The organism is Paenarthrobacter sp. PPS72, from assembly GCF_048537125.1.
Lineage (GTDB): Bacteria > Actinomycetota > Actinomycetes > Actinomycetales > Micrococcaceae > Arthrobacter > Arthrobacter nitroguajacolicus_E.
Genome location: NZ_JBLYIE010000002.1, coordinates 1 through 115,343 on the forward strand (window position 1 = coordinate 1; position 115,343 = coordinate 115,343).

General features: G+C 62.2%; 98 protein-coding genes and 1 tRNA gene (1 of these 99 running past the window's edge). 32 read left to right on the forward strand and 67 right to left on the reverse strand.

From position 1 onward, the window contains the following. Positions 1–129: 129 nt before the first annotated feature. The 4 genes from ACLRGI_RS00145 to ACLRGI_RS00160 are packed head-to-tail and all read right to left on the reverse strand — an operon-like array spanning position 130 to position 5,577. Positions 130–888: a thymidine kinase gene (locus ACLRGI_RS00145; RefSeq protein ID WP_419199720.1), complete on the reverse strand. Its 759-nt coding sequence runs from the start codon at positions 886–888 to the stop codon at positions 130–132. Then, on the reverse strand, positions 881–2,110 hold the full coding sequence (locus tag ACLRGI_RS00150) for an alkaline phosphatase family protein (RefSeq protein WP_419199721.1): 1,230 nt from the start codon (positions 2,108–2,110) through the stop codon (positions 881–883). Before ACLRGI_RS00150 ends, ACLRGI_RS00145 begins: the two co-directional genes overlap by 8 nt. Next, positions 2,107–2,832: a DUF5998 family protein gene (locus ACLRGI_RS00155; protein ID WP_419199722.1), complete on the reverse strand. Its 726-nt coding sequence runs from the start codon at positions 2,830–2,832 to the stop codon at positions 2,107–2,109. Before ACLRGI_RS00155 ends, ACLRGI_RS00150 begins: the two co-directional genes overlap by 4 nt. Before the next feature lie 57 nt (positions 2,833–2,889). After that, complete coding sequence (locus tag ACLRGI_RS00160) at positions 2,890–5,577, reverse strand: bifunctional acetate--CoA ligase family protein/GNAT family N-acetyltransferase (protein ID WP_419199723.1); 2,688 nt, start codon at positions 5,575–5,577, stop codon at positions 2,890–2,892. A gap of 54 nt (positions 5,578–5,631) precedes the next feature. On the opposite strand from ACLRGI_RS00160, the gene ACLRGI_RS00165 reads away from it, so the two are divergent. Then, positions 5,632–8,148, forward strand: a complete 2,517-nt coding sequence (locus tag ACLRGI_RS00165; protein ID WP_419199724.1) for a DNA gyrase/topoisomerase IV subunit A — start codon at positions 5,632–5,634, stop codon at positions 8,146–8,148. Between the two features lie 106 nt (positions 8,149–8,254). Here ACLRGI_RS00165 and ACLRGI_RS00170 read toward each other — a convergent pair whose 3' ends face one another. Beyond that, positions 8,255–8,638: a VOC family protein gene (locus ACLRGI_RS00170; protein WP_419199725.1), complete on the reverse strand. Its 384-nt coding sequence runs from the start codon at positions 8,636–8,638 to the stop codon at positions 8,255–8,257. 130 nt (positions 8,639–8,768) lie between these two features. Between ACLRGI_RS00170 and ACLRGI_RS00175 the strand changes: the two genes are divergently transcribed. Continuing rightward, complete coding sequence (locus ACLRGI_RS00175; RefSeq protein WP_419199726.1) at positions 8,769–9,287, forward strand: DinB family protein; 519 nt, start codon at positions 8,769–8,771, stop codon at positions 9,285–9,287. A gap of 3 nt (positions 9,288–9,290) precedes the next feature. Here ACLRGI_RS00175 and ACLRGI_RS00180 read toward each other — a convergent pair whose 3' ends face one another. The 4 genes from ACLRGI_RS00180 to ACLRGI_RS00195 are packed head-to-tail and all read right to left on the reverse strand — an operon-like array spanning position 9,291 to position 16,491. Beyond that, entirely contained in the window at positions 9,291–10,301 is a 1,011-nt protein-coding gene (locus tag ACLRGI_RS00180) for a GNAT family N-acetyltransferase (RefSeq protein WP_419199727.1), read from the reverse strand. A gap of 9 nt (positions 10,302–10,310) precedes the next feature. Next, entirely contained in the window at positions 10,311–13,784 is a 3,474-nt protein-coding gene (gene cydD / locus ACLRGI_RS00185; RefSeq protein ID WP_419199728.1) for a thiol reductant ABC exporter subunit CydD, read from the reverse strand. Between the two features lie 7 nt (positions 13,785–13,791). Then, on the reverse strand, positions 13,792–14,874 hold the full coding sequence (cydB, locus tag ACLRGI_RS00190) for a cytochrome d ubiquinol oxidase subunit II (RefSeq protein WP_419199729.1): 1,083 nt from the start codon (positions 14,872–14,874) through the stop codon (positions 13,792–13,794). Between the two features lie 18 nt (positions 14,875–14,892). After that, on the reverse strand, positions 14,893–16,491 hold the full coding sequence (locus ACLRGI_RS00195; RefSeq protein ID WP_419199730.1) for a cytochrome ubiquinol oxidase subunit I: 1,599 nt from the start codon (positions 16,489–16,491) through the stop codon (positions 14,893–14,895). A gap of 279 nt (positions 16,492–16,770) precedes the next feature. Here ACLRGI_RS00195 and ACLRGI_RS00200 point away from each other — a divergent pair, with 279 nt between their 5' ends. Continuing rightward, complete coding sequence (locus ACLRGI_RS00200; protein WP_011774471.1) at positions 16,771–17,157, forward strand: BlaI/MecI/CopY family transcriptional regulator; 387 nt, start codon at positions 16,771–16,773, stop codon at positions 17,155–17,157. Positions 17,158–17,162: 5 nt separating this feature from the next. Then, positions 17,163–18,203: a M56 family metallopeptidase gene (locus tag ACLRGI_RS00205; protein ID WP_419199731.1), complete on the forward strand. Its 1,041-nt coding sequence runs from the start codon at positions 17,163–17,165 to the stop codon at positions 18,201–18,203. Positions 18,204–18,223: 20 nt separating this feature from the next. Here ACLRGI_RS00205 and ACLRGI_RS00210 read toward each other — a convergent pair whose 3' ends face one another. Continuing rightward, positions 18,224–18,760 (reverse strand): Chromate resistance protein ChrB, encoded by a 537-nt coding sequence (locus ACLRGI_RS00210; RefSeq protein WP_419199732.1) that lies wholly within the window; start codon positions 18,758–18,760, stop codon positions 18,224–18,226. Between the two features lie 33 nt (positions 18,761–18,793). Here ACLRGI_RS00210 and ACLRGI_RS00215 point away from each other — a divergent pair, with 33 nt between their 5' ends. Next, the gene (locus ACLRGI_RS00215) at positions 18,794–20,026 is read left to right on the forward strand and encodes an MFS transporter (RefSeq protein WP_419199733.1); all 1,233 of its coding nucleotides are present in this window, start codon (positions 18,794–18,796) and stop codon (positions 20,024–20,026) included. On the opposite strand, the gene ACLRGI_RS00220 is transcribed toward ACLRGI_RS00215, so the two are convergent. Continuing rightward, on the reverse strand, positions 20,023–22,131 hold the full coding sequence (locus ACLRGI_RS00220) for a DNA gyrase/topoisomerase IV subunit B (protein WP_419199734.1): 2,109 nt from the start codon (positions 22,129–22,131) through the stop codon (positions 20,023–20,025). The genes ACLRGI_RS00215 and ACLRGI_RS00220 overlap by 4 nt on opposite strands. Positions 22,132–22,387: 256 nt before the next feature. On the opposite strand from ACLRGI_RS00220, the gene ACLRGI_RS00225 reads away from it, so the two are divergent. Next, positions 22,388–22,609, forward strand: a complete 222-nt coding sequence (locus tag ACLRGI_RS00225; RefSeq protein WP_018778705.1) for a DUF7455 domain-containing protein — start codon at positions 22,388–22,390, stop codon at positions 22,607–22,609. A gap of 152 nt (positions 22,610–22,761) precedes the next feature. Here the strand turns inward: ACLRGI_RS00225 and ACLRGI_RS00230 are convergent, their stop codons facing one another. The 4 genes from ACLRGI_RS00230 to ACLRGI_RS00245 all read right to left on the reverse strand — a co-directional run bounded on the left by ACLRGI_RS00230 (position 22,762) and on the right by ACLRGI_RS00245 (position 27,994). Further along, positions 22,762–24,075 carry an RNA polymerase sigma factor gene (locus ACLRGI_RS00230; RefSeq protein ID WP_419199735.1) on the reverse strand — a complete coding sequence of 438 codons (1,314 nt, stop codon included), beginning with the start codon at positions 24,073–24,075 and terminating at the stop codon, positions 22,762–22,764. 247 nt (positions 24,076–24,322) lie between these two features. Further along, the gene (locus tag ACLRGI_RS00235) at positions 24,323–25,576 is read right to left on the reverse strand and encodes a DUF4192 domain-containing protein (protein WP_419199736.1); all 1,254 of its coding nucleotides are present in this window, start codon (positions 25,574–25,576) and stop codon (positions 24,323–24,325) included. A gap of 88 nt (positions 25,577–25,664) precedes the next feature. Then, positions 25,665–27,020 (reverse strand): MFS transporter, encoded by a 1,356-nt coding sequence (locus ACLRGI_RS00240; RefSeq protein ID WP_419199737.1) that lies wholly within the window; start codon positions 27,018–27,020, stop codon positions 25,665–25,667. Between the two features lie 35 nt (positions 27,021–27,055). Beyond that, positions 27,056–27,994 carry a proteasome assembly chaperone family protein gene (locus ACLRGI_RS00245; protein ID WP_419199738.1) on the reverse strand — a complete coding sequence of 313 codons (939 nt, stop codon included), beginning with the start codon at positions 27,992–27,994 and terminating at the stop codon, positions 27,056–27,058. 321 nt (positions 27,995–28,315) lie between these two features. Here ACLRGI_RS00245 and ACLRGI_RS00250 point away from each other — a divergent pair, with 321 nt between their 5' ends. From ACLRGI_RS00250 to ACLRGI_RS00270, 5 genes are all read left to right on the forward strand, one after another. Further along, complete coding sequence (locus ACLRGI_RS00250; protein ID WP_419199739.1) at positions 28,316–29,839, forward strand: leucyl aminopeptidase; 1,524 nt, start codon at positions 28,316–28,318, stop codon at positions 29,837–29,839. Positions 29,840–30,135: 296 nt separating this feature from the next. Beyond that, complete coding sequence (gene lpdA, locus ACLRGI_RS00255) at positions 30,136–31,518, forward strand: dihydrolipoyl dehydrogenase (RefSeq protein WP_419199740.1); 1,383 nt, start codon at positions 30,136–30,138, stop codon at positions 31,516–31,518. Positions 31,519–31,629: 111 nt separating this feature from the next. Then, positions 31,630–33,369 (forward strand): 2-oxoglutarate dehydrogenase, E2 component, dihydrolipoamide succinyltransferase, encoded by a 1,740-nt coding sequence (sucB, locus tag ACLRGI_RS00260; protein WP_419199741.1) that lies wholly within the window; start codon positions 31,630–31,632, stop codon positions 33,367–33,369. Between the two features lie 163 nt (positions 33,370–33,532). Further along, a complete protein-coding gene (locus tag ACLRGI_RS00265; RefSeq protein WP_419199742.1) occupies positions 33,533–33,886 on the forward strand; it encodes a hypothetical protein in 354 nt (117 codons plus the stop codon). 187 nt (positions 33,887–34,073) lie between these two features. Beyond that, complete coding sequence (locus ACLRGI_RS00270; RefSeq protein ID WP_419199743.1) at positions 34,074–34,502, forward strand: OsmC family protein; 429 nt, start codon at positions 34,074–34,076, stop codon at positions 34,500–34,502. A 93-nt stretch (positions 34,503–34,595) separates the two neighbouring features. Here ACLRGI_RS00270 and ACLRGI_RS00275 read toward each other — a convergent pair whose 3' ends face one another. Then, positions 34,596–38,117 (reverse strand): S41 family peptidase, encoded by a 3,522-nt coding sequence (locus ACLRGI_RS00275; protein WP_419199744.1) that lies wholly within the window; start codon positions 38,115–38,117, stop codon positions 34,596–34,598. A gap of 85 nt (positions 38,118–38,202) precedes the next feature. Between ACLRGI_RS00275 and ACLRGI_RS00280 the strand changes: the two genes are divergently transcribed. Further along, positions 38,203–39,102: a TIGR01777 family oxidoreductase gene (locus ACLRGI_RS00280; protein ID WP_419199745.1), complete on the forward strand. Its 900-nt coding sequence runs from the start codon at positions 38,203–38,205 to the stop codon at positions 39,100–39,102. A 32-nt stretch (positions 39,103–39,134) separates the two neighbouring features. On the opposite strand, the gene ACLRGI_RS00285 is transcribed toward ACLRGI_RS00280, so the two are convergent. Continuing rightward, positions 39,135–40,754, reverse strand: coding sequence for a serine/threonine-protein kinase (locus ACLRGI_RS00285; RefSeq protein WP_419199746.1), 1,620 nt, complete (start codon positions 40,752–40,754; stop codon positions 39,135–39,137). 147 nt (positions 40,755–40,901) lie between these two features. Between ACLRGI_RS00285 and lipB the strand changes: the two genes are divergently transcribed. The 3 genes from lipB (at position 40,902) to ACLRGI_RS00300 (ending at position 43,431) form a co-directional block, all read left to right on the forward strand. Next, on the forward strand, positions 40,902–41,570 hold the full coding sequence (gene lipB / locus ACLRGI_RS00290; protein ID WP_419199747.1) for a lipoyl(octanoyl) transferase LipB: 669 nt from the start codon (positions 40,902–40,904) through the stop codon (positions 41,568–41,570). Next, a complete protein-coding gene (lipA, locus tag ACLRGI_RS00295) occupies positions 41,567–42,574 on the forward strand; it encodes a lipoyl synthase (protein ID WP_011774451.1) in 1,008 nt (335 codons plus the stop codon). Before lipB ends, lipA begins: the two co-directional genes overlap by 4 nt. 95 nt (positions 42,575–42,669) lie before the next feature. Continuing rightward, positions 42,670–43,431: a DUF4191 domain-containing protein gene (locus tag ACLRGI_RS00300; RefSeq protein ID WP_419199748.1), complete on the forward strand. Its 762-nt coding sequence runs from the start codon at positions 42,670–42,672 to the stop codon at positions 43,429–43,431. Between the two features lie 91 nt (positions 43,432–43,522). On the opposite strand, the gene ACLRGI_RS00305 is transcribed toward ACLRGI_RS00300, so the two are convergent. Further along, positions 43,523–43,960, reverse strand: a complete 438-nt coding sequence (locus ACLRGI_RS00305; protein WP_419199749.1) for an RDD family protein — start codon at positions 43,958–43,960, stop codon at positions 43,523–43,525. 323 nt (positions 43,961–44,283) lie between these two features. Here ACLRGI_RS00305 and glnA (ACLRGI_RS00310) point away from each other — a divergent pair, with 323 nt between their 5' ends. Then, positions 44,284–45,708: a type I glutamate--ammonia ligase gene (glnA, locus tag ACLRGI_RS00310; RefSeq protein ID WP_091466683.1), complete on the forward strand. Its 1,425-nt coding sequence runs from the start codon at positions 44,284–44,286 to the stop codon at positions 45,706–45,708. 76 nt (positions 45,709–45,784) lie between these two features. On the opposite strand, the gene ACLRGI_RS00315 is transcribed toward glnA (ACLRGI_RS00310), so the two are convergent. From ACLRGI_RS00315 to glnA (ACLRGI_RS00335), 5 genes are all read right to left on the reverse strand, one after another. Beyond that, on the reverse strand, positions 45,785–46,135 hold the full coding sequence (locus ACLRGI_RS00315) for a hypothetical protein (protein WP_419199750.1): 351 nt from the start codon (positions 46,133–46,135) through the stop codon (positions 45,785–45,787). A 105-nt stretch (positions 46,136–46,240) separates the two neighbouring features. Beyond that, positions 46,241–46,456, reverse strand: a complete 216-nt coding sequence (locus ACLRGI_RS00320) for a transcriptional regulator (RefSeq protein WP_091467641.1) — start codon at positions 46,454–46,456, stop codon at positions 46,241–46,243. Between the two features lie 76 nt (positions 46,457–46,532). Then, positions 46,533–47,102 carry a GNAT family N-acetyltransferase gene (locus tag ACLRGI_RS00325; protein WP_419199751.1) on the reverse strand — a complete coding sequence of 190 codons (570 nt, stop codon included), beginning with the start codon at positions 47,100–47,102 and terminating at the stop codon, positions 46,533–46,535. A 19-nt stretch (positions 47,103–47,121) separates the two neighbouring features. Further along, positions 47,122–50,133, reverse strand: a complete 3,012-nt coding sequence (locus ACLRGI_RS00330) for a bifunctional [glutamine synthetase] adenylyltransferase/[glutamine synthetase]-adenylyl-L-tyrosine phosphorylase (protein ID WP_419199752.1) — start codon at positions 50,131–50,133, stop codon at positions 47,122–47,124. 9 nt (positions 50,134–50,142) lie between these two features. Then, positions 50,143–51,483 carry a type I glutamate--ammonia ligase gene (gene glnA, locus ACLRGI_RS00335; RefSeq protein ID WP_309074347.1) on the reverse strand — a complete coding sequence of 447 codons (1,341 nt, stop codon included), beginning with the start codon at positions 51,481–51,483 and terminating at the stop codon, positions 50,143–50,145. 190 nt (positions 51,484–51,673) lie between these two features. Between glnA (ACLRGI_RS00335) and panB the strand changes: the two genes are divergently transcribed. Continuing rightward, a complete protein-coding gene (panB, locus tag ACLRGI_RS00340) occupies positions 51,674–52,579 on the forward strand; it encodes a 3-methyl-2-oxobutanoate hydroxymethyltransferase (RefSeq protein WP_419199753.1) in 906 nt (301 codons plus the stop codon). Positions 52,580–52,591: 12 nt separating this feature from the next. Here the strand turns inward: panB and ACLRGI_RS00345 are convergent, their stop codons facing one another. Further along, positions 52,592–52,756 (reverse strand): SPOR domain-containing protein, encoded by a 165-nt coding sequence (locus tag ACLRGI_RS00345; RefSeq protein ID WP_347110728.1) that lies wholly within the window; start codon positions 52,754–52,756, stop codon positions 52,592–52,594. 108 nt (positions 52,757–52,864) lie between these two features. On the opposite strand from ACLRGI_RS00345, the gene map reads away from it, so the two are divergent. From map to ACLRGI_RS00360, 3 genes are all read left to right on the forward strand, one after another. Next, positions 52,865–53,743, forward strand: a complete 879-nt coding sequence (gene map, locus ACLRGI_RS00350) for a type I methionyl aminopeptidase (RefSeq protein ID WP_419199754.1) — start codon at positions 52,865–52,867, stop codon at positions 53,741–53,743. Between the two features lie 71 nt (positions 53,744–53,814). Beyond that, the gene (gene ppgK, locus ACLRGI_RS00355; RefSeq protein ID WP_419199823.1) at positions 53,815–54,618 is read left to right on the forward strand and encodes a polyphosphate--glucose phosphotransferase; all 804 of its coding nucleotides are present in this window, start codon (positions 53,815–53,817) and stop codon (positions 54,616–54,618) included. 7 nt (positions 54,619–54,625) lie between these two features. Beyond that, the gene (locus ACLRGI_RS00360; protein ID WP_419199755.1) at positions 54,626–55,405 is read left to right on the forward strand and encodes an SDR family oxidoreductase; all 780 of its coding nucleotides are present in this window, start codon (positions 54,626–54,628) and stop codon (positions 55,403–55,405) included. A 61-nt stretch (positions 55,406–55,466) separates the two neighbouring features. Here ACLRGI_RS00360 and nrdR read toward each other — a convergent pair whose 3' ends face one another. The 3 genes from nrdR to ACLRGI_RS00375 all read right to left on the reverse strand — a co-directional run bounded on the left by nrdR (position 55,467) and on the right by ACLRGI_RS00375 (position 58,050). After that, entirely contained in the window at positions 55,467–55,970 is a 504-nt protein-coding gene (gene nrdR / locus ACLRGI_RS00365; RefSeq protein WP_419199756.1) for a transcriptional regulator NrdR, read from the reverse strand. A 177-nt stretch (positions 55,971–56,147) separates the two neighbouring features. Beyond that, complete coding sequence (gene hisD, locus ACLRGI_RS00370; protein WP_419199757.1) at positions 56,148–57,512, reverse strand: histidinol dehydrogenase; 1,365 nt, start codon at positions 57,510–57,512, stop codon at positions 56,148–56,150. A gap of 4 nt (positions 57,513–57,516) precedes the next feature. Next, positions 57,517–58,050: a hypothetical protein gene (locus tag ACLRGI_RS00375; RefSeq protein ID WP_419199758.1), complete on the reverse strand. Its 534-nt coding sequence runs from the start codon at positions 58,048–58,050 to the stop codon at positions 57,517–57,519. A gap of 111 nt (positions 58,051–58,161) precedes the next feature. On the opposite strand from ACLRGI_RS00375, the gene ACLRGI_RS00380 reads away from it, so the two are divergent. Beyond that, positions 58,162–58,662: a flavin reductase family protein gene (locus tag ACLRGI_RS00380; RefSeq protein ID WP_419199759.1), complete on the forward strand. Its 501-nt coding sequence runs from the start codon at positions 58,162–58,164 to the stop codon at positions 58,660–58,662. A gap of 45 nt (positions 58,663–58,707) precedes the next feature. On the opposite strand, the gene dnaE is transcribed toward ACLRGI_RS00380, so the two are convergent. The 23 genes from dnaE to dinB all read right to left on the reverse strand — a co-directional run bounded on the left by dnaE (position 58,708) and on the right by dinB (position 85,917). Beyond that, positions 58,708–62,265, reverse strand: coding sequence for a DNA polymerase III subunit alpha (dnaE, locus tag ACLRGI_RS00385; protein WP_419199760.1), 3,558 nt, complete (start codon positions 62,263–62,265; stop codon positions 58,708–58,710). A gap of 56 nt (positions 62,266–62,321) precedes the next feature. Continuing rightward, the gene (locus ACLRGI_RS00390) at positions 62,322–63,248 is read right to left on the reverse strand and encodes an RluA family pseudouridine synthase (protein WP_419199761.1); all 927 of its coding nucleotides are present in this window, start codon (positions 63,246–63,248) and stop codon (positions 62,322–62,324) included. After that, entirely contained in the window at positions 63,241–63,849 is a 609-nt protein-coding gene (gene lspA / locus ACLRGI_RS00395) for a signal peptidase II (RefSeq protein WP_419199762.1), read from the reverse strand. Before lspA ends, ACLRGI_RS00390 begins: the two co-directional genes overlap by 8 nt. A 99-nt stretch (positions 63,850–63,948) precedes the next feature. Continuing rightward, positions 63,949–64,638 carry a DivIVA domain-containing protein gene (locus ACLRGI_RS00400; protein WP_419199763.1) on the reverse strand — a complete coding sequence of 230 codons (690 nt, stop codon included), beginning with the start codon at positions 64,636–64,638 and terminating at the stop codon, positions 63,949–63,951. A 156-nt stretch (positions 64,639–64,794) separates the two neighbouring features. Then, positions 64,795–65,082 (reverse strand): YggT family protein, encoded by a 288-nt coding sequence (locus ACLRGI_RS00405; protein WP_017200850.1) that lies wholly within the window; start codon positions 65,080–65,082, stop codon positions 64,795–64,797. Between the two features lie 106 nt (positions 65,083–65,188). Next, positions 65,189–65,725, reverse strand: coding sequence for a cell division protein SepF (locus ACLRGI_RS00410; RefSeq protein WP_011774422.1), 537 nt, complete (start codon positions 65,723–65,725; stop codon positions 65,189–65,191). An 86-nt stretch (positions 65,726–65,811) separates the two neighbouring features. After that, positions 65,812–66,570 (reverse strand): YggS family pyridoxal phosphate-dependent enzyme, encoded by a 759-nt coding sequence (locus tag ACLRGI_RS00415; protein ID WP_419199764.1) that lies wholly within the window; start codon positions 66,568–66,570, stop codon positions 65,812–65,814. Next, entirely contained in the window at positions 66,563–67,303 is a 741-nt protein-coding gene (locus ACLRGI_RS00420; protein WP_419199765.1) for a purine nucleoside phosphorylase YfiH/LACC1 family protein, read from the reverse strand. The genes ACLRGI_RS00415 and ACLRGI_RS00420 overlap by 8 nt, the downstream gene beginning before the upstream one ends. A 26-nt stretch (positions 67,304–67,329) precedes the next feature. After that, positions 67,330–68,550: a cell division protein FtsZ gene (gene ftsZ, locus ACLRGI_RS00425; protein ID WP_011774419.1), complete on the reverse strand. Its 1,221-nt coding sequence runs from the start codon at positions 68,548–68,550 to the stop codon at positions 67,330–67,332. Between the two features lie 216 nt (positions 68,551–68,766). Beyond that, positions 68,767–69,744 carry a cell division protein FtsQ/DivIB gene (locus ACLRGI_RS00430; protein ID WP_419199766.1) on the reverse strand — a complete coding sequence of 326 codons (978 nt, stop codon included), beginning with the start codon at positions 69,742–69,744 and terminating at the stop codon, positions 68,767–68,769. Beyond that, positions 69,737–71,107 (reverse strand): UDP-N-acetylmuramate--L-alanine ligase, encoded by a 1,371-nt coding sequence (gene murC, locus ACLRGI_RS00435; protein ID WP_419199767.1) that lies wholly within the window; start codon positions 71,105–71,107, stop codon positions 69,737–69,739. Before murC ends, ACLRGI_RS00430 begins: the two co-directional genes overlap by 8 nt. Continuing rightward, on the reverse strand, positions 71,104–72,222 hold the full coding sequence (gene murG, locus ACLRGI_RS00440) for an undecaprenyldiphospho-muramoylpentapeptide beta-N-acetylglucosaminyltransferase (protein ID WP_419199768.1): 1,119 nt from the start codon (positions 72,220–72,222) through the stop codon (positions 71,104–71,106). Before murG ends, murC begins: the two co-directional genes overlap by 4 nt. 6 nt (positions 72,223–72,228) lie before the next feature. Further along, positions 72,229–73,530, reverse strand: a complete 1,302-nt coding sequence (gene ftsW / locus ACLRGI_RS00445; RefSeq protein WP_419199769.1) for a putative lipid II flippase FtsW — start codon at positions 73,528–73,530, stop codon at positions 72,229–72,231. Positions 73,531–73,532: 2 nt separating this feature from the next. Next, on the reverse strand, positions 73,533–75,119 hold the full coding sequence (gene murD, locus ACLRGI_RS00450) for a UDP-N-acetylmuramoyl-L-alanine--D-glutamate ligase (protein WP_419199770.1): 1,587 nt from the start codon (positions 75,117–75,119) through the stop codon (positions 73,533–73,535). After that, complete coding sequence (gene mraY / locus ACLRGI_RS00455; protein ID WP_419199771.1) at positions 75,101–76,210, reverse strand: phospho-N-acetylmuramoyl-pentapeptide-transferase; 1,110 nt, start codon at positions 76,208–76,210, stop codon at positions 75,101–75,103. The genes murD and mraY overlap by 19 nt, the downstream gene beginning before the upstream one ends. Next, a complete protein-coding gene (locus ACLRGI_RS00460; RefSeq protein WP_419199772.1) occupies positions 76,207–77,697 on the reverse strand; it encodes a UDP-N-acetylmuramoyl-tripeptide--D-alanyl-D-alanine ligase in 1,491 nt (496 codons plus the stop codon). The genes mraY and ACLRGI_RS00460 overlap by 4 nt, the downstream gene beginning before the upstream one ends. Positions 77,698–77,703: 6 nt before the next feature. Beyond that, positions 77,704–79,350: a UDP-N-acetylmuramoyl-L-alanyl-D-glutamate--2,6-diaminopimelate ligase gene (locus ACLRGI_RS00465; protein ID WP_419199773.1), complete on the reverse strand. Its 1,647-nt coding sequence runs from the start codon at positions 79,348–79,350 to the stop codon at positions 77,704–77,706. A 101-nt stretch (positions 79,351–79,451) separates the two neighbouring features. Continuing rightward, a complete protein-coding gene (locus ACLRGI_RS00470; RefSeq protein WP_419199774.1) occupies positions 79,452–81,248 on the reverse strand; it encodes a peptidoglycan D,D-transpeptidase FtsI family protein in 1,797 nt (598 codons plus the stop codon). A 42-nt stretch (positions 81,249–81,290) separates the two neighbouring features. Then, a complete protein-coding gene (ftsL, locus tag ACLRGI_RS00475) occupies positions 81,291–81,959 on the reverse strand; it encodes a cell division protein FtsL (protein WP_419199775.1) in 669 nt (222 codons plus the stop codon). Continuing rightward, a complete protein-coding gene (gene rsmH / locus ACLRGI_RS00480; protein WP_419199776.1) occupies positions 81,956–82,954 on the reverse strand; it encodes a 16S rRNA (cytosine(1402)-N(4))-methyltransferase RsmH in 999 nt (332 codons plus the stop codon). Before rsmH ends, ftsL begins: the two co-directional genes overlap by 4 nt. Positions 82,955–83,122: 168 nt before the next feature. Continuing rightward, positions 83,123–83,554: a division/cell wall cluster transcriptional repressor MraZ gene (mraZ, locus tag ACLRGI_RS00485; protein WP_419199777.1), complete on the reverse strand. Its 432-nt coding sequence runs from the start codon at positions 83,552–83,554 to the stop codon at positions 83,123–83,125. Positions 83,555–84,045: 491 nt separating this feature from the next. Beyond that, positions 84,046–84,414 (reverse strand): SCO2097 family morphological protein, encoded by a 369-nt coding sequence (locus tag ACLRGI_RS00490; RefSeq protein WP_419199778.1) that lies wholly within the window; start codon positions 84,412–84,414, stop codon positions 84,046–84,048. A gap of 240 nt (positions 84,415–84,654) precedes the next feature. Then, positions 84,655–85,917, reverse strand: a complete 1,263-nt coding sequence (gene dinB / locus ACLRGI_RS00495; protein WP_419199779.1) for a DNA polymerase IV — start codon at positions 85,915–85,917, stop codon at positions 84,655–84,657. A 72-nt stretch (positions 85,918–85,989) separates the two neighbouring features. Here dinB and ACLRGI_RS00500 point away from each other — a divergent pair, with 72 nt between their 5' ends. Next, the gene (locus ACLRGI_RS00500) at positions 85,990–86,568 is read left to right on the forward strand and encodes a hypothetical protein (RefSeq protein ID WP_419199780.1); all 579 of its coding nucleotides are present in this window, start codon (positions 85,990–85,992) and stop codon (positions 86,566–86,568) included. Then, entirely contained in the window at positions 86,565–87,659 is a 1,095-nt protein-coding gene (locus tag ACLRGI_RS00505) for a polyprenyl synthetase family protein (RefSeq protein WP_419199781.1), read from the forward strand. The genes ACLRGI_RS00500 and ACLRGI_RS00505 overlap by 4 nt, the downstream gene beginning before the upstream one ends. 139 nt (positions 87,660–87,798) lie before the next feature. Here the strand turns inward: ACLRGI_RS00505 and ACLRGI_RS00510 are convergent, their stop codons facing one another. Further along, positions 87,799–88,152 (reverse strand): Rv2175c family DNA-binding protein, encoded by a 354-nt coding sequence (locus ACLRGI_RS00510; protein WP_419199782.1) that lies wholly within the window; start codon positions 88,150–88,152, stop codon positions 87,799–87,801. A gap of 257 nt (positions 88,153–88,409) precedes the next feature. Between ACLRGI_RS00510 and ACLRGI_RS00515 the strand changes: the two genes are divergently transcribed. Further along, positions 88,410–89,744: a LysM peptidoglycan-binding domain-containing protein gene (locus tag ACLRGI_RS00515; protein WP_419199783.1), complete on the forward strand. Its 1,335-nt coding sequence runs from the start codon at positions 88,410–88,412 to the stop codon at positions 89,742–89,744. 75 nt (positions 89,745–89,819) lie between these two features. Next, positions 89,820–91,913, forward strand: coding sequence for a protein kinase domain-containing protein (locus ACLRGI_RS00520; protein ID WP_419199784.1), 2,094 nt, complete (start codon positions 89,820–89,822; stop codon positions 91,911–91,913). Between the two features lie 80 nt (positions 91,914–91,993). On the opposite strand, the gene ACLRGI_RS00525 is transcribed toward ACLRGI_RS00520, so the two are convergent. After that, positions 91,994–93,397: a class II 3-deoxy-7-phosphoheptulonate synthase gene (locus ACLRGI_RS00525; protein ID WP_419199785.1), complete on the reverse strand. Its 1,404-nt coding sequence runs from the start codon at positions 93,395–93,397 to the stop codon at positions 91,994–91,996. 66 nt (positions 93,398–93,463) lie between these two features. After that, the gene (locus ACLRGI_RS00530) at positions 93,464–94,255 is read right to left on the reverse strand and encodes a lysophospholipid acyltransferase family protein (RefSeq protein WP_419199786.1); all 792 of its coding nucleotides are present in this window, start codon (positions 94,253–94,255) and stop codon (positions 93,464–93,466) included. A gap of 110 nt (positions 94,256–94,365) precedes the next feature. Between ACLRGI_RS00530 and ACLRGI_RS00535 the strand changes: the two genes are divergently transcribed. The 3 genes from ACLRGI_RS00535 to ACLRGI_RS00545 are packed head-to-tail and all read left to right on the forward strand — an operon-like array spanning position 94,366 to position 96,507. Beyond that, entirely contained in the window at positions 94,366–95,154 is a 789-nt protein-coding gene (locus tag ACLRGI_RS00535; protein ID WP_419199787.1) for an alpha/beta hydrolase, read from the forward strand. Next, positions 95,151–95,954 (forward strand): alpha/beta hydrolase, encoded by an 804-nt coding sequence (locus ACLRGI_RS00540; RefSeq protein WP_419199788.1) that lies wholly within the window; start codon positions 95,151–95,153, stop codon positions 95,952–95,954. Before ACLRGI_RS00535 ends, ACLRGI_RS00540 begins: the two co-directional genes overlap by 4 nt. Continuing rightward, positions 95,941–96,507, forward strand: coding sequence for a hypothetical protein (locus ACLRGI_RS00545; RefSeq protein WP_419199789.1), 567 nt, complete (start codon positions 95,941–95,943; stop codon positions 96,505–96,507). The genes ACLRGI_RS00540 and ACLRGI_RS00545 overlap by 14 nt, the downstream gene beginning before the upstream one ends. A 29-nt stretch (positions 96,508–96,536) precedes the next feature. Here the strand turns inward: ACLRGI_RS00545 and ACLRGI_RS00550 are convergent, their stop codons facing one another. Beyond that, on the reverse strand, positions 96,537–97,595 hold the full coding sequence (locus ACLRGI_RS00550; protein WP_419199790.1) for an ROK family protein: 1,059 nt from the start codon (positions 97,593–97,595) through the stop codon (positions 96,537–96,539). A 188-nt stretch (positions 97,596–97,783) separates the two neighbouring features. Here ACLRGI_RS00550 and ACLRGI_RS00555 point away from each other — a divergent pair, with 188 nt between their 5' ends. Next, positions 97,784–99,595, forward strand: coding sequence for an AMP-dependent synthetase/ligase (locus tag ACLRGI_RS00555; RefSeq protein WP_419199791.1), 1,812 nt, complete (start codon positions 97,784–97,786; stop codon positions 99,593–99,595). A 63-nt stretch (positions 99,596–99,658) separates the two neighbouring features. Here the strand turns inward: ACLRGI_RS00555 and ACLRGI_RS00560 are convergent, their stop codons facing one another. Continuing rightward, on the reverse strand, positions 99,659–103,054 hold the full coding sequence (locus tag ACLRGI_RS00560; RefSeq protein WP_419199792.1) for a pyruvate carboxylase: 3,396 nt from the start codon (positions 103,052–103,054) through the stop codon (positions 99,659–99,661). A gap of 303 nt (positions 103,055–103,357) precedes the next feature. Between ACLRGI_RS00560 and ACLRGI_RS00565 the strand changes: the two genes are divergently transcribed. Continuing rightward, positions 103,358–104,167, forward strand: coding sequence for a ParA family protein (locus tag ACLRGI_RS00565; RefSeq protein ID WP_419199793.1), 810 nt, complete (start codon positions 103,358–103,360; stop codon positions 104,165–104,167). Between the two features lie 117 nt (positions 104,168–104,284). On the opposite strand, the gene ACLRGI_RS00570 is transcribed toward ACLRGI_RS00565, so the two are convergent. The 5 genes from ACLRGI_RS00570 to gcvH all read right to left on the reverse strand — a co-directional run bounded on the left by ACLRGI_RS00570 (position 104,285) and on the right by gcvH (position 107,355). Next, a complete protein-coding gene (locus tag ACLRGI_RS00570; protein WP_011774391.1) occupies positions 104,285–104,878 on the reverse strand; it encodes a MerR family transcriptional regulator in 594 nt (197 codons plus the stop codon). 235 nt (positions 104,879–105,113) lie between these two features. Then, entirely contained in the window at positions 105,114–105,617 is a 504-nt protein-coding gene (locus ACLRGI_RS00575; protein ID WP_419199794.1) for a bifunctional nuclease family protein, read from the reverse strand. Beyond that, positions 105,617–106,333 (reverse strand): transcriptional regulator FtsR, encoded by a 717-nt coding sequence (gene ftsR, locus ACLRGI_RS00580; protein WP_419199795.1) that lies wholly within the window; start codon positions 106,331–106,333, stop codon positions 105,617–105,619. Before ftsR ends, ACLRGI_RS00575 begins: the two co-directional genes overlap by 1 nt. A 20-nt stretch (positions 106,334–106,353) precedes the next feature. Continuing rightward, a complete protein-coding gene (locus ACLRGI_RS00585; protein WP_011774388.1) occupies positions 106,354–106,830 on the reverse strand; it encodes an FHA domain-containing protein in 477 nt (158 codons plus the stop codon). Positions 106,831–106,968: 138 nt separating this feature from the next. Further along, complete coding sequence (gene gcvH, locus ACLRGI_RS00590) at positions 106,969–107,355, reverse strand: glycine cleavage system protein GcvH (RefSeq protein ID WP_419199824.1); 387 nt, start codon at positions 107,353–107,355, stop codon at positions 106,969–106,971. A gap of 134 nt (positions 107,356–107,489) precedes the next feature. Here gcvH and ACLRGI_RS00595 point away from each other — a divergent pair, with 134 nt between their 5' ends. Further along, positions 107,490–107,939: a hypothetical protein gene (locus tag ACLRGI_RS00595; RefSeq protein WP_419199796.1), complete on the forward strand. Its 450-nt coding sequence runs from the start codon at positions 107,490–107,492 to the stop codon at positions 107,937–107,939. A gap of 70 nt (positions 107,940–108,009) precedes the next feature. On the opposite strand, the gene ACLRGI_RS00600 is transcribed toward ACLRGI_RS00595, so the two are convergent. Further along, positions 108,010–109,218 (reverse strand): MFS transporter, encoded by a 1,209-nt coding sequence (locus ACLRGI_RS00600; RefSeq protein ID WP_419199797.1) that lies wholly within the window; start codon positions 109,216–109,218, stop codon positions 108,010–108,012. Between the two features lie 171 nt (positions 109,219–109,389). Between ACLRGI_RS00600 and ACLRGI_RS00605 the strand changes: the two genes are divergently transcribed. Continuing rightward, a complete protein-coding gene (locus tag ACLRGI_RS00605; protein ID WP_419199798.1) occupies positions 109,390–109,836 on the forward strand; it encodes a MarR family winged helix-turn-helix transcriptional regulator in 447 nt (148 codons plus the stop codon). A gap of 125 nt (positions 109,837–109,961) precedes the next feature. On the opposite strand, the gene ACLRGI_RS00610 is transcribed toward ACLRGI_RS00605, so the two are convergent. The 6 genes from ACLRGI_RS00610 to ACLRGI_RS00635 form a co-directional block, all read right to left on the reverse strand. Continuing rightward, positions 109,962–110,038 (reverse strand) — tRNA-Pro (locus ACLRGI_RS00610). A 141-nt stretch (positions 110,039–110,179) separates the two neighbouring features. Further along, positions 110,180–111,730 carry a ribosome biogenesis GTPase Der gene (gene der, locus ACLRGI_RS00615; protein ID WP_039240711.1) on the reverse strand — a complete coding sequence of 517 codons (1,551 nt, stop codon included), beginning with the start codon at positions 111,728–111,730 and terminating at the stop codon, positions 110,180–110,182. Positions 111,731–111,740: 10 nt separating this feature from the next. Continuing rightward, a complete protein-coding gene (locus ACLRGI_RS00620; protein WP_419199825.1) occupies positions 111,741–112,436 on the reverse strand; it encodes a lysophospholipid acyltransferase family protein in 696 nt (231 codons plus the stop codon). A 28-nt stretch (positions 112,437–112,464) separates the two neighbouring features. Next, positions 112,465–113,178, reverse strand: coding sequence for a (d)CMP kinase (cmk, locus tag ACLRGI_RS00625; RefSeq protein ID WP_419199799.1), 714 nt, complete (start codon positions 113,176–113,178; stop codon positions 112,465–112,467). Then, a complete protein-coding gene (locus ACLRGI_RS00630) occupies positions 113,178–114,284 on the reverse strand; it encodes a prephenate dehydrogenase (protein ID WP_419199800.1) in 1,107 nt (368 codons plus the stop codon). Before ACLRGI_RS00630 ends, cmk begins: the two co-directional genes overlap by 1 nt. A gap of 3 nt (positions 114,285–114,287) precedes the next feature. Next, positions 114,288–115,343: the 3' portion of a pseudouridine synthase gene (locus tag ACLRGI_RS00635; RefSeq protein WP_419199801.1), read on the reverse strand. It continues 159 nt past the right edge of the window; the window shows 1,056 of its 1,215 coding nt (coding positions 160–1,215); the start codon falls outside the window, past its right edge; the stop codon is at positions 114,288–114,290.

Here is a 115,343-nt window from a genome sequence, read left to right on the forward strand (position 1 = left end):
GGCACAACTGGCGCATCAACGCGCCCCGCAAGCGCTCCCTCATCGCCTACGACCACTAAATCCAATAGGACTTAATCATCTAGCCCGCGTGCTGGTCGCAGCGGCCGGCTGAATCGGCTGGTTACGCGGCTAGCCGCGCCGTAGAGCCCCTGCGCCCGGCCAGAGGCAGGCGTCCATATCGAACGGCAAAGGTTGGTCCGTGCCCGCCATCAGGTTGGCGCCATGAGCGGTCACGCGCCTCATGTAGTGCCGGCGGCACAAGGTCTCATAGCCCACCGCGTCGGCGGGCCCTGCCTCAGCGAACACAGTCCCGGTAGACCCGGACCCGGTAGGCATAGGCTCGTCACTGCTGTTTTGCGGTGCGACGTCGCCCACCAGCACCTGATCACCTTCCACCACCATGATGCCGTTCACGGTGCGGGCGTTCTGCGTTGCCCGGCGTCCACACCAGCACAACGCTTCGACCTGGAGTACCTGCACTTTGTCGGCGAGTTCAATGAGCCGCTGCGAACCAGGGAATAACCTGGTGCGGAAGTCCGAGGTGATGCCGAATGCGAAGACGTCCACATCCATCTCATCCACCACCCGCGCCAATTGCTCCACCTGGGTGGGCGAATAGAACTGGGCCTCATCACAGATGAGGTAGTCCACTCGGAGTCCGTTGGTACGCCGGGCCACCACTTCATCCCAGAAATCGGTCTCGCCCACAATCTCCACCGCGTCGGTTTGAAGGCCCAGCCTGCTGGAGATCATTGAATTTCCTGCGCGGTCGTTGCAGCTGAACCGAACACCTCCGCGACCGCGTGCACGGTGATTATGGTCCATCTGAAGGGCCAGTGTGGACTTGCCGCAGTCCATCGTGCCGGAGAAGAAGACCAGCTCAGCCACGTTTGCCCTTCTTGCCGGCAGCGGCGAAGCACACCAGGGGCACTTCGCGTTCAGCTTTGGTCAACGAGCCGTGCTGCCCCACCACTTCCAGTGATGCCGGGCGGGCCCTGCGCGTGTCATAGAGAGCCAAGGTGTCACGTGCAGCGATCATGACATCGCCAATGCGGGGGGCCACCTCTGTGCGCACGGCACCGAACAACCCTGCCCCCACGGCCTGCTCCCTGGTAAAAGCCCAGATCCTCTCCCCAAAACGCCGCCGCCATCCCTCAACCAGGGACTCCCGATGGGCAGGGGTGGCGTCCGGTTCCAGGTAGAGATGCACCATGCGTGGCTCCCCGGCCGTGTGTCGGACTCCAGCTACCAGCATTTCATCAGCGGAATAGTCGATCCTTTGGGATTCGGGAACGTCCAACATGCCGTGATCACCTGTCACCAAAATGGTGGTGCCGGGAGGCAGCGTGGCAGACAGTCTCTTCACCGTGGAATCGAGCTCCTCGAGTTGGTGCTCCCAGCGCTCCGACTGGCAGCCGTAGCGGTGGCCGGCTTTATCGAGCTCGTTGGCGTAGAAGTACATCAGGGAACGTCCGCCGCCGGACATGGCCTCAGCAGCCGCAGCGGTTCTGGCATGAAGGGTGGTACCACCAACAAAGCGACTTCCCCGGAGCGCAGCCTGCGTCATCGGGGAGTTCCCAAACTGCGGCAGGCTGACTGTCACGACGTCCAGCTCGCCCGCAAGCCGCTCAAAAACTGTCGCGTGAGGCTGCCACTGCGTGGGATCCACCTGCGAATCCCAATTTCCCAAGAGGTTCACTACCTTGTCCTGGTCGGGATCGAGGACGTCATAACCCACCATTCCGTGCTGGCCGGCAGGCAAACCTGTACCGAGGCTCGCGAGGGATGCCGCCGTGGTGCTGGGGAAGGCGGCGTCAATCCAGGTGGGGACATTGCGTTGCCCCTCAGCCATGACCGATCGGAGGAAGGGCGTGTGGGAGGCTTTTTGCTTCAGCAGGCTGCGGCCAAGGCCATCGGCGAGGACCACGCAGACGCGCTGCGCCGACGGCAACTGAAGGTGGTTGGTGAAGCCCGGCAGGCCAAGGGCTGCGGCGGAACTTGTCAGAACTTCCGCTATCGATTTGCTCCCGAAGAGCGGGGGCGATGGGAGGTCTGTGGCCGGAGTGGTACCAGAAGATGTGTTCACCGGGTTCTGTGCGGTTTCCCTCAACGCTGGTGTCCGCGGCTGAGGCGGTTGCTGAAGACACCCGAGCGCGGCCTCGGTGCAGGGATGCCGGCATGTTGGACCGGGGAAGGGTTCCCCGTGTTGACCGCCCGGAGTGCCCGCGCGAAAATCTTTGCGTCCTGGACCGCTTGGAGTCCGTCGGCCTCAGCACTGATTCGGAGGACTATGTCTTCCTGCGCGATGGTTCCGCTGTAGCCATGGTCGGCCTCGCACTGTGGATCTCCGCAGCTCGCCGGCCCCATGTCCAGGCGTTGCCCGCCGGACCAGGCGATGGACAGAGTCATCTCACGGACAGGATCGGAAGGCTTGTAGTCCTGGGGTTGCGAGTACATGTAGCTGAGGACTACCGAGCGGATCTGGGCCACGGGCACAGACTCAGTGGAGACTTGGGCAACGATCTGCTCTCCGGCCTCATCCAATTGCTGGTCATCAACATGGGTGATCACCAGCATGTCTTCCGTGAGCACCAGCACTGTGATGTGCCTCCGGACCTCTGCACGGTCGAAGTGGGTCTCCAAGTGGACCAGGTGGGAGAGGCACTCCCGGCCATCCAGTGCGTCATCGACGACGTCGGCCACCAACCGCGGGTAGAAGCCTGCCTGCTGCAGCGCCTCATCCAGGCTCTGTCCCTGCGAGCTGTGATGGTGGGCGGTGTGGTGCCCGGCATTGGACGGGCGGGATTGAGGCGTCGGAGACTGGGTGCTCATTCCCCCATTTTCACAGATCGCTTGGTGACTACCTAACCGTGCCGTCCCCGCTTGTGGCTAACCCCGCATCGCGCGTCGGGCACTGTCCGTTCGCTGCGCTGCGTTGCCGATCCACACGTCCGCTCCCAAAATGGTGGCCCCGGAAGGACCCGCCAGCACCGGGTTGAATTCCACCAACGCGATTCCGGGGTGATCATCTTTTAGCTTGGCGAGCCGGGCTGCAATGTCCTCCAGGGCTGCCACATCAACGGCGGGCAGGCCCTGGTAGCCGAACAGTTTCCGGGACGCCCGTGGCGAGCGGATGACATCGTGCAGGTCGGCAACGGATAACGGCGGTACCCGATGGGCCCAGTCATCCAGGAGATTTACGGCGTCCCCGGCCAGCCCGAAGGACAGGACGGGCCCCAGCAGGGGGTCCTCCATGGCACGGAAAGTACAGGCCTGCCCCACAGGGGCCATTGCCTGTACCTCGAGCGCCGGCGATCCGTACGGTTCCAAGGCACGGCGCATCTGGGCGACGTTTTGTCTGAGGGATTCGGCGTCCTGGATGTCCAGCCGGACCCCGCCGAGATCCAGCCGATGACGCAACGCGGGATCGGTCGTCTTGAGGACCACCGGCCAGCCCACAGTCTCCGCGGCCTGTACGGCCTCATCAGCGGTACCAAAGCCAAGAGTTGGCACCACCTCGATCCCGTAGCCTGACAGCAGGGCCGCGGCAGCACCGGCGTCGAGCTTCCTGATCTTCTCGCCGGTAACACCGGCCAGCATCGCGTTCAACGCTTCCCTGGTGCGGTCGACATCGCAGCCCTCGGGCTCCACAAAGAGCCCTTGGTCCCGGTCGCGCCACTGCGCGTATCGGACGATTGCCGCCAATGCGGCCACGGCGGCACCGGCATTGGAGTAGCACGGAAGCACAGGCTTGCCAGCCGCACCCACCATGCCTTCCACGTGCACGGAGGGGTCCAAAATCCCGGTGAACGCGGCCACAACAGGCTTTCCGGCCTCGGCAGCGCATTCGGCCAAGACACCGGCGAGCGCTTCAACGGTAAGCCCACGGGCCGGCAGAAGCGCGGCCACAACGGCGTGCACGGAGTCGTCGGCCAGGCTTTCCTGGAGACTGGCCCGAAGGGCAGGAAGCGCCAGTGACATCCCGGAGTCCAGGTCAATGTCCGTCACCAGGCGTCCCACATCCAGCCCAAGGGGAACTGCGGTGTCGGCGACCACTTTGGCCAGCGCGACGGAATTTGAGTACACGGCCACGCCGGGTCCCTTCGGCAGCGCCTGCGAGGACGCTATCTGGGCGATATCCATGAGTTGTTCAATGGTCTCAACACGGATCACGCCTGCTTGGCGCATCATCGCATCCACTGCCGCCGACGGCGCTTGGGTGGTGCGGACCTCGTGCCCGGGTGGCAGGCTGAGGCCGGTGACGTCCGACTTGGCAACGATGACGGGTTTGCTGCGGGACAGCCGGCGAGCGAGCCGGGAGAACTTGCGGGGATTGCCGATCGACTCAAGATAAAGCCCCACGGCGGAGGTATCGGCGTCGTCCTCCCAATACTGCATGACGTCGTTGCCCGAAACGTCGGCGCGGTTTCCTGCTGAGAGGAAGGATGACAACCCGAGCCGGCGGCGACTGGCGGCAGCGTAAACCGCCACACCCACGGCCGCCGATTGGCTGAACAAGCCCAGGCTGCCCCTCGGCGGCATCGCGGGGGCCATGGAAGCGTTCAACGACACTGCCGGGTGTGTATTCAGGATCCCGAGAGATTCCGGTCCAATGACGCGCATACCGTTCGCCCTGGCCCGGCGCACCAACTCGTGTTGGCGAACCAGTCCCCGCTCGCCGTCGTCGGCAAATCCGGCGGTGGCAACCACGATGCCCTTAACGCCTGCAGCGGCGCAGTCATCCACTACCTTGGGCACTTCCTCATAGGGAACAGCGATGATGGCCAGCTGTACCGGCCCCGGGATCTCGGACAACTTTGCGAAGGAGATCATGCCGGCCAGCTCGAATGCTTCCGGGTTGACGGCATAAACCGGCCCCTTGAAGCCACCTTCGATAATGTGCTCCAGAAGCTGGTAGCCCACACTCCCCCACTTGCGGCTGGCACCGATGACAGCCACCGACGACGGCGACAACAGGTCGCGCACGCTGCGCGCCTCCGCGCGGTGCTCGCGGGATTCCATGACGGCCCGCGATTTTTCCGTGGGATCGATGTTGAATTCCACGCTGACGACGCCGTCGTCGAATTGGCGCTTGAGGTCGTAGCCGGCGTCGGCAAAGACCATCAGCATTTTACGGTTGTCCGGCAGGACCTCGGCCGTGAAGCGGCGGATGCCGTTTTCCCGTGCGGCAACGGCCAGGTGCTCCAGGAGGATGGAACCGATCCCGCGCCCTTGGTGTGCATCGGAAATGTTGAAGGCAACCTCAGCCTCGTTGGGATCCTCCAGCCGGTCGTAGCGGCCGATCCCCATGATTTCGCCGCCGATGGTGATGACGAACGCCACCCGGTTGATGTGGTCCACTTCGGTGAAGCGCCGCACTTCCTTGCCGGAGAGCTTTGGCTTGAAGGAAAAGAACCTCATGTAGATGGAGGCCTGCGACTGCCCCGCATGGAACGCCTGCAAAGCGTCGGCATCTTCGGGTCGTATTGGACGAAGGTGGGCTGTCCCGCCGTCGCGCAGCACGACATCAGCCTCCCAATATTCCGGATAAATGCCGACGCCGGGCTGATCCACCATAGGCTTAGCCTAGCTAAAACATCCGCAGTACAACTTTCAAGGATCCACCGACCCATGGCCCGCAGCCAAAAATCCGCACGCACAGCCGAGCCCCTCGGCGATTTCACCGAGAACATCGTGGACATCGATGTCACGTCCGAGATGGAAGGCTCCTTCCTGGAGTACGCCTACTCGGTGATTTATTCGCGTGCCCTTCCGGATGCCCGCGACGGACTGAAGCCTGTTCAACGGCGCATCCTGTACATGATGTCCGACATGGGCCTCCGCCCCGATCGCGGTCATGTCAAGAGCGCCCGCGTGGTGGGCGAGGTGATGGGCAAGCTCCACCCGCACGGCGATACCGCGATTTATGACGCCATGGTGCGCATGGCGCAGGACTTTTCCCTCCGCCTGCCGCTCATCGACGGCCACGGCAACTTCGGATCCCTCGACGACGGCCCGGCAGCACCGCGTTACACGGAGGCACGTTTGGCGGCCGCCGCGCTGACCATGACGGACCATTTGGACGAAGACGTAGTGGACTTCGTCCCCAACTACGACAACCAGCTGACGCAGCCGGATGTCCTTCCCGCCGCTTTCCCGAACCTATTGGTGAACGGCACCACGGGCATTGCGGTGGGCATGGCAACAAATATGCCCCCGCACAACCTGGTGGAGGTCATCGCCGCTGCACGCCACCTGATCGCCAACCCCGGCGCCACCTTGGAAGAGATCATGAGGTTCATCCCGGGACCCGACCTTCCCACGGGTGGCCGCATCGTGGGACTGGAAGGAATCCGTGACGCTTACGCCACGGGGCGTGGATCCTTCAAGACCCGCGCGAAGGTTGAGGTGGAACAGTTGTCCGCCCGCCGTACCGGCCTGGTGGTCACTGAACTCCCCTACATGGTGGGTCCGGAAAAGGTCATCGAGAAAATCAAGGACGCCGTCAACGCCAAGAAGTTGACCGGCATCAGCGATGTGGTTGACCTCACGGACCGGAATCACGGCCTCCGCCTGGTCATCGAATTGAAGAACGGGTTCAACCCCAACGCTGTCCTCCAGCAGTTGTACCGCTACTCGCCGATGGAAGATTCCTTCGGCATCAACAATGTCACCTTGGTGGACGGCCAGCCTCAGACGCTGGGGCTCCTGCAGCTGCTGCAGGTATACGTGGAACACCGCCTGAACGTGGTGCGCCGGCGTACGTCCTTTCGCTTGGGAAAGAAGAAGGACCGCCTCCACTTGGTGGAGGGCTTGTTGATCGCGATCGTGGACATCGACGAAGTCATCCAGATCATCCGTTCCTCGGACGAGGCCTCGGCCGCTCGGGAACGCCTCATGTCCATCTATGACCTCACTGAAATCCAAGCCAACTACATCCTGGAACTGCGCCTGCGGCAGTTGACCAAGTACTCGCGTCTTGAACTGGAGAAGGAACAAGACGAACTCCGCCGCGAAATCGAGGCACTTGAGGCCATCCTCGCCTCGGATGAGCTGCTCCGCGATCTGGTTTCCGGCGAATTGGCCGTGATCGCCGAAAAGTATGGCACACCCCGCCGCACAGTCCTCTTGGAATCGGAAGCTGTCTCCCCCACGGTAGCTGCCGCCTTGGCAGCCTCAGCACCAGGCCCCAAGGGCAAAGCCGCAGCCCTGCCCCTGGAAATTCCGGACGACCCCTGCTGGGCCCTTCTCAGTGTGTCCGGGCAGATCGCCAGAACGTCCAACCAGGAGCCCCTGGCCGAGGCAGGCCCCCGCACCAAGCACGATGTCTTCCGCTCCGTGGTGAAGACCACCGCCAGGGGAGAAATCGGTGCTGTCACATCTCAGGGACGCATGTTGCGGCTCCAGGTCATGGACATGCCCGTTTTGCCTCCGGTCTCCGGACTCCCCAACTTGGCCGGTGGAGTCCCCGCCAAGGAGTTCATCACCTTGCTCAAGGGCGAAACGTTGGTGGCCTTCGTACCATTGGACGCCGTCCTTGCCATAGGCACGGTCCAAGGCGTGGTGAAGCGGGTGCAGCCGGATTACCCGCTGAACCGCGAGGACTGGGAGATCATCGCCCTCAAGGACAAGGACGCGATCCTCGCCGTAGAACCGGCGCAGGAAGAGAACGTCGACCTCGTCTTCGTGACACGGCAAGCCCAATTGCTCCGATTCAGTGCATCCAACGTCCGTCCGCAGGGACGAACAGCCGGTGGCATGGCTGGCATCAAGCTCGCGGCCGACGACGAAGTGATCCACTTCGGTACCGTCCGCGCGGACGATCCTGCCGCCGTCGTGGTGACCATTGCGGGAACCAACGGTGCCTTGCCGGGGACGGCACCGGGAACTGCGAAGGTGACTGCTTTCGAGGAGTATCCCGCGAAAGGCCGGGCCACCGGCGGCGTGCGTGTCCACCGTTTCCTCAAGGGCGAGGATACCCTGCTCCTGGCTTGGGCAGGTCATGGCCCGGCCAAGGCGTCCTCGTCGGCGGGCGTGGCACGGGCACTCCCCCACGAACATGGCCGCAGGGATGGATCCGGCGTACCGCTGTCCCAGCCGGTGGAAGCCATCGGCCCCAGCATGGCGTGGGCTGACGCCGCAGAGTAACTGCAGCTTGGCGGGACGGTCCAGCAAGATCGTTGAACGCGCACAAAGGCCGGAGGTCCAGACCTCCGGCCTTTGTGCTGCCGTGGCCGTGAAGCCACCGCGTGGGCTAGCCGGTTTGGTTGATGCTCAGTATGTTTCCCTCACTATCGAGGAACCATGCTGCGGCGCTTCCATCAGGCATCGTGGCGATGCCGTCTTCTGTCTTCAGGCCGGGGAAGTCGTAGTCTTCGAACTCGACTCCGTTGCCGCGCAATTCCTGCACCGTGGCCCTGACATCGCTGACGTTCCAGCCCATCTGGGTGTTCTTCGCAGTCCCTGCATTGGACGTTTGATAGACAAAGAATCCGGTTCCGTCGCCACACTTGTACTGAAGGTTGTCGTCGTCGTCCGGATTTTCGGGTTCCAGTCCGAGTTTTTCGCTGTAGTACGCGCGTGCCCGGGCTATGTCCTGTGCCGGTAGGACGGCACCAACCTGCTGATCCTTGAGCATTGTTTTCTCTTTTCCGGCTCTCCCCCCGGAACGAACTTTACTCTTGGGAGGGTCCGTAAGTAATTGGAAAACGACACCATATTTCATGGGCCGCGCAAGGGTATGGGCGGGTTGAGCTTAGACTGGCCGCATGCCGATCATTCCCGATGAGAAAGACTGGACCTGGGTGCTTTCGGAGCCTTGCCCAGAGTGCGGTTTCGACCCCGCGACAGTGACTCCTTCCACGGTGCCCGGCACCGTTCTGAACATGCTTCCCCGCTGGCGGGCGGTGCTGCGCCGGGAGGATGCGGCCACACGTCCGAACGGCCACACGTGGTCCAATCTGGAGTACGCCTGCCATGTCCGGGACGTCTTCAGCCTCTTCGACCAGCGCCTGAACCTGATGCTGGCAGAGGACGACGCCCGGTTCGAGAATTGGGACCAGGACCAGGCAGCGATCGACGGCGAGTACGGTTCCGCGGATCCGCGGATGGTGGCCGACGAACTTGAGGCGGAGGGCAAGGAGATTGCCGAGTCCTTCGCCCGGGTCACCGAGGATGACTGGCCATGCACCGGCAAACGGAGCAATGGCTCCACATTTACCGTGCTGACGTTCTCCCAGTACTTCCTCCACGACGTAATTCATCACCTTCATGACGTGGACGGCTAGAAACTAGAGCATCTTCTCCCACGTCATGCTGCGGTTCACTGGCGAGTACCCCATGCCCAGGTAGAGTTCCAGCGCCCCGGTGGGGTTCGCGGAGTCCACGTCCAGTGACGCCACGTCCATTCCCGCCGAGACGTAGCGCTGCATGGCATAGGCGAGAAGGGCTTGGGCTATGCCCCGGCCGCGATAGTCCCGCCGCACGCCAAGCAGTTCTGTGTAGCCTTCCTTGAACCCGCGGTCGGTGGCGGAATCGGGATCAAAGCTGGTCAGCTGGTATCCGGCCACCTCCCCCGTGGTGGAATCGATAACCACCGCACTGAGATCGTGCCGGGCCGTAGGTTCCTCGATGGTGAAGCGCCACGATTCCTCGTCCCTTGGTTCACTCCCCCAATGGTCCCTGAACGCATCGTTATGGGCTTGACGCACAGGTTCAAAGAGCGAAGGATCCAAGCTCCTGAGCTCAAGTCCTGCACTGAGGGCCGCCTCCGGCAGCTGCCCGGCCAGGGGTCGGTGCATTTCGTTGAACCAGCGCACGGCACTGTAGCCATGCCCCATGAGGAGTGTTGCCTGGTGCTCGTGCTGCTCCTCCGTCTGGATCCGGAGACGCGGCGGCGCAGTTGTGTGGCCTGCGGCCTGATCGGACTGGAACCGGCTGCGTACTTGTCCTTCCTGCCACAGCAGGACGGCAGAGCCGATCCCCCGCTGTTGCCACTCCGGATCAACACACGCCATTCCGGTGGCCTTATCACCCCCGGGATTCTTGGCGATCCGCCCGTAGGCACGCGGCACACCGTCGGAGTCCAGGCCCAGCAGCGTGCTCGTTTCCGCCGGGTTCTTAGTGGACTCCAGAATGTGGACCAGGTCGCCGCGCTTCTCGTACCAGACGGGATGTTCGACGGCGGCCGTCCGGGCGATCAGGCCTGCCCAGTTGTCGAGGTCTTCCAGGGTGGCTGGTCGCCAGTTGAGGCCCGTTGCAACGGCGTCGGGCATGACCTGGCGTGTGGTTTCGAAAGGCATGCCAACAGGCTACTGAGGAGTAGGCCTTCCCACCAGTTCCGCCGCGCCTGGCATTCTCTTCCCGGCTGCCTGGCGCGCAGGCAGCTCCAGCCGCACATCTGCCGGATCGATGTCGTCCGGGTTGTGGGTGACAAGGACAACCGTGACGTCCTTGAGGCCCTTGCGCAGGATGGCCATCATTTCCCGCGCCGCGCCCGCATCCAAGTGGGCAGTTGGTTCATCAAGCAACAACACGGAGGCTCCGGTCAGGAGCGTCCGGGCCATGGCCAGGCGCTGACGTTCGCCGCCACTCAAGAAAGAACCTCCAGGGCCGATCCGGGCGTCCAGGCCACCCGGCAGCGATTCCACCACTGAATCAAGTCCGACGTCGGCCAGGGCCTTGTGCATCTCGGCCTCGCCGGGCTTCGCGGCAGCCGGGCGGCTCAGCAGGAGGTTACCGCGGATAGTGGAGTCGAACAGGTGCGCCTCCTGGGGGCACCACGCCGCGGTACCGGAGAGCTTCACAGTTCCTTCCGTCAGCGGCAGGAATCCGAGCAGCACTGAGAGGAGCGTGGACTTCCCTGCGCCGGAGGGGCCTGTCACAGCGAGCCAACGGCCGGGCTCGGCAACAGCATTTACATCGGAAAAGACCATCGGACCACCAGGCCAGGCCGCTGACGCACCCCGCAACTCCAGTCCCGCCCGGCCGGGGCGATCAGGCAGGCGCCGCGTGCCGGCGTCGTGCTCTTCCGCCTGCTTCATCGGGCCGGAAGTGTCCAAGGCGCCTGAGGCTGCCACCCGGCCCAGGACGGCTGCGAGCGCCGGTGCCTGGCGCACGGCGGACACGATGCCACCGAAGGCTTCAACCAGGGCGAGTTGCATGAGGACAATGACGGCTACCAGTTCCGGGGCTACGGTGCCGTTCAATACGGCGGGTGCGCTCAGGGCGCCCGCCCACAACGCAGCCATGGAGCAGGCCAGGACAATCACGGCCTGGCCGAGCCCTTCAGCCCATGCCGAGCGCTGTGCAGCGAGGGTGGCGGTGCGGTCTTTGTCGCGCAGTGCACCGAGGACTGGTTCCGCCACTCCGTTGGCACTTAATTCGGAACGGGCGTCAAGGGCTGCGGCCACCCCCCGAAGCACCACCGAACGCATCTGCTGTTCAGCCTTGGCGGCATTTCTGTCAGCCAGGATGGCAAGTGTTGGAGCGAGGATCAGTCCGGCGACGGCGGATGTGACCACCGCCGGCAGTGCCTCCGGCAGGACAATGGCCGTGGCGAGGATCGCCGCACCCCCGACTCCCACGGCGGTCACGGGCGGGAGGACCACCCTCGGCAGAAGATCGCGAAGGGTGTCAACGTCATCCACAATTGAGCCCAACACGTTGCCGCCTTGGAGGAGGCGCCTGAGTGACAGGGCCCTGCGGCTCAGCGATGCCCACAGCGCGCCGCGAAGGCGGGTCATTGCAGCGAAGACGGCATCGTGGCTCAGGAGCCGCTCACAGTAGCGCAGCACAGCCCGTCCTATTCCGAAGAACCTGACCCCCACGATCGCGCCCAGCAGGTAGAGGATGGGTGGCTGTTCGCTGGCCCGGATGATCAACCACCCCGACAAACCGGACAATGCCACTGCGAAGAGGGCGGCCAGGACGGCCACGACCCCGGCAGCGGCGAACTTCCAGCGGACGGGTTTCAGAGCGCGCAGGAGGCGTTGCAGGTTGCCGGTTTTGGGGGTGTCAGGGAAATCGCCTTGAGCGGTAGCTTCCTTCGCGGTGTGGGCACCAGCCCTGAGGTCCGCACCAGTCCCGGCCTGCGTGGCGTCCCGGCGCGGAATGCCCGCCCCGGCCACCAGAGGCGCTGAGTAGTGGTGCTTGCGTCCCACAGGTACTATGTGGTCGGCGAGCGCCCGGGTGGCGGCGTCGTGGGCCACCAGGATCACGGTCACGTTGCCGCGAAGTGACTCGATGGCGCGGCGGACTACGCTGGCAGAGTACTGGTCCAGGTGGGCGGTGGGCTCGTCTAGCAGCAGGACTGTAGCGCCGGCTTCCACGCGGGCCAGTCCGCGGGCAAGTGCTATTCGCCGTAACTCTCCGGGGCTCAGTTCCGCTGGATTCCCGGCCGCCAGGTGCTCTGCGGAGGCCTTCCGAAGGACGCGGTCGGCAGCTTCTGAGGTGTCACCTTCGTATCCCTCGAGATAAAGCTCAATCTCTTGTTGCACAGTCTCGGTGGCCAAGACCGGGTGTTGCGGAACCCATGCCGCCGCCCCCGGAGCCGCGCCGGTAATGGCCCCTGTGACTGAAGCGCCCGGTCCGTGCCCGATAAGCCCTGCGAGGACACCCAGAACCGTGCTCTTCCCGGCGCCGCTGTCGCCGTCGAGGGCTGTAACGAGCCCGGCCGGGGCGATAAAGCTGAGGGGCCCGACGGCGGCCGCGGACCTTCCGGGGTAAGTCACCGACAACCCGCTCACCACTACTGCGTCCTGCCCTGTGTTGGCTTGCCCTGTGTTGTCCTGCCCCGTGCTGTCCTGCCCGGTGCTGGGCGCCACATCATCATGCAGGCGGCGGTGCGAGGGGGCATCCAGCACTGCGTTGGTGGTTTCGAGCGCCTCCCGGCCGTCCTCGCTTGCGTGGTGGGCCGTGCCGAGCTCCCGGAGGGGAAGGTAGCAATCAGGGGCCAGGATCAGTGCCAGGAGGCCTGCTTCAAGGGCCATGTCGCCATGAACCAGGCGTACGCCGATGAACACGGCCACCACGGCAACAGAGATGGTTGCAATGAGTTCAAGGGCCAGCGCAGAAAGGAACGCCGTGCGGAGGGTGCCCATGGTCCGGGTGCGGTATTGCTCAGAGATGTCTTCCAGGGCTGCGCGCTGTTCGGTGGCACGGCCAAGTCCCACCAGGACGGGAAGTCCTTTGGCGAGCTCAAGGATGTGGCCGGACAGCTTCCGGAGCGTGCTTTGCGCCTCCCTGACAGTGTCTTCGGTGTGCCTGCCGATGAGGACCATGAACAGCGGCACCAACGGAACGGTAAGGACGATCACCACAGCACTTACCCAGTCGGCAAAGAGGATCCGGGCCCCGATCAGCAGCGGGACCGTGGCGCAGTTCACGATTGCCGGCAGATATTGGGTGTAGTAGTCGTCCAGGGCATCCAGTCCCCGAGTGGCCAGGATCGCCAGGCCGCCGTCGTTCATTCCCGCCACCGGTGCGGAGCCGCCGTCGGACAGCGAACGCCTCAACAACCGCGCCCGCAACTCCTCCTTGACGCCCAGGGCAGCCCGCCTGGAGGCGATGCCTTGGCCCCACACGGTCAGCGATCTGAGGACCGCTCCTGCAGCACCCCAGATCAGTCCGTTGTCCCACTCCCCTGAGCCGGAAGCGAGTCCGGCCAGCATCCCCGCCACGGCTTGGGCCATAAGTACCAGGGACAGGGCCTTTAGGGCCGACATCAGGCCAATGGCGTAGAGCGCCCATCGCGTGGCCGGGCCGGAAGGGAAAACGGGTTTCATGGGGCGACTAATCTCCGGTTGGGCGAGGTGTGGATGCCGAGCCGTCCTTGGGGATCAGGACCTTGGCGGCAATGGCCGGCAGGAAGCCATGGGCTTCGGGGATGTGGGCCGCGCTTACACGACGGCGGAACACCCAGTACGTCCATGACTGGTAGGCAATCACCAGGGGCAGCCCAACGGCTGCGACGATGCTCATGAGACCCAGCGTGTAGTCCGAGGAGGATGCGTTGGAGATGGTCAGGTTGAAGGCGGGATCGATCGTGGAGGGGATGACTACAGGGAATGCTGCTCCAAAGATCGAGGCGGTGGCGCAGAGAATGAACGCCCCGAGGGCACTGAAGGCACGTCCTTCGGACCCGGCGCGGGCCAGCCGCCAGGCGATGACCACTGCGGCCACTCCGGCCGCCACCAGCGCCCAGGTCCACAACTCGCCGCTGAGGAATTGCACAGCAACCATCCAGCCGAACATCGGCAACACCGCAAGCGGCACCAGTCGCACAAACCACCGGCGGGCGCGGTGCCGAACGTCGCCGTCGGTCTTGAGGGCAAGGAACGCAAGGGCATGCACCAGCGCGAACGCAACCACGCCGAAACCGCCAAGGAGTGCGTAACCGCTGAACCAGGACATGGGGCCGCCAACACGGTCGCCATTTTCATTCAAGGGCAGACCAGTGGTGGTCAGGGCCAGCGCGGCGCCGATGCCGAAGGCCGCAACGAAGGACCCGACGGCGATCGCCCAGTCCCAGCGGTTACGCCAGCGTTCGGAGTCCACCTTGCCGCGGTATTCGAAGGCGACAGCCCGGAAGATCAAGGCGGCCAGAACTGCCAGGAGCGGGAGGTAGAGGGCGGAGAAGAGTGAGGCGTACCAGAGGGGGAAGGCTGCGAAGGTTGCACCGGCTGCGGTGAGCAGCCACACCTCGTTGCCGTCCCAGACCGGGCCTACGGTGTTCAGCAGTACGCGGCGGTCAGTGTTGTTGCGGGCGAACAGCTTCATGAGCATTCCGACGCCAAGGTCGAAACCCTCCAGGAAGAGATAGCCGGTCCACAACACCGCGATGGCCACGAACCAGATGGTCGGCAATAGTTCCATTGTCAGTACCCCTTGGCTTTAGTAGGCGAATGCCAGGACGTCGTCGCCGGACTTCTCCGGGCCGGTGCCGTCGTCATTCTTGTCGTGGTGCTCGCCTGAGTCCCGTGTATGTGCCAGTTCAGGCATCGCCGAGGCCACACCGCCGCGGATGTACTTGACCAAGAGCTTCACCTCCACCACCAACAGCACGGCATAGATTGCGGTGAGGACCACCAGCGAGGTCATGAGTTCACCCGCACTGACGCCCGGCGACACCGCAGCGGCGGTGAACATGAACACCTGATCGATGCCGTTCATGTCCGGGTTGGGGGCCACCACGAACGGCTGCCTGCCCATTTCGGTGAAAATCCAGCCGGCGGCGTTGGCCCCGAACGGCGCAAGGATGCCGACGACGGCCAAGCGCATGAGCCACTTGGACTCGGGCACCACGCCCTTGCGCGTCACCCAGAGAGCAAGCAGGGCGGCGAACGCGGCGATGCCGCCGAATCCGATCATCATGCGGAAGCCCCAATAAGTCACTTCCATGACCGGCACGTATTGGATTTCCTGTCCGGCGCGGTCGCCGTACAGTGGGTTGTCCGGCAGGTTGGTGCCGTACTTTTCCTTGTACTCACTTAGCAGACTGTTTACGCCCTTCACTTCGGTGGTGAAGTCGCCCTTGGCCAGGAAGGAAAGGATGCCGGGCACTTCGATGACGGCCACGATGTCCTCGCAGTTGGTGGCACCGAGGTTACCCACGCTCAGTACCGAGAAGCCCGTGCCGTCATGGCAGGCAGCTTCCGCGGCGGCCATTTTCATGGGCTGCTGCTCGAACATGAGCTTGCCTTGGAGGTCGCCTGTGATGGCAGTTCCTGCGAAGGAGATCATGGCCACCACTGCACCGATTCGCAGAGACGTCATCCACACGGTGTAATCGGCTTTGTCGCGGCCAGGGATGGGGGCTTCGCCCGGAATGATCTTTCCGTCCTTGCCCACCACGTCAATGCCGTCGTGACGTCGACGCCAAAGGTGGTACCAGGCAATCCCCAGGAGGAAGGCGCCCGCGACAGCGAGTGCACCAAAGAGAGTGTGCGGCACTGCGACCAGAGCAGTGTTGTTGGTGAATACTGCCCATGCGTCGGTCATCACGGGTCGGCCATCCACCATTTCCACGCCCACGGGGTGCTGCATCCACGAGTTGGCAACAATAATGAAGTAGGCGGAGAAGACGGAGCCGATGACGGCGATCCACAGGCAGGCAAGGTGCACGCCGCGCTTGAGTTGCTTCCAGCCAAAGATCCACAAACCCAGGAACGTCGATTCGACGAAGAACGCCAGCAAGGCCTCAAGGGCGAGGGGAGCACCAAAAACATCCCCTACGAATCGACTGTATTCACTCCACGCCATCCCGAACTGGAATTCCTGGACGATGCCGGTGGCTACGCCCATGATGAAGTTGATGAGGAAGAGCTTTCCCCAGAACTTGGTCATCCGCAGGTACTCGGGCTTGCCGGTGCGGTACCAAATGGTCTGGATGATGGCTACTACCAGGCCGAGGCCAATGGTGAGCGGCACCATCATGAAGTGGTACACGGTGGTGATACCAAACTGCCAGCGTGCGATTTCCAAGGCGTCCATGGCTGTCCTTTGTGCGGTGGACCGAAGTGCGGTGACCTAACTTCTACGTTACGTAGAAACTTATCTTCTACACAGTGTAGAACAAATGCCACGCGACGGAACCCATTCTTCAAGTGGCGTAACCCACGCGCAAGGGTCCGCTTTCGCCCGTGGCACGCCGATAGTTCTACCTCACGTAGAATGGAGCCCGGAAAAGCGGTAGATTTATTGTGGAATGTTGGATCATCGCTCCCGGCAGCAGCCACCCTGCACCGGGAAGCGGAAGGTAGGGACGTATAAATGGCAAGTCTTGGGGAACTGGAACGGGCAGTGATGGATCTGCTCTGGGCAGGCCAGGAGGCTGCAACCGCCAATACACTTCGTGATCTCCTCGCGCAGGATTCCGAGGCCGGCGACGGCACTGCGGGTCATCAAGGTAAGGACCTGGCAGTGACCACGGTCCTCACCGTGCTCTCACGCCTGGAGAAGAAGGGCCTGGTGGAGCGCGAACGCGGAACGCGGCCGCACCGCTACCAAGCCGTCTCCAGCCGCGCTGACCACACTGCTGAACTCATGCATGAAGTCCTGGGCTCCGCTCCGGACCGCGAGGCCGTTTTGGCCCGCTTCATTGGTTCCGTCACCGAAAGTGAAGCCGCTACCCTGCGCAAACTGCTCGGCTATAATTAGCCACTATGTTCTGGACCTCATACCTGCTTGCGGTCCTGGCATTGATTCTGGCGTGGCCGGTACCCGTGCTGCTGTCACGCGCACAGTGGCCTGCCCGATCCCCCTTCACCGCCATGGTGCTGTGGCAGGCGATCGCCCTCGCTGGTGGCTTGTCCATGATCGGGGCCATGCTGGTCTACGGACTGGAGCCGATCGGGGACAACCTCATAGCGGGGCTCAAGAGCCTGGCCGGGATGGTTTTCAACAACGAACCAACCACCGCATTGGGCTTTTGGCACCTCTTTGCACTCTCCGCAGCCGCTCTGCTGACCGCACATCTGGTCTTCACCCTGCTGCTGACGTATTACAAGATTGAACGCCAGCGGCGACGCCACCGCGAACTGCTGGCCCTGCTGGCATCACCCTCCGACGACGGCCCGGGCACCGTTGTGATCAATCACGACTCCCCCGTCGCCTACTGCCTGCCGGGTGGGGCACGATCCGTCACGGTGCTCTCCGACGGCCTCATGGCGGCCCTGGAACCAGCTGAACTCAGGGCTGTGCTTATTCACGAGAATGCGCACCTGTCCCAGCGCCACGATCTCCTCCTGTGGGCATTTGCTGCTTGGAGGCAGGCCCTTCCATGGTTCCCCACCACCCGACTGGCCCAGACCGCGGTGAACTCCCTGATCGAAATGTTGGCGGACGACGTCGCGCTTCGCACCGAGAGCAAAGTCACCCTGATCAAGGCCATCGCGATTGTAGCCAGCGGCACCTCACAACCTGCTTTTGATGGGCAGCCGGTCAGCGGGAACCAGGCCACTGGTGGAGGTCAAGCCTTGGCCGGCGGCCAGGCACTCAACGCTGGTGGCGCCGTCGTCGAGGGCAATGCCGTCAGCGCGACCGGCGGCGCCGACTCCCCACGCACGACGGCGTCACGCGTCAGCCGCCTGTTGTCACCCAAACCGCCTCTCACCAAGGCCGCCCGCGTGCTGGTCCTTGCTGCCTCGGCACTACTGCTTGCAGTGCCCACTGCACTGCTGATCGTTCCGGGTCTGCTGGGCTGACTAATACCCGGGCCGGCAGTCTATTGGGGCAGTGTCGCCTCGTACACCAAGGACGCGTAGCCCTCCAAGGCATCCGTGCAGCGAGCCAGCTGCGTCGAAGCATCGGTCGCCTGCGGCAAATGAAGGACGTCGCGCGACTTCAACTCCCGATACCAGCGCCTCAAGCGCTCCAGGCTCTGCTCTTCTTCCTCCAGTTCGGCAAAGGTGAATTTCTGCCGTGAGATTTCCTTGGCTATCTCCTGCTCAAATTTGCCGCAATCGTCGGTGAACTCTTTCCACTCCTCCAGCCGGGCGGCCTCGAAAGCGCTGCGGAAAGTGTCCGAGCCGTTGTCGCGGGGCGAGGCGTCCACCAATGTCCACGAACCATTCCCTTTCCGCACCAGCATTTCGGCCCGCGCGAGACCTTCGTCGAATGCCGGATGGGCAGGAAGGACCCATGTTCCAGGAGCTAAGGGAACTGCCCCGATCCGCCGCAACTCCCGCCACACGGCCACCCTGTGACGCGAGGGCTGCGCAGGAACCTGGATCAGAATCAGTAACCACTGTTCATCAATCACACTTATGAATGTAGCAGCTGTTACATTCAAGGAGTGAAAGCCCCAGAAGCACTTCCCTTTCCCTTACGAGCCAGCCAACGTTGGCCCCTCTACGCCGCAGGTTTCACTACGGCATTCGGCGCTCATGCTGTCGCTGCGGGGCTGGGCGCGGAGAGCGCCGACATCGGATTGAGCTTGCTGGCACTGGGGATACTGTTGGCGTTGTACGACATCGCTGAAGTGTTCCTCAAACCCGTGTTCGGCGCCCTCAGCGACCACATTGGACCCAAACCGGTCATCGCGGGTGGTCTTCTGGCTTTCTCCGCGGCCTCCCTGATTGGCCTGTGGGCGGATCAGCCCGCCATGCTCGCCGCCGCACGCCTTGGTCAGGGGATGGCGGCTTCCGCCTTCTCGCCAGCCTCTTCCGCAAGCGTTGCCCGGCTCGCCGGCGGCAAAACCGGACACTACTTCGGCCGCTACGGCTCATGGAAAGGACTCGGCTACGCTATCGGTCCGTTGCTGGGCGCTTTGGCCATCATCACCGGCGGCTTCAGCCTCCTGTTCGGGATACTGGCGTCCCTGGGCCTGGCTGTGGCGGTCTGGACTTTCACTTCAGTCCCCAACCTGCAGCCTCTCCCCCGCCCCAGGTACACCATCGTCGATGTGTGGCGGCAAAGCACCGAACGCTCATTTCTTGGACCAACCCTGGTGCTGGCGGCGGCAACGGGAGCATTGGGTGCCGCCGTTGGCTTTCTCCCTGCCTTGGCGGCACGGGAGGGGCTAGGGACAGCGGGCAGCGTGGCCGTTGTCACGGTGCTGGCAATAACTTCCGCACTGATTCAGCCCCGCGTCGGCCGGCTGCGCGACCAAGGAAGACTCACCGACAGACCAGGCATGGTAGCCGGGCTGCTCGCCATCTCGATAGGTACCCTGATTGCCGGCTTATTGCCGGGAGCAGCCAGCATCTACTGTGCGGCCGTACTCATCGGTATGGGCATCGGCGTTGCCACGCCGCTCGCTTTCTCCCACTTGGCCGATGCGACGCCGACCGAACGCCTGGGCCGGACCATGGGCTCAGCCGAACTGGGCCGTGAACTTGGCGACGCCGGTGGGCCACTGCTGGTGGGCGGCGTTGCCGTAGCAGCCGGGCTGCCCTGGGGCCTCGGAGCGCTGGCCTTGGTGGTGGGCGCCGCTACGTTCGCCACGCCGGCTTCCCCCGCACGGCAGGCCGCCCCCAGGGGAGAACAGCCCGCCGAGAATGCCCCGCTTCCACCGACCACGAACTAGGCGTCGATGCGTTCCCGGTCCAAGGTGGCAGCCCCGGCAATAATGAATTCCTTGCGCGGTGCAACGTCCGATCCCATCAGCAGGTCGAAGACTTCCTCCGCACGCTGGGCGCTCTCGATGCCCACCTTCCGAAGGGTCCGGTGCCGGGGATCCATGGTGGTCTCGGCCAGTTGCTGAGCGTCCATCTCACCCAGGCCCTTGTAGCGCTGAATAGGCTCCTTGTAGCGCTTGCCGTCCTTGGCAAGGTTGGAAAGAAGCACGTGCAGCTCCGCCTCCGAGTAGGTGTAGATCATCTCGTTGGCCTTCTGGCCGGGGTTGATCACTTCCACACGGTGCAGTGGCGGCACAGCGGCAAACACACGGCCGGCCTCCACCATGGGACGCATGTAACGGAAGAACAGAGTGAGCAGCAGGGTACGGATATGTGCACCGTCAACGTCGGCGTCAGTCATGAGGATGACCTTTCCATACCGGGCAGCCTCAATATCGAAACTGCGACCAGAGCCGGCACCGACAACCTGGATCAACGCCGCGCACTCAGCGTTTGACAACATGTCCCCAACGGATGCTTTCTGGACGTTCAAAATCTTTCCCCGGATGGGGAGCAGCGCCTGGAAGTCGGACGAACGGGCAAGCTTGGCGGTGCCGAGTGCAGAGTCGCCCTCTACGATGAAGAGTTCCGAGCGTGCGACATCATCAGTGCGGCAATCGGCAAGCTTTGTGGGCATCGAGGAGGTTTCCAGGGCGTTCTTGCGGCGCTGGGTTTCTTTGTGCACGCGCGCCGAGATGCGCGATTTCATCTCCGCCACCATCTTCTCCATAAGGAGGGCAGACTGGGCTTTGTCATTGCGGTTGGCCGAGTTCAGCCTTGCGGTTATCTCCTTCTCAACCACTTTGGCAACAATTGCCCGCACTGCCGAGGTGCCAAGGATCTCCTTGGTCTGTCCCTCGAACTGTGGCTCCGCAAGCCGGACAGTCAGGACGGCCGTCAGCCCGGCAAGGATATCGTCCTTCTCAACTTTGTCGTTTCCGGCTTTGAGCTTGCGCGCATTCGTTTCCACGGCCTTGCGGAAGGTCTTCAGCAGGGCTGCTTCAAAGCCGGACTGGTGGGTTCCACCCTTGGGCGTGGCAATGATGTTGACGAAGCTGCGCATGGTTGTCTCGTAACCGATGCCCCAGCGCAAGGCGATGTCCACCTCACAGTCGCGTTCGACCTCCGCGATTTTGCTGTGCCCGTTTTCATCGAGGACAGGGACGGTTTCCTTGAACTTTCCGGAACCATGGAGGCGCCAAACATCAGTCACCCCGGAGTCCGCCGCGAGGAACTCAACGAACTCGGAAATGCCGCCATCATGGTGGAACACTTCCTCATGGACGCCGGCCTCCCCAGGTGTTCCGGCCAGCTTCCGCTCATCCCGAACGGTGATTTTCAGGCCAGGTACAAGGAACGAGGTCTGGCGCGCCCGCGCCGCAAGATCATCGTAGGAGAACTTGGCGTCAGGGGTGAAAATTTGACGGTCTGCCCAATAACGCACCCGGGTTCCAGTGACACCACGCTTAGCCTTGCCCACCACGTCCAGTACCGAGTTCTCAACGAACGGCTCAAAGGGTGCATTGGGACCCGGCTTCGCACCGGAATCCACGAAACGGCCAGGCTCGCCGCGGCGGAATGACATCTGGTAGGTTTTGCTACCGCGGTCCACTTGGACATCGAGGCGGCTGGACAAAGCGTTCACTACGGAAGCTCCAACGCCATGCAAACCACCCGAAGCAGTGTATGAACCGCCGCCGAATTTTCCGCCTGCATGGAGTTTGGTGAACACAACCTCGACGCCGGACAGGCCGGTCTTGGGCTCTACGTCCACGGGAATGCCACGGCCGTCGTCGTGGATCTCCACGGAGTTGTCGGCATGCAGGATGACTTTGATGTCATGGCCGAAACCAGCCAGTGCTTCATCCACGGCGTTGTCGATGATTTCCCACAGGCAGTGCATGAGCCCACGGGAGTCGGTGGAGCCGATGTACATGCCCGGGCGCTTGCGGACGGCTTCCAAGCCTTCAAGGACAGACAGGTGCCGGGCATTGTATTCAGAACTCGGTGCCACTCGCGGTGTGCTCCTTCGGGGTATATCTCTGGGGTGCTACCCAGCCATGTGTTGACTGGTAATTCAAGGCAAACACTGCCCGTACAAGCGTAGCCGGGGAAGGCGGCAGGCACGGTTTGCCACTCCAACGCGGGCCCGGCCTGCCTCGTTACGTTACCTACATGTGATACGCGGACAGCGAAAGTGACCCATCCTTGCCATGGATCTGCGCCGAATGCTGGTTATATGGATGTACAGAACTACTAAGGAGGCCGACATGACAACAGCAGTTGCAGACCGCACACTGAACGCAGCTGACCGCTGTGACCGTTGCGGAGCCCAGGCGTACGTCCGCGTTGTACTCGAGTCCTCCGGCGGTGAGCTGCTCTTCTGCGGCCACCACGCACGTGCAGTTGAAGCTACGCTTCGGCCCATGACTTCTGACTGGCACGATGAGACCGAGCGCCTCAACGAGAAGGCTCCCGTCCCCGTCGACTAGGCAGTCCGGCTATCCGGAAACCCTTTTTGATCACATGACAAGGCTCCTCCCTTCCGGGAGGGGCCTTGTTGCGTTCCACCTACTAGGACCAGATTCTTGAGCATAAGAAAAACGGCCCAGCAGGAAGTCCGACTGGGCCGTTTTCACTATCTTTAGTCCAGGTAGTCCCGAAGGACCTGCGAGCGGGACGGGTGCCGCAGCTTGGACATGGTCTTGGATTCGATCTGACGGATGCGCTCACGCGTGACGCCGTAGACCTTGCCGATTTCGTCTAAAGTCTTCGGCTGGCCATCGGTCAGGCCGAAGCGCATTGCAACAACTCCGGCTTCGCGCTCGGACAGGGTGTCCAGAACGGAGTGCAACTGCTCCTGCAGGAGCGTGAAGCTGACGGCGTCGGCAGGGACAACAGCTTCTGAGTCCTCAATAAGGTCACCGAACTCCGAGTCACCGTCCTCACCCAGCGGGGTGTGCAGTGAAATGGGCTCGCGACCGTACTTTTGGACCTCGACGACCTTCTCAGGTGTCATGTCCAGCTCAAGTGCCAGCTCTTCAGGCGTCGGTTCGCGGCCGAGATCCTGAAGCATCTGGCGCTGTACGCGGGCCAACTTGTTGATGACTTCCACCATGTGCACCGGAATACGGATGGTGCGGGCTTGGTCTGCCATGGCGCGGGTGATTGCCTGGCGGATCCACCAGGTCGCGTACGTGGAGAACTTGAAGCCCTTGGTGTAGTCGAACTTCTCTACTGCACGAATCAGGCCCAGGTTGCCTTCCTGGATCAGGTCCAGGAAGAGCATGCCACGGCCGGTGTAGCGCTTGGCCAAGGAGACGACGAGGCGCAAGTTGGCTTCGAGCAGGTGGTTCTTGGCGCGCTTGCCATCGTGAATGACGAACTCGAGCTCACGCTTGAGCTTGGGATCCATGGACCCGTCGTCAGCGTTGATCTTTTCCTCGGCAAAGAGGCCGGCTTCAATCCGAAGCGCGAGGTCAACTTCCTGCTCTGCGTTCAGCAGTGCGACCTTGCCGATCTGCTTCAGGTAGTCCTTTACGGGGTCGGCCGTAGCACCGGCTGACATGACCTGCTGGACAGGAGCGTCGTCGTCGTCGGCATCCGAGTAGACGAATCCCGTACCTGAGGGAGCAGCCTTGTCTTTGGTAGCCGTGGCGCCGTCCTCGACGTCATCATCTCCGACTTCGACTTCCTCGGCAGCTGCGGGATCAAAATCTTCATCCTCGCCGCTGGAGTCCTCAGCGTCGGAGCCTGAGGACTTATTCGCGGCTTCAGCGGCGGCCTTCGCACCGGGCTTGGGTCCGCGCTTCTTGGGTGCCGGCTTGTCAGAGTCGCCCTCTGAGGCCTTGTTGGCAGCACGTGTCGCTGCGCGCTTGGCCGATGTTGCCGCCTTCTTTTCCTCAGCGGACAATTCGGCCTGGGCGGCGGGTTCCTTCTCGACGGAAGACGGGGTCACAGAAAACCTTTCTAGCGGCGGTCTGTGGAATCACCATACGGGCAACACCACTATGACCCTGTCAAGTCCGCGATCAATTTCAAATGCGATCGCCGTCTGCAGAGTCTCTATAGAGAACTCCCGACGACACTGTATTGTTCCCGGCAACCGGGCCAAATACAGGCATTCGAACGCGGACCCAACCGGGTCTCGGCATCCATTGTCTCACGGTTTTGCGAAACGAACGCCTGATGAATTTCCAAACCCTTTAGGCGACCGTGTCTTTGAACCCGCGCCACGCAGTGTCGGAGCTCCGGGCCCATGCGCATATGGTGCCTTGCCCCAGCAGATCCATAAGCAGTTCGGCCAGTCTGTATCCCGGTTGGGCAGCCTCAGCCCGTGTGAGGCAGGCGTGCGCAACCGATCCGCGCCCCTTGCACCAGGAAATCCAGCCCTGCAGGGTCAGTGCCGCTGCAGGCACTACGCCGGATTCGCCGTCGATGCATAGCACGGCAAGAACCTGTTGCAGTGCATCAAGGGTGCTCCAACAGGGCATTTCCGGTTGCATGCCCAAGAGAACATCACCGTAGGTGAAGACGTCCTCAGATGGTTTCACGCCACCTTGGACTTTGGCGGCGGGAAAGGCAATGCCCTGTATGCCGAGTTCTTGTGGGTTGAATGGCGTATCGCTGGCGTCTTCGACGAAAAGTCCGAACGCGGCAGCACCGGACTTCGCAGATTCCATACCCGCTGCCGCCATGACAACCACAGCGTCCCGCCACGAAGGGACCCTGAGCGTGGTTCTCAGGAAGCCCAGGATGTCCGCGTCAGTTCCGGGATCCAGACGGTAACCTGCCTCGCACCTTTTCAGCACGTGGTGCCACACGGCGAGGACGGCGTCCAGACAGGGCTCGCTCCGCCATCCACCAAGAATTTGCTTCCCGTAGCGTGACTCGGCTGCCAGCACCAAAGGATCCAGCACCCCGGCCCTCGCAAGCTGCGGCTTACCGTGTTCACTCCTCGGTGACGGCCCAATGGAGCTTCCCCTGTAGACCAGCTCGGCGCTCAGCCTGCTGTTCTTGATGCGGTCAACAGGCAGTCCCGGCAAAGGGCAACATCCCGGATCAGTGCAGTAGGCGCTCCGCCAATACTCGGTGCCGACCAGCCACGCATCCCTCACTGATAGGTCAACCTCATCAAGGCTTAGCTGCAGGGCGCTGAGCAGCGGGATTGCCTGCCGGGCCACACTGCCGTCAGCCCATCCCGCGTCAGTGTAGATGGCAAGCACCACCCCGTTGGCTTCTTCGTCAGCAATCAGGAAGTTTCGGATCTGGTCCGCGAAACCCGACCTGGATTTTGATGAATCAAGCTTCGGCAGGTCCACGCGCAGTGTTGCTCCCAGGACTTTCCCTTGCATGGTGATGGCCACAAGACTGTCCTCGGGCCAGTAGCCCAACATATGGGGAATGTAACCAAGAATGTCTTCGGGTTGGTGGATGCTGAGCGTTCTGTTGGAAGTCATGTTTCCAGCCTGCGCAACTCCTGCCCAAGGAGACAGTGCCTAATACGGCTATGTGGAAAAGCTGCCGCAGCAACGCAGGGCAAAGCGCCTAGTGCTCATCCGGAGAATCGGGCCGTACCGCACGCCGCCGCTCGATCCGTTCCCGACGCTGCCTTGCGAGGGCGACCATCAGCGGCTGTACATGAATGCCCTGGGATGCCATTTGACGGCGAACCTTCCGCCGGGTCACCAGAATGAGCACAGTCCCCAGGCCAAGCAGAACGAACTGAACACTGAGGGCAATACGGAACGGCGCCAGCCCGTAGAGATCACCGGCGGAGAAGCCGCTGGCATACAAGAGGTCAAGTACAAGCCCAATGAGGTAAATGGCAACGAGCGCCGCCATGAAGCCGCCAACGTTGACGATGCCGGTTGCCGTGCCGATCCGGTGCGAGGGATTGAATGTCCTGGCAAAGTCGAATCCAATCATGGACCCGGGGCCACCCACGGCCAGCACCACCACCAGAACAGCCAGGAGCCACAGTGGGGCGCGTTCGGGAAGACTGAGCACTGCAGCCCACGCCAAGGCTGTAGCCAACGCAATCAGCAGGACCATGGCTGATCTCCGCATGGGATGTTTCGAGACGAACCGACCAAAACCAGGGCCCGCAACGATCGCCGTCGCAACGAACAGTGCCATGAGGCCGGAGACGGTCCCGGCATCGAGTCCTTGCGCAGACAACAAGAAGGGGTAGCCCCACGTCATGGCGAAAAGGTTCCCGCTGAACTGCACGGTGAAGTGGCTCCAGAGCCCCAGCCGGGTTCCGGGCTGTTTCCAGGCGCGGGACAATGAGATGCCGGTGGCACGGAGGCCCTGGCCGGTTTCCCGCGGCGGGTGCCCCGGTGGGGCGTCCCGCAGCACGGCGAGCACCAGGACCACTGCCAGTACGGACATGGCAGCCAGTGTGAGGAAAGCGGGGGTCCATCCGGCCGTGTGAAGAAGCAGCGCGAACGGAACAACACTGAAAAGCTGGCCGAGCTGGCCGCACATACCGGTCAATTGAGTGACCAGCGGAACCTTGGCAGGAGCGAACCACAACGGGACCAGGCGGATCACCGAAATGAACGTCATCGCATCGCCGGCTCCCACCAGGACGCGGCCCAGGACGCCCCCGGGAACACTGTCCGCGAAGGCCAACTGCAACTGGCCCAGTCCCATAAGCACGGCACCACCGGCCACCATCGCCCGCGAACCGAACCTGTCCACCAGGACGCCGACGGGGATCTGGAGCCCCGCATAAACCAGGAGCTGAAGCACCGTGAAAAAGGAGATGGCAGCGGCGCTGGCATGGAATCGCTCGGTGGCTTCCAGCCCGGCGACGCCAAACGAGGTTCGTTGTGCCACTGCCACAAGGTAGGCGAACACGCCGATCGTCCAGATGAGCCAGGCGCGGGGTGCATTCACCCAACAATTATGCCTGTCAGCAACTCAAAGCTGATTTATTGGGGCGAGTCTTTACGCGCCAAGTATGCCTCCACGGCAGCCCCGATATCCTCGGCATTAGGCAGTTCATCATTCTCATCAGCCAGCAGTGAGCGGCGGACAATGCCCTCGGATTTCTCGTCATAGCGTGTCTCGAGATTTGTGACTACTGCCTGGACTTCCTCCGAGGCTTCGATCTGTTCGGCAATCTGGCGGCCAACTTCACGCCCCGCTTCCCGGAGCCTGTCCGTGGGCAGCATGAGGGATGTTGCCGCTCCCAGGTATTCCAAGCCGGCTACGGCGGCAGGCGGGTACTCAGCTTCAGAGAGGTAGTGCGGGACGTGGATGACGTAGCCGGCCACGTTGCGTTCCGCCTCGGTGAGCCGGAGTTCCAGGATGTGTCCTATGGCAGCGGGAACATCCACGGTGGGCTTCCAACTCGAGATGCCCTCGATAAGTTCGGGCATGTTGCCGTGGACCGTCACTCCGACAGGACGTGTGTGCGGAACGGGCATCGGGATGGAATGGATCCAGGTGACCAGGTTGACGTCGAGTTCTTCAACAATTCCGACGACGGCCCGTGAGAAGCGTTCCCACTGCAGGTCGGGCTCGAAGCCGGCAAGCAGCAGGAACGGCTGGCCGAGGCCGTCGTTCAGCTTGTAAAGGCCCAGCTTTGGCGCTTGGTAGTCCTGCAGGTGGTCCTCCACGAAGCTGATGTGGGGCCGCCTCGAACGGTAGTCGATGAGTTGGTCCGCATCGAACATGGCCACCACCTCGGCGTCCAGTTCATCCAACAGCTCCGCATTGATCTGCCGGACCACGTGACCGGCGTCGGCGAAGCCCGTGAATCCCATGACCATGTTCAACCCGCGAAGCTCAGGGCTGTGGAAGGTCTCAATGTTGCGCGCATACAGCGATTCGGGGTCCAGGAGAGAGCCGGATATCCGTTCAAACACGGCGTGTTCCTTTCGCAATGACAAAGTTAGGAGAAGTCCCAGGTACCGGGCATCGGGCACATTTATTGGCTGTGGGACTCTTTAATCCATACAACGCTGCACCACCAAGGGGCATTCCTGTCCCTGATGTGCCGCAGCTCTCATTTAATTGCTGTCCGCAGCGTCCAAGAGACTACGATCGAAACGGGCCGACGTCCTTTAGCGACGCTGGCCCTGAAGACCAAGGCCGGCGTCGCAAGTAGACGCCGGGCGCGTACCGGGGCAGGCCGCCAAACATGCGGCCCCGCCAAGCAATGCAGAGAGAAGTGAGGACACATCCTCGTGGTCAAGACTACTGACATCATCCTGGGCATCATCGCCAAGGACCTGAAAAAGTCCCCCAGCGACGCACTTGTGATCGGCGTTGCACAAGGCGGGGATGGGCCGGTACTGCTGTCCAACCCGTTAAGCGCGAAAGCCGCTGAATCCGTTGCGGGTTCCCTGCAGCTTTTGGGGATCACCGGCGCTGCCGACCAGGTGCACCGGCTTCCGGGCCTGCCGGAAACAGGCTCGGGGATTCTTGTTCTTGCAGGCGTAGGAAAACTCTCCGACGTCGGAAGCCTCACCGAAGAAGCGCTGCGACGCGCCTCGGGATCTGCCGTTCGCCAGCTTGCCGGTGCCGCGTCAGTCACTTTGGCCTTCCCGACGGCCACCCTCGCCGATGTTGCGGCGGTCGCCGAAGGAGCTGCCCTGGGCGCGTACTCCTACACGGAACACCGATCCAGCAAGGATGGGCTGAAAGCGCCCGTAACCAAGGCCCTCGTTTTCTCCGACGTCGATGCCAAGTCTGCGCAGCCTGCACTGGACCGGGCAATTGTGCTCGCCCGTGCAGTGAACGCCACCCGCACCCTGGTCAACCAGCCGCCGAGCCACCTGTACCCCGAGTCGTTCGCCGAGTCCGCCAAGGAACTCGCCAAGGGCCTTCCCGTCAAGATCACGGTCTGGGATGAAAAGCGCCTGGAAAAGGAAGGGTTCGGAGGCATCCTCGGTGTCGGTAAGGGCTCCAGCCGCCAGCCCCGCCTCGTCAAGGTGGAATACGCTCCCGCGAAGGCCACGAAGAAAATTGCCCTTGTGGGCAAGGGCATCACTTTCGACACCGGCGGCATCTCCATCAAGCCTGCCCTCGGCATGGGTGACATGAAGAGCGACATGGCGGGCGCCGCCGTCGTACTTAACACTGTCCTGGCCATCGCCTCACTGGGCCTGCCCCTCAAGGCGACCGCTTGGCTTTGCATCGCGGAGAACATGCCCTCAGGCGCGGCAGCACGGCCTGCTGATGTCTTCACTATCTACGGTGGCAAGACAGTTGAGGTGCTGAACACGGACGCCGAGGGGCGCCTGGTGATGGCCGACGGCCTCGTGGCTGCCAGCATGGAGAAGCCGGACGCCATCATTGACGTAGCAACGCTGACCGGTGCGCAGCTGATCGCACTGGGTTTGCGCACTGCCGGCGTCATGGGATCCGATTCCGTCACTGCAGCGCTGAAGTCTGCGGCCGACAGGGCCGGAGAACTGGTTTGGCCGATGCCGTTGCCCGAAGAGCTCCGTCCGAGCCTGGATTCGCAGGTGGCGGACCTCGCCAATATCGGTGAGCGCAACGGTGGCATGATGACCGCAGCGGTCTTCCTTCGTGAATTCGTCGGCAAGAACGGCGACGGCCAGCAGATCCCGTGGGCCCACGTGGACATCGCCGGTCCGTCGTTCAATAACGGTGCACCTTATGGTTACACGCCCAAACAGGGAACCGGATGCACCGTCCGCACGCTGGTTGCCTACGCCGAGGATCTCTTGGCGGTCTCCGCCTAGCAACCACCCCCCTGCCGTTCCGGGTTGCGCAAGCCCTTGCCGAATCCCCGGCGGGGGCCCGCGCAACCCCGGAATTATGCGGGGTGTAGCGCTGTGTCACAAGTGAACGTGAGTCTCGACACAAGCGCTCCACAAACGCCCGCAGAGGGTGGAGCATGGGTAGGTGGTTCGCTAAGGTGAACTCGATAGTCACAAATGCAAGAGAACTTAGGTGCTGGCATAATCACGGCAGAACAAGTTCCAAAGACCAGATGGCACGCAGTCCCGTGTCATCATTCACGCGAGGGAGCGTTTTAGTGGCCGATCAGGCAACTGCGCAAGAATTCGACATCCTGGTACTCGGTGGCGGCAGCGGCGGCTACGCCACTGCCCTGCGGGCCGTACAGCTTGGGTTCACCGTTGGCCTTGTGGAAAAGGCAAAGCTCGGCGGAACCTGCCTGCACAACGGCTGTATCCCCACCAAGGCACTCCTGCACTCAGCCGAACTGGCTGACCATGCACGCGATTCCGCCAAGTACGGCGTGAACGTGACGCTCGACAGCATCGACATGTCGGCCGTTAACGCGTACAAGGACGGCATCGTCGCCGGTAAGTTCAAGGGCCTCCAGGGACTTATCAAGTCCAAGGGCATCACCGTCATCGAGGGTGAAGGCAAGCTCCAGGGCAACAACACCGTGGTCGTGAACGGCAATTCCTACACGGGCAAGAACATCGTCCTTGCCACGGGTTCCTACTCACGTTCACTTCCCGGACTGGAAATCGGCGGCAAGGTCATCACCTCGGACCAGGCCCTCACCATGGACTACATCCCCAAGAGCGCCATCGTCCTGGGCGGCGGCGTCATCGGTGTCGAATTCGCTTCCGTCTGGAAGTCCTTCGGCGTGGACGTCACCATCATTGAGGGCCTCCCCTCTTTGGTTCCCAACGAGGACGCCTCCATCGTCAAGAACCTTGAGCGTGCCTTCAAGAAGCGCGGCATCAAGTTCACCACCGGCATCTTCTTCCAGGGCGTCGAGCAGAATGACGACGGCGTCAAGGTCACCTTGGTTGACGGCCAGACCTTTGAAGCGGACCTCCTGCTCGTAGCAGTTGGCCGCGGTCCCGTGACAGCCAACCTTGGCTACGAAGAAGCCGGCATCACCATAGACCGTGGCTTCGTCATCACCAACGAACGCCTCCACACCGGCGTTGGCAACATCTACGCCGTTGGCGACATCGTCCCCGGCGTGCAGCTCGCACACCGCGGCTACCAGCAGGGCATCTTCGTCGCCGAGGAAATCGCCGGCCTGAACCCGGCAATCGTCGAGGACATCAACATCCCCAAGGTCACCTACTGCGAGCCCGAAATCGCCACGGTCGGCTACACCGAGAAGGCCGCCAAGGAGAAGTTCGGCGACGACCAGGTGCAGACGCAGGAATACAACCTTGCCGGAAACGGCAAGAGCTCGATCCTCGGCACCGGTGGCATCGTCAAGCTCGTGCGCCAGAAGGATGGCCCCGTTGTGGGCATCCACATGATCGGCTCGCGCATGGGTGAGCAGATCGGTGAGGCCCAGTTGATCGTGAACTGGGAAGCCTACCCGGAGGACGTGGCCCAGCTGGTCCACGCCCACCCCACCCAGAACGAAAGCCTGGGCGAAGCCCACCTTGCCCTCGCGGGCAAGGCCCTCCACGGCTAAGTCTTACCAAGACCAACGGGTCGGGTGCATGCGGCGGAATATGCCGCATGCACCCGACCCGGACCAGCAGAATTCATCCGCACAAAGATCAATAAGGAGAACGGGGACGACATGTCTGAATCCGTTAACTTGCCCGCCCTCGGTGAGAGTGTCACCGAAGGAACCGTCACCCGCTGGCTCAAGCAGGTTGGTGACCGGGTGGAGATCGACGAGCCGTTGCTCGAGGTTTCAACCGACAAAGTAGACACCGAAATCCCTTCTCCGATCTCAGGCGTCATCGAAGAAATCCTCGTCGCTGAAGACGAGACGGCCGAAGTAGGCGCCCCCTTGGTCCGCATCGGCGACGGCTCGGGGTCCGCCGCTCCGGCAGCTGAGGCCGCACCGGCCGAGGAAGCTCCCGCGGCCCCTGCAGAGCAGGCCGCACCGGCCGAAGAAGCTCCTGCCGCACCCGCAGCCGAAGAAGCGCCGGCGGCTGAAGCCCCCGCTGCTTCGGGCGAAGGCCATGAAGTCACTCTCCCCGCGTTGGGCGAAAGCGTCACCGAAGGTACCGTCACCCGCTGGCTCAAGGCCGTTGGCGACACGGTTGAGGTGGACGAACCGCTCCTTGAGGTATCCACCGACAAGGTAGACACCGAGATCCCTTCCCCGGTTGCCGGTACATTGCAGGAAATTCGCGTCAGCGAGGACGAGACAGCAGAGGTTGGCTCCGTACTGGCCGTCATCGGTTCCGGCGCAGCCGCTTCGGCTCCCGCCCCGGCAGCAGCACCTGCTGCTGAGGCCCCGGCCGCTCCCGCTGCTGCGCCGGCACCTGCTGCTGAAGCCCCGGCTGCACCCGCGGTTCCGGCCGCTCCCGCTGCTGCTCAAGCTCCGGCGCCCGCCGCGGCTCCGGCGGCTCCAGCTCCCGCTGAAGGTTCCTCGGAATCCGGCTACGTCACTCCCCTGGTCCGCAAGCTTGCCAACCAGCACGGCGTGGATATCGCTTCTGTCTCCGGCACCGGCGTCGGTGGCCGCATCCGTAAGCAGGATGTTCTGGCTGCCGCGGAAGCCAAGCAGGCAGCTGCAGCCCCCGCAGCCGCTCCGGCCGCAGCTCCCGCAGCCAAGGCCGCTGCCCCCGTGGTCGCGTCCTCCCTCCGCGGCACCACAGAGAAGGCCCCGCGTATCCGCCAGGTTATTGCCCGGCGCATGCGCGAATCACTTGAGGTCTCCACCCAGCTGACCCAGGTTCACGAGGTCGACATGACCAAGATCGCCAAGCTCCGCCTCAAGGCCAAGAACTCGTTCCAAGCCCAGAACGGCGTCAAGCTGACCTTCTTGCCGTTCATCGCCAAGGCAGTAGCTGAGGCCCTTAAGCAGCACCCCAAGCTGAACGCTGCTTACGATGAGTCCAAGCAGGAGATCACCTACCACAACGCCGAGCACTTGGCGATCGCCGTCGACACTGACAAGGGCCTTCTGGTTCCCGTCATTTCCGACGCCGGAAACCTGAATCTTGCCGGCCTGGCCAGCAAGATCGCTGATGTCGCAGGCCGTACCCGCGACGGCAAGATCGGCCCCGATGAACTTTCCGGCGGCACGTTCAGCATCACCAACATCGGTTCTGTTGGTGCACTGTTCGATACCCCGATCATCAACCAGCCGCAGGTAGGCATCCTCGGAACCGGTGCGATCGTCAAGCGTGCCGTTGTTGTTGCCGATGAGAACGGCGACGACTCCATTGCCATCCGTTCCATGATGTACCTGTCCCTCACGTACGACCACCGACTGGTGGACGGCGCGGATGCCGGTCGCTTCCTGCAGACCCTCAAGGCGCGCCTTGAAGAAGGCGCTTTCGAAGCAGACCTCGGCCTCTAAGTCCTAGCGTCACTGAACGCCACTTGCAGAATCAGAAGGGCAGGTTGCCGGCAAATCCGGTGACCTGCCCTTCTGCTTTGCCTGCCCGTAGGCCCACCACGTACCTGGCGGCATCCGCGTGGCTTTGCTACGGGACGTAGAAGCACATGGATAAGCTGGGGCCATGAGTATTCTCTTCAACATCCTGGTGTTCTTACACATCGTCGGTGCAGCCATGATTGTGGGCTACTGGATCGCCACCCTCAGGGAGCCCACCGTCCACCCGCGGCAGCGCGACGGCGCCTTCCTGCAGCTCCTCACGGGCATCGCCATGATGGGTGTGTTCCCCTTGCTGCCCGACGCCGATCCCGACTATTTCAAGCTTGGCGTGAAGTTCGCCATTGGCGTCGCAGTAGCCGCCCTCGCAGTTATCGGCACCCGCAAGGTGAAGAAGGGTGAGCCCGTTTCCACAGGCTTGGCCCACGGCGTGGGTGGTTTGGCCTTGGTCAACATCGCCATCGCCACCCTCTGGAACTAGTCCGGGCCGGCCACTACTCCGGCTCCAAGGCGGTACAAGTTCTTGGGTCACCATTTCGCCGGTCCAAGGGTCACAATCCACTGTCAGCGGAATGGCCGTGCGGTCCGGTGGGCAAATCCCTAGGATTGATCCCGGTGGCACCTGCCGAAGGCAGGTTGCCGACTCACAACGACCCCAAGGAGTGGACATGGCAGCAACACGCACCGCACACACGGTTTGGAACGGCAACCTGATTGAAGGCGCGGGAAACACGACTCTGGACAGCTCAGGACTGGGCACGTTCGATGTCACTTGGAAGGCGCGCACCGAGCAGTCCGGCGGCAAAACCAGCCCGGAAGAACTCATCGCGGCTGCCCACTCCGCTTGCTTCTCCATGGCTTTCAGCCACGCTCTTGCCGGTGAGGGATTCACCGCTGAAGAAGTGCAGACCAAGGCTGACGTCACCTTCGTTCCAGGCACGGGCATCACCGGAAGCCACCTGACAATGACCGCGAAGGTCCCGGGACTCTCCGAAGAGGACTTCCGTCGTATTTCCGAAGATGCAAAGACCGGCTGCCCGGTTTCCGGTGCTCTGGCCAGCATCGAGATCACCCTGGATGCAACCCTCGCGGTGTAACACCGCCGGGTGCTGAACAGCGGGACAGCAGAAGCGTAAAAGAGCCCCCCACTTCCCTGATGGGAGTGGGGGGCTCTTTTGCGTACCTGTACGTCAGCCCTTGTGGGGACGGGACGGGAGGGGCGCCGGCCGGACCTTCCGATAGCCTTCACGCAGTGGAGGGCGATCAGTGGGCAGCTCTTGGATCATTTCCTTGAGTGCACCGATTCCGTACTCCAACTGGGGATCGGTGCCGGCAGCATACGCGTGCGGCGGGAACAGTACCTCGATGTCCGGCTCCACACCACGGTTTTCAACGTCCCAACCAATCCCGCCACTGAACCATGTGGCGTAGCGAGGCTGGGTGACGCCGGTTCCATCGGCAAGCGAGAAGCGGTTGTCGATGCCCACTACGCCTCCCCACGTCCGTGTACCGATAACGGGCCCAATTCCCCTCAACTTGGACACCTGGGTGATGATGTCGCCATCGGATCCGGCGAATTCATCGGCGAGGATGATCACGGGCCCGCGTGGTGCGTGGTGCGGGTATGTCCGCGGCTTTTCGCCGCGCGGCATGCTCCAGCCAGTGACCTTGCGCCCGATCAGTTCGGCAACCAACTGGGAGGTGTGGCCACCGCGGTTGCGCCGCACGTCCACAATCAGGCCGTCCAACGCGGTCTCCGTATCCAAGTCCCGGTGAAGCTGCGCCCAACCGTTGGCCATCATGTCGGGGACATGCAGGTAGCCGAATTTGCCGTCCGAGGCCTCTCGGACTGTCCGGCGGTTTGCCCGGACCCAATCCTGGTATCGCAGCCTCTCTTCGTCCCGGACAGGAACCACAGCAACACGCCGCTGGACACCGGCAGCATCACCGTGGCCCTGACCGTTCAAGAGCGTCAGCTCAACGGTCCTGCCTGCAGAACCCACCAGTTGCATTGCAGGCGTCAGGACCGCGGAAAGCTCGACGCCGTCGATCGCCAGGAGGACATCTCCCACCTTGGCGTCCGCTCCCGGACGGGTCAGGGGTGAAGTAGCCAGCGGGTCCGACGACTCGCCTGCGAGGATCCGGGTGATTTCCCAGCCTTTGGTACCCAGGTGGAACTCCGCTCCGAGCCTGCCCTGACCGTTTCTTCCCTGCTCGGTGACAACGGCCGGCTTCACGTAGGCGTGCGATGTCCCCAACTCGCCGTGAATCTCCCACAGCAGGTCAACCAAGTCATCGTGGGAACCGAGCCTGTCCACGATGGGTCGATACCGCTTATATACGGAGTCCCAATCCTGGCCTGCCATATCGGCGGTCCAGAAGAAGTCCCTCTGCAGCCTCCAAGCCTCATCGAAGGCCTGGCCCCACGCTGCCACGGGGTCCAGGATGACACGGACCCGGTTAAGCTCCACTTTCACAAGTTCTGCCGAGTCCTCCTCCACCTTGCTGTCAGCGGGAACGGACGTAATTTGTTTGTCGTATACGTGGATAATGCGGCTAAGGTCCCCCGACAAGCGGTAGCTGTCCACGGCCTTGACGAGCGTGGCCTGCTGGCGCTTGCCCAAATCATAAAGGACCAAGGAAGGCGCCGTCTTTTTGTCCTGAAGCGTTCCTCGACCAGAGCCCGTTACGCCCGAAAGTTCAGTATCGAGCCACAGCAATGCACCATCTCCGACGGCCAGGTCGGAGTAGTTTCCTTGCGGTACCGGTACCGCAATAACCCTGTGGGCAAGCCCCTCCGGGTCAATGCGAACGGCTGGCGCTTCGCCGTCGTCGGACTTGGCCGAAGCGGGCGGCGCATCTTCGAGCGTGTCTACGGACGGGCCAAACGGAGAAGGCGTGTCCGCTGCCAGGGCAACCAGATACGGCTTAATGGGGCTTGGGAACGACAGGTCGAAGGAGTGACCGTCGTACACGGGGTCGAAGCTCCTGTTGGACAGGAACGCCAGGAACTTTCCGTCAGGAGTAAATCTCGGGGACTCATCGCAGAAGCGGCCGTCGGTGACATCGATGATTCCTGACTCAGGCTCGGCCGGGCGGGCGATCCTCAGCTTGCTCCGCGACCCGAAGGACGTCACCGGCTCGGACCAGGCAAGCCACTGGGAGTCGCTGGACCACGACAGTTGATCAATGCTGCCTTCACCGACGCTCACAAGCCTGGTCAGCGTGCCGGCCGCGGTGTCGGCAACAAAGACATCGCCAAAGGAGGTGCCAACAGCAATCCAGCGACCGTCCGGGCTGGCTTCCAGGGCACTCGTCCGGGTCGGGGCAGGGAATTCAAGGCGGAGATCCGCCCGGTCTTCCGGTGATTCGGAAACTGTGGCCGCCATCGTGCCGCCCACGGTGTCGGCGGATGGCTCGGCAGTGACCGCCTCAACCGTGCCTGCCTGAGCTTGGTCTTCGGGCGTGAGCCTGACACCAGTGGTGGCCGGCGCGGAAGCGCTTGCCTGTCCCAGCACGTTCGACGCCGAGACCGGTTTGGGAAGTGGAGCCGATTCTTCGGCTGCAGGAGCGGGTTGCTCGACAACAACCTTGGGAACCTCAACCACAGCCGAAAGGCGGGCGGCGATGCGCTTGATATAAAGCGCTTCCACTCCTCCGTGGTCCGCGACGTAAGCTATGCGGCCATCGGTGAGTGGCCGGGGAAGACGGGCGCGGACGCCGGGTGTTGCCTCAACAACACGTGAAGGTCCGTCCTTGTGCCGCAGCCAATGGATAGTGCCGTGTGATTCCACTGCGCTGGCAGTTCCGGTGACGTTGGGGACTACGTCCCCCAAATGTGCCGAAGTCTTGAGGGGCGCGGGGCGGCGGCCGGGTGATGCCGAGCCAAGGGTTACGTCCAATTTGACCGGATCGGCGTCCGCGTCCAAGGACGGGAGCATCCAGAGCTCGCCTGCCGATTCAAAGACCACCCTCTTTCCATCCGTGCTCGCATGCCGAACGTAGAAGTCCTCGTGGTCCGTGTGCCGGCGCAATCCGGAACCGTCCGGAAGCACCGAATAGAGGTTTCCGTATCCCTCGTGGTCCGACAGGAAGGCGATCCGCCCTTGAATCCATAGCGGGTCGGTAAGGTTTCCGTCGATCTCCGGCACCAGTCGCTCGAACTCTCCGTTGCCGTCGGCGTCGATCCAGAGCTTCCCGGCGGTGCCACCACGGTAGCGCTTCCACCAAGCGGGCTCGCGGGAAAGCACGCTTGCGAGGACCACGGGCTTCTCGTCGCCGATTTCGGGGCCAAACGCAACTGACTCCACGGGACCGAAAGGAAGTTCGACGGCGGTACCACCGTCCAGCGGGACGCTGTAAGCGTGCGTGTGGCGGCTTTCGGCTTGTTGAAACGCGCTCGTCACCACCACATTCCCTGCCGGAGTGAAGCCCTTGACCTTAGTGGTGCTGTGGCCGAAGTAAGTCAACTGCCTGTACCCGCCGCCGTCGACGTTTGCCGTGACCACCTCCGGTGATGTGCCCACCACAGTGGTCCACACCAGCCTCTTGCCGTCCGGGGTGAATCGCGGGTTCCTGGCAGGCAATTGCTGGGAGGAAACGCGCCAGGCGCGGCCGCCTGAAAGGGGTGCGATCCAGATGTCGTCTTCGGCCACGAAGGTGACCAGATCGCCATGCACATGCGGGAAACGGAGGTAGCTGGAGGAGGTCATTGTTCGATCATAGTCAAGAGGCACCCCTCGGAAGCGGCTTCAGGTGTCGTTTCCACCACAAGCGTTCGCCGTGGTGAGATGGGTCATGAGAATCGTGATGTCCGGAGCTTCGGGAATGATCGGGACAGCCTTGTCCGAACAGTTGGTTGCTGACGGCCATGAGGTGGTCCGGCTGGTGCGACGTCCAGCCAGGACCGCCCTCGAATGGACATGGGACCCGGACAAGGGCGAGCTCGATGAGGCTGTCCTCGATGGCGCCGATGCCGTGGTCAACCTTTCGGGCGCAGGCATCGGCGACCGCCCCTGGACAAAACGTCGGATCCAGGTCCTCACGGAATCCCGCCTCCGGCCAACCCGCACCCTGACCGCTGCAATGCGACGACTCAGCAAACCTCCGGCTGCGTTCATCAGTCAATCCGCCTCCGGCTACTACGGCGCCTCACGCGATGGGGTCCTCCGGGAAGACTCGGGACCCGGCGAGGGCGTGTTGGGCCACCTCTCCATTGAATGGGAGCGCATGGCCGGGACTGCGCCGGCGGGCGTACGGGTGGTGACGCCCAGGACGGGCGTCGTTCTCAGCACAGCCGGGGGCGCGCTCGGGCCGCTGCTTCCCTTATTGAAGCTCGGGCTGGGTGGACCTTTTGGGAACGGTCGGCAGTACTGGCCATGGATCACCCTGGCGGACGAAGCGCGCGCCCTCGCCTACCTTGTTACGGCGCAGATTGACGGCCCGGTGAACGTCTGCGCCCCGGAGAGCGCGGACGTGAACGCAATCGTCGCAGGCCTCGCCAAGGCGTTCCACAGACCGGCTTTCTTCCGCGTGCCACGACCCGCCTTGCGACTGGTTCTGGGTGGGCTGGCAGATGAGCTGGTGATGGCCAACCAGCGGATGGAGCCAGCACAGTTGCAGGAAGCAGGTTTCACCTGGTTGCACCCCTCCCTTCCGGATGCCATGGCTTGGTTGAGTGGTGAAAAAGCCGGCTGACCAATGTCCCGCGTGCAGCGCCGGTGCTGCCTTCACCTTGCAGGAACGGCGCCGAGTATTCCGGAAATCCGCCAACGGCCATCCGAACGAACCAAGTCCAGCCGAAGTTCTTGCGGCATCCCAGCGCCCTCGGTCCTGATAACTGCCCCTGATGCCAGGCGTTCCTCATAGCCGGACGTCGTGGCGGTAACCGACACCATCACACGATCCGGTTGCGTGGATCCCTCCACGGTCAGAGCTGTCAACGAGGTATGAAGTCCGGTGAACGTTGTTCCAGCGTCCCGGAGGTAGTCGCCCACCTGTTTGTCTGTCGTTTCGGCCGGCGAACCAGGCGCGTTGACCGCGTCCAAAAGGTCCAGGCGGCGCTCCCCCAGGGCGATGTCACGCACAGCTGACAGCGCGGGGACGGCAACCAAGGGGTCCTCTGACTGGAGCCCTTGGGTGATTTCCTTTGGAAGGTCGGGTGGGAGTTCGGTTGACCCACCGGGCCCGGTAACTCCGCCTCCGACGGCCACTTGCTGTACCGTCGCCGTCGTCGAACGGTTTTGCTGCCAAAGGACCCAGGACGCAGCACCAATCAGCGCCCCCATCACCGCGAAGAGAACGATCCGTCGGCCAAGTCCACCGCCGGACCTGCCGCGCTGCCGACTCGAACTGTTCGGCGCTGGGACCGACCGCCCGCGGATGAACGGGCGAACTCTCCACCGGCTCGTCAACCAACTCGTCGCGCGGCGGGGCGAACGCCCCAGCGACTCGCGCCGGGTCAGCAATTCGGGGATAACGGAGGAATGCACGGCACCGGCTAAGTCCAAGGCCTCGGGAGCAGCACTCCTGAAGATCGCCGTGCCAAGCTCCCTGGCCGACGGACGGATCCGGGGATCCGCGTCCAGCGCAGCTTCCAAAGCTGCGGCCAGGGCTTTGGGTACCTCCGGAACCAGAAGTGACAAAGGTGGGCGATCCCGTTCCTGCTCCGGCGGTTTCCCCGTCAGGCAGTACCATCCCACCGCTCCCAGGGAATAGACATCACGCTGTGGCCGGAGGCTGTCCCGGGAAACATCTCCGTTCAGGGATGCTGCGGCTGCGGGTTCCACAAACCCGGGTGTCCCGACATCCAGGTCTTGTGGCTTGTCACCTACCTTGGCAGCGACGCCCAGATCTGCCAGCAGGGGCATCCCAACGGCAGTGAACAGGATGTTTCCGGGTGACACATCTCCGTGTTCGGTCCCATTGATATGCAGATACTCCAATGCTTGTGCAATAGGGGTAAGGATGGTGACGACCTCTCCAATGTTGAGCTTCCCCCTTGAGGAGACCAGGTTGGCCAGTGAGCCTCCCGCCGCGTAGTCCATGACGATTCCCCATGTTCCCGCACCCGTCCCACTCAGGCGGAGGATGTCGTGAACCCTTATGAGGTGCTTATGCCGAAGACCGGAGAGTAACCTCATTTCACGGGACACCGTTTCAAGATGGGCTTGTGCTGTTGCCTGACCACCAACAGCATCGGGTCCGGCACATTTAACCGCGAATCGGACACCGTCTTTATCCCTCGTGGCAAGCCAAACAGTGGAAGTACTGCCGTGACCCAATAAGCGTGAAACGGCGTAGCCCGGCATGACGGGAGCCACGGCCGCGGGATTGTCCAGAGATTCCATAAACAAGGTGTACCTGACTGCCGGAATTTCCGCAGAAGTTATCCACAGGCGGCGTCGTGTCCTGCCCTGACTCAACGGCCCGGGATGCGACTGAGAGCTTCACCACAAAACGATGGCCAGTCTCCTGCTGGGTCTAAGCTTGAACGCATGACTCTTGAGTTTTCACAACTGGGTCTTGCCCCGGATTTCGTTGATTACATGCAGGGCTGGGACCTGCAACGCGAAGTCCACAACAAAGTTGTTGCGGGCGAGAAGAACAGCACCGTCTTGATCCTTGAGCACGCCGCCGTCTACACGGCCGGCAAACTCACGGAAGACCACGAACGCCCCTTCGACGGCACTCCCGTTGTGCCGGTGGATCGCGGCGGGAAGCTGACGTGGCACGGCCCGGGTCAGCTCATCGCCTATCCGATCCTCAAGCTCAAGAATCGTGCCGGTATCCGCGACTATGTGGAACGGCTTGAGGCCATCATGATTGCCGTCATGAACGACTACGGCATCAAGGCCGTCACCGTGAAGGGCCGGGCGGGAGTCTGGATCCTCGCCGATGACAAAGGCCCCGACCGCAAGATTGCGGCGATCGGCATTCGCGTCCTGGATGGCGTCACCATGCACGGCGTGGCCATTAACTGCAGCAATGACCTCGCACCCTATGCGCAGATCATCGCCTGTGGCATCACCGACGCCAGCGTCACCACCATGTCGCTGGAAACCGGCCGGACCATCAACCCGGCCGACATCGTTGACCGCTTCGTTGAAGAATTCAGCAAGCATGAAGAAGCACTCGTTTCCACACCCGAAGGAGCACTCCAGTGACCTTGGCACCTGAAGGCCGTAAGTTGCTGCGCGTTGAGCAGCGTAACTCGGCGGTCCCGGTTGAACGTAAGCCTGAGTGGATCAAGGCCAAGGTCCAGATGGGTCCGGAGTTCGTCCAGCTCAAGAACCTGGTGAAGAAGGAAGGCCTGCACACGGTGTGTGAAGAGGCCGGTTGCCCGAACATTTTTGAGTGCTGGGAAGATAAGGAAGCGACGTTCCTGATCGGCGGGTCCGAGTGCACCCGCCGCTGTGATTTCTGCCAGATCGATACCGGCAAACCCTCCCCGGTGGACATGTTCGAACCCACCAAGGTGGCCCGGTCCGTGCAGGCCATGCAGTTGCGGTACGCGACGGTGACAGGGGTGGCCCGTGATGACCTGGCCGATGAGGGCGTGTGGTTATACGCCGAAACGGTCCGGAAGATCCATGAGCTGAACCCGGGGACCGGGGTGGAGTTGTTGATCCCTGATTTCTCCGGCAAGCCCGAGCACATCGCGGCGATCTGTGATTCCAAGCCCGAGGTGTTCGCGCACAACGTCGAGACCGTGCCGAGGATTTTCAAGCGGATCCGTCCGGCGTTCCGGTACGAACGTTCCCTGGACGTGATCACCCAGGGCCGGGATTTGGGCATGGTGACCAAGTCCAACCTGATCCTGGGGATGGGCGAGACCCGCGAGGAAATTTCCGAAGCCCTGCGGGACCTGCACGCTGCCGGGTGTGACCTGATCACGATCACCCAGTACCTGCGCCCGTCCGAGCGGCACTTGCCGGTGGACCGTTGGGTCAAGCCGCAGGAGTTCGTGGATCTCCAGCACGAAGCCGAAGAGATCGGGTTCCTCGGTGTGATGTCGGGCCCGTTGGTGAGGTCCTCGTACCGGGCCGGGCGTTTGTGGGCCACCGCGATGCGGAAGAAGGGCTGGGAAATCCCCGCGGCCCTGGCCCACATCGAGTCCTCCGGCACCACCCGCCAGGAAGCCTCCACCATCCTCGCCGCCCACGGCTAAGCACTCCAGGCAGCACAGCTGGTTCGTATTGAAGGGCCGGATGCCACGTAATGGCGTCCGGTCCTTCTGCGTCCATCACGTAGAATTAAGGCACTATGGCGAACTCCCCTGATTCCAGCAATTCGACTCCCTCGGCCGACGCACCCAAGCGTGGGCTGTTCCAGCGCAAGCCCAAGGAAGCCAAGGCCAAAAAGCCCAGCCAGCTGAAGCAGATCGCTGAAGTCTTCAAGATGACCCGGCGAAATGATCCTCAGGTTGTCTGGATCATGGTGCTGGCATTCCTGGCAGTGGTTGCAGTTGCCTTCCTTATCGGCTTCCTGCTGGAAAACTGGGTCACCGGCCTGATCATTGGTATCCCGCTGGGTCTCCTTGCGGCTGTCTTCATTCTTTCCCGTCGGGCTGAGAAGGCTGCCTTCGCGCAAATTGAGAACCAGCCGGGCGCTTCCGGTGCTGCTTTGGGTACTCTCCGCCGCGGTTGGGTAACGCAGGATCAGCCTATTGCCGTCAATCCCCGCACCCAGGACGCCGTGTTCATGGCCATCGGCCGCCCGGGCGTCGTCCTGGTCAGCGAAGGCCCGACGCACCGGGTCAAGCCGTTGGTAGACGCCGAGCGCAAGCGCCTCGCGCGCATCCTTCCCAACGTGACCATCCACGTCCTGGAATCCGGTCGTGGCGAAGGCCAGGTACCCCTGAACAAATTGGCCAAGACCATGGGCAAGCTGAAGAACGAACTCACCAAGGTAGAGGTCAATGCAGTTTCCAAGCGCATTAACTCCCTTGGTAACCGCCTGCCAATCCCCAAGGGCATCGATCCCTACAAGGCTCGTCCGGACCGCAAGGCCGCACGCGGACGCTGATTCCTATTAGACAAAAACAGCCCCTGTCTCCGTTCGGAGACAGGGGCTGTTTTTTGGTATGCGCTAGTCGGCATGCGCTAGGGGGGAACAGTTACATCCTGATGAGTATGGTGTTCATCGCTTTGTCATGCAGGCCGCGCTGATCGGGATCGAAGACAACTGCAGGGATGACAAGGCAAAGGAGGACAGTCCGCACTACGGCGGCCAACGGTCCTGCGGGGCCGCCACCGAGTCGAACAACGTGGATACCGGCGATCCTGTGACCGATGCTGTAACCCAACGTTCCGATAAGAAGGATCTGCTCCACGGCAAAAATCGCCAACGTTGCCCAAGAGTTCCCGCCGAAGGCAAAATTGCTGATGACCAAGGCGATGGTCCAGTCCACCACGATGCCCAGGATGCGCCTACCGGCGCGGGCCATGGAACCCGGGCCGGACTCGGGCAGCCCCAGCCGTTCACCAGGATATTTGGAGATTCCGGAAGTGTCCGGGCCGCTCAGCCAGGAGCCAATGTCTTTACGATCTACCACCCTTCAAGCCTAACGGCTGGCATGCGTCGTGACGGACCGCAGGCAGGACGACTTCGGCTGCGGCAGCCCTCGTATATGCCCCGGTGTTCGCCCACCGGACCTGCGTGGACCGGACACCGGGAAGCCGACTACCGTTTACACGACAGATGATTCTGTAACCTGCCGGAAACAATACTGACACCCCCGGGAAATCCCATCTCCCTATGGTGGTATGAGTTGCCAGCCACCATGGCACGGGGAACTTTTTGTGTCTCCGGACCCTTGGAATGGGCTGCACCACGCGGCCTTCCGGGCCTGTTACTTGATATGCATAAGGAGCATAGATGTTCAAGACTGCGGACGAAGTCCTCAAGTTCATCAAAGACGAAGACGTCAAATTCGTCGATATCCGCTTCACCGACCTCCCTGGTGTCCAGCAGCACTTCAACGTGCCGGCCAAGAGTGTCGACCTCGATTTCTTCGTCCACGGCCAGCTCTTCGACGGATCTTCCATCCGCGGCTTCCAGGGCATCGCCGAGTCCGACATGCAGCTCATCCCGGATGTGACCTCGGCCTTCATTGACACCTTCCGCATCGAGAAGACTCTCGCGCTGAACTTCTCCATCGTGAACCCCCGCACGGGTGACCCCTACCACCGCGACCCGCGTGGTGTGGCAGAGAAGGCTGAAGCGTACCTGGCCTCCACCGGCATCGCCGACACCGCATTCTTCGCTCCCGAAGCCGAGTTCTTCGTCTTCGACAACGTCCAGTACGAGTCCTCCCCGCAGGGCAGCTTCTACAAGATCGATTCCGAAGAAGCCCACTGGAACACCGGCCGTAAGGAAGAGGGCGGAAACCTCGGCTACAAGACCCCCGTCAAGGGCGGTTACTTCCCGGTCTCCCCCACGGACAAGCAGGCCGACCTGCGCGACGCCATGTGCATCGAGCTGGACAAGGCGGGCCTTGAGGTTGAGCGCTCCCACCACGAAGTTGGATCCGCCGGCCAGGCTGAGATCAACTACAAATTCACCACGCTGACCGCGGCTGCTGATGACCTGCAGAAGTTCAAGTACATCATCAAGAACACGGCCGATGCCTGGGGCAAGTCCGTCACCTTCATGCCGAAGCCTGTTTTTGGTGACAACGGCTCGGGCATGCACTGCCACCAGTCGCTGTGGAGCAACGGCGACCCGCTGTTCTATGACGAGAAGGGCTACGCCGGCCTCTCCGACACCGCTCGCTGGTACATCGGCGGCCTGCTGAAGCACTCTTCCGCAGTCCTGGCCTTCACCAACCCGACGGTCAACTCCTACCGCCGCCTGGTCAAGGGCTTCGAAGCCCCCGTGAACATGGTCTACTCGCAGGGCAACCGCTCCGCCGGCATCCGTATCCCGATCACGGGTACCAACCCGAAGGCCAAGCGCATCGAGTTCCGCGCTCCGGACCCCTCGTCCAACCCGTACCTGGCGTTCGCTGCCCAGCTGATGGCCGGCATTGACGGTATCCGCAACCGCATTGAACCCCCGGCTCCCATCGACAAGGACCTCTACGAGCTCCCTGCCGAGGAAGCCAAGGACATCCCGAAGGCACCGGGTTCCCTGGAAGAAGCCCTCGAGGCCCTGCGCGAGGACAACGAGTTCCTCCAGGCCGGCGGCGTCTTTACCCAGGACCTCATCGATACTTGGATCGACTACAAGTACGAGAACGAGATCCGTCCGTTGTCACTCCGCCCGAACCCCTACGAGTTCGAGCTCTACTACGGCGTCTAATACCACCACGTAGCAAGAGGCCAGCCTCAGTCTGTTCGGACTGAGGCTGGCCTCTTTTGTTTGTTACGGGCGTGGCCTACTCGGATTTTCCTTGGTCACGGTCCCTAAGGTTTTTGGTAATCTCATCCAGCTTGTCCTTCACGAAACCGGCGGCCTCCGAAAGTCCCTTTTCCGCGCTGCCCAACGGGTCCAGCTGAAGGTAGACGTTTTTATCAATGGGCAGGTCGTACTCTTCCTTCAGGTGGGTACCACCGCCAACCCCGTCGAGGGACAGGTATACAAGAGCCTCGGTCCTCGCGATGCCTGCGATGGTGCCGAAAACGACGGTGAAATCATTGGGCTGAAAGCTCACAGAATGGCCCACGTGACGCCGGTCCAGTTCTCCGGCAGGAATAGCCTTCTCAGACGGATTTCCGTTGTATTCCATGTACTTCCCCTATGCGTTGAGATCAGATACATATGAAGTCTATAAGGTTACTTAGGATCTTGCGTCACCGGATACCACCAAGCCCGCCGCCCAGCGGGCGGCAAGCTACTGCTTTCCGTACTTTTTGTGCACCGCCTGCTTACTCACACCCAGGCAGAGCGCTATGGCCTCCCATGACAAGCCTGATTGCCGGGCGGCCCGCACCAGCGAAGCCTCCGTTCGACCCACTTCCTTCTGCAGCTCCGCCACAGCATAAAGAGCCTCGGCCGGGCCCATACTGTCCATCGATCCCACCAGCGTCTTCATCCGGTCCACCTCCATGACGTCAACCATAGTTGACCCCATGATGTCCGTCAACCTTAGTTGACTTCTACGTGGTGATAGGACGACGCCGCAGTCACGAGAATGCTTTGTACATGGTCCGCTGAGGACCCGCGTTCCCGCCCAGATAGCGCCCGGAGTCCACGTACCCTGCTTTCGAGTACGCCGCCAGCCCTGCCGGGTTGCGCTCGTTGACAGAAAGCACGACGCCGGCCTGCCCGCCACCCAGCCTGGCCGTCAGCTTGCGGGCCTCCCCCACTGCTGCCCGCGCGGCCAAGGTACCGAGGCCGCGTCCTTGGCTTCTTGAGTCGATAAGGAATCCCCTCAACAACCACACGGACTCGTCGTCGGGCCAGCCTGCTAATGTGGCCGCGCCGAACTGGAGGGTCAGCACACCAACAGCTACTCCACCTGATTCAATGACAAACGGGAAGCGCGATTCTTCTTCCAGCGAGATCAGCATCATCCGTAAAGGATCACCGACGAAATCCCGCTGACTTGCTTCCACCGCCAACTCCGCCACCGCCCCCAACTGAATTGCCCGGGCGTCGTCGTCGAGCATTTTGAGGGGGATGAGCCAGATGTCACCCCGCTCACTACGGTCACCGTCGATCAACGCTGCCACTTCTGATTCATTTTGAAGCATTCCCGGAACTTCCCACGCCTCAGTTACCGTAGAACTCTTTTTCAAAAACGCCCCTGGCACGCCGGCTGAGCCGCAGGTAGTCCTCTTCGAACTGTCCCGCGTTCCCGGGTTCGTATCCACACCAGCGCGCCACGGCTTCGAGGTCTTTCCGCGATGAGGGCAGAAGATCCGAGGCACGACCCGTGACAATGACGTTTGCGGAGCGGATGCGACTGGCTAGTCGCCATGCCTCCCTTAGCAGTGCAGCGTCATCTTCGACGATTAACTCCAACTTTTCCGCTACGGCCAAGGCGTCCAGAGTCGATGTTGTCCGCAGCTCCGGATGCTCTCCGGCGTGCTGGAGCTGAATCAGCTGAACCAACCATTCAACGTCGCTCAAGCCACCCCGGCCAAGCTTGACGTGCCGGGCAGGATCAGCGCCGCGAGGCAGTCGCTCCGACTCCACACGGGCCTTAACCCGGCGGATCTCCCGCACATCCTGTTCCGCGAGGTGCTCCGGATACCGAATGGGATCAATGAGGCGCATGAAGTCGGCCGCAAGCTCATCCGAACCTGCCATCGGCCGGGCACGCAGAAGGGCCTGCGCCTCCCAAATCAGCGACCACCGGCGGTAATACTCCGCATATGACTCAAGGGACCGCACCATCGCACCGTTCTTGCCCTCGGGCCGGAGGTCCGCGTCCACCGTGAGCACTCGTTCGGCCATGATCGCAGGCTTGAGCGGCTGCGTGAGGAAGCTGGAAACCTTGGCGACTATCGCCGTCGCCTGTTCCTGGGCCTCGGCATCAGCGAACCCTTGCCGCGCACGGTGCACGTAGATGACGTCCGCGTCGGAGCCGTAGCCAATTTCCCGACCACCCTGCCGGCCCATTGCCACAACCAGGACATCAGTCTTCAACGGACCGGTCGCGGCTACAACGGACTCCGCTACATGCAAAGCCCCTAGAACTGCCGCCCGGTCTGTTTCGGCCAAAGCCAGTCCGACGGCGTCCTGGTCAAGCAATCCGGCGCTATCCGCGATGGCCGTACGCAGGATCTCGCGACGCCGTATCAGCCGGATCAGCCTCATGGCGCTCTCAGGATCCGCATGGCGGGAAAGCTTGGACTGAATCTCCTGCCACTGGGCTTCAAAAGGAACAGGCGCCAATTCCTTGTCGCTGCCCAACCAGGCGACGGACTCCGGAGACACTTCCAACAAGTCCGAAATCAGCCGGGAGTTAGCCAGCACTTGGCAGAGACGCTCGGCCGCCGCTTGGGAGTCACGGAGCAGCCCCAAATACCAGTGAGTAGTTCCCAGGGCTTCACTGACCCGCCGGAAGGCGAGCAGCCCGGCGTCGGGGTCAACGCCCTCGGCAAGCCATCCCAAGAGGATCGGCAGGAGCTGCCTTTGCAGCGCTGCACGCCTGCTGACACCCCCGGTCAATGCTTCGATATGCCGCATGGCACCTTGGGGATCCAAGTAGCCAAGCGCCGCGAGACGACCCTGGGCAGCCTCCGGGCTGAGCTTCGCGTCTTCGCTGCTCAGTTTGGCTGCGGTGTTGAGCAGCGGCCGGTAAAAAATCCGTTCGTGGAGCTCACGAACGGCCTTCTTGGTCTTTTGCCAGGTGGCCATCAGCTGGTCCGGGTGTGGCCGCTCCATTGCGAACGGGCCAAGGACGGCCTTGGCAAGGAAGCGCTGGGCGTCCTCGGTGGCGGGCATGAGGTGGGTCCGACGAAGCTGGAAAAGCTGAATCCTGTGTTCCAACAGGCGGAGATAGCGGTAGGCGTTATCGAAAGCCGCCGCGTCCGTTCGTCCGATGTAACCGCCGGCGGACAGCGCCGCAATGGCTGATGTGGTGTCACGGCATCGAAGTGACTCGTCAGACTTTCCATGCACCAGTTGCAGCAACTGCACCGTGAACTCAACGTCGCGGAGGCCGCCGCGACCCAGCTTGATCTGACGCTGTTCCTCGGCCGCCGGAATGTAGTCGGTCACCCTGCGGCGCATGGCTTGGACCGACTCCACGAAGCCCTCACGTCCCGCCGATGCCCAGACCAGCGGTTCCACGGCCTTCTCGTAGCGCTGGCCCAGTTCCCGGTCGCCGGCAATGGTCCTTGCCTTCAACAGTGCCTGGAACTCCCAGCTCTCGGCCCACCGGGCGTAATAGCTCAAGTGTGAGGGAAGGGTGCGGACCAGGGGTCCGGACTTTCCTTCCGGACGCAGGTTGGCATCAACTTCCCACAACCCGGGTTCGGGAGCGGAGGATGAGATTGCCCTGGAAATGCCGGAGGCAAGAGCGGTTCCGACGGCGGAAGAGCGCGCGTCATCCAATTCCCCTGCTTCAATGACATAGATGACATCGACGTCGGAAATATAGTTCAGTTCCCGGGCGCCGCATTTCCCCATGCCAATGACGGCCAGCCCGACGTCGGCAATTTCGGCCTCATCGAACTGGGCTGCAGCTTCTGCCCTGGACACCGCAAGGGCAGCCTCGATGGCGGCACCGGCGAGATCGGCCAGCTCCGCGCCTACAGCGGGCATGAAATCTGTTGGCGATGCGGCGCAAATATCCTTGATGGCCAGTTCAGTCAGACCGCGGCGGTACGCGGTCCGCAAGGCCGCGTACGCCGGCAGTCCGGTGACTCCGGCCACCGGGCGCTGGGCACCGGGCTCGGCTTTCACCGAGCGAAGCAACTGTGCGCGGAGCTCGTCGTTGGAGGCCTGGAGCGGCTCCGGGCTGACCCGGACATTGAAGACATCCAGGTGCTCCGGGCGTCGCATGAGGAACTCCCCCAGGGCCTCTGAGGCACCCAGGAGCCGGTACATGGACTCGCTGGTGTCCTGATCAGCCGCAGCCAGCTTCTTCAGGCCCGGGTTCTTCTCAATAAGCCGGACCAGTGACTGGAGGGCGGTGTCCGGACTTGCCGACAAGGACAGCCCGGCGAACAAGGCATCCGGGTCGATTCCGTCAAGTTCCGGGGCAGCGAGGAACCGTTCGCCCTTTTCGAGGTCACTGAATCCGGCTGAGATGAGCCGACGCGCAAGGCTCATTGGCCCGGCCTAAAGGATGCCGAGGTTGCGCTGCAACTCATACGGAGTGACCTGGAGGCGGTAGTCCTGCCACTCTGCGCGCTTGTTGCGCAGGAAGTGCTCGAACACCTGCTCCCCCAAAATCTGGGCAACCAACTCGGATTCCTCCATGGCACGGATGGCATCGTGAAGGCTCGCCGGCAACGGAGCATGCCCCATGGCCCTCCGTTCCGCAGTGGTCAGCGACCATACGTCGTCTTCGGCTGCGGCCGGTAGTTCATAGCCTTCCTCAATGCCCTTCAAGCCGGCGCCGAGCAGTACGGCGTAGGCCAGGTAGGGGTTGGTGGCGCTGTCGATACCCCGGTACTCAATGCGGGCCGACTGGCCCTTGCCGGGCTTGTACAGCGGAACCCGCACCAGCGCCGAGCGGTTATTGTGCCCCCAGCTCAAGTAGCTCGGTGCCTCTCCACCACCCCAGAGGCGCTTGTAGGAATTGACGAACTGGTTGGTTACGGCAGTGAATTCCGGTGCGTGCTTGAGGATTCCGGCAATGAACTGGCGCGCCGTCTTGGATAGCTGGAACTCGGCTCCGGCTTCGAAGAACGCGTTGGTGTCGCCTTCGAAGAGCGAGAAGTGGGTGTGCATGCCTGAACCGGGGTGGTCCGTGAAAGGCTTGGGCATGAACGTGGCGTAGGTGCCCTGCTGGAGCGCGACTTCCTTGATGACCGTACGGAACGTCATGATGTTGTCCGCGGTCTGAAGCGCATCCGCATAACGGAGGTCGATCTCGTTCTGGCCCGGGCCGCCTTCGTGGTGGCTGAACTCCACGGAGATACCGACGGATTCGAGCATGGTGACGGCGGTACGGCGGAAGTCCTGTGCCACGCCGCCCGGTACGTGGTCAAAGTACCCGCCTTCGTCCACGGGAACGGGGGCGCCGTCCGGCCCCAGGTCCTTGGACTTCAGCAGGTAAAACTCAATCTCGGGGTGGGTGTAGCAGGTGAAGCCCATGTCAGCGGCCTTGGCAAGGGTCCTCTTAAGGACGTTGCGGGGGTCAGCGGCAGAGGGCTCGCCGTCGGGAGTGAGGACGTCACAAAACATGCGTGACGTCTGTTCAGTCTCCCCGCGCCACGGCAGGATCTGGAAGGTTGACGGGTCCGGCTGCGCGAGCATGTCCGACTCGAACACGCGGGCAAGGCCCTCGATGGCTGAACCATCAAAGCCAAGGCCCTCTTCAAAGGCGCCCTCAACTTCGGCGGGCGCAAGCGCCACCGATTTCAGCGAACCCACGACGTCGGTGAACCACAAGCGTACGAAGCGCACGTCACGCTCTTCGATTGTCCGCAGAACGAACTCTTGCTGGCGGTCCATAGGGCCTCATTTCCGATTCGGTGTCCATGCCGCTGGTTTCCTTGGACAGAAGCCATGGCAGCTCAGCCTTCACTCTACTAAGACTTCCGTGCTTATGCCGCAGCAGTAGCTGCGCGTAACACAGCGTTTACATTAGGTGACGCCACACACACTGGTGGCAGCCGTCGTCGGCACCGCTTAGGCTCTATCCATGGCCCCAAGCAACCTTCCTGAGTCCAACACGCCCGCCGAAGTTCCCGCACCCTACGGCACCGGCCCGGCAGCAGCGGCACAAGTGCCGTCGGCGGGTAGCAGGAAGCCCATCGGCCGGGTCCGGATACACCACCTGCAACAGGCCAAGGACAACGGCGAGCACTTCGCGATGCTGACGGCATACGAGCAGTACACCGCAGAGATCTTTGACCAGGCGGGGATCGAGGTCCTCCTTGTGGGCGACTCCGCTTCCAACAACGTGTTCGGCAATGAGACGAGCCTTCCGGTTACCGTGGACGAGCTCCTTCCCCTGACGCGTGCAGTGAGCAGGTCGGCCAAGCGGGCACTTATTGTGGCGGACCTTCCTTTTGGCAGCTACGAAGTATCTCCCGGGCAGGCAGTGGCCACGGGCGTCCGGTTCCTGAAGGAAGGACTGGCGCACGCGGTCAAGATTGAGGGAACCGCTTATTACGCGGACACCGTCAAAGCCATGGTTCAGGCAGGCATTCCCGTCATGGCCCACATCGGCTTCACCCCCCAAAGCGAACATTCGCTCGGCGGATACCGCGTCCAAGGCCGCGGGGATGACGCTCAGCGGCTCGTGGACGACGCCGTCGCCCTGCAGGATGCGGGCGCCTTCAGTGTCCTCATGGAGATGGTGCCTGCCGGGACTGCAGCCGTCGTCGACGCCGCGTTGCGGGTGCCGACCGTCGGGATCGGCGCCGGCAAGAGCACCACGGGCCAGGTCCTCGTGTGGCAGGACATGGCAGGTTTGCGGGGCGGCAAGATGGCAAAGTTCGTCAAGCAGTACGCAGATCTTCGCACCACGTTGAGTGATGCGGCAGCCGCCTACGGGGAGGATGTCCGATCCGGCCAGTTCCCCGGACCGGAGCACTCTTTCTAGGGATCCTCTTGCTTAGTCGTCGTCCTGGGCATCCCAGGCGTCATTGCGTGCTTTGACCTTTTCCAAGGCGTGCTCGGCTTCTTCCCTGGTTTTATAGGGGCCAATCAGCTGCGTCCAATCGGACATCGCGTCCTCTTCGATCTGATGCGTCTTGACGTTGTACCAGTACTCCGCCACGTCTCCTCCTCGGTCCTCGTGCCCTTCGACGCGTAACGTTGGCGGGGTCACAGGAACCCGGCCACACTTTGTTACTTACGTCTCTTGTGTGCCTTATATGATCAATCTATGCCTTCTCTTGCTTCGACTGCACCCATTGGCGCCCTCACCCCGGGAACCATCAGCCCTGAACGACCCGTCCCGGCGTCCATTCCCCGGCCGGAGTATGTGGGCAAGAAGGCGCCCGCCAAGTTCACAGGCTCAGAAGTGAAGTCTTCGGAGACCATCGAGAAGATCCGGATTGCCGGAAAGATCGCCGCACAGGCGATCGTTGAGGTGGGCAAGCATATCCAGCCCGGCGTCACCACGGACCAACTGGACAAAGTTGGGCACGAGTTCCTTCTGGACCACAATGCCTACCCGTCCACGCTCGGCTACCGGGGCTTTCCCAAATCCCTGTGTTCCTCCCTCAACGAGGTCATTTGCCACGGGATCCCGGACTCCACCGTGGTTCAGGATGGAGACATCCTGAACATTGACATCACGGCCTTCATCAACGGCGTCCATGGGGACACCAATTACACTTTCCTGGTTGGCGACGTGGACGAAGAATCCCGTTTGCTGGTTGAGCGTACGCAGGAGTCGCTCAACCGGGCCATCAAGGCCGTGGCCCCAGGCCGCGAAATCAACGTAATCGGCCGCGCCATCCAGTCCTACGCAAAACGCTTCGGCTACGGCGTAGTGCGGGATTTCACCGGCCACGGCGTGGGTGAGGCCTTCCACACCGGCCTTATCATTCCGCATTACGACGCAGCCCCGGCGTACAACACCGTGATCGAGACCGGCATGGTCTTCACCATCGAACCCATGCTGACCCTCGGCACCATCGAATGGGATATGTGGGCCGATGACTGGACGGTCGTCACCAGGGACCACAAGCGCACGGCCCAATTCGAACACACCCTGCTGGTCACCGAGACCGGCGCGGAAATCCTTACCCTTCCCTGAACCTCCGGAAGGTCCCTGCAGCCCGGGCGGCTGCTCCATGCCCATCACCTCCTGCCATGATCGGAAATGCATTGTCCAAGAAGGATGAGAAGACCCACAAGAACGCCCCGTTGATCGGCATCGACATCGGTGGCACCGGCATCAAGGGCGGCATCGTCGACCTGAAGAAGGGCAAGCTGATCGGCGAACGCTTCCGCGTTCCCACTCCGCAGCCTGCCACCCCGGAGGCTGTGGCTGAGGTGGTTGCCCAGATCGTTGAAGAACTCTCCAGCCGCCCGGACGCCCCGGCAGCGGACTCACCGGTGGGTGTGACGTTCCCTGGCATCATCCAGCACGGCGTGGTCAATTCGGCGGCAAACGTGGACAAAACCTGGCTCGGCACGGACATCGATGCCACCTTCACCAAACGCCTCGGCCGCCCGGTAGAGGTCATCAATGATGCGGACGCTGCCGGTCTCGCCGAAGCCCGCTACGGCGCCGGCGAGGGCGTGGACGGCACCGTCTTGGTCATCACCCTTGGCACCGGTATTGGTTCGGCATTCATCTTCAACGGGCAGTTGGTACCCAACGCCGAGCTGGGCCACCTTGAGGTGGACGGACACGACGCCGAGACCAAGGCCTCTGCCGTGGCCCGTGAACGCGATGGCTTGAGCTGGGACGAGTACGGAGTCCTCCTCAACCGGTACCTCCAACATGTGGAGTTCCTGTTCTCCCCCGAGCTGTTCATTGTGGGCGGCGGCATTTCCAAGCGCTCCGACGAGTACTTCCCGCACCTACAACTGCGGACCAAAATCGTCACGGCAAAACTGAAGAACGACGCCGGCATTGTGGGTGCCGCACTCGAGGTCGCCTTGCACCACAAACTCGCAAAGTAGCCACGGGATGACGGAGGCGCGGGCCGTCCGCCGGCACCATCAATCCGGAGTCGCTATCGTCACCGGCGGCAGCCGAGGGATCGGAGCCGCCGTGGCACAGGCTGCGGCGGCCGCCGGGTACGACGTCGTGGTCAATTACTCCGCAGACGTTGAGGGGGCGGAGTCTGTGGTCAACGACATCCTGGCCAAGGGCGGTAAGGCATGTGCAGTTCAGGCAGACGTCAGCCAGCCATCCGACGTCGGGCGTCTGTTCAACGAAGCCGCAGGCTGGGGGCCGGTGACCGCCGTTATCAACAATGCCGCGATCACCGGGAACCTGATCGGCACCCTCGCCGAGGTGCCGGCGGAGACTGTGCAACGGGTTGTTGATGTCAACGTGGCTGGAATGATTTACATGTGCCAGGAAGCAGTGCGGAGACTCTCGACGGATACCGGCGGCAGCGGCGGATCCATCGTCAACATCTCCTCCACAGCCACCAAGGCCGGCTCCCCCGGAACCTGGGTCCACTACGCGGCTACCAAGGGTGCAGTGGACGTCTTGACGGTGGGTTTGGCGGCAGAAGTGGCCAAACAAGGGATCCGCGTCAACGCCATTGCCCCAGGCAGCACCAATACCGGCCTCCACGCAGCAGCCGGTATGCCGGACCGGGTGGAGAGGCTGAACCCAAGCATTCCGATGGGTCGCGGAGCCGAGCCGGAAGAGGTGGCTGCAGCAGTGATGTGGCTGATGTCGGACGAGGCCGGTTACATTACGGGAGCAGTGCTCCCCGTGTCCGGCGGGCGTTAATCCCGGAACCGGATTGATGCCGGTGGCGGCTGCGGCTTCCCCTCCGCTGCCGCCACCGGAGCTAGAGTTGGCTCTTTTCGGAACCCTTGGCTTCCTTGGTGCCCGCTTTGGCATGCTCTTCATGCTCGTGGCGAAGCAGGGAGATGGCTGACTCGAAGTCCTCCAAGGACTCGAACGCTTGATAAACACTGGCAAAACGAAGGTACGCCACTTCATCAAGTTTCCGAAGCGGGCCAAGAATGGCCAGGCCCACCTCATGGGCATCTATCTCTGCCGCGCCCGAGGAACGGATATTCTCCTCGACTTCCTGGGCCAGCATGGCAAGATCGTCTTCGGTGACCGGGCGCCCCTGACAAGCCTTGCGTACGCCGCTGATGACCTTGATCCGACTAAATGGCTCGCCTACGCCCGATCTCTTGATGACGGACAAGCTGGTGGTCTCCACTGTGGTGAAGCGACGTCCACATTCCGGGCACTGGCGGCGGCGGCGAATGGAGGAGCCGTCGTCAGCCATGCGGCTGTCGACGACACGGGAGTCGGGATTCCGGCAAAACGGACAATACACGCTGGGCCTCCCCTGACAGCTCCGGCACGGAACAGCATGCGGCTGGTCGCCGGATACGCAAAAAGGTGCCGGAAGATTCTCTTCCGGCACCAGTTTACGGTCAGCCACACCGTAATGACAAGCGTGTAATTACTACATGTAGTAGTAGGGACCCTTATATGTAGTGGTTAGCCCCGGTTAGGCGAAGCGAATGCGGACAGCATCCCCGTGGCCCGGAAGGTCCTCGGCGCCCGACAGGCTGACGATGTGCCCGCTGACTTCCTCCAAGGCGGCACGATCATAATTGATGACCTGGACTGCGCGGAGGAATGTGGTGACGTTGAGTCCCGACGAGAAGGCCGCAGTTCCGCTGGTGGGCAGCACGTGGTTGGAACCTGCGCAGTAGTCACCCAGGCTCACGGGACTGAAATCACCTACGAAAATCGCTCCCGCGTTCCGGATCCGCGATGCAACGCTGGCGGCGTCCGCCGTCATGATTTCCAGGTGCTCAGCGGCGTAGGCATTGCACACTGCGATCCCCTGCTCAAGATCATCCACCAGGACAACACCGGACTGCGGTCCGGATAGTGCTTCCAGGACACGGGCACTGTGCTTTGTCGCTCCGGCTTGCCGAGCCAGTTCAAGCACGACGGCGTCAGCCAGTTCCGCGGAGTCCGTCACCAGGACGGAAGCTGCTTTGGGATCGTGCTCCGCCTGGCTGATGAGGTCGGCGGCTACCAAGGGGGCCTGCGCCGTGGAGTCGGCAAGAATGGCGATCTCCGTGGTTCCGGCCTCGGAGTCGATGCCTACCACGCCCTTGACCAGCCGCTTTGCCGTGGCGACGAAGATGTTGCCGGGGCCGGTGACCACGTCAACAGGCTCAATGGGTAGTTCGTCTCCGGTTCCCGGGATGCCGTAGGCAAAGGAAACAATGGCCTGCGCACCGCCGATGGCGTATACCTCGTCAATGCCCAGAAGCTTCGCTGCGGCCAGGATGGTGGGGTGCGGTAGCCCCCCGAAATCCTTCTGCGGAGGTGAAGCCAGTGCGATGGACTCGACGCCGGCGGCAACAGCGGGGACAACATTCATGATGACCGATGAGGCCAAGGGGGCCAGTCCGCCGGGAACGTAGAGTCCAACGCGTCCCACCGGAATCCAGTTCTGGCTCACGACGGCGCCGTCGCCAAGCTGTACATCCACGTTCGCAGGGCGCTGCTGGTCGGCAAACTGCCGGGCGCGGTTGATCGACTCCTCCAGGGCGGCACGGACCTTGGGATCAAGTTCGTTCAGCGCTCGGGTGAGTGCCTCTGCCGGAACCCGGGGGTGGGACTGTTCCACGCCGTCGAATTTCCTTGCCAGTTCGCCTAAAGCGGCAAAGCCCCGGCTGCGGACGTCGGAAATGATGCCCATGACCTTCTGCTCGGCATCCGCCATCGTCTGATGCTGCGCCCTAGGCACAGCTGCGCGCAGTTCCGCCAACGAAAGGTGGCGGCCCCGGAAATCGATGCTCCGGAAATTGAGGGCGTCAGTGGGGAGGGCGGAGGTATCCGAGGAAGTGGTCACCCGGCTATTTTACGGGCTTCTTTGACAGAACCCCGAACAAGGCCAGGACGAACGTGATAAAGGCGATCGCAGCGGGCCACAGAACCAATACAGCGTAGGAGCGAAGTGTGAAACCAAAGCCGGGGCCAAGGGCCGGATCCGGGGCCGGACCCCACAACTGCGCAGCCAGCAGCCCAACAAGCCACGCGACCACCGCTCCTACAGCACCGCCAATGAGGGCGAAAGCCAAGCGCCGACCAGCACCGTCCCCCTGCAGCTTTCCGTCCAGCATGACGCCGGTGGCGCACCCCGCCAGGAGCATCAGGGCTGCGAGGACCAAATCACGCGGAAGCCAGGAAACAGGATTGGCCGCACTCGCCAGATCAGGATTCCCCGAGACCAGGTTCAGTCCACCCGGAGCAAGAAGCCACCAGATCACTCCGGCCAGAACACCCAAAGCCGCCGGCAGGACCAACCACAGGACATCCTTCCGGCGCCGCGGGTTGGAGTGGAACATCGGTTCTGCGACGGCGGGGACGTGCACGGTGGGCTCGGTCATGAACTCACATTAACAAAGGTTCACGCCGACTCAACAAAATGTGGGGGAAGCCGTCCGGGAGGAATACCCTGAAGAAAAGATGTAGGGCCGCTATTCAGGAGAAAAGGCGACGTGCCAAGCGAACAATCCGGCTTCGAGCGGACTTTTAGGGAGATGTTCCGTCGGCATGCCGCTGGCGTAGCCATCATCACGGCGAACTTCAACGGAAGCCCCTTCGGTTTCACCGCCACGTCCGTGGCCTCCCTGTCTGCCGAGCCTCCCCGCTTCACGTTCAACATGGCCAGGAGCTCCAGTTCATGGCCGGCGGTGGCTAATGCGGAGTACATCGGAGTCCACATGCTGGGGTTGGAAAACCAGGCCCTCGCCAATCGCTTCGCACGGACACGCGACCGGTTCGACGGCGACCATTGGGAGCCGGGCCCGCATGAGGTGCCCATCCTCAAAGATGTCAGCGGCTGGCTCGTGGGACGAATCCAGATGCGCTTGTCTTTCGAGAACAACGCAGTGGTGGTGGTGGAGGTTGTCGACGGGCAGGTTGGCGAGGACGGCACTCCCCTGCTGTACCACAGCGGCGGTTACAGTAAACCTGCACCGCTCGACTATGAAATCTAGGTTTCCGACATCCCGGTACCCGAAAGGGACCTCATTCAGGGGGATCTAGTTATCCAGGCAGGCCGGACCCAGCAGGACTTTCAGGTCCCCGAAGAGTGAGGGACTGGGATTCACCCTCACGTGAACGGGCAAGCCCATGACCTCCACCTTCGTGTCGCCCATCAACTTGAGGCGGACCTCCGAGTTCCCCCGGTGGGTGCGCAGGACATCACGCAGATCCGTCACCACTGCCTCGGTGGCCTTGAACGTCGGAATGGTGATTACCACGGGACCATTCACGCTTTCACTGAGGTCCGGTACGGAAAGTTCCATGCAGTTCAACGTGACCGCTCCGTCATCGCGGCGCTGCAGCCGGCCCTTGACCACAACGATCAGGTCCTCAGCCAGGACCGAGGCGATGGGCCCATACACCTGGCCGAAGAACATGACCTCCATGGAAGCGCCGAGGTCTTCAATTTCCGCCCTGGCATAGGCGTTTCCGCTGGCTTTGGCAATCCTGCGGCTCAACGAGGTAATCATGCCCGCGATGGTGACTATTGCGCCGTCGTGCGGTCCATCCTCGGCGATGATCGATGTAATGGACTGTTCCGCGTGCTGACTCAGGACGCCTTCCAAACCCTGCAGGGGATGATCTGAAACGTAAAGGCCAAGCATGTCCCGTTCAAAGGACAGCTTGTCCTTCTTCTCCCACTCAGGCAGATCGGGGATTTCGGTGGTCAACGACGCTTCGGGCTCCTGGTCTTCAAAGCCCGCGAAAAGATCGAACTGGCCAATGGCCTCATTGCGCTTGAGCGTGATCACGGAATCGATCGCTTCCTCGTGGATCATCGCCAAAGCACGCCGATGGTGGCCCAGCGAATCGAAGGCACCGGCCTTGATCAGCGATTCGATGGTGCGCTTGTTGCACACCACGGCGGGCACCTTCAGGAGGAAGTCCTTGAAGGACGTGTATTTGCCTTCGGAAGTGCGCGCGGCCACCATGGCATCCACCACGTTGACGCCGACATTGCGGATGGCGCCCATGCCGAAACGGATGTCCGTTCCCACCGGGGTGAAGTTCAGGGAGGATTCATTGACGTCCGGCGGGAGGACAGTAATGCCCATTCGGCGGCACTCGTTGAGGTAGATGGCGGACTTGTCCTTGTCATCACCCACGGAGGTCAGCAGGGCGGCCATGTACTCCGGGGCGTAGTGCGCCTTCAGGTAGGCCGTCCAGTAGGAGATGACGCCATAAGCTGCCGAGTGGGCCTTGTTGAAGGCGTAGTCGGAGAACGGAAGCAGGATGTCCCACAGCGTCTTGACGGCGGCCATGGAGTAGCCGTTGTCCTGCATGCCTTGGGAGAATCCGGCGAACTGCTTGTCCAGCTCGGACTTCTTCTTCTTGCCCATGGCTCGGCGGAGGATATCGGCTTGGCCGAGCGAGTAGCCGGCCAGCTTCTGGGCCACGGCCATGACCTGCTCCTGATATACGATCAGGCCGAAGGTGCCGCCGAGGATTTCCTTGAGCGGTTCTTCCAACTCGGGGTGGATGGGAATTACTTCCTGGATCCCGTTTTTGCGCAAGGCGTAGTCGGTGTGGGCATTGGCGCCCATGGGTCCGGGCCGGTACAGCGCCAGAACTGCGGAGATGTCTTCGAAGTTGTCAGGCTTCATGAGCTTGAGCAGGGACCGCATAGGACCGCCGTCGAGCTGGAACACGCCCAAGGTGTCACCGCGCGCCAGGAGCTCGTAGGACGGGGCATCGTCGAGTTCCAGGTTTTCGAGATCCAGGTCGACGCCGCGGTTCATCTTGATGTTTTCCAGGGCGTCCGAAATGATCGTCAGGTTTCGGAGGCCCAGGAAGTCCATCTTGATCAGGCCGAGGCCCTCGGACGTGGGGTAGTCGAACTGGGTGATGACCTGGCCGTCCTGGAAACGGCGCATGATGGGAATGACGTCAATGATGGGGTCCGAGGACATGATGACACCGGCGGCGTGGACACCCCACTGGCGCTTCAGGCCCTCGATGCCCAGCGCGGTCTCGAAGACCTTGGCGGCCTCGGGATCGGTGGCTATCAGTTGGCGGAAATCTCCCGCCTCGCTGTAACGCTTTGACTCCGGATTCTGGATGTCCGCCAGCGGAATGTCCTTGGCCATGACGGCTGGAGGAAGGGCCTTGGTCAGTGTCTCGCCCATGCTGAACGGGTATCCAAGCACACGGGAGGAGTCCTTGAGCGCCTGCTTGGTCTTGATGGTTCCGTACGTGACGATCATTGCCACGCGCTCATCGCCGTACTTCTTGGTGACGTAGTCGATCACCTCGGAGCGGCGGCGATCATCGAAGTCGACGTCGAAGTCGGGCATGGAAACGCGGTCCGGGTTGAGGAAGCGTTCAAAAATGAGGCCGTGCTGCAGGGGGTCGAGGTCGGTGATACGCATGGCGTAGGCCACCATTGAGCCTGCACCGGATCCACGGCCTGGACCCACGCGGATGCCATTGTTCTTGGCCCAGTTGATGAAGTCGGCAACCACCAGGAAGTATCCGGGGAATCCCATGGACGTGATGACGCCGAGCTCGTAGTCGGCCTGCTTCCTGACCTTGTCGGGAATGCCTTGGGGATAGCGGTACTTCAGGCCGGTGTCTACTTCCTTGACCAGCCACGAGGTCTCGTCTTCCCCGGGAGGACAAGGGAAGCGCGGCATGTAGTTCGCGCCGGTGTTGAACGAAACTTCGCAGCGCTCGGCGATGAGCAGCGTGTTATCGCAGGCTTCAGGGTGATCGCGGAACAACTCCCGCATTTCCTGCGGAGACTTCAGGTAGTAGCCACTCCCTGAGAACGCGAAGCGGGAGCCGCCGTTTTCATACGTCGGTTCCAGAAGCGTGGAACCGGACTGGATGGCCAACAACGCCTCATGGGCCTTGGCATCGTGTTCATGGGTGTAGTGGAGGTCATTGGTAGCCACCAGCGGGAGGTTGAGCTCCTTGGCGAGGCGCAGGAGGTCGCCGGTAACGCGCCGTTCAATGTCCAGCCCGTGATCCATCAGTTCACAGAAGTAGTTCTCTGCTCCAAAAATGTCGCGGAACTCTGCTGCGGCCTCGATAGCCTCGCGGTAAAGGCCGAGCCGAAGCTTTGTCTGGACTTCCCCGGAGGGGCAACCCGTGGTGGCGATCAGGCCCTCGGAGTAGGTGTTGAGCAGTTCCCGGTCCAACCGCGGCCACTTACCGAAGACGGAGTCCAATGAGGCAATGGATGAAGCCCTGAACAGGTTCCTCATGCCCACGTTGTTGTAGCTCAGGAGCGTCATGTGCGTATATGAGCCACCACCCGAGACGTCGTCCTTGCGCTGGCTTTCATCGCCCCAGCGCACGCGTTCCTTGTCCCCACGGGCAGTACCCGGAGTTACATAGGCTTCCACGCCGATGATTGGCTTGATGCCCTTGTCCGTGGCCTTGCGCCAGAAGTCGAAGGCACCAAACAAATATCCATGGTCCGTCGTTGCCAGGGCCGGCATGCCCAACCGTTCGGTTTCATCGAACAGCTCACCGAGCCGGGCGGCTCCATCCAGCATGGAGTATTCGGTGTGGGTGTGCAGATGGACGAACGAATCATTGCTGGAAGTCACCACGACAGTCTACCGTCCCGGGTCCGGCAGAAGTCGGACCCGGCAGTGAAGTCTGTCTATGCGGAGCCTGTTGCCAGCAGGTCCAGGGCGTACTGGAGGTCGGCCGGATAGTCGCTGCTGACTTCGACCCAGTCACCCGTGCGGGGGTGGGTGAATCCAAGTTGGCGGGCGTGCAGCCATTGCCGCGTGAGGCCGAGGGTTGCAGCAAGGCGCGGGTCTGCTCCGTAGGTGAGATCTCCCGCGCAGGGATGCCGCAACGCTGAGAAGTGGACGCGGATCTGGTGGGTTCGGCCCGTCTCCAGATGCACCTCCACCAAGGTTGCCTTGCCGAACGCCTCGAGGACCTCGTAGTGGGTCACGGACGGCCGCCCGTCCTCGATGACGGCGAACCGCCAGTCATGGCCCGGGTGGCGTCCGATCGGGGCGTCAATGGTTCCCTGCAGCGGATCAGGCAGTCCTTGGACGACGGCGTGGTAAACCTTCTCTACCGTGCGTTCCTTAAACGCCCTCTTCAGCACCGTGTAAGCCTGCTCGGTCTTTGCCACGACCATGACACCGGACGTGCCCACATCCAGCCTGTGAACGATTCCAGCCCGCTCCGGCGCTCCAGAGGTAGAAATCCTGTAGCCGGCGCCGGCCAGACCTCCCACTACTGTGGGGCCCACCCAACCGGGCGAGGGATGTGCAGCAACCCCCACAGGTTTGTCGATGACAACGAAGTCCTCGTCGTCCAACAGAATCTTCAGGCCTTCCACAACTTCCTCCACGACTTCCAAGGGATCCGGCCGCTCGGGAACCGTGACATCAAGGGAAACACCCGCAACGAGCTTTGCCGATTTACCTAATGCAACTCCACCACTGGTGACGTTTCCCTCCGAAATCAGCAGCGCTGCCGCGGACCGGGAAATGTCCAGAAGCTGCGCCAGCCCGGCATCGACACGAACGCCTGCGAGCTCTTCGGGGACCACTATGGATTTACTCACCAGCAGGCTCCCCGGTGGCGCCACCGGCGGGCTTGGCGTTCTTGGCCGGCATGGATGCGCTCGCTCGACGCGTCCCGTTCATGCCGACACCTCGCAGCGTCAGGATGCAGATAATAACGACGCCGGACACCACGGCTGAGTCTGCGATGTTGAAGATGGCGAAGTTCGGTAACTGAATGAAATCCACCACGTGGCCCATGGCAAAAGAAGGCTCCCGGAACAAGCGGTCGGTCAGGTTACCCAGTGCCCCTCCCAGCAGCAGGCCCAAGGAAAGCGCCCACCACACCGACCCCAACTTTCGTACTTGAAAAAGGATTGCCACGGAAACAGCGGCCATAATGATGGTAAAAATCCAGGTCACATTCTCCCCTATGGAGAACGCCGCCCCGGGGTTACGGATGAAGTACCAGTGCAACAGCGGAGGGAGCACTGGAATCCGCTCACCCTCGATCATGGTGCTGGTTACCCAAAGCTTGGTGAGCTGGTCAAAAACGTAGGCGAACACGGCGAAGCCGGCAAAGAGCCAATGCAGGGCAGGACGCCGCTTACGGCGCTCGGCAGGCGCCGCCTGCGTGGCGTCAGTAGTGAAGTCGTCAGTCATAGTGCTTTCATTCGGGAAGCGTGGCGGGCTGCTGTGGGGCCTTTAACAGCGAAAGCCGGCGGCCGAGGAGTCCTCAGCCACCGGCTTTCAGAATACTTGCTAAACGTCGGCGGTTGCTTCGCCAACCTCAGGGGCGGCGACGGAGCCGCGGGCGTCGAGGTCGCGGAGCTGACCTTCGATGTAAGCCTTCAGGCGTGAACGGTAATCGCGCTCGAAGCCACGGAGCTGCTCAACCTTGCGCTCAAGAACGGAGCGCTGCTGCTCGAGGGCACCAAGGATCTTGCGGGACTTCTCCTGGGCGTCGTTGACGAGGCTGGAAGCCTCGATCTGGGCCTCGGCAATGATCTTTTCCTTCTGCTGCGCACCGTCGGAAACGTGCTTGTCGTGCATCTGCTGTGCCATGGCAAGCAGACCTGCAGCGGACTCAGCGGAAGGAGTGAGGCTGTTGTTGGCAGCGGGCGCCTTGGGAGCCGCAGCAGCCTGCTCGGCTTCCTTCTTCTTGGCAGCTTCAGCGGCCTTGGCTTCAGCTTCAGCCTTGGCCTCGGCTTCCTTATCGACCTTAACCGGGGCCGGAACCTTCTCGACGACCGGAGCCGCAGCAGTTGCAGCGGGAACGGCCGAACCGGCCTCGCCGAGCTTCTTGCGAAGTTCGTCATTCTCCTGGTTCAAGCGGCGAAGCTCCACCACGATCTCGTCGAGGAAGTCATCGACCTCGTCCTGGTCGTAGCCTTCGCGGAACTTGGTCGGCTGAAAGCGCTTGTTGACAACGTCTTCTGGCGTCAAAGCCATCTGGTCACCTCGTTGGTCTAGTTAGTCAGTAGGCCTTCCGGCCGTTCAAAACTACGGTACCTAAATATCATCTTGTTCCTCCAATTCAACACCATCGTGTTGATTTGGAGAATTTGCGGCCTTTGGACCATCGGTGGCCCGGGTTCCGCGGTGCAGCTAAGCCAGGCTGCTGGTCACTGCCATGGCAATGCTGACGGCAATAATCAGGATCAGGAAACCCAGATCCAAGGATATTCCGCCCAGTTGAAGAGGTGGTATCAGTCTCCGGAGCCTGCCAAGGGGAGGATCCGTCACGGAGTACACCACATGGGCTGTAACCAACGCCACACCCCGGGGCCGCCACTGGCGGGCGAACATCTGGACCCATTCGAAGATGAGTCGGATGATCAGGGCAATGAAGAACAGCAACAACACAATATAGATAAGGCCGAAAACAATGCCCACGAGTTAGCTCAGATCTCCCACTTGTTCCGGAATGCGGATCGGTCCCTACTATTGCAACACAGATGCCAGGCAGGTTGACCCGCCTGGCATCCACAAAAGACTGTTGTCAGCTCTGGTTGAAGAAACTGGCCTGCGTTTCGCTGGCCTTCTTGTCATCTCCGATGACCTCGACATACGACGGCGACAACAGGAAGACTTTGTTGGTCACCCTCTCTATGCTGCCGTGGAGGCCAAAAACAAGGCCGGCAGAGAAGTCCACGAGACGCTTGGCGTCGGCTTCACCCATATCAGTGACATTCATGATGACAGGAATGCCGTCCCTGAAGCTCTCACCAATGACTTTGGCATCGTTGTAAGAACGCGGGTGAACGGTGGTGATCTGCCTCAGGCCCGAGGCATCTTCGCGGCTTGACGCCGCACGCTTGATGGGTGTCACGGGTGCGCGGTATTCCTCTTCGGCATCAACAGTGGGCATTTCACGGACAACTTCCCGGACGGGAGCAGGCGCGCGGCGCTCTTCCCGTTCCTGTGCCTGGGGGCGTTCTTCGTCGTGGTGCGTGGCGACGGACTGCTCAGATTCGTAGTGTTCATCGCCGTCGGCGAGCCCAAGATAGATCATTGTCTTGCGCAGAGCGCCAGCCATGGTGCACTCCTATCATTTCTGCAGTAGGCGGGCCGCCATGACTTGACATTATTGGAACCCCGGCCCGTCATTCCAATACTTTGACGCTACCCCACGGCCGGACGCGAACCGAGAATATCCGAGCCAATTCGCAGGTGTGTCGCCCCGAACTTCACCGCGGCTTCCAGGTCTTGGCTCATCCCGGCAGAAATAGCTGTGGCAGCGGGATGCAGTTTGCGGAGTGCCCCGGAAATCCCGGCGAGTTTTTCAAACGCCGCCTCCGGATCGGCTCCCAGGGGCGCAACGGCCATCAGTCCGGACAACCGAAGCCCGTCCGCTGATTCGATTCTTCCTGCCAGTGCCTCAACGTCGGACGGGCCGGCTCCGCCACGGTGCGCGCCGGCGTCGTCATCCAGACTGACCTGAATGTAACAGTCGAGGTCGCTACGCCCCGTGGCATCCTTTTCCCGTGCGACGGCCTTGGCCAAAGCGTCTACAAGCTGCGGGCGATCTATCGACTGGACTGAGGCGGCGTACTTGGCGACCGACTTTGCCTTGTTGCTTTGAAGCTGGCCGACGAAGTGCCAACGAACATCAACGTCGGCCAGCTCAACACTCTTGGAGGCAGCTTCCTGGTCGCGGTTCTCGCCGACGTCAGTAACACCAAGTGCAGCCAAACGACGAACGTCAGCCGCGGGATGAAACTTGGTCACCACAATCAGCTTCGGTGGATCAGTTCGCCCTGCAGCGCGAAGGGCCGCCTCTATCCGCTGCCGCACCAGGCCGAGACGATCAGCTAGCTCAGCGCTACGGGCGTCACCACCCGAATCGCGCCGCGGTTCGTTGCCATATTCAAGGCTAGTCATGCGTCCACACCAAACCTGCGAATCGGCCGGTTCGGGAGTCCCGCCGGTATGAATAAAGGAAGTCATTTTCCAGGGTGCACTCACCCGAATACTCCACTGTGACATCCAGCGCGGCCAGTTGGGCCCGAACACCCGCCGGCAGGTCCAGGGCCGGAGTTCCCCACGATGTGGAAGACCAGGTTTCGGGAATCTTCTCCGCGACGTCTGCCCGCAGCTGTTCCGGGACCTCATAACAAGACCCGCAGATGGACGGGCCGAGCCACGCGCTGATATTGACAGCTCCCCGGCGTCGCATTTCTGCGACGGTAGCAGGCACAATGGCCGAAGCGACACCGGGACGGCCGGCATGGGCGGCAGCCAGGACCGGATTATCATCGGTGTCGCTACCAACGAGGACAACGGGGACGCAATCTGCCACCATGACAGCCAGGGGCTGCGGTGCACGTCGGCAATTTGTGGACGGCGCCGCGCCAGCGGAGACCATGGCATCGGCAGTCGGTCCGGCTCCATGCACGGCAATGAACTCAACGTGATTGCCGTGGACCTGGTCCATATATTGGAACTGCCCCGAATCCGGACCAACAGTGTGCAAGCCAAGCGCCTGTTCCAAACGGGCGCGACGGTCCAACACGGCCAAGGAGTCGTCCCCCACATGGAGAGCCAGGTTCCCGGCGCCTGCATCCGTGAAGGCTACAGAAACGCCGGGCCGTACTTCATTTCGCCACCAAAACACCTGGTACTGACTCTTTCGGACGTGGCTTACTTCAGGAAGTCGGGAACGTCGAGGTCATCGGACCGGCTACCCGAAAGATCGGGTTCAACCACCGCGGGAAGGTCGACGTCGAAGCCGGAGTCGGCGGGGAGGGCGGAGGGACGCTGCTGGCCCCAGTTGCTCAAACCCGCGGCGCCGATACCTGCCGTAGCGTGCTGCGGCGCGGCAGCGCTGGAAGGCGCGCTGCTCGGAGCAGCCGGGCGGTCCGAAGGCACGGGGTTCTGCGCGGGACGCGACTGGTCCATGGAAGGCGAAGTTGCTTTGACGTCATCGAAGCCTGCAGCGATAACTGTCACGCGTGCTTCATCACCCAAGGCGTCGTCGATGACGGCACCGAAGATGATGTTTGCCTCGGGGTGGGCCACTTCCTGGACGAGGCGCGCGGCCTCATTGATTTCGAACAGACCGAGATCCGAACCACCTTGGATGGACAACAGGACGCCGTGTGCGCCGTCGATCGAAGCCTCCAGGAGCGGGGAGGCGATGGCCAGTTCGGCAGCCTTGACGGCACGGTCTTCGCCACGGGCGGAGCCGATGCCCATGAGGGCCGATCCGGCGCCCTGCATGACTGACTTGACGTCAGCGAAGTCCAAGTTGATCAAGCCCGGGGTGGTAATGAGGTCCGTGATGCCCTGGACGCCGGAAAGGAGCACCTGGTCCGCCGAGCGGAAGGCGTCCAGGACGGAGACGTTGCGATCGCTGATGGACAGGAGGCGATCGTTGGGGATGACGATCAAGGTGTCGACTTCGTCGCGGAGGGCGTCAATGCCGGCTTCGGCAGAGCCTGCGCGGCGGCGGCCCTCGAAGGTGAACGGACGGGTTACGACGCCAATGGTCAGCGCACCGAGGGAGCGGGCGATGCGTGCGACCACGGGGGCGCCACCGGTTCCGGTGCCACCGCCCTCGCCTGCAGTAACGAAGACCATGTCGGCGCCGCGGAGAACTTCCTCGATCTCGTCGGCGTGGTCTTCTGCTGCCTGCTTGCCGACCTCGGGGTTTGCCCCGGCGCCGAGGCCTCGGGTGAGTTCGCGTCCGACGTCGAGCTTGACGTCGGCGTCGCTCATCAGCAGCGCCTGCGCGTCAGTGTTGATGGCGATGAACTCGACGCCCCGAAGGCCGACCTCGATCATGCGGTTGACTGCGTTCACGCCACCGCCGCCGATGCCGACGACCTTGATGACGGCCAAGTAATTCTGCGGTGCTGCCACGTTTCGTGCCCCTTGCTTGTGTCCTATAGCGAAACTGATCGAGTCCAACTTGAATCCTTGGACCTTAACCCTCTAGTTGAAGGTTATAGTTATGTCAAGTAACTCTACTGCGACGGTATTTCCTCTGGTTCCCACATGCAATCTCCGCTTGCGCGTGTCGTGTGATTGTCGCGAAATAAGGCCACCGTCGGCCGCAGGTTACGTTCTCAATGCTGCCTATTTTGTGAATGGATGCCGGGGAACACTGACGTCGTAGACGCTGACGGGAACCTTTGGGTCCGCCGGCATCCTCAGGAGCGCCTCAAGTGCTTTCGATTTCAGTTCCCTGTCCTCGGCATTGCCCCACACTACCGTCTTTCCGTCCACCAGTTTCAGCTCAACGGCATCCGCGGAAGCTGCAGAGGCGGTTGACATCCTGGCCAGAATGTCCGCGGGCAAGGTATCCAACACAGCAGCAATTGCCTTGAACAACCCGGTGTTGGTGGCGCCGACTCCGGCGTCGATCAAGGGCAGTGCTACGGCGGTCAAGTCCTTGGTCGCGCCAAGCTGCACTCCGTCGACATCCACCATGACGTAGGAGTCACCCTGCTTCAGCAGAGCCACAGGGACGCGCTCGTCCACATGCACCAGCAACTCCGACGGCGGGCGCGCTTCAATGGTGGCCGAACGGACCTGCACCAGCGGTTCCAGGAGCTCATTGACTTCCTGCTCACTGACTTGTGGGAGCGGCTTTCCTTCGAGTCCGGACAGCGCATCCTGCACCGCGTCCGGTGTCAGCAAGGTAGTGCCGTCCACGGTGATGGTCCGGACTGCGAGCACCGGCGAAAATACCGCTCCTGCAATCAGTGCACCGACCACGACCGCAACGATCGAGATCGTCCAAAGCGTGAGTCTCCGCTGGCGGCGTTTCTTCGGCTCAGGAAAGGCAATGACGTTGTCCCCCGGCAATGCTTTGCCTGGTTTGGGCGCACCGCCGGCGGCCTTCGAAGCACCGCCCGCCGGTTTGGCAGCGGCTGCGGACTTCTCCGGGTTCTTCGTAACCCGTTCAACTGAACGCTGCTCATCAACTGAACGCTGCTCATCAACTGAACGCTGTGCACTGATGACGTCCGCGGAGTCGCCCTTGGGAGGGCTGGCCGCGCTCCGGCGTGGGTCCGTTCCCGTTTTGAACGTGGGCTTGCGGGTGCTAGCCACCCAACGCCTCCACAATCACTGGCCCGTAGGCGGTGACATCTCCAGCGCCGACCGTCAGGACGACGTCGCCTTCGCTTGCGGCAGCTGCCACGGCGCCGACGGCTTCGTCGGCGGTAACCAGTCGTCCATTTACCAGGTGCTCGGTAATCAGCGTGCTTGTCACGCCGGGGATGGGATCCTCCCGGGCCGGATAGATGTCCAGGACCAGTGCGGTGTCCGCCAGGTCCAAGGCGGCCGCGAACTCTTTGGAGAACTCACGGGTGCGCGAGAACAGATGCGGCTGGAAGAGGACGTGCACTTTGTTGCCGGCGGCCACCGAACGGGCTGCCGACAAAGCAGCGCGGACCTCCGTGGGGTGGTGGGCATAGTCATCGTAGACGCGCACTCCCCTGCCCTGGCCTTTGAGCTCAAAGCGCCGGGACGCGCCGGTGAAGTGCCCCAGCGCTGCCGCTGCCGCGCCCGCTTCCACACCGAGCTCGACGGCGACGGCGAACGCCGCAGCCGCGTTGAGGGCATTGTGCCGCCCCGGTACCTGAAGTTCCAGCTTGCTGACGTTACCGTCGAAGGCAACGGACACGTCGCCCGGGCCGCCGTCATGAAGTCGGATATCGGCGTCGTCGGACGTTCCGTACGTCAGCACCCGCGTGGTCCCCTGGGCAGCTGTTCGCTCAGCCAAGGCCCGGGCGCCGGCGTCGTCGGCACAAGCGAGCAGAACGCCATTGGCGGGCAGGAGCGCCGCGAAGTCGTCAAAGGAAGCAAAGACTGCTTCCGGGGTTCCATAATGATCCAAGTGATCGGCTTCGACGTTGGTAACCACGGCAATCAACGGCCGGTAGTTAAGGAACGAGCCATCCGATTCATCAGCTTCTGCCACAAAGATGTCGGACGCCCCGTGTGCTGCGTTAACGCCGAGTGCCGGAACATTCGCGCCGATTGCAAAGGAAGGATCCAAGCCGGCTTCCTTAAGGAGGACGGCGACCATCGACGTAGTAGTCGATTTGCCGTGGGTGCCCGCCACGGTAACCACCCGGTGGCCGGCCATGGTGGCAGCCAAAGCTTCTGAACGGTGCAGCACAGGCAGCCCGGCGTCATGCGCCGCCACCAGCTCCGGGTTGTCCGCGCGAATGGCTGAACCGGCAACGACCGTCTGGGCATCACCCAGGTTCGCTGCGTCGTAGCCCACCGCAATACGGGCACCCGCCGAGGAGAGGTCGCGCATGACCGGCAAATCCTTGCCATCCGTCCCACTGACCGGAACGCCCCGCGACACCATAATGCGTGCCACCGCGGACATCCCCACTCCCCCGATGCCGATGAAGTGAACGCGTCCGAGGGACTCTAGACGGGCGATGCTGGTGGTCATGCGGATACCGCTTCCAAGACAAGATCAGCCATGCGCTGATCGGCGTTTCTGATACCAAGGGCCTCGGATTTACGGGCCATGTCGTTGAGCCTGCTGCTGTCTGTCAGAAGCGGAATTACTTCGCTTCGCAGCCATTCGCCACTGAGGTCTTTATCATCCACCAGCATTGCGCCGCCGGCGGCAACCAAGGGGGCAGCGTTGAGCGCCTGCTCTCCGTTGCCTATGGGCAACGGCACGAATATTGCGGGGACTCCCACCGCCGCTACCTCACTGACGGTGCCGGCGCCGGCACGGGCGAGGAGGACATCGGCAGCCGCATAGACGTTCTCCATGCCATCCACATACTCAACCTGCCGATAGCCGTCGGCGGCGAGAAGTCCGCCGTCGTCATTCTTGACGGCTTTGCCGATGCCGGTGATGTGCAGCGTCTGCACTCCGGCAGCCGCCAGAGCGGGAAGGGCGGCCGTGACGGCACGGTTGATGCTCAACGCCCCTGACGACCCGCCGGTGACGATCAGGGCGGGACGCCCGGCAACCAAGCCGAGCGCAGCCTTTGCAGCAGGAGCAGCAGCAGCCCTGTCCAGTTGAGAAATGGCGCGGCGCATGGGCATCCCCACGTGGCGTGCACCCCTCAAACGGGTACCGGCAAACGCCACGGCAACGTGGTTGCTGAGCCTGGCACCCACTCGATTGGCCAGGCCGGCCTTCATATTGGCCTCATGGATGACGATGGGGATCCGGAGTTGCCTCGCAGCGAGGTACATCGGCGTGCAGACGTAGCCGCCCACCCCCACAAGGACGTCCGCGCGTGCTTCCTCCAGGATGCGCCGGGCCTGCCGGACCGCTCCGCCCAATCGGGCGGGCAGCCTCACGAGGTCCGCCGACGGTCTCCGCGGAAACGGAACACGGTCGATGGTGGCCAGTTCATACCCGGCAGCAGGGACCAGACGGGTTTCCATGCCCGACGGCGTACCAACAGCAAGGACGGCGGCCTCCGGACGTCTATCCCTGATGGCATCGGCAATGGCCAGCAGCGGGCTGACATGACCGGCGGTTCCACCGCCGGCAAGGACGACAGACAACGGCTTGGATGCGGTGGCGGAATCAAAAGTCATGAAGTGCTAGGTACGCTTTCGTGCGGTCTTGGACATGAGGCGCGGGAGGAATCCTGAACGCTGCTGCTCCGGCAGTTGGCCGCGGGCCAAAGACAACACTACGCCCACGCCGCAGAGCGACATGATCAGCGCGGAGCCGCCATAGGAGATGAAGGGAAGCGGCACCCCCACCACGGGAAGGAGCTGGGTTACCACGGCCATGTTCATGCTTGCCTGGCCGAGCAGCCACACCATGATTCCACCCGCAAGGGTGCGCTGGAAAGGATCGGTCTGCCGGACTACCACCCGGAAGATCGCAATACCCAGGATCGCGAACAGGACCAGGACCACGATGGTTCCCACGAGGCCGAGTTCTTCGCCAATAATGGCGAAAATAAAGTCATTGTGCGCTTCCGGAAGCCAGTTGTATTTCTGCCGGCTTTGTCCCAGGCCCAATCCGGTCCAGCTCCCCTGCGCAAGGCCGTACATGCCGTTGGTGGATTGGAAGTCGAAGTCGAATTGCTCGGTGCACTTTTGAGAGGCCGTTCCCAGCCACGACGTGATGCGGCAGATCCGGTTCTGACTACTGATGGTGGCCAAGACGGCGCCGGCTGCACCCACCGCACCTGCGATGCCCAGCATGCGGCCCGGTACACCGGCGAAGTAAAGCCCGGCGGCGGTGATCGCCGCAATGACAATGACAGTTCCGAGATCGTTGCCCAACATCACCAGCACAATCACAAGGCCTGCGCCGGGAACCACGGGGATGATGACGTGCATCCAACGGTGAAGGAGCTTTTGCTTCCTCGCGAGGACCGCAGCGATCCAAACGCAAAGGATCAGCTTGGCCATTTCCGAAGGCTGAAGGGTGACACCGCCGAGGTCAATCCAGTTCTTGTTGCCATTGACGGTGTTACCCATGACCTGTACCAGGGCGAGGAGGACAATGACTGCCCCCAGCGCCCACCAGGACAGTTTCTTCATCCAGTTCACGTTGGTCCGAGAGATGACATACATCGCAATGAGTCCCACGACGCCGAAGACTGCCTGCTTAAGGGCATCGGCGTAGGGCGACTTCCCTTCGGAGATGGCTTCAACGCTGGAGGCGGACAACACCATCATGATGCCGATGGCCGTCAATGCCAGAGCACAGCCGAGGATCAGGTAATACGTGGAGCTGTTCGAGGCTTTGCCTTTGCCTTCAAGGCTTTCCCAGAAGCTGCGCAAGTGTCCACGTAGCCCCTTGGGCCGGCTGTCGTCAACGGACGCGGCCTTGGACTTCCCGTCCCGGGGTTCTTTGCCGCGGGTGCGGGTGGGCGTGCTGACCATTGTTACTCCTCGGTGGTCGGTGCCTGCCCTTCCACAAGCTCGCGAACTGCCAGGACGAAAGCGTCGCCGCGGTGAGCGTAGGAAGAGAACTGATCCATGGATGCAGCCGCCGGCGCCATCAGCACGGTGTCTCCGGGCGTTGCCACTCCGGCCGCCGATGCCACGGCCTGGGCCATGATGGTCTCACCGTAGATTGGCGAAGCGGCGTCTCCGGCTGCGGTCTGCACTCCTTCAGTGTCGCCCTTGGGGGGCGCTATCACGGGGACATCCGGTGCGTGTCGCTGGAGGGCTGCCTCCAGCGCGTCCGTGTCGGTGCCAATGAGCACCACGGCTTTCAACCGGGGTGCGTGCTCTTTGACGAGGTCGTCATAGTCGACGCCCTTGGAGAGCCCGCCGGCGATCCACACAACCTGCTGAAAGGCCGACAGTGCGGCGGAGGCCGCGTGCGGATTGGTTGCCTTGGAGTCATTGATCCACAGGATGTCGTTGTGGTTGGCGACTAACTGGATGCGGTGCGCACCGGGCAAATAGTTGGTCAGGCCCTGCTTCACCGCGGCTGGTTCGATTCCGTAGGCGCGGACCAGGGCCGCCGCCGCGAGGGCGTTGGCCACCATGTGGCGAGGTGCCACAGGGCCCAGATCGGACATCGAGGCAAGTTCTGCCGCGGAGTCCTTGCGCTCGGCTATGAATGCCCGGTCAACAAGGAGGCCCTCCACCACGCCCAGCATGCTCACGGCCGGCGTGTTGGTGGTGAAGCCGATAGCCCGGCACCCTTCCACGACATCGGCGTTCTCCACCATGCGTTCAGTTTCGATTTGTTCCGCGTTGTAGATCGCGGCCTTCTGCGTGTTCTCGTAAACCTTGGCTTTATCGGCGAGGTAGGAGCCGTAGGAGCCGTGCCAATCGACGTGGTCTTCAGCAACATTCAGGCAAACACTTGCAACAGGAGACAACGAGTGGCTCCAGTGCAGCTGGAAGCTGGAGAGCTCAACGGCGAAGGCGTCGTAGTCCACCGGATCCCGGAGGGCGTCAAGGATAGGGGTGCCGACGTTTCCGACTGCGATCGCTTTGAGGCCGGCAGCCTGCAGCATGGATTCGGCCATGCCCACCGTGGTGGTCTTGCCGTTGGTGCCGGTGATCGTCAGCCAGTCGGCTGTCTTGCGCCCTGCCCGCTCCCTGAGGCGCCAGGCAAGCTCAACGTCGCCCCAGACAGCGATGTGCTTCCGCTTTGCAGCTGCAAGCAGTGCTTGGTCGGGGCGCCAACCCGGGGAGGTCACCACAAGCTCGGGCAGGGTTCCGTCGATCAGCGGGAGTGCCTTCACGGCGTCCTCCCCCAACAGCACATCCACAGCACCCACAATTTTCAGGGTGTCGGCCTGGGCTTTGGCCTTGGTTGTGGTGGCGGCGTCAACCACCACCACTTTTGCACCAAGTTCGATCAGGGTGTCGGCAGCTGAGAAGCCGGAGACACCTATGCCCGTCACAACAACGCGCAGGCCGGCCCAGTCAGCATCCCAGCTGGTGAGTTCATTGAGCCTGTCGGCGTTCGACGGCGTCTCCGGGCTTACGTTCACAGCAGCACCACCCATTCAGCATAGAAAATTCCAAGGCCGGCGGCCACGAAAAGCCCGGCGAGGATCCAGAACCGGACCACCACGGTAACTTCCGCCCAGCCCTTCAATTCAAAGTGGTGTTGCAGTGGGGCCATCTTGAAGACACGCTTCCCGCCGCTGAGCTTGAAGAAGCCCACCTGGATGATGACGGACAGGGTGATCAGGACGAAGAGGCCACCGATGAAGGCAAGCAGGAGTTCGGTGCGTGACAGGATGGCAAACGCCGCAACGGCACCACCGATGGCCAACGATCCCGTGTCACCCATGAAGATTTTGGCTGGCGATGTATTCCACCACAGGAATCCCACCAGGGCAGCACTGAGAATGGCCGCCAGCAGGGCGAGGTCCATGGGGTCGCGAACCTGGTAACAACCGCTGCCGGCTTCCCGTGGTGATCCGCAGGCCTGGTTGTTCTGCCAGATCCCCATGATGGTATAGGCGCCAAAGACCATGATGGATGCTCCGGCAGCCAATCCGTCGAGGCCATCGGTGAGGTTCACACCGTTGGTGGCCGCGGTGATGATCAGGTTGGACCAGAGCACGAACAGGATGGCACCTGCCACTGTGCCGCCGAAGGCGAGGTCCAGCCAAGGGATGTCCCGCACCAGGGAAATTTGGGTGGATGCAGGACGCAGGCCGTCCTCGTTGGGGAATTGCAGGACCAGGACCGCAAAGATGATGCCGACGGCCGCTTGGAGGATCAGCTTGGCCCGTGCGTTAAGGCCGAGACTTCGCTTGTTGGAGATCTTGATGAAGTCATCCAGGAAGCCCACGAAGCCCATGCCCACCATGAGGAACAGCAGCAGCAGCCCCGACGCCGACGGACCGGCAGAGTCCGGATTCATCATCCACATGATCAGATGTGTCACGAAGTAACTGATGAGTACGGCAGCCACCACCACGGTTCCACCCATGGTGGGCGTGCCGCGCTTGGTGTGGTGGGACGTCGGTCCGTCGTCCCGGATGAATTGTCCGTAGCTCTTGGCCACCAGGAACCGGATGAACAGGGGCGTCCCTATCAGGGCCACCAGAAGAGCGACGCCGGCGCCGATCAAAAGTGCAATCACAGCAGCTCGTTCCCTTCGCTTGCGGCAGCTTCGGCCGCGTTTTCTCCGGTGGGCTCGGCCCGTGGAGGTAATGCTATCCGATCACCCAAATGCCGTAGTCCTACGCCGTTGGAGGACTTGAAGAGCACCAGGTCACCGGGTTCCAGCTCGTTTTGAAGGAGCTCATATGCTTCTTCCACTGTCTCCGTGAACGAGCACTCGTCACCCCAGGAACCTTCCTGGATAGCGGAAATATAGAGGGCGCGGGCTTCGCGTCCCACCACCACCAGCCTGGAAATGTTCAGCCGCACCACTTGGGTTCCCACTGCGGTGTGCTCGCGGATGGAGTCTTCCCCCAACTCGAGCATTGCCCCAAGAACGGCCCAGGTCCTTCTGCCTTGGCCAAGATCGGCCAGCGTACGCAATGCAGCCCGCATCGATTCCGGGTTGGCATTGTAGGCGTCATTGATGATGGTGACGCCGTCCTCACGTTCGGTACGTTCCATCCGCCAGCGGCTGGCTGCGGACTGGGAGCTGAGCGAGGAGGCAATGTCAGCGGCCGGGATGCCGGCGGCGAATGCCGCCGCTGCCGCCGCCAACAGATTCGTGACGTGGTGTCCACCGATCAGGCGGCTTCGCACCTCAACGGACGGGCCGCCGTCGGGCAGCACCAAATCGAAGTCCGGGAAGCCTTGCCCGTTGACTACGACGTTGCGGGCTTCCACCTCTTCGGTGGTGGCTGGCGAAGCCGTGAAGCCCAGGACTTTGGCTTTAGTCCGCGTGCGCATGGCAGCAACGCGGCCATCATCGAGATTGATCACAGCTGTACCGTGCTCGCCAAGGGCTTCCACCAGTTCGCCCTTGGTCTTGGCGATGTTCTCCACGCCCCCGAATTCGCCGGCGTGAGCAGTACCAACCACCAGCACCACGCCAATGTCCGGTTTGACCATCTCTGCCAGGTACTTGATGTGGCCCAGGCCGGTAGCGCCCATCTCTATGACCAGGAAGCGGGTGCTGGCATCAGCGGCAAAAACCGTCAGCGGGACGCCCACCTCGCCATTGTAGGACCCCTGTGGAGCCACTGTGGCTCCAGCAGTGGACAGAACACCGGCAAGGAGGTCCTTGGTGGTGGTTTTCCCCGCTGATCCGGTGATGCCAATGACGGTAAAGTCCTCGCCGCGGCTTTGACGCTCAGTACGGATACGGCGGACGGACTCCGCTGCAAGCGCGCCCATGGCCAACACGGCATCCTCAACCACGACGGCGGGATAGGGGCGGCCGTCGGCATCGGTGACTTCGCGTTCGCCGAGAACCAGAACGGCGCCGCGTGCGAAAGCGGCGTCGACAAAGTCGTGGCCATCGGCATGCTCGCCGGGCTTGGCCACGTACAGCGATCCGGGCGTTGCTTCCCTGGAATCGGTGACGACGGAAGTGGGCACGATGTCCGGGGCTCCGGTCAATCGGCCATGGGTGATGTCGGCGATCTCCGCCGCAGTAAGTGCAATCATCTCGGTTTAGGACTCTATCCGCTGGTCCGTTGAAACGCTGAATCCCTTGGATGTCAAGGCGGCCCGCAACTCCACCCTGTCATCCAGGGCAAGATTCACTCCTTTGACTTCTTGCCACACTTCATGACCGCGCCCGGCGATGAGGATGGTGTCCTTGCCGGTCGCCATGTCGACGGCCAGCTTGATGGCGGCATCCCTGGGGTACGACTCGATGATTTCGCTGTTCAGGTTCTCGGAGTCCCGGGCCGCATGGGCCCCCTGCAGGACCTCGGCCCGGATTGCTGCTGCGTCCTCGTCGTGGGGATCATCATCACTGACGATCACGACGTCGGCAAGGCGGGCAGCGATGGCTCCCATGGTTGGGCGCTTGCCTTGGTCACGCTGACCCGTCGCCCCGAAGACCACGATGACACGGGATCCCTCCAGGGGTGAACGAACGGCTTCCAAGGCACGGGACAAGGCGTCAGGATTGTGGGCAAAATCAACGACGGAGGCAGGCTCTGTGGACACCAGCTGCATGCGTCCGGGAACTGCCACGGTGAAGGGGTCGTGCGCATCCAAGGCAGCTTGGAGCGTGTTTACATCCACGCCTGAAGCCAGGACCATGAGCGCAGCCAGAGCTGCATTTGCCACATTGAAATCTCCCGGCAGGCCTGTGTGGACGCTCACGGTTCGTCCGTCGGCGTGCCTGAGTTCGAATTCCGAGCCCAGTCCGCGCGCCGTGATGGATGCGACGGTCCAGTCGGCGTTGGCGTGGCCGCCATCGAGGGGCTTGGTTGAGAGAGTGGTGACCGGGATGTCGGCTGTATCCGCCAGCTTGCGTCCCCAGTCGTCGTCGACCGTGATGACAGCGCGCCTGGCCCTACCCGCAGTGAAGAGTTCCGCCTTGGTGCGGAAGTACTCCTCCATGCTGCCATGCAGGTCCAAGTGGTCCTGCGTGAGGTTCGTGAAACCAGCGACGTCGAACATCACTCCATCCACTCGATGGTATGAAATGGCGTGCGAGGAGACCTCCATGGATGCCGCGTCCAGGCCCCGTTCCCGCATCAGGGCCAACAGTGCGTGGACATCCGGGGACTCCGGAGTCGTCAGCAGGCTGGGGATCGGTTCCCCGCCAGCAACAATTTCGATGGTGCCGATGAGACCGGGCTTCTTCTCCAGTGCCCGCAGCAAGGAGTTGATGAAGTAGGTGGTTGTGGTCTTTCCATTGGTGCCGGTGACCCCGTACAGCGTGGGGAAGCCGCTGTCCGCAGGCTGGCTCCGATAGATCAGCCCGGCCAAGCGTCCGACGGCGGTTCGCGGCTCAGGGACGATGAGTACCGGAACGGGCTGCTCACCTGCCAGCGCAAGCTGGCGTGCGCCGGCGTCGTCCGTGACGACCGCGACCGCCCCGGCCTCGACTGCCTGCGGAACGTAGTCGGCACCATGGCGGGAGGCCCCGGGCAGGGCCATGTAGAGGTCGCCGGCTTCGACGGCCCTGGAGTTGAGGGATATGCCTGTCACTCCCCTGTCTTGGCTGGCATCCGGAGCGGCGACACCGAGTGCGTCCGCGATGGTTGACAACGGCACCGCGGCCACGGATGCGGGACGAAAGCCGGTCTGGCCGGCATCCGGCGTCGTGGCGCTGACAGCTGCCTCATTATGCTCTGACACGTGGTTCTCCGTTGGTGCTCGTGGAACGACCGGCCTGGGGCCAGCGGCGCCCGGGCCGTTAGTGGTGGATCGATTTTGGCCGAAACAGACGCCCAAAAAGCTTACTTGACGAACTGGGGCAACCGCGCGGGGGTTCCGGTGGACGGCGCCACATTATAGGTCCTGAGGACCTGCGCCATCACTGAACGGAAAACGGGACCGTTCGTGAGTCCATAGATGTTTCCTTTGGGGCGCTGAAGGACCACTTCCACAATGAACCTCGGGTCGTCCATGGGTGCCATGCCCACCATGGAGGCCGTGAAGCCGTCGAACCCCGGCAGGCCGTCCTCGCGGGGAGCCTGTGATGTCCCCGTCTTGGCTCCCACGCGGTAGCCGTCGATGGCTGCATCCTTGATCTGGCCCTCTGTCACGGCGCTTTCAAGGATGTCCCGGACCTGCTGGGCAGTTTCCTTGGATACCACCTGCCGGGAGTCCTTGGCGGGAACCTTTTGCTCCTCGCCCTCCGGGGTGATGTAACTGTCAATGAGCCTGGGCTGCAGCATCACGCCATCGTTGGCAATGCTCTGGAAGGCACGCACGGTCTGGAGTGTCGATTGCGAGACACCTTGGCCGAAAAGCACCGTGTACTGCTGGCGGTCGTCCCACTGCTCGGGTTTGGCCAGTATGCCTGTGGCTTCCGCGGGAAGTCCGATGTCCGTCTGCTCGCCAATGCCGAATTTCTTGAGCCAATCGTACCTTTGTTCCTTGGTCAGCCGGCTGCCGGCCATGACGGTTCCGGTGTTCATGGACCACCCAAGGATGCCGGCAAGAGTGCGCTCTTCAGTGCCGTGCTCGAACGCGTCTGTGAACGTCTGCCCATCAATGGTGTAGGCCGCGGGGGTAGTGAAGTGATCCAGGGGAAAGGATTTTCCTTCCTCGATCACTGCTGCGGCGGTAATCATTTTCTGCACGGAACCGGGCTCATATGCGGCTGTGACGGACCTGACCCCGCGGTCCTTGGCATCGACTTTCCCGGGATCATTGGGGTCCGGCGCATTGGTATCTGCCAAGGCAATAAGGTTGCCCGTCTTTGTGTCGATCACAATGATGGAACCCCACTCGGCATTCATCTTGTTGACTTGGCTTTGGATGGCCTGCTGCGCGAAATACTGGATGTCCGTGTTGATGGTCAGCTTGACGTCGCTACCATCGACGGCGGGGGTGAGTTCATCTGTCGCCACCGGAATCCTGAGTCCGTCAGCGCCGATCTCAAAAACGCGTTTACCTTCCACGCCACGAAGGATCTCGTCCTGGGTTTGTTCGATGCCCGCCTGCCCGTTGGTTCCATCCTTGAGGAAACCAACCACACCGCCGGCGACGCTGCCGTTGGGGTAAACCCGTTTGCTGACACCTTCGGCACTGAGGCCCGGTATGTAGAGCTTGGAGATCCGGTCTTCCAGTTCCGGTTTTACGTCCTTTGCCACCACGAAGTACTGCTTATCGCCGGTCAATGACTCGCGGATAGTGCTTTCGTCCGCCCCCAGAAGACCAGCCAGATCGGAAATCCCTTGATCACGGGTGATCTCGTCCAGTTTCTCGGTCTTCTCATTGAAGCGGTGGAAAGTTTCCGTACTCGTGTTGACGGTCTGGTCCACCACGAGGTTGTACCGGATCACGCTGCTGGCCAGCACCGTCCCGTTGGCATCGACGATCTGTCCCCGCTCGGCAGGAAGCACCTGCGGCGTGAGGCGGCTTGCCAAGGCAGCTTCTGCCATCCCGCCCATATCCAGGCCCTGGACCATGAACAGCTTGCCACCCACCACCAGAAGCAAGGTCAGCATGATGCCAAGGCCAACGCGCAACCGCTTTCTTGCCGCCGGCGTCTTCGTTTTTTTCGATGTGCCGGGGTTCTGTGCCACGTTGATTCCTTGCTGCTGGCCGTGCTTCGGTGGACTGACGGTCTATTGCCCTGGTGCCTTCTGCCGGGGTGCCGGTACCGATCCCCCGTGAAGCTCTACGGGCGGGGTTGCCGCCCCTGACGTCTGGGTTGCCGGAGGAGTGGAAGGCGTTTCGGCCGGGGCAACCGGAGTTGCGTCCGGCTTGCGGCTCTCCAGCGGGTCTTTGGTAGTCACGGATGGAACCACGTCAATCAAACCCTCAACTGCCGGAGCAGCAAGCAGGGCTCCAGGAATATCTCCCTTAACTGCCGGCAATGCCTTTCCGGTCACAGCCATGGTGTTCAGATCGATCTGGCCCTTAACGGTGGAAGCAACCATTCCCAATTCTGCAGCCTTCGCAGCGAGGTTTTGTGGAGCTTCGAAGTTCTGCTTCTTCTGTGTCAGGTCCTGGTTCTCCTTGTTCAGCGTGGCGGCTTCGGCTTTCAGCTGCACCAACTGGTACTGCGCCGTGGACACGGAGATATTCAACACCAGGACCGTCAGGAGCGCGGCAGCCATCGCCACGAAGCACAGGACCACAAATGGCGTCCTGCGCTTGCCCGGCGCGCTGCGTACCACTGAGAGTGGAGTACGCGGCTTGCGGGCAGTGTCCGGTTTCCCCGCAGGGACCGGAAGCGCCCGTGCACTGCTGCCCACCGTGGAGGACAAAGTCTTCGCTGCGGCGTTACTCATGCGTCTCTCCTCTGTTTGATACGCTCCACTGCCCTCAACCGGGCAGACGCCGCGCGGGGGTTCTCAGCGATCTCTGCTGCCGTAGGCACTTCCGTGCCTTTGGTGATGGTCTTCAATTCGGGTTTGTGTTCTTCGAGTTCCACCGGGAAGCCAAGCGGCGCCGACGATTTGGAACCTGATTGGAAAACGGACTTCACGATCTTGTCCTCAAGGGAGTGATAGGACATCACCACGATCCGGCCACCCATGGCCGTAGCGGCTACAGCCGCAGGAACCGCGCGCTCCAGAACATCGAGTTCCTCGTTGACCTCGATCCTTAAAGCCTGGAACGTACGCTTTGCGGGATGCCCGCCGCTCTTCGCTGCTGCGGCGGGAACGACGCTGCGGATCTGCTCCACAAGTTCACCTGTGGTCGCGAAGGGCTTCTCTGCACGGGCATTGACGATCCGGTTGGCTATCCGCCCGGCAAATTTCTCTTCGCCCCATTTCCGGATGATGCGCACGAGCTCGTCTTCGCTGTAGTTGTTCACCACATCAGCTGCCGTTTGGCCGCGGCTGGTGTCCATCCGCATGTCCAAGGGCGCATCGTACGAGTAGGCGAAACCCCGTTCACGCTCATCCAGCTGCAGGGACGAGACGCCAAGGTCCATGAGAATGCCGTGAACTTCCGGTATGCCAAGGTCCAGCAGGACGTCCTCTATCTCGTCGTACACCGCATGAACAAGATCGGTACGGTCCGAAAAGGGCTCCAAGCGGGCGCCGGCCAACGCCAGTGCTTCCTCGTCGCGGTCAATGCCGACCAGGTGGAGATCGGGAAAGCGCTGCAACATCGCCTCGGAGTGGCCGCCCATGCCAAGGGTTGCATCGATGACGACGGGTCTATCTCCGCGTTTTCGGGCAGCCTCAAACCCGGGAGCGAGCAAGTTGATGCAGCGGTCTTTCAGGACGGGAACGTGGCGCTCCGATGTGGGCTTTGCCGCGTCCTGCTCTTCCACGCTGCCTCCTCTTTCCTCAATCGCTTGCATGCTGATTCTTGAATCGGATCCCCATCCGCGCCTATCGTTCGGCCGCCTGGCTCAGGGGAAGGTGAGCCAGGAAGACAGTTCGATGGGCGGCTGGAGATCCCATTCAAGAAGCTGGACTGCGGCTTCCTCCAACCGGGATCAGATGAACCCGGGCAGATTGTCGTCATCCGTTTCCGAGAAGGCGGCTTCCTTCTCGCTGAGGTACTCGTTCCAAGCTTCGGCATCCCAGATCTCAGCCCTGGTACCGGCACCAATGACCGCCAGTTCCCGACCAAGCCCTGCGTAAGCCCGGAGCGCCGGCGGAATCGTCACGCGCCCCTGCTTGTCAGGTACCTCATCAGAGGCTCCAGACAGGAAAACCCGAATGTAGTCCCGCGCCTGCTTGGAGGACAGTGGCGCCTCCCGCATTGACTCGTGAATGCGTTCGAATTCTTTCTGGCTGAAGACGTAGATGCAGCGTTCCTGGCCTCTGGTGAGAACCAATCCGTCGGCAAGTTCCTCACGAAACTTGGCGGGAAGGATGATCCGGCCCTTTTCATCGAGACGCGGCGAGTGAGTACCCAGAAACACTGGTCCACCGCCCCTCAATCAAGGTGCCCGTACATGCCCAACACTGCCACTACCCTCTTATGTACTCCACTTTACTCCACAACGCACCACAGTCAACGCAGTGCGGGGCGTTTCTCCACCACTTTGAGAATTGCCTGGCCTGAAACCACGCGGATTCCCGGCCTGTGACGGAAAGTGGAGGGCCAGGCGCGAAGGGCAGAGTCATCCGCGCCTCGATGACGGTTTTCGAACTCCAGCACCGGCAATACCAGGCCTGATTCAACGCAGAAGGGTGAAAAGTGGAGAAAAGGGTGGGAAGTGGAGCGCGTGGTGGAGAGTGGAGAGGAAGAGGAGCGATACTCCCCCGCATGGATTCCACCCTTAAATGCGAAAAGACCCGCAGCGCGGGTCTTTCGTTATCCCCCGTGGACGTTCAGGGGCGTGGTCGATTCAGGAGGCGTGGTTGATTCAGGAGAGCCCGCGGTCAACGGCAGCGAATCCGGAAGAGACCGTCAATTGTCGTCGCGACGCCGCTCGTCCCAACGTTCTTCCAAGTTGCTCATGAACGAACTCTTGGGCTTGGTCTTGCCGGGTTTTCCCTTGCTGGCTTTGCCGAAGGCCGCGCCACGCAAGGTGGCAAAGTACACGCCAGCACCCATCACGATGAAGCCAAGGACCCCCACCGGTATCGCTTGCAGTGATACGCCAACAAGCAGGAGAAGGATGCCGGCAATGGCACCCAGCACACCGATGATCACATGCCGGGTAGACCAGCTGCGGATGGGATCCGAACCCATGGTGTTGGCGAACTTCGGATCGTCCTCATGAAGTTGCTTCTCAAGTTGCTCAAGCAGCTTCTGTTCATGCTCCGAGAGGGGCATCGCGACCTCCTTTAGTCAGCCAGCGTCTGGGACATAACGCGTCCTGTGCGTCTGTTTCCAAAACGATCAGACCAAAAAATTCGTTCCCCGAAATTCCCTCTTGGTTCAGCGGGCATCTCGGGGCCGACTGTTCAGGAAACAGTTTGTCCAGACGATCTAAATCTCTGTAATAAATAGGATAGTTTGTCCGACGCCGTTCTGAAAGACGCCCGCAGTGCTCCCCGTGCACCCCTGCTGGTCTCAGGCGTCCATTGATGGCTTACCGGGCTCCAGGAGACGGGCCGGGAGTAGCTTTTTGGACCCAAAGCGTTCGGAGACCCGGTCCAGTGCTTGTTCGGCCGCCCGCCAGTTATCGTCCCGCCGGTCCAGGCTCAATTGCAGGGACGTCTGGCCCGCTGGTTCCAACTGCTCGGCCCGCACCCCTACCAAACGAACGCTCATTGATCGCGTACCCAGGGACTCAAGCAGTTGCACGGCCACCTGGTAGATCAGTTGCGCGCTGTCCATGGGGGTATGCACAGTGCGGCTGCGTGTAACAGTGGAGAAATCCGAGTACCGCAGCTTCAAGGCCACAGTCCGTGCCAGCATGCCCGAGCTCCTGAGCCGGATGGCCGTACGGTGCGAGAGGCGCAGCAATTCCCTATGTAGCAGGGCATCGTCCCCCGTGTCCACGGAGAACGTCTCCTCTGCCCCGATGCTTTTCTCAAGCCTGGCTGGAGTCACGGGCCGTGGATCGATTCCCATGGACAAGCGGTGCACGTGCTCACCGCTGGCTCCCAGCACTTTCTTGAGCGACGCCAAGGGAGTTGCCGCGACATCCGCTACTGTCCGAATGCCCAGGCGGGACAGCACTTCGGCAGTCTTACCACCGACACCCCATAAGGCGCCGACGGGAAGACTATGAAGATATGGAATAGAGTCTTCGGCATTGATCTGGAGGATGCCGTCAGGTTTGCATCGCGTGGAGGCGATCTTGGCCACAAACTTGGTGCTGGCGATCCCCACGGAAGCCGTGATGCCCAGTTCCGACTGCACCCGACGGCGAATGAGGTGCCCAATGTCCATCGGCGACCCAAGACGGCGGATTGCGCCGCCAACGTCCAGGAATGCTTCGTCGACGCTCAACGGCTCCACCAAATCGGTAATTGAGGCGAAAATCTCCATCAGCCGGGCCGATACCTCGTAGTACTCCGCATGCCGGGGGGTGATGATCACCGCGGCGGGACACCGCCTCATGGCAATGGACATCGGCATGGCTGACTTCACACCTGTGGCCCGGGCTTCGTAGGAAGCGGACAGCACAACGGATCGTTCTGCAGGGAATCCAACGATGACCGGCTTCCCCCGAAGATCGGGGCGGCTGCGCAGTTCCACTGACACGAAGAATGCGTCCATATCCACGTGCAGTATGCTGGTTCGCCGCATTTCCCGCAGGGCCTCTGCGGCGCTGCGGGCGGGCTTGCTGCCGGCACTTTGAGCGCCACCGAATGCTTCCTGCCTCACAACGGCAATACTATGCCCGGCCACTGACTAAACTGGAGGCACAGTCCGGCTCAGCCCCAGGAAGGATACCCTGTGAAGCTCTTTGGAACTCCTCAATCGCGAGGGTTTGCCCTGCTCGCAGTCAGTGTCGCTTTGGCGGCGTCAGCATGCACCCCTTCGCCCGGCGGTTCGGCAGCGCCGTCCGCGACAAGCGCTGCCTCAGCATCGTCCACGGCGACACCAACTCCGTCATCAGCTGCTTCCGGTTCCACGGCCTCGCCTGAAACCACATCATTCACGGAGACCCCCGCACCTGCACCCGACGCCACGGCAACCGTGAACGCACTTGTTCCCGGCTTCCCCGAGCAACTCATCCCGGTCATGCCCAAGACCTCTGTCCGTTCCAGCAGTGTGGACAAGAGCGCTGCAGTAGCAACCGTGGCTCTGGTGGGAACAATCAAGGCCCCGCCGGAGGGTGTCGTGGATTACTACAAGACCTCCATGGAAGCCCAGGGCTTCAAACTTGTTCCCGGACCGTCCGCTGTCGGTAATGTCACCTCCCTTGACTTCATCCGTGGTGACGGCGAGACGGTGAACGTTTCGGTCAGGCAAAAAGAAGGCGTTTCAACGTTCACTATCGGTGCCAACGTGGCAGCCGGGTCCGTCAAGTGACGGTGACTTCCCTCGTCACCTCGGAGCAGACACAGTTCATCAGCGGAGTTGCCGGCAAACTAAGCGGCTTCATGTCGGAGCAACGGGACCTCATGGCCACGGTTTCTCCCGATGTTGAGCCGCTAATTGGGTCGATTTCGAATCTGGTCACCGGTGGCAAGCGCCTTCGGGCCCTGATGTGTTACTGGGGCTGGAGGGGCGCGGGCGGCCCCGCAGACGACCCGGACATCGTCACCGCCGGTTGTGCCCTTGAACTTTTTCAGGCAGCGGCCCTGATCCACGATGACATCATTGACCGGTCCGACACCCGCCGCGGCGGTCCCAGCGTCCACAAACGCTTCAGCCAGCTCCATGAGATGAACGGCTGGGCGTTGGACAGCGGGCGGTTTGGGGATGCAGCAGCCATCCTGACCGGCGATCTCTGCCTTTCCTTCAGCGAGGAGTCCTTTACAGACATTGGCCCGCGGGCAGCCTCGGGAACTCCTGCGCGGCAAATCTTCAATGTAATGCGGGCAGAAGTAATGGCAGGTCAATACCTCGACATCCTGGAAGAAGTGGCGGGCCCCGTGCGTGAAAGAGCCGGTTCTGTGGACCGGGCCAAATCCATCATTCGCTATAAATCCGCCAAATACTCCACTGAGCATCCGCTGGCACTGGGCGGGGCCTTGGCCGGCGCCCCCTCCGGACTGCTCGCCGGGTACTCGGAGTTCTCCCTGCCGCTGGGGGAAGCATTCCAAATGCGCGACGACGTCCTGGGTGTCTTTGGCGATCCCGAAACGACCGGCAAGCCCGCCGGAGACGACCTCCGGGAAGGCAAACGCACCGTTCTGGTTGGTTTCGCCATCAACCAAGCACCCTGTGCCGAGGCGGACTTTATCGACCGAATGCTGGGCAAGCCCGATCTCGGCGAAAAGGATGTAGCTGACATCAGGAGCATCATGGTCGAGTGCGGTGCGTTGGAGGCCACGGAGTCGCTGATCGCAGAACTAAGCAACAAGGCCTTCGAAGCTCTGGACAGCCTGCCGCTTGAGGACGTCCCACTGCTGGCCCTACGCAGGCTGGCCGAAGCCGCTGTCAGCCGGGCGGCCTGACCCGGAAACCACAAGGACCTGCACCACGCATTAGTCGGTACGAATCAGCCGAAAACAAGACATGCAGCGACGACGGCGGTGAATCACCGCCGTCGTCCGCGTTCTGTCGGTTACCCGGCCTGCCCTTGAAGAGGCGCTGTTACCAGGCCAGTGACTGGGCGCGACGCCTGATCTCTGTTTTACGCCCTTCCCGAAGGGCGTCAATGGGGCGCCCCCGCAATGATTCGTCGGGCGTGAACAGCCAGATAATCAGTTCTTCGTCGTTGTAGCCGGCGTCGCTGAGAACCGCGATGGTTCCCTTCAAGCTGTCTACAACGTGCCCATCCTGGATAAAGAGGGCCGGGATTGAGCGGATATTCCGTTCTCCCCGCCTGATGGCGACAAGCGCACGTTCATCCAGAAGTCCGTGGACTTTGGTGATGGAAACTTCCAACAGTGCGGCGACATCCGGCAGGGGGAGCCAGTCGGAAACAAGGCTTTCTACATTACTCACGGAACAAGGTTGCCACGGCGCCCCGCCCGGCGCCTAGCCGGAGTCCGACGCCGATTCCCGCCAGCCGCTTTTCAGGGACCACTTAGTGGCATCAATTCCGGCAATTAGTCCCGGTTTGACAGGAATTGTTGTGCTCATCGACTAAGTGTGAGAGATTCACACTGATCACATTTGCATCATTGATAACATCAGCAACATTGGTAACACTGACAACAGCGCTAACAATCCACCCGCTGTTTGAGATGAGGACACATTTCATGACGACGCCCCGCTCGCCGAAACGAACCATGAGCATGCCGGTCATCGCGGCAACCACGGCTGCGCTTCCCGCCGTGGTTTTGTCTTCGCTTGCCTTGGCGCAACCGTCAGTGGCAACACCTGCCCCGCAGCCCCGAAAGATTCCGGCCACGCTCGCAGCAGCCATGAAAGCGCAAGCAGTCAACGTGGGCTCCGTCATTCCCGCGCAGGCAGTTGCTACCACCCTCCCTGCCGCGCTGCGTCCTATGGCTCCTTCCGTACCGGACAGCTATACAGTGGTGCGCGGCGATACCATCAGTGCCATTGCACGCCGCTTCAACCTGGACACGACGGCAGTCCTTCAGCTGAACAAGCTCTCTGCCACCACGCTGATCTATCCCGGTCAGACCATCAAGCTCAAAGGCATGGCCGCCGCAGCACCCGCGCAGCCCGCTCCGCCCGCTCCCAGTGCCCCCAGCACCGCCACTGTCTATACCGTGGTCTCCGGAGACACGCTCGGCGCGATTGCGGCCAAACACGGGGTCACGTTGTCCAATATCTTCAGCTGGAACGGGCTCAACGGAAGCTCCATCATTTATCCCGGCCAGAAGATCAAGGTCAGCGGCGGATCCGCACCATCAGCGCCTGCGGCACCGGCACCTGCACCCGCACCTGCCCCACTGGCCGGGACCGGTTCCTACACCATCAAGGCAGGGGACACCCTCAGTTCCATCGCTTCCCGCCACGGGGTCTCCCTTGCTGCGCTGATGGCCGCCAACAACAACGTGACAGCCACCACCGTCATCTATCCGGGCCAAAAGCTCACCATCCCCGGCGCAGGCGTCCAACCCGTCGGGGAGACCAAGCCACTGGTGCCCAGCACTTTCCTCGGCTTCACCTACCCGCCGGCAGTTGTCAGTTCGGCCAATGAGAACAAGGCCCTGCTCAACGCCTCACCAGTGCCCAGCCGGGCGGAGATGAAGAGCATCGTAGCTGACACGGCACGGCGCATGGGCGTTAGCCCGTCCTTGGCCCTGGCCTTCGCCGAACAGGAATCAGGCTTTGATCAGCGCGCAGTCTCGCCCGCGAATGCCATTGGCACCATGCAGGTTATCCCCTCTTCCGGACAGTGGGCGTCCGACCTCGTGGGCCGCAAGCTCAATCTCCTGGACCCGTATGACAACGCCACGGCAGGTGTCGCTATCATCCGGACCCTCATTGCTACCAGCAAGGACCTGGACACGGCGATTGCCGGCTACTACCAAGGCCAGTACTCGGTCAGCAAGTACGGCATGTACGACGACACCAAGCGCTACGTCGAATCGATCAAGGCCCGCCAGCGCACCTTTGGCTAAGCCCTGAATTGCACCTCTGAAGGGGCCCGCATCCCTCGTGGATTCGGGCCCCTTCCCTGCCTCGTTTAGGATCGTATGGTGCAAGAACCAACGCAGGACCACCTCATCGGGACCACGGTGGACGGCCGATACGTGGTCCGTTCCCGCTTGGCGCGGGGCGGGATGTCCACTGTCTACCTGGCCACGGACCAGCGCCTGGAGCGCGACGTGGCCCTCAAAGTCCTGCACCCGCATCTGGCCAACGATCCCATTTTCCTGGAACGTCTAAGCCGTGAAGCAAAGGCGGCCGCCAGTCTCTCCCACCCCCACATTGTGGGGGTGCTCGACCAAGGCGAGGACGGCCACATCGCCTACCTGGTCATGGAGTACGTCAAAGGGCACACCCTTCGTGACACCCTGAGCGAACAGGGTGCCTTGCCTCCACGCCTTGCCCTGGCGCTGATCGACCCTGTCATTGAGGGTTTGGCTGCCGCCCACCGCTCAGGCCTGATCCACCGCGACGTCAAGCCTGAAAACGTCCTCATTGCGGACGACGGACGCATCAAAGTGGCAGATTTTGGTTTGGCCCGGGCAATTTCGGCCAACACCAGCACTGGTGCCCTGATCGGCACTGTGGCGTATTTGGCTCCCGAACTGGTGCTCGGCCAGCCTGCGGACGCCCGCAGCGACATCTACTCGGCCGGCATCATGCTCTATGAGATGCTGACGGGCAGACAGCCCTACACGGGAGACTCCCCCATCCAGGTTGCCTACCAGCACGTCAATGCCGCAGTGGGGCGCCCTTCCGAGGCCGCTCCAGGCCTGGCCGAGGACCTGGATGAGCTGGTGCAGTGGTGCACCTCGGTGGATGCAGAAAACAGGCCCGTCGACGGTGCCGCCCTGCTGACCGAACTGCGCCACATTCGGACCACCCTGACGGACGATGAACTGGACCACAGGCAATCTACGTCCCGGCTGCCTGGTTTCTCGGCCCCCATGGCGGCAACAGCTGCATTTGGCGATCCCGGCAACCGCGGCGCACCAGGCGTCCCCGTCGGGAACCCCACAGAAGCCATTCAAACCACCGCCTCACCTACGGAATTCATCCCGCACCAAAGCAACCCGACCACCATCATGGCTGCGGCTGGTTCAGGCAGGGCGATAACAACAGCTGCTGGCCCGGGCGGCGGTCAGGACATACGCCGACCCGGCAAGAGGGAGCTGAAGAGACTCGAACGGCAAGAGGGCAAAGACCGCGCCCGGGCGGCAGCCACGCCGAGTCGCCCGCTACGCGAGGGCAACCCCCGACGCCGGGGCATCATCTGGACTATTGTGATCGTCATCCTGGCAACGCTGGCAGCGTCGGCTGGTTGGTTCTTTGGGATGGGACCGGGATCTCCAGGGACCGTTCCGGACGTTAAGAACAAGACCGTGGCCGAGGCACAGCAACTCCTCCGTACGGCCGGCTTCCAATCCGAACCGAAGGATGTTTTCGACGACGACATCCTGGCAGGACTTGCCGTTGGGACCGAGCCGGAGTCCGGCGCAGAGGTCCGGAAGTTCCAACCCATCACGCTCTTCGTGTCCAAGGGGGCCCAGCTGTTCGCGCTGCCCGGTTTGACCGGCGGTACTTTGGACGAGGCCAAGATTGCCTTGAATGCGGCAGAAATGGCGCTCGGCAACATTACGCAGGCTTTTGACGAGAAGATTCCCGCCGGCGTCGTCATTTCCCAGGATCCGGCCAAAGGCACGGAAGTGCGGCACGGCACGCCTGTGTCCCTCGTGGTCTCCAAGGGACCCCAACCTATTCCCGTTCCCGATGTGCGCGGACTGGCCCAGGACGCAGCCGCCAAGGCCCTCCAGGATGCCGGGCTGAAAGCCGTGATCGCTCCTGAGACGGTCAATGACAAGACGGTCCCCAAAGGCGCCGTAGTCTCTCAGGTACCGGCCAATGGCACCCTTGTCCGGGGCGAAGCGGTAACGCTGACTGTGTCCAAGGGACCCAAGCTGGTGAGGGTCCCCAGTTTCATCGGAAAACAGGCCGACGAGGCTGAAAAGGAACTGAAAAAGCTTGGTTTCAAGGTAGAGGTCAACAAGGTCCTGGGCGGCTTCTTCGGCACCGTCCGCGACCAGAACCCCGTCAATACGGAGGTACCGGAAGATTCAGTGGTAACCCTGACGGTCGTCTAGGACTTGAGCTCGGACGATTCCAAGCACAAAAAAGGCGCGGCCCGGATACTGTCTCTTATATATAAGAGACAGTTCCATATCTACCTCTTGGAGAGGGCTCCTGCCACCAGGAATGCCATCTCAAGGGACTGCATGTGGTTCAGGCGAGGATCGCAGACTGACTCGTAACGGTCCAGGAAGGCGTCCTGGTCGATCGGGTCAGCACCGCCCAGGCACTCGGCGACGTCATCACCTGTCATTTCAACGTGGAGTCCTCCCGGCACAGTGCCCAAGGCATGGTGCACCTCGAAGAATCCACGTACTTCGTCGATGACGTCATCGAAGTTACGCGTCTTGTAGCCGTTGGGCGACGTGACCGTGTTGCCGTGCATCGGGTCAGTCACCCACAGTACCTGCGCACCGGAGGCGGTGACGCGTTCGACGACGGCCGGCAGCTTTTCGCGGATGTTGCCGGCGCCCATGCGGGTGATGAACGTGAGGCGTCCCGGTTCGCGGTTGGGGTCCAGCTTGTCGATGAGGCGCAGGGCATCATCGCCACTGGTGGTGGGGCCAAGCTTGACGCCGATGGGGTTCCGCACGCGCGACAGGAAGTCAACATGGGCGTGGTCCAGTTCACGGGTTCGCTCACCGATCCACAGGAAGTGCGCGGAGGTGTCGTAGGGCAAACCGGTGCGCGAATCGATGCGTGTCAGCGCGCGCTCGTAGTCGAGGAGCAGTGCTTCGTGGCTGGCAAAGAACTCCACGCGCTTGAGTGCCTCGAAGTCGGCACCACAGGAGTCCATGAAGCTGATGGCACGGTCGATGTCCCGCGCCAGCGATTCGTACCGTGCATGAGCCGGGTTCTCGGTGAACCCCTTGTTCCATTGGTGAACCAGGCGAAGATCCGCGAAGCCGCCTTGCGTAAAGGCGCGGATAAGGTTCAGCGTGGATGCGGACGTGTGGTACGCCTGAAGCATTCGGCCGGCGTCGTGTGCGCGGGATTCCGGCGTGAATTCGTAGCCGTTGACAATGTCCCCGCGGTAGGCGGGAAGCGTCACGCCGTCGCGGGTCTCGTCATTGGAGGAGCGTGGCTTCGCGAACTGCCCGGCCATCCGCCCCATCTTGATAACGGGCATGGCAGCGCCGTACGTGAGAACAACAGCCATCTGCAGGATCGTTTTGACCCGGGCACTGATCTTGTCCGCGGTTGCGGCTTCAAAGGTTTCAGCGCAGTCGCCGCCCTGCAGGAGGAAGGCCTTTCCCTGGGCAGCAGCGGCGAGGCGCTCCCTCAGGACATCCACTTCACCGGCAAACACCAACGGTGGCACCACGGAGAGTTCCTTGACGGAAGCCTTGAAGACTTCAGTGTTGGACCAAGTAGGCTGCTGGGAAATCGGCAGGTCCCGCCAGGCGTCGAGTCCGGGATAGTTCGCTGCCCCGCTCTGGGCGGTGCTGGCGAGAGGATCTGCTGCGGTGGGTGCGGTGTTCGCGGTTAGCTCAGTCACCCTTCAAGAGTAGTAGCCTGCGGCAAGGTTGCGGGACTGCGGCCGTAACCGATGCCGCCGCCTGCGTCACAGTTTCTCCCCTGACCCGTTCCGGTCGCTTCGGGGTTCATCCCTGTCCTCCGCAATGTCTGCGGTGGCGTCTTCGGCAACCTCGATCTTATGAACGGGCTCCGGGCCTTTGCCGGCCAACTGGGCCTTGACCACTGCCGCGTATTCATCCACGTACTCCTGGCCGGAAAGCCGCATCAATTCGTACATGATTTCGTCGGTCACGGCCCGCTGGACCAGGCGGTCCTCTTCCATGCCATAGTAGCGGCTGAAGTCCAAAGGCTGCCCAAAGATCAGGCCGATCCGGCGGATGTTCGGCAGCCGTTTGCCAATCGGCTGAACCTTCTCCGTCCCGATCATGGCCACAGGGACCACCGGAACGCGTGTTTGAAGTGCGAGCTTGGCAACGCCCACTTTTCCGCGGTAGAGCCGGGCATCCGGGCTCCGGGTGCCCTCCGGGTAGATTCCCAGGAGGCCTCCCGAGTTCAGGACATCCTTGCCTGCCTGCAGCGACATCTCCGAGGCTGCTCCGCCGGAGCGATCCATCGGCAGTTGGTTGCTCAGCCTGAAGAACAACGCCGTGAGCCGTCCTTTGAGCCCTTTTCCTGTGAAGTACTCGGACTTGGCCAGGAAGATCACGGGACGATGCACCATCAGGGGCAGGAAAATGGAGTCCGAGAAGGACAAGTGATTGGAGGCCAGGATGGCGGCTCCGCTTTCAGGAACGTTGTCCAGCCCCTTCACCCAGGGACGGAACAGGAGCTTGAGGATGGGACCGAGAAAGATCCTCTTCATGACCCAATAGAACACTTTTGTCCTCTCACGGCCGATTGGTTGGCATGCACCCGGGCAACCCGGCCGGCACTCAACAGCAACCCTACTCCAGTGAGAAATGTCAGGAACAGTGACACGATGGACTCATGACGGAACGCCACCAACCCGCCGCGCCGCTCGCCTTCCACCATGCCGGGCACGGAGCCAACGCATCCATCGGAGTGGCAATCTGCCACGGCTTTACGGGAAGCCCGCTCAGCGTCCTCCCCTGGGCCGAATATCTCGCCAAGCAGGGCTTCGCAGTGTCCGTGCCCCTGCTACCCGGGCATGGCACCAGTTGGCATGACCTCGCTACCACGAGGTGGCAGGACTGGTACCGGACCTTCGAGCAGAATTACCTGGACCTTGCAGCGAAGACCGAAACGTGTTTTGTGGCAGGCCTGTCCATGGGCGGAGCCGTGGCCCTTCGGGTCGCATCCCGCCATGAAGTTCCCGGGGTGGTTCTGGTGAACCCGGGACTGAGCTTCTATGACCGCCGTGTGCGGTACGTCGGAGCGCTGAAGTACGTGATGCGCACTACCACCCCCATTGTGGAGGACAGGCCTGCGCCCATAACGATCGAGGAAGGCGACTACTCCAAGACACCCTTGAAGTCCGTCCATGAACTCAAGAAACTCTTCCGTTCGGCTACCCGGGGCTTACCGCACATAGAGGCTCCCGCGCTGGTGTTCAAATCCTCGGTTGATGACGTTATCCCGCCAAGCTCAGTGGCCACCATCAGTAAGTACTTCGACTCTTCACGCCTCAAAGTGGTCACGCTTCCACACAGCGGACATGTAGCTACCTTGGATGTTGATGCACCTACCATTTTTGAAGAATCAGCGGGCTTTTTCCGCCAGCATGCCGGGGACAGAGTAGCCTCAGAGTCATCATGAAAATGCTCCCCGACTTTTCACCGTTCCACAGCAGCTGGAACGGTGCCGGCCCGCGCGTTGGTGTCGTTATGTCACACGGGTTCACTGGTAGCCCGCACAGCGTCCGGCCATGGGCCGAACACCTCGCTTCGTCCGGCTACGCCGTAAGGCTGCCGTTGCTGCCCGGTCACGGGACCTCGTGGCAGGACATGGCCACCCGCTCATGGCGGGAATGGCACCGGGCCGTGGACGACGCGTATCTTGAGCTGGCTTCCGAATGCGACTACGTTTTCTCTGCCGGTTTGTCCATGGGCGGAACCCTGGCCTTGCGGATAGCAGCTACACGTCCTGTTGCGGGGACGGTGGTGGTGAACCCCGGGTTGGTCCTTGACGATCCCAGGGCTGTCATCGTCGCTGCCCTGAAGTATGTGGTGAAAACGACTCCGGCCATTGCCAACGACATCCTAAAACCGGACCAGGACGAAGGTGCCTACGCCCGGACTCCCGTTGCGGCCGCTCACCAACTAAAGAAAATGTACAAGGACACGGCGGCCATCCTGCCCCGCATCAGCTCACCCGTTCGGGTCTACAAGTCCACGGTGGACAACGTCATTTCCACTGCAAGCCTGGAGTTCCTCCGTTCCCGGGTGCAGGCACCGGTGGACGTCAGCTATCTCCACAACAGCCGCCATGTGGCCACCCTTGACAATGACGCGCCGGAGATTTTTTCCGGGTCGGTCGATTTCATTCAAAAGACCCTGGCGGCCTTGGCCGGTCAGGGGCTTTCCCCCGAAAAGGACACAGCCCATGAACAGGCCTGATCCCAATTCTGCTGACCAAAGCGCCAACAAGGATGACGACGCCGTGTGGCTGGATCTGGTGGCCCGGCTGGAAGCCACGAAGTCGGCGGAAGGGGAACCGACGCAGGACGCGTTGCCTCAGGACGCAGGCAACGATTCAGGCGGGGACGCGGGGCATGTGCAGGCAAAGCCCGGCAGGACGTTCAAGGACTTCGATCCACTCGGGTTGTCCGAGCCTGCCCCGGAACCGATACCTGACGCGGCGCCGGCCCGCGCAGGGGCCGAAGCCGCGAGCCGGCCCTCAGGTCCTCGGGACTTCGAAGTCGAGGACGAGGACCACACTTTCGTTCCTGAGGAGCCCCCAAGCCTGGCAGGAACTGAGCCCCTGATCATGCTGGCTTGGGTGGGTGCAGTGGGCGGACCTATTGCGCTGCTCTTCACAGCAATGTTCTGGCGGTCTGCGCCATTGACCGCAATTCTGGGCATCGTTGGTGTGTTCGTGGCGTCGGTGGTGTACCTCATCATGCGGCTTCCACAGGAAAAGAATGAGGACGACGACGGCGCCCGCCTCTAGTGCCCAATGCTGCTTTCAGCGGGGCAAGCTTAGCTCCGCGCCCGACCACTGACCCGTGAGAGATCTGCTGCGCCGATCATGCCGGCACGCGGGCCAAGGGCGGCCAGCTCTATCCTCGCCATGGGTCGGAAACCCCGACCCGTCAGGTTCTTCGCGAACGATTCCCGAGCAGGCGCGGCGAGCAACTCCCCGGCGTCACACAGTCCCCCGCCAATGACGAACATCCCCGGGTCAAGTGCCGCCGCGAGGTTCGCCAGCCCAAGCCCCAACCATTCGCCTTGGTCGGCAAGCAGTTCACGCGAGGTGGCATCACCCGCGAGCGCCAGCGAGGTCACGACTGCCCCGGACAGGTTCTCCGCAGTCCCGCCCGCCTTCTCCAAAAGAGCACGGCCTGCGGGGGAATTGGTCCGCACCAGCTGCCGGGCTTCCCGCCCCAGCGCGTTGCCGGAGGCGTATTGCTCCCAGCACCCACGGTTACCGCATTCGCAACGGTGTCCCCCGGGGAAGATGATCTGGTGTCCGAATTCCCCCGCCACACCGTAGCGTCCACGTTCCACCCGGCCGTCCATGACCATTGCACCACCGATGCCTGTTCCCAACGTGATGCAGACCAGGCGGCTTTCACCCTGCCCTGCGCCAAAGCGCCACTCAGCCCAGGCTGCGGCATCGGCATCGTTCGTGAGCAGGACGGGACGCCTCAGCAACTTCTGGAGGCTCTCCCTCAATGGCTCGTTACGCCAGGCCAGGTGCGGGCTGAAGAGCACGGTGCCGCCGTCGAGGTCCATCCAGCCCGCGGCACCGATACCCACCGAAGCGATCCGGTGCCCAGCGCTGAGTTCGTCGACCAACTCCACGATGGTTTGCTCGACGGCACGGGGGTCCGCGCCCGGTGTGGACCTTCGGGCCTCAGCCAGGATTCTGCCCTCGGCGTCAACAACACCGGCGGCCACTTTGGTGCCACCGATGTCGATCCCGATCGCCAGGCCCCGGCGACCCAAATGGCTTCGCCGGGCAGCCCAAGGGACATCCCTCCAGGCCGAGGCCGGTGGCTTGGGTCTGACCGGGGAACTGGACCGTAGTGCGGGCATCCCCTCATCCTATTCCGCAGTGCACCGAAGGAACCGCATCGACCGGGCATGGCCGCCGTCGAGTTGCTTGAAATGACGCCTGATCCGTAAAGTTACTCGCCAGTAGGTGAAATAGAACACACCTCCGCGAGCGGGCATACTAGAGTTGAAGCAGCCCCTCGTGGCCCGTGGATATCAAAGGAGCTACCGTGCGTGAAATCAGTGTTCCTCCCCTCGTGAACATCGCCCCGGAAACCAACATCACGGACCTCGTGATCCGAGAGGCCGGGAAAGCATCCAACCCTGCTCTTTTTTCCAAGCTGGACGGGAACGGGCAGTGGCAGGACATCCGTGCCAAGGACTTCCTTGAGGACGTGAGGGCCCTGGCAAAAGGCCTCATTGCCAGCGGCGTCGACGTAGGCGACCGCGTGGGCATCATGTCCCGCACACGGTACGAATGGTCCCTTGTGGACTTCGCCATCTGGTTTGCCGGAGCCGTGTCCGTCCCGATCTACGAAACGTCCTCGCCTTCGCAAGTGGCATGGAACCTGGGTGACTCGGGTGCTGTGGCGGCCTTCGGCGAAGCTGCCCACCATGAGGATGTCATTCGCCAGGCCGTTGCCGCAGAAGACATCACCACCGTTGCCAATGTCTGGCAGCTTGAGGGCGCGGGACTTGATGCCCTGCGTACGGCAGGTGCAGGGGTCCCCGACGACGAACTGGAGTCCCGCCGTTCCGCGGCCGGCCTCAAGGATCTCGCCACGATTATCTACACCTCGGGCACCACCGGCAGGCCCAAGGGCTGCGAACTGACCCACGGCAACTTCGTGGAACTCTCCGAGAATGCCCGTGCTTCATTGCCTGAAATCATCAACGAGTCTGCCAAGACCATCATGTTCCTCCCCTTGGCCCACGTCTTCGCACGCTTCATTTCCGTGTTGGCCGTGGCCGGCGGGGTCAAGGTGGCACACACCCCTGACATCAAGAATCTGTTGGCTGACCTCCAGAGCTTCCAGCCAACGTTCATCCTGGCTGTGCCCCGGGTCTTCGAGAAGGTCTACAACTCGGCACTGACCAAGGCGGAGGACGGCGGCAAGGGTGCCATCTTCCACCGCGCAGTGGATACTGCAATTGCCTATTCCAAGGCACGTGAGTCCGGTTCGCTGGGGCTTGGTTTGAAGCTCAAGCATGCTTTGTTCGACAAACTCGTCTACGGGAAGCTCCGCGCAGCCATGGGCGGCCACGTTGCCCACGCCGTCTCCGGTGGAGGCCCGTTGGGTGAGCGGCTGGGGCACTTCTTCCAAGGCATTGGCCTGCAAATCCTTGAGGGCTACGGCCTGACGGAGACCACGGCCCCGATCTCCGTCAACACGCCGTCCATGATCAAGATCGGCACGGTGGGCGCCCCCTTGCCCGGCAACTCGGTCAAGATCGCCGACGACGGCGAAATCCTCGCCAAGGGTGTCTGCGTCATGCGGGGCTACTACAAACGTGAAGACCTCACGGACGAGACATTCGCCGACGGCTGGTTCCGCACCGGCGACATCGGCGAACTGGATAACAACGGCTTCCTCAAGATCACTGGCCGCAAGAAGGAAATCATCGTTACTGCAGGCGGAAAGAACGTGGTTCCTGCGCTGCTGGAGGACCAGATCCGGGCGGATGCGTTGGTCTCCCAAGTACTGGTGGTTGGCGACAACCGTCCATTCATCGGCGCCTTGGTCACCCTGGACGAAGAAGCGCTTCCGGGCTGGCTGGACCGCCATGGTCTCCCCGCCAGCACCACCATCGCCGAGGCCACAGATCATCCTGTAGTCAAGGCAGCCGTCCAGGAACTCATAAGCAAGGCCAACCAGTCCGTCTCGCAGGCCGAGGCCATCAAGTCCTTCAGGATCGTTCCGGCGGACTTCACCGAAGCCTCAGGCCATCTGACGCCATCGCTGAAGGTCAAGCGTGCTCAGGTCATGAAGGACTTCGACGCCGTCATTGAGGACATGTACTCAGCACCCCGCGCGTCGTAGCTACCTCGAAAAAAAATTACCCCGTCCGGATTCATCCGGACGGGGTAATTTTTTGGAGAATGGCTAGCCGATCACCAGCAGCAAGTCGCCGCCTTGGACCTGCTCAACTGAGGAAATGGCGAGCCGTGAGACGGTTCCGGCGACCGGCGTCGTGATGGACGCTTCCATCTTCATGGCCTCAATGGTGGCCACGGTGTCGCCGGCGCTGACAACATCGCCAACCTTGACCGTCACGGTCACTGCGCCGGCAAACGGTGCGGCAACCTGGCCGGGCTGTGCCGGGTCTGCCTTTTCCGCTGCCTTGACGTTGCTGACTACGGAACGGTCGCGCACCACAACCGGCCTGGACTGCCCGTTGAGCGTGCACATCACTGTACGCATGCCCTTCTCATCGGCTTCGGAGACAGCCTCAAGCTGGGCAATGAGGCGGACGCCCTTCTCCAGCTCGATGACGTGCTCTGCGCCCTGCTGGAGGCCGTACAGGTAGTCCCGGGTATCCAGCACGGAGATGTTGCCGTACGTCTCAACGCTCTTCAGGTAGTCCTTGGTGGGTCCTGCGAAGAGCAAACGGTTCAGCGTGTGCTGCCGCGTCTTGGAGTCACCCTTGAGCGCTGCACTGTCCTCGGCACTGATGTCGACATCGCGCACCTTGACGCTGCGGCCCTGAAGGGCCTTGGTGCGGAACGGCTCGGGCCAGCCTCCGGGAGGATCACCGAGTTCGCCGGACAGGAAACCGATGACCGAGTCCGGGATGTCGTAGTTGTGCGGGTTCTCGTTGAAGTCAGCCGGATCGGCGTTGAGTCCTACGAGGTGCAAGGCAAGATCGCCTACCACCTTGGAGGAAGGAGTGACCTTTACCAAGCGGCCAAGGATCCGGTCGGCCGCCGTGTACATGTCCTCGATAGCCTCAAACCGTTCCCCGAGGCCCAAGGCGATGGCCTGCTGGCGAAGGTTCGACAGCTGGCCGCCGGGGATTTCGTGTTGGTACACACGTCCGGTGGGTCCCGGAAGCCCGGATTCGAAGGGGGCGTAAACGCGGCGCACGGCTTCCCAGTAGGGCTCAAGCGCGCCTACGTTGGCCAGGCTCAGGCCGGTATCGCGGGGCGTGTTGGCCAGTGCCGCCACCAGTGCCGAAGCTGCGGGCTGGCTTGTGGTGCCGGCCAGCGACGCGGACGCCACATCAACGGCATCCACGCCTGCGTCAACAGCCGCCAGCAGGGTGGCGAGTTGACCGCCTGCGGTGTCATGGGTGTGCAGGTGCACGGGCAGGTCGAAGCGCTCCCGCAGGGCCGAGACCAGCTTCGCAGCGGCAGCCGGGCGCAGGAGGCCTGCCATGTCCTTGATGGCAAGGATGTGCGCACCGGCATCGACGATCCTCTGGGCCAGATCCAGGTAGTAGTCGAGGGTGTACAGGTCCTCGTTCGGGTCCAGCAGATTGCCCGTGTAGCAGAGCGCCACCTCCGCAACGGCCGTCCCTGTTGCCCGCACGGCCCGAATGGCGGGGGCCATCTGGTTGACGTCGTTGAGGGCGTCGAAGATACGGAAGATGTCGATGCCGGTGGCGGCAGCCTCGTTGACGAAGGCCTCCGTCACTTCTTCCGGGTACGGGGTGTAACCCACGGTGTTGCGTCCGCGGAGCAGCATCTGGATACACGTGTTCGGCAACGCCTTGCGCAAAGCAGCCAAGCGGTCCCACGGGTCCTCACCGAGGAAGCGGAGGGCGACGTCATAGGTTGCGCCGCCCCAAGCCTCCACGGAAAGCAGTTCGGGCATCAGTGCCGTCACTGCCGGGCCGGCCGCTACAAGGTCACGGGTACGGACGCGTGTTGCCAGCAGCGACTGGTGGGCGTCGCGGAACGTGGTATCCGTGACAGCCAGCGCCTGCTGTTCCCGCAGCGCCTTGGCAAAGCCGTCCGGTCCCAGCTCAATCAACTTCTGGCGCGAGCCCGACGTGGGAAGCGGGCCATCGATCGCGGGGAGCTTGCTGGCCGGGTCCGAATGAACAGCGAGTTCACCGTTCGGTTTGTTTACGGTAACTTCGGCCAACCAGGTGAGCAACTTGGTGCCGCGGTCCGCGGAGATGTGCGACTTCAGCAGCTCGGGTCGCTTGTCGATGAAGTCCGTGGCCACGTTGCCGGCATTGAAGTCCGGATCCGCAAGGACGGCCTGCAGGAACGGAATATTGGTGGACACACCACGGATGCGGAACTCAGCCAAACCACGACGTGCGCGGGCAACAGCGGCAGGGTAGTCGCGGCCACGGCAGGTCAGCTTCACCAGCATGGAGTCGAAGTGCGGGCTGATCTCGGCACCCGAGTAGACCGTGCCGCCGTCGAGCCTCACACCGGCACCACCAGCGGAACGGTAGCCGGTGATCTTTCCAACGTCAGGGCGGAAGCCGTTGGCGGGGTCTTCGGTGGTGATACGGCACTGCAGCGCAGCACCCTTGATGGACACCGAATCCTGGCTCAACCCCAGGTCCGCGAGAGTCTCACCTGAGGCGATGCGCATCTGTGCCTGCACGAGGTCCACATCGGTGATCTCCTCCGTGACGGTGTGCTCCACCTGGATGCGGGGATTCATTTCGATAAAGACGTGTTGGCCGGCCCGCTCCCCCTCCGTGTCCACCAGGAACTCGACGGTTCCGGCGTTGACATAGTTCAGGGCCTTGGCGAAGGCGACGGCATCGCGGTAAAGAGCCTGGCGGATGTTCTCATCCAGGTTCGGCGCCGGCGCGATCTCCACCACTTTCTGGTGGCGGCGTTGCAGTGAACAGTCACGCTCGAAGAGGTGCATGACGTTGCCATCGGCATCTGCCAGGATCTGCACCTCGATGTGGCGGGGACGCAAAACTGCCTGCTCAAGGAACATCGTGGGGTCGCCAAAGGCTGCGTCAGCTTCGCGCATGGCGGACTGCAGTGCTTCGGGAAGTGCCTCACGCGTCTCCACACGCCGCATACCACGGCCGCCACCGCCGGCAACGGCCTTGGCGAAAATGGGAAAGCCGATTTCATCAGCTGCCGCGATGAGTTCGTCAAGATCCTTGGAGGGCTTGCTCGACTTCAGGACGGGGACACCTGCCTTGCGGGCGGCTTCCAAAGCGGCAACCTTGTTGCCTGCCAGCTCCAGGACCTCCGCGGGCGGGCCCACAAAGGTGATTCCGGCTGCCTTGGCAGCGCGGGCGAGGTCCGGGTTCTCGGAGAGGAAGCCATAGCCGGGGTAAATGGCGTCAGCGCCGGCTTCCTTGGCGACGCGGACAACCTCCTCGACGTCCAGGTAGGCGCGGACGGGATGGCCCACCTCGCCGATCAGGTAAGCTTCGTCGGCCTTCTGCCGGTGGATCGAGTTACGGTCCTCATGCGGAAAGACGGCTACGGTCTTGGCGCCCAGTTCATAACCAGCGCGAAACGCCCTGATCGCGATTTCGCCGCGATTGGCCACCAGAATTTTCGAAAACATACTTCTCCTGCATCATTGCGGGTGGATCGGTCGGTGGTCACAGTGTGTAGTGCCGCCAGCATCAAACACAAATCTTTGTGGCAACCATCACAAAGGAATCGTCATCTGGGCTGTATATGCGTGCGCGCGATCCGATCGCATGCTATTGCCCGGGGCTTATCCCCAGCGGCCGGGCGCGTAGAAAGCGGGAAACGACCGCGATGCACCATATGATGTTGAGGGGGCTTCGGCAAGCCCCGGCTCCGGCGCTTCCGGAGCGAATCAGCGCGATACGGCAACCGGCGTTAGGTTTTGGGTTTTCAAGTGCAAGTAGTCAGCATCAGCAGCCTCAAGGGTGGAGTGGGAAAGACGTCCGTGACCACCGGTCTGGCGTCCGCGGCCCTCGCAGCCGGTATGTCCACGTTGGTGGTGGACCTCGATCCACACGCCGACGCCACCACTGCCCTGGGCGTTCAGCCAGGCGGGCAGCTCGACATCGGTCGGATGCTGAAAAGCCCCCGAAAAGCCAACCTCGCCGGCAACGTTGCCGGCAGCTCTTGGGTTTCCAACGGTTCAAGCAACGGCACCTTGGACGTGGCGGTCGGTTCTGCCTTCACCGGCATCTACGACCGCCCCGACTTGGGCCGACGTGACCTCCGCAGGCTTTCAGCCGTTCTGGCAGGTACCTCCAACTACGAACTCGTCCTGGTGGACTGTCCGCCGTCCCTCAATGGGCTGACGCGCATGGCTTGGAGCGCCAGCGACCGCGTAGTCCTCGTAGCCGAGCCCGGGCTTTTCTCCGTAGCCGGCACCGAACGCACCATGCGGGCCATTCAGTTGTTCCGGCAGGAGTTCGCTCCCAACCTTGCCCCGGCAGGGATCGTGGCAAACCGGGTTCGCACCGGCTCCGCTGAGCACACCTTCCGCTTGGCTGAAATGGAATCCATGTTCGGCGAACTGTTGCTGACACCGCATATTCCGGAGCAGGCCAACTGGCAACAGATCCAGGGAGCAGCGCACTCGGTCCACCATTGGCCCGGAGACTCGGCAAAGAACGCCGCCAAACTTTTTGATGCCCTCCTCGAGAGCCTTTTGAGTGGACAGTCCGCTGTGCGGGACCGTCGCCGGCGCTGAGCGCCTGACGCACTTACACGTTACAAACCACCGCACGCATTAAAAGAAGAAGGCCTCGCCCCTGTGAAGTGCAGGGATGAGGTCTTCTTTTTGGTTCGAAGTTAAGTGGTCCGGTTTTTAGCCGATGCGGCGGGCAACGCGCCGCTTGCTCAGTTCGTCGTCCGGAAAGGACTGCTCGGCGGCATGCTCGCTCGGAAGCGCGGCCAGGCTTCCCTCAACTTCCCGCCATACGCGGCCAACAGCGATGCCGAACACGCCTTGTCCGCCCTGAACGAGGTCAATGACCTCGTCAGCGGACGTACATTCGTAGACGCTCGCGCCGTCGCTCATCAGCGTGATCTGTGCCAGGTCCTCGACACCCCGCTCGCGAAGGTGTTCGACGGCGGTACGGATCTGTTGGAGCGATACGCCGGTATCAAGAAGGCGCTTGACTACCTTCAGAACCAGGATGTCGCGGAAGCCGTAGAGTCGCTGGGAACCTGAGCCCGCAGCGCCACGGACAGCAGGCTCAACCAAGCCCGTACGTGCCCAGTAGTCGAGCTGGCGGTAGGTGATTCCTGCAGCCTTGCAGGCCGTAGGGCCGCGGTAGCCCGCGTCCTCGTCCAGCACAGGAAGGTCCTCCGTGAAGAGTAGACCTTGGGCGCCGGATGCGGGCGCAGCAATGCCGGCAGAGGACTGCTTCAGCTCGCCTGCTTCGCCTTTCGGACTCACGTGACCTCCTTGTTCTCAGTTCCCTTGGGGACGGTGCATACCCTGATACAACGGCGAAATGCAGCAGTGTAATTCCCGCAAGTCCGCACTTTCCAGTGTGACTTGCGCAGGCAGTGTATGCAACGGGAACTTGATAACTTCGACGTTAGGCCCGTGAAGCGCCGAGGTCAAAGACCTTGGCCACAAAAACCCGTCGTGTCGAAAGTTTCACCTTCCACTTTAGGCTTAGGGTGCCTCACCCTTCGAAATCTTCCGGTTCCACGTCGTCCAAAAACTCCCTGAACCGACGCATCTCGCGTTCCTCGTCCACTGCGGGATCCGGCTCTGAGTCTTCACCCTCATCGTGTTCGGTGATGCGGACGCCCGCTTCCTCCATGACAGCATCCGCGCACCAAATGCGGCATTTTGCCCGCAATGCCAGAGCCAACGCGTCTGAAGCACGGGAACTTACTACCGTGCCGTCGTCGAACTGCAACTGACCGTAGAAGATGTTGTCTTCCACGGCTACGATGTTCACGCTGATAATGGTGTGGCCCAGCGATTCGACAACATCGACCAAGAGGTCGTGCGTCATGGGCCGGGGCGGAACAACGCCCTGTTGCGCCAAGGCGATGGCGCTGGCTTCAGGAGTGCCGATCCAGATCGGAACATGCCGCTCCCCGTTGATCTCCCGAAGGAGCACCAGCGGCTGGTTGGACGGCAGTTCTATCCGGACACCGACGATTTCGACTTCGATCATCAGCTATCCATCCGGGAGATACGATCGTGTACCAGGGCCCTGTGCAGGGTGAGGCAGAGATCGCTGATCTCACGGGCAGCCTCGGCGGCCCGTGCCTGCGACGCGGCATCACGCCGCGATGTCAACGGCGCAACAGCCCTTTCCACCAGGCCAAACTCCCGCTCAGCAGCGGCTTGGAAGGGGCGGAGGTGCCGAGGCTCGAGGCCGTGTCCTTCCAATTGAACACACGCCCGCGCCACCTGGAGTGCGTGTTCGTCGAACTTGCCGCCCACGTGGCTGATCAACCCAAAGCTCAACAGTGATTCCAGCAAAGGCATGCTGGCGCCTGACTCGGCACGCAACTGTTCTTCGGTGAGCGCGCGGGCACGCCCCTGCACTTCGGCTGCCATTTCCGGCGAAACCGCCCTGGGCGAAACTGTGACGCCGGCCGGAAGGTTTTCCGGTCTCTCACCGCGGTCAATGGCATCCAAATAATCCTTGATGACCTTCAGGGGCAGGTACTGGTCACGCTGAAGGGCCAGGACAAAACGGAGCCGCTCGACATCGCTGTCCGCATACTGCCTGTAGCCGGCAGGAGTCCTCTTCGGGTTGATGAGGCCTTTTTCTTCAAGGAAACGGATCTTGGACGCCGTCATACCGGGAAAGTCGTCGCTCAATTGCGCGAGGACTTCCCCGATATTCAGGACCTGCGGTCCGCGACGGTCCTGCTGGGCCATAGCCACAGGCAGATACCCCGTCAGACTTGGCCTGCTGCGCGAACAGGGCTCAGGTAGTAGGTCAACCGGAACTTGCCGATCTGTACCTCGTTGCCGCTCTTCAGCTGCACGCGGTCGACGCGGTCGTGGTTGACATACGTTCCGTTGAGGCTTCCCATGTCCACCAGCTCGAAGCCGGACGCCGTCCGAATGAACTGAACATGCTTGCGGGACACCGTGACGTCATCCAGGAAGATGTCGGCATCAGGATGCCGGCCGGCCGTGGTGGTGTCCGCATCCAGCAGGAAACGAGCTCCGGCATTGGGACCACTGTGCGCAATGAGCAACGCTGAGTTCGGCGGAAGTGCGTCTACGGATGCACGCTCTTCCGGAGCCAACTTGGGGGCAATGCTCGGCTCGTCCCACGTTGGCGTGATGCTGATCGAGGTGGTCTCCGACGTCGGCTGTTCCTCCGCGCCGTTCCCGACATTGGCTTGATTCTGTTCGCCGCCAACCATGGAATTTCCTCCTCATCCGCCGGCAGTTCCAAACCCTGCCGGCCACTTCCGCCTCCCGGTACCGCCGGGCAAATCGGTTGCTGGCCCGCCGTCCCGCTTTCCGCGTTATGGGAAAGCAGCCTGACGGGCCAGATAACTTTAGCCTACCTGTTGTTCGTACTCCGATGCACTGAGCAGGGAATCCACTGCGTCAGCTTCTGCAAGCTTTACTTCAATAAGCCATCCCTCGCCGTAAGGGTCCGAGTTAATTAAGGCCGGATCAGTATCCAGGGCGTCATTTCGATTGGTGACTTCACCTGACACCGGCGCGTAGATATCGCTGACACTCTTGGTGGACTCCACTTCGCCAACAACTTCATTGCCGGTGATTTTCGTCCCCGGTTCAGGCATCTGGGCATAGACGACATCGCCCAAGGCGTCCTGCGCGAAGTCGGTGATGCCAATGCGCACTACGCCGTCGGTGTCCGGGGCGGTAACCCATTCGTGTTCTGCGGTGTAGGAAAGTTCTTCCGGAATATTGCTCACTGGTGGCCTTTCATCGGGACATTTACGAACCTCGACGGCGGCCGTGTTGATGGCCACCGCTGAAAGTATAGGCACATTTCCCCTGTACCTGATGGGGTCTCTGCCATGATTGACCTACGACCGAACAAGCACAAGTGCCAGCTCAGAAAAAGCGCAATCCGGGCGTAAAGATCGTCCTGATCCTGGTGGGAATGTTCCATAGGTTCGTTTTCACGTTCGTTCCGCTCGTTGTGGCATGGCAAGCCACCCGCAAAGCGGTGTCATGGCCTTGGAAAATCGTCATCGTTCTGGTGGCCGTCGCCATCGCCACTCCTAACCTGCTTACTGCCGGCATCGCCTTCGGCAGCACTGATTCAGCCCATGCAGGCCAGCGGACCTTGAGTGTGGACGCAGGCTTCTTCACAACTTGGACGGCGATCTCCGCTATTGCCGCCGTGGTGGTCTTCATAACGGCCACTATCCTGTGGGCGGTATGGCGGCGTAGGGGCAAGCAGATGAAAGCGCTCAGGCAAGCAGAAAACCAACGCGTCGGAGCTGCAACCAACACCTCAGCTGAACCGCAGGACACCACAAAAGGCGGGTAGGGCGCCGAAAGCCCGCCACGGAATTTCCGGGGCGGGCTTCTTCGTTTGGGCTGGTTTCTGTAGCCCGACGTCAGGCTACGGTGGCCTCACGTAGTTCGCGTTCGACGTCGTGAGCTACAGCAGGCGACCCGGCGCCCCCACGCTTCGCTGCTGCGGCCGCAGCCAGCATGACCAGCAGCGCGGCAACGGTAATCGCAGCTCCCGCCCAGATGGGTGAGGTGTAACCGAGCCCGGCGGTGATGGTAACGCCGCCCAGCCAGGCCCCGAGCGCATTGCCGAGGTTGAAGGCGCCGATGTTCCCGCCGGAGGCCAAGGTAGGCGCTGTGGAGGCAAAGTGCATCACGCGCATCTGCAGACCCGGCACTGTAGCAAAACCGAAACCACCCATGAGCGCCAGCGACACCAAAGTGGCGATGCTGTTGGAAGCGGTGAGGGCGAAGAAGACCAGCACCACCACGAGTCCGGCAAGAATCACAACGAGCGACTTGTCCAAGGCTTTGTCGGCGGCTTTGCCACCGAGGAAGTTGCCAACGAAGAGTCCGCCACCGAAGAGCACCAGGAGCCACGGCACGGCTCCGGACTCGAATCCGGATACCTCAGTGAGCGTGAAGGCAATATAAGTGAAAGCGCCGAACATGCCGCCGAACCCAAGGATGGTCACGAGAATGGAGAGCCAGACTTGGCCGGACTTGAACGCGCCCAGCTCGCTACGGAGGCCCTTGGCGGGTTCCGTGCCGGCCTTGGGGACCATGAGGGCAATGCCGATCAACGCCACGACGCCGATGCCGGTGATCGCCCAGAACGTTGAGCGCCACCCGAAGTTCTGGCCCAGCAGCGTTCCGAAGGGAACACCCAGGACGTTGGCAGCGGTCAGGCCCGTGAACATGATCGCAATGGCGCCGGCCTTTTTGTGGGCAGGCACCAAGCTGGCGGCAACTACGGAACCGATGCCGAAGAAAGCGCCGTGGCAGAGCGCCGCGATGATGCGGCCGATCATCATGGCCGCGTAACTATCGGCGATCGCGGACAGGAAGTTGCCGGCGATGAACAGCACGAGCAAGCCAATCAGGACCGGCTTGCGTGGAAGCCTGGTCACTGCCGCCGTCACCAGGAGTGCGCCGACGGTGACACTGAGGGCATAACCGGAGATGAACCAGCCGGCCGAAGCCTCAGTGACCCGGAAGTCGGCAGCAACTTCGGGCAAGAGGCCCATGATCACGAATTCGGTCAGTCCGATGCCGAATCCGCCGAGGGCAAGGGCAATCAACCCTGCGGGCATGTGGAGCTCCTTAAGTGTGCGGTTCCGACCGGAAGTGGAAGTGCGTCGTCGGGAACCGTAGAATAATAGTTGCAGACGCTCCATATATAGTTGCACACGCTAGATACTTGCGCAAGCAACTACTCTCCGGCGTCTCGATCAACAGGACATCAAGGCAGGAGCACAGCAGACATGGGCATCAAGGATGACGCCGTTGAAGTACGGGCACAGGGCTGGCGAACCCTTGCAGCCCTGCACGGGAGCATCGAAGCGGAGCTGGAGAAGGCGCTCCAGTCCTCAAGCGACCTGTCCGTAGTGGAGTACACAGTCCTGGATGCGCTGAGTCGCCAGGACGGCTGGCACATGCGGATGCAGCAGCTGGCCCGCGCCACCGCACTGTCCAGCAGTGCCACCACCCGCCTGGTCAATCGCCTCGAGGACCGAGGGCTACTGACGCGCATCCTGTGCGCCGACGACCGCCGCGGCATTTACACCGAACTCACGGTGGCCGGCCAGAAGCTTCTCGAGGCGGCCAAACCCGTGCATGACGAGACCCTGGCTGCCGCCCTTGAGGCCGCAGAGTCGGTGCCGGAGCTGGAGCCGCTGGTGAGGGCCCTCGGCGCGCTGCAGAAGGTCTAACCGGATCCGGTCTTGTTTGCATCTCCCGCCGTTCAACGTTCGGGAACGCGAACAAGACCGGGACCAAAGTAACCGCTAACGACCAAAGGCCGGAATCCTGTGTTTCCACAGGATTCCGGCCTTTATGGTCGGGCTGACAGGATTTGAACCTGCGACCCCTTGACCCCCAGTCAAGTGCGCTACCAAGCTGCGCTACAGCCCGCTGGTTCCACCGTTCTCCGCCTAAGTTTTCCTCCGAAGAGTCCCACCTAAGCAGTCCGGCCGAACCACCTCCAAAAGCTTACACGAAGTTGGAGGTCGGAGACGCCATCACAGCCAAAGTGCGCTGTGATGCCCGTCTCACTTAGCGCTTCTTGCCACGCTTCTCGCGGACGCGCATGTTGACCTCGATGGGCGTGCCCTCGAAGCCGAACGTTTCGCGCAGGCGACGCGTGATGAAGCGACGGTATCCGGGGTCCAGGAAGCCGGTGGTGAACAGCACGAACTTCGGCGGACGGCTGGAAGCCTGGGTACCGAAGAGGATGCGGGGCTGTTTGCCACCACGGACCGGGTGCGGGTGCGCGGCAACAAGCTCGCCAAGGAATGCGTTGAGACGTCCCGTGGGAATACGGCGGTCCCAGCTCTCCAGCGCGATATCCAGCGCAGGGACCAGGCGATCCTTGTGCCATCCGGTCTTGGCCGAGATATTGACGCGGGGAGCCCATTCAACGTGCGCGAGGTCCTGCTCGATTTCGCGTTCGAGGTAGCGGCGGCGTTCGTCGTCCAGCAGGTCCCACTTGTTGAACGCGAGTACCAGCGCACGGCCTGACTCGATGGCCAGCTGCAGGATGCGGACGTCCTGCTCGCTGAGGACTTCGTCAACGGCAAGAAGCACGACGGCGACCTCCGCCTTTTCCAGGGCAGCCTGCGTACGCAGGGAAGCGTAGAAGTCCGCACCCTGTGCCATGTGCTGGCGGCGACGGATACCAGCGGTGTCCACGAAGCGCCACGTTCTGTCGCCAAGTTCGATGAATTCATCAACAGGGTCACGCGTGGTGCCGGCCAGAGGATCCACCACTACGCGCTCGGATCCCGCGAGCTTGTTAAGCAGCGAGGACTTGCCGACGTTCGGACGACCGATAAGCGCGATTCGACGCGGGCCGCCTGAGCGTTCCACACCCTCCACCAAGGAGTACTCGGGCAGGGTGTCCATGACGTGGTCCAGGAGGTCGGCAACGCCACGGCCGTGCAGGGCCGAAACCGGGTACGGCTGGCCGAAGCCCAAACCCCACAGTGCTGCCGAATCGGCTTCCTGGGCGAAGTCATCCACCTTGTTGGCCACCATGATGACCGGCTTCTTGCTCTTGCGGAGCATCTTCATGACGCCCTCGTCAGTGGCGGTAGCGCCAACAGCGGAGTCAACCACGAAGAGCACGGCGTCGGCCAGCTCAACGGCCATTTCCGCCTGCTCGGCCACACGGGCGTGGATGCCCTTGGCGTCGTGTTCCCAACCACCGGTGTCCACCAGGGTGAAGTTGCGGCCATTCCAGCGGGCCGAGTACATGACGCGGTCGCGGGTAACGCCCGGAGTATCCTCAACAACAGCTTCACGGCGGCCAAGGATGCGGTTGACCAACGTGGACTTGCCCACGTTCGGACGGCCGATGATAGCCAGGACCGGGTCCAACTTGAGGGGACCTTCGTCGCCTTCATCGCCGTATTCGCCGCTGAGCAGCGCTGCGTCTTCTTCGTCGAGTTCGTAATCGTCCAGGCCGGCCCGGAGGGTGGCCGCGCGGAGCTCGGCCTCGTCATCGTCCAGGGCCGCCAGGTTTTCCGCCACCTGGTCGGTGCCGGTGGGCGTGTATTCGTCGTCGCCGGCTCCGTGGAGGCCGGATTTTTGAGTCGTATCGCTCATTGCACTTTCCTTAGTGGTGGTCTGCCGGCGTCCCGGCTACTGCTGTATGGCGGTGCTGCGAAGTGGATTCTCCGGGCGCAGGTTCCAGGGGAAGGCCCTGGCCTGTGGCCCGGATTGCGTCCTGGACGTGATCGGCCAGGGCTTCACGGATCTCCGCAGCCGCCCTGTCCATTGAAACACGCCCGGGTTCGCCCTTCCGGCGCTTCACCGTGATGGGTTCGCCGAAGCTGACATGGAGCTTGCGGCGGGGCTTGGGGATATGGTCGCGATGCTCATCGCCCCGACGGGTTCCGAGGATGGCGACGGGAATGACTGTAGCTCCGGAGTTGAGGGCGAGCCACGCAACTCCATTGCTGATGCTCTCGGCCGAGCCGCTCCCCCGGGTTCCTTCGGGGAGAATCCCGACGCAACGACCGGCGTCGAGCAGTTTCTTGCCCGTATGCAGTGCGTTGCGGTCACCCGCCCGGTCCACCGGAATCTGTCCGGATCCCCGCAGGACGGAGCCCAGGAAGCCCTTGAACATCTCTTTCTTGACCAGGATATGCATGGGGCGCGGCGACGCACCAAACATCACAGGGCCGTCCAGGAAGCTGATGTGGTTCCCTGCAAAAATCACCGGGCCCGCGGCGGGAACGTTGCTTTTGCCCGACACGATGGTCCGGTAGAAGACGTGATCCAGAAACCAGCCGATCGGCCGGCTCCACATCCTGCTCCCTGCGGAGGGCAGCTGATTCTCAGTCACCATAGATAACCTTGCTCACGATCGCCAAGGCTGTCTCCACGGTTTCCTCGAAGTTCAGATCCGAAGAGTCGAGCGTCACCACGCCATCAGCGGCCTGGGTGAAGTTCACTACCGTTGAGTCCTTGGCGTCACGTTGGATTACCTGGGCGTTGAGCTGTTCCTTGGTCTGCGTGCCGCCCAACTGGATCCCACGACGCCGCAGCCTGGCTTCCTCACTGGCAGTGAGCAGCATGCGGACCTCTGCATTGGGAACGACGACGGTGGTGATGTCACGCCCTTCCACCACCATGCGACGGTGGTGCTGATCGATCAGCTCGCGCTGGCGCCGGATCAGCTCGGTGCGGGCACCGAGCGTCGTGGCGACAGCGCTGACGGACGAAGAGATCATAGGATCACGGATTTCATCCGTGATGTCCGTGCCGTCAACCGCCACATACTCGGTGGCAGTAGTGGTGCTGATCTCCAGGGGCATGATCTTGGAGGCCTGTTCCACCGCAGCGCCGTCCTGAAGATCAACACCGGTTTTCAGGCAGTACCACGTCAAGGCGCGGTACATGGCACCGGTATCGAGGTACGCCAGCTTCAAGCGCCGGGCAACTTCCTTGCTGACGCTGGACTTGCCGGACCCCGAAGGACCATCGATCGCGATCACGAGCGGCTTGCCGGGACGGGCAACAGTCTCCGGACCAAAAAATTCACGCGTCATTACTGGAGTACCCGCCATCCACGGTCAGTCAAAGCTTCAACAAGGAGGTCATGCTTGCTGGGAAGCACGGAGAGCTCCACCATGCCCACGTTTTGTCCCGACGAATGGTCGAGCCGAAGGTCTTCAAGGTTCACGCCGATCTCGCCGATCTCCGTGAGGAGGTGCGCGATCTGGCCAGGCTTGTCGTCCACCAGGATGGTGAGCCACGAATACGCCTGAGGAGGTCCGCCGTGCTTACCGGGGATCCTCGCCTGGCCTGCGTTGCCCTCGCTGATCAGCTGCGCCAGGTCAAGCCGGGCGCCCGGAGCAAGGGGGTCTTCCAAGGTGCCGATCAAACGGTTCAGGTCCTCACGCACACCGTGAAGAATGGAAACCACTTTCTCCGCGTTGCCGCCCAGGATCTGCACCCAAAGGGTGGGATCGCTGGCTGCAATGCGGGTAGTGTCCCGAAGCCCGTTGCCCGCCAAGGAGAGGGCATGCAGCGGCGTACCCTGCAGGCGGCTCGCCAGGAGCGAGGACATGATCTGCGGCAAATGCGACACCAAGGCCACCGCTTCATCGTGCTCTTCCGCAGTGAATTGGGAAACAATTGCTCCCAGGTCCCCCGCAAGCGATCGTGCCGCCTGGAGTGCAGCATCCGAAGTTTCTTCGGAGGGGCACAGTACCCACGGCATGGACGTGAAAAGCTCTCCCCTGGCGGCAACCGGGCCGGACTTCTCCCTACCCGCCATGGGGTGCGTACCCACATAGCGGGCAAGGTCCACGCCGCGTTCCCGCAGCTGCGACTGGATGGAGGCTTTCACGCTGGCAATATCAACCACGACAGCGGACGGGTAGTCCGCAAGTGCCTTCTGAACGACGTCTGCGGTAACGTCCGGCGGGGCCGCGACGACTACCAGCCGGGGTTGTTCATCCAGCTCCGCAAGAGGGCGTCCCGCACCGATATCCACCGCAACCGCCTGGTTGGTGGGCGAAGGATCGAAAAGGTAAACAGGGACTCCGCGTCCGCGTAGGCCGAGACCGATGCTGGCCCCAAGCAAGCCCGTACCGAGGACGACGACCGGGCCATCAAGATGGCCCCGGCCGTGCGTACCAAATGCCGACATGCCTTAGAGCCCCACGGATGCCAGGAGGTGTCCGACTTCCTGCCTGCCGAGGTTGCGGATGCTGCCCTGGCGCTGGTCGCCCAAGCCGATGGGACCCACCTTGACGCGGACAAGACGCTCCACCGGGAAACCGACGGCGTCGAACATGCGGCGCACAATGCGGTTCTTGCCCGAGTGCAGGACAACCTCAATCAGGACGTGGCCCGGAGTGGAATCCACCAAGCGGAAGGAGTCAACTGCAGCGACGCCGTCTTCGAGTTCCACGCCATTCTTCAGCTTTGCGCCCACGCCCTGCGGGAACGGACCACGAACCTGAACCAGGTACGTCTTGGGCACCTCATAGGAAGGGTGCGTCAGGCGGTTGGCGAGTTCGCCGTCGTTCGTCAGCAGCAGCAGTCCCTCAGTGGCGACATCGAGGCGGCCGACGTGGAACAGGCGTTCGCCCTTGTTCTTGTTGTTCTTGAGGAAGTCGCTGATGCAGGGGCGGCCTTCGGGGTCTTCCATGGTGGAAACGACGCCCTTGGGCTTGTTGAAGACCATGTAGACGAGGGTGTCGTCGAGCTGGATCCGGATGCCATCAACATGAATTACGGCGGCTGTGGGGTCCACGCGCATACCGAGTTCGGTGGTCACCACGCCGTCAACCTCGACGCGTCCCTCGAGGATCATTTCTTCACACACGCGGCGTGAAGCAACGCCTGCCTGAGCCATGACCTTTTGCAGGCGTACCCCGTCGGCATCGTGCAGGTCCGACTGGGGAACTTCCTGCCGCGGGCCGCGGTTGCGTGCCGGCTTCCGGATGGGACCAAGGTTCTGGCCGAAGCGTTCGCTGCCGAAAGCCTTGGATCCGTACTGCCTTGCCGGCTTCGCCTTGGGCTTGATCGCTCCCGGAGTGCCCGGCGCCTTGCCAAAGCCAGGCTTGTTGGAGCCGGGCTTACGGAAGGGCTTGGCGGGCCTGGCGGCCTGGCCGCGATCGAAATCGCCCGCTGTTGTGGGGTTGTCAGGATCGAAAGGTGCCGCTTCGCGCGGCTTCGACGCCTTGAAAGGGCGGCCCTCGCC

Coding starts and splice junctions, on each gene's coding strand:
- ACLRGI_RS00170 (WP_419199725.1), bottom strand. CDS start 8,638: ATGCTCAAGGATCAGCAGGTTGGTGCCGTCCTACCGGCACAGGACATA.
- ACLRGI_RS00200 (WP_011774471.1), top strand. CDS start 16,771: ATGGCAAGTCTTGGGGAACTGGAACGGGCAGTGATGGATCTGCTCTGG.
- lipB (WP_419199747.1), top strand. CDS start 40,902: ATGACTCTTGAGTTTTCACAACTGGGTCTTGCCCCGGATTTCGTTGAT.
- ACLRGI_RS00180 (WP_419199727.1), bottom strand. CDS start 10,301: ATGCCTTTCGAAACCACACGCCAGGTCATGCCCGACGCCGTTGCAACG.
- ACLRGI_RS00330 (WP_419199752.1), bottom strand. CDS start 50,133: ATGAGCCTTGCGCGTCGGCTCATCTCAGCCGGATTCAGTGACCTCGAA.
- murG (WP_419199768.1), bottom strand. CDS start 72,222: ATGACTTTTGATTCCGCCACCGCATCCAAGCCGTTGTCTGTCGTCCTT.
- ACLRGI_RS00270 (WP_419199743.1), top strand. CDS start 34,074: ATGGCAGCAACACGCACCGCACACACGGTTTGGAACGGCAACCTGATT.
- ACLRGI_RS00280 (WP_419199745.1), top strand. CDS start 38,203: ATGAGAATCGTGATGTCCGGAGCTTCGGGAATGATCGGGACAGCCTTG.
- ACLRGI_RS00205 (WP_419199731.1), top strand. CDS start 17,163: ATGTTCTGGACCTCATACCTGCTTGCGGTCCTGGCATTGATTCTGGCG.
- ACLRGI_RS00375 (WP_419199758.1), bottom strand. CDS start 58,050: ATGACCGAGCCCACCGTGCACGTCCCCGCCGTCGCAGAACCGATGTTC.
- panB (WP_419199753.1), top strand. CDS start 51,674: ATGGCCCCAAGCAACCTTCCTGAGTCCAACACGCCCGCCGAAGTTCCC.
- ACLRGI_RS00410 (WP_011774422.1), bottom strand. CDS start 65,725: ATGGCTGGCGCTCTGCGCAAGACAATGATCTATCTTGGGCTCGCCGAC.
- ACLRGI_RS00195 (WP_419199730.1), bottom strand. CDS start 16,491: ATGGACGCCTTGGAAATCGCACGCTGGCAGTTTGGTATCACCACCGTG.
- ftsR (WP_419199795.1), bottom strand. CDS start 106,333: ATGGCCCAGCAGGACCGTCGCGGACCGCAGGTCCTGAATATCGGGGAA.
- cmk (WP_419199799.1), bottom strand. CDS start 113,178: ATGACGCGTGAATTTTTTGGTCCGGAGACTGTTGCCCGTCCCGGCAAG.
- lspA (WP_419199762.1), bottom strand. CDS start 63,849: ATGACTGACGACTTCACTACTGACGCCACGCAGGCGGCGCCTGCCGAG.
- ACLRGI_RS00165 (WP_419199724.1), top strand. CDS start 5,632: ATGGCCCGCAGCCAAAAATCCGCACGCACAGCCGAGCCCCTCGGCGAT.
- ACLRGI_RS00225 (WP_018778705.1), top strand. CDS start 22,388: ATGACAACAGCAGTTGCAGACCGCACACTGAACGCAGCTGACCGCTGT.
- murD (WP_419199770.1), bottom strand. CDS start 75,119: ATGGGTGGTGCTGCTGTGAACGTAAGCCCGGAGACGCCGTCGAACGCC.
- sucB (WP_419199741.1), top strand. CDS start 31,630: ATGTCTGAATCCGTTAACTTGCCCGCCCTCGGTGAGAGTGTCACCGAA.
- glnA (WP_309074347.1), bottom strand. CDS start 51,483: ATGGACCGCCAGCAAGAGTTCGTTCTGCGGACAATCGAAGAGCGTGAC.
- ACLRGI_RS00545 (WP_419199789.1), top strand. CDS start 95,941: ATGAACAGGCCTGATCCCAATTCTGCTGACCAAAGCGCCAACAAGGAT.
- ACLRGI_RS00235 (WP_419199736.1), bottom strand. CDS start 25,576: ATGACTTCCAACAGAACGCTCAGCATCCACCAACCCGAAGACATTCTT.
- ACLRGI_RS00605 (WP_419199798.1), top strand. CDS start 109,390: ATGGGCATCAAGGATGACGCCGTTGAAGTACGGGCACAGGGCTGGCGA.
- ACLRGI_RS00400 (WP_419199763.1), bottom strand. CDS start 64,638: ATGGCTTTGACGCCAGAAGACGTTGTCAACAAGCGCTTTCAGCCGACC.
- ACLRGI_RS00560 (WP_419199792.1), bottom strand. CDS start 103,054: ATGTTTTCGAAAATTCTGGTGGCCAATCGCGGCGAAATCGCGATCAGG.
- ACLRGI_RS00300 (WP_419199748.1), top strand. CDS start 42,670: ATGGCGAACTCCCCTGATTCCAGCAATTCGACTCCCTCGGCCGACGCA.
- ACLRGI_RS00550 (WP_419199790.1), bottom strand. CDS start 97,595: ATGCCCGCACTACGGTCCAGTTCCCCGGTCAGACCCAAGCCACCGGCC.
- ACLRGI_RS00630 (WP_419199800.1), bottom strand. CDS start 114,284: ATGTCGGCATTTGGTACGCACGGCCGGGGCCATCTTGATGGCCCGGTC.
- cydB (WP_419199729.1), bottom strand. CDS start 14,874: ATGGAACTATTGCCGACCATCTGGTTCGTGGCCATCGCGGTGTTGTGG.
- ACLRGI_RS00175 (WP_419199726.1), top strand. CDS start 8,769: ATGCCGATCATTCCCGATGAGAAAGACTGGACCTGGGTGCTTTCGGAG.
- ACLRGI_RS00415 (WP_419199764.1), bottom strand. CDS start 66,570: ATGACTAGCCTTGAATATGGCAACGAACCGCGGCGCGATTCGGGTGGT.
- ftsL (WP_419199775.1), bottom strand. CDS start 81,959: ATGAGTAACGCCGCAGCGAAGACTTTGTCCTCCACGGTGGGCAGCAGT.
- ACLRGI_RS00155 (WP_419199722.1), bottom strand. CDS start 2,832: ATGAGCACCCAGTCTCCGACGCCTCAATCCCGCCCGTCCAATGCCGGG.
- map (WP_419199754.1), top strand. CDS start 52,865: ATGCCTTCTCTTGCTTCGACTGCACCCATTGGCGCCCTCACCCCGGGA.
- ACLRGI_RS00540 (WP_419199788.1), top strand. CDS start 95,151: ATGAAAATGCTCCCCGACTTTTCACCGTTCCACAGCAGCTGGAACGGT.
- ACLRGI_RS00360 (WP_419199755.1), top strand. CDS start 54,626: ATGACGGAGGCGCGGGCCGTCCGCCGGCACCATCAATCCGGAGTCGCT.
- cydD (WP_419199728.1), bottom strand. CDS start 13,784: ATGAAACCCGTTTTCCCTTCCGGCCCGGCCACGCGATGGGCGCTCTAC.
- ACLRGI_RS00585 (WP_011774388.1), bottom strand. CDS start 106,830: ATGGTTGGCGGCGAACAGAATCAAGCCAATGTCGGGAACGGCGCGGAG.
- ftsW (WP_419199769.1), bottom strand. CDS start 73,530: ATGGTCAGCACGCCCACCCGCACCCGCGGCAAAGAACCCCGGGACGGG.
- ACLRGI_RS00520 (WP_419199784.1), top strand. CDS start 89,820: ATGGTGCAAGAACCAACGCAGGACCACCTCATCGGGACCACGGTGGAC.
- ACLRGI_RS00575 (WP_419199794.1), bottom strand. CDS start 105,617: ATGATCGAAGTCGAAATCGTCGGTGTCCGGATAGAACTGCCGTCCAAC.
- ACLRGI_RS00315 (WP_419199750.1), bottom strand. CDS start 46,135: ATGGAATACAACGGAAATCCGTCTGAGAAGGCTATTCCTGCCGGAGAA.
- ACLRGI_RS00515 (WP_419199783.1), top strand. CDS start 88,410: ATGACGACGCCCCGCTCGCCGAAACGAACCATGAGCATGCCGGTCATC.
- ACLRGI_RS00160 (WP_419199723.1), bottom strand. CDS start 5,577: ATGGTGGATCAGCCCGGCGTCGGCATTTATCCGGAATATTGGGAGGCT.
- der (WP_039240711.1), bottom strand. CDS start 111,730: ATGAGCGATACGACTCAAAAATCCGGCCTCCACGGAGCCGGCGACGAC.
- ACLRGI_RS00325 (WP_419199751.1), bottom strand. CDS start 47,102: ATGCTTCAAAATGAATCAGAAGTGGCAGCGTTGATCGACGGTGACCGT.
- ACLRGI_RS00275 (WP_419199744.1), bottom strand. CDS start 38,117: ATGACCTCCTCCAGCTACCTCCGTTTCCCGCATGTGCATGGCGATCTG.
- ACLRGI_RS00535 (WP_419199787.1), top strand. CDS start 94,366: ATGACGGAACGCCACCAACCCGCCGCGCCGCTCGCCTTCCACCATGCC.
- glnA (WP_091466683.1), top strand. CDS start 44,284: ATGTTCAAGACTGCGGACGAAGTCCTCAAGTTCATCAAAGACGAAGAC.
- ACLRGI_RS00620 (WP_419199825.1), bottom strand. CDS start 112,436: ATGTGGAGCCGGCCGATCGGCTGGTTTCTGGATCACGTCTTCTACCGG.
- ACLRGI_RS00490 (WP_419199778.1), bottom strand. CDS start 84,414: ATGCCCCTCTCGGAGCATGAACAGAAGCTGCTTGAGCAACTTGAGAAG.
- ACLRGI_RS00460 (WP_419199772.1), bottom strand. CDS start 77,697: ATGATTGCACTTACTGCGGCGGAGATCGCCGACATCACCCATGGCCGA.
- ACLRGI_RS00265 (WP_419199742.1), top strand. CDS start 33,533: ATGAGTATTCTCTTCAACATCCTGGTGTTCTTACACATCGTCGGTGCA.
- ACLRGI_RS00600 (WP_419199797.1), bottom strand. CDS start 109,218: ATGCCCGCAGGGTTGATTGCCCTTGCCCTCGGCGGATTCGGCATCGGA.
- murC (WP_419199767.1), bottom strand. CDS start 71,107: ATGACCACCAGCATCGCCCGTCTAGAGTCCCTCGGACGCGTTCACTTC.
- ACLRGI_RS00320 (WP_091467641.1), bottom strand. CDS start 46,456: ATGGAGGTGGACCGGATGAAGACGCTGGTGGGATCGATGGACAGTATG.
- ACLRGI_RS00285 (WP_419199746.1), bottom strand. CDS start 40,754: ATGGAATCTCTGGACAATCCCGCGGCCGTGGCTCCCGTCATGCCGGGC.